Consider the following 115,343-nt stretch of genomic DNA (forward strand, 5'->3'; position numbering starts at 1 on the left):
GGTCCCGCAGCCGGCTACCCCACCCCAGGTCGGACAGCCGCCCGACGGCCCGGCCGGGCAGTGCCTGCTCGTCGGGGCCGATCTTGCCGCGCAGCGGTACGCCGACCGCCTCCAGCCCGGTCGGCCAGAGCTTCTTCGGGGGGATCTCCACTCCGGCCCGGCCGAGGAAGGTCTCGGCGGCGCGCAGCGCGTCCGGGCTCACCTCGGACGGCAGCCACCCGCCGGCGCAGCGGTCGCAGCGCCCGCACGGCTGGGCCTGCGGGTCGTCCAGGCAGTGGCGGAGAAACTCCATCCGGCAGCCGGGTCGGCCGGCCGGCGGGGCGGTGTCGGCCGGTACCGCGTACTCCTGCATGATCTGCTGTTCGGCGGTGCGGGCCTGGGCCACCCGGTGCAGCCGGGCGGCGTCGTAGTGCCACGGCTCGCCGGTGGCGACCCAGCCGCCGCGCACCCGGCGCACCGCGCCGTCCACGTCTAGCACCTTGAGCATCAGTTCGAGCCGGGTGCGCCGCAGATCGACGATCGGCTCCAGGGCCTGGGTGGACAGCGGACGACCGGCGTTTTCGAGGGCGGCGAGCACCGAGCGCACCTGTTCCTCGCGGGGGAAGGCCAGTGACGCGAAGTACCGCCAGATCGCCTGATCCTCGGGGCCGGGCAGCAGCACCACGTCGGCGTACCGGTCACCGTCCAGGGCCCGGCCGGCCCGACCCACCTGCTGGTAGTAGGCGATCGGCGACGGCGGCGCGCCGAGGTGCACCACGAAACCGAGGTCCGGCTTGTCGAAACCCATGCCGAGCGCGGACGTCGCCACCAGGGCTTTGATCTTGTTGTCCAGCAGGTCCTGTTCGGCGGCGCGGCGTTGCGCGTCGTCGGACTGGCCGCTGTACGCGGCGACGGCGTAGCCCCGGGAGCGCAGGAACTCGGCGGTCTCGGCGGCGGCCGCGACGGTGAGCGTGTAGACGATGCCGGAGCCGGGCAGCGTTTCCAGGTGGTCGGCGAGCCAGCCGAGCCGGTGCGCGGTGCCGGGCAGGTCGAGCACGGCCAGCCGCAGCGACCGGCGGTCCAGCGGACCGCGCAGCACCAGCGTGTCGCCGAGCCTGCCGTCGGAGGCGGCGTGGTCGTCGTCGGACCGGCTGTCTGCGGTGTCGCCGAGCTGTTCGGCGACGTCGTCGGTGACCCGGGTGTTGGCGGTCGCGGTGGTGGCCAGCACCGGCGTGCCGGGGCGCAGCTCGCGCAGGAAGGTCCGGATCCGCCGGTAGTCGGGGCGGAAGTCGTGCCCCCAGTCCGACACGCAGTGCGCCTCGTCGATGACCAGCAGGCCGGTGGTAGCGGCCAGGCTGGGCAGCACGTTGTCCCGAAAGTCCGGGTTGTTCAGCCGCTCCGGACTGATCAGCAGTACGTCGACGGCGCCGGCCCGGATCTCCGCGCTGACGGTGTCCCACTCGTCGAGGTTGGCGGAGTTGATCGTGCGGGCCTGGATCCCGGCCCGTTCGGCGGCGGCGACCTGGTTGCGCATCAACGCCAGCAGCGGCGAGACGATCACCGTCGGCCCGGCCGGTGCGGTCGGCACCGACCCGGTCGGGGTGGCCGGGTCGGTGCCGGACGAACCGGTGCCGGCGCGCAGCAACGCGGTGGCGATGAAGTAGACCGCCGACTTGCCCCACCCGGTGCGCTGTACGCAGAGCACCCGCCGCCGGTCGACGACCAGCGCCTCGATGGCCCGCCACTGGTCGTCGCGCAACGTCGCGCCCGGCCCGGCCAGCCTGTGCAGCGTCTGCTCGGCGCGGTCGCGCAACTCGGCCCGGTCCACGGTCATGTCGTGGACCGTAGCAAGGACCGTTCAGCGGGTGGCGACGCGGACCGCCACGGCGGTGTCCGGATGGTCGGCGAACAGTCCGTCCAGCCCGAGTCCGTAGAACAGTTCGTACTCTGCGGTGATGTCGCCCCGGGCAGCCGGGTCGGCACCGATGCGGTGGTCGGCCGGCAGGAACTGGTTCTCCGCCCGGAACGTCCAGGCGTGCACCGCCAGCCGGGCCCGGTGGGCGTCGCGGATCAGCGAGGTCGGGGCCAGCAGCGCGCCGTCGGCGTCGCGCGGCACGATCAGGTCCTTGGTGGGCCCGATGGCGTCGGCGTACCGGCTGATCCAGGCGAGCCCGTCCGGGGTGGCCAGGTCGGCGTAGCCGCGCGGGTCACCGGCCACGACGAAGTCGTACGGCCGGCCGCTGCCGCCGAGCAACTGCACCAGCCGCACGTTGGTCATCCGGCTCAGCTTGCGCAGGTTGGCGGTCTCGAAGGACTGGATGAACACCGCATCGGTACGCCGGGTCAGCTTGTTGCGTCGCAGAGTGTCGACCAGTGGCTCCTCCAGCGGCAGCCCGATCGACTGGAAGTAGGTGGGGTGCTTGGTCTCCGGGTAGATGCCGATGGTCCGGCCCAGTCGCCGGCCCTCCGACCGGGCCAGGTCGATGACCTCCTGCAGGGTCGGCACCGTGAACTCACCGTCGAACGCCGTGTTGGTCGGCCGGACCTGCGGCAGTCGCTCCACGGCCCGCAGGGTACGCAGCTCGGCCAGGGTGAAGTCCTCGGTGAACCACCCGGTGACGGAGCGCCCGTCGATGGTCTTGGTTGCCCGCCGATCGGCGAACTCGGCGCGGTCGGCGACGTCGGTGGTGCCCGAGATCTCGTTCTCGTGCCGGGCGACCAGCACCCCGTCGGCGGTCGACACCAGGTCGGGTTCGATGTAGTCGGCGCCTTGACGGATCGCCAGCCGGTACGCCTCCAGGGTGTGTTCCGGCCGGTAGCCGCTGGCCCCGCGGTGTGCGATGACCAGTGGTTTCGGCTCGGCCTGCGGCGGCTTGCCGCGGGCCGCCGGGTCGGTCGCGGTGGCGGCGGACGGGATCGCCATGGTGGCCAGCAGGGTGCCGGCAAGCAGCATGATCGGCAGAGTACGCGACAACGTCATCTCCTCACAGGGGTGTCGCAGGGCGTCGTCGGCGTCAGTGAAGACGCCCCGGGCGACGGGCGGGAGACCGGTGGGCGACGGGCGGTCGGTGACCGGCTGACCACTACATGAATGCCGATCAATCTCTGATATTTTCGGCTTTTGCAGTGGTATGACATCTTTGATGCGCCGGCCGCTGCGAAACCCCGCCCGGATCGTGCCGATCGCGTTCCTCGGGGCGATCGCCGTGGGCACCGTACTGATGATGGTGCCGGCCAGCCGCCAGGGACCCGACGCGGCGCCCTTCGTCACAGCCCTGTTCACCGCCACCTCGGCGGTCTGCGTGACCGGGCTGGCCGTCACCGACACCCCGGCCTACTGGTCACCGCTCGGCCTGGTGCTGATCACCCTGCTCACCCAGCTCGGCGGCTTCGGGATCATGTCGCTGGCCACCCTGCTCGGCCTGCTGGTGTCCCGCCGGCTGGGGCTGCGCAGCCGACTCACGGCGCAGGCCGAGACCAACAGCCTCGCGCTGTCCGACATCCGGCGGGTGCTGCTGCGGATCGCGGCGACGATGCTCGGCGCCGAAACAGCGATCGCCCTCGTCCTGGCCGCCCGGCTGTGGCTGCACTACGACTACCCGCCGCCCCGGGCCCTGTGGTACGGGCTGTTCCACGCCGTCCAGGCGTTCAACAACGGCGGCTTCGCCCTCTACTCCGACGGGCTGGTCCAGTTCGTCGGCGACTGGTGGATCTGCCTGCCGCTGATCGTCGGCGTGGTGGTCGGCGGGCTCGGCTTCCCGGCCCTGTTCGAGCTGGCCCGCGAGCGCAGCCGGCCGCGGCGCTGGTCGGTGCACACCCGGCTGACCGTGTGGGGCACGTTGGCGCTGATCGGCATCGGCTTCGTCAGCATGCTCACCTTCGAGTGGGCCAACCCGCGTACCCTGGGCCCGCTCGACCTGCCGGAGAAGCTGTTGGCCGCGCTGTTCCAGGACGTGATGACCCGGTCCGGCGGGTTCAACACGGTCGACCTGGGAGAGCTCAACCCGGAGACGACGGCGGCCTCCATCGGAATGATGTTCATCGGCGGTGGCAGCGCCAGCACCGCCGGCGGGATCAAGGTGACCACCTTCTTCCTGCTCGCCTTCGTCATCTGGTCGGAGCTGCGCGGCGAGCACGACGTGGTGATCGGCCGACGCCGGATCGCGGCGGCCAGCCAGCGTCAGGCGCTGACCGTCGCGCTGATCGGCGTGGCGTTGGTCGGGGCCGGCACCCTGGCCCTGATCAGCCTGACCGACGACATCGGCGGTGAACAGGCGCTGTACGAGGTGACGTCGGCGTTCGGCACGACCGGGCTGTCCACCGGGATCACCGGCGACCTGCCCGACCCTGCTCAGGTGCTGCTCGTCGTGCTGATGTTCGTCGGCCGGATCGGCAGCGTCACGTTGGGCTCGGCGATCGCGTTGAACACCCGGCGGCGACGGTTCCACTACCCGGAGGAGCGACCCATCGTTGGCTGACCGTACCGGCACCAGGTCCACCCGGACCGTGGTCATCATCGGGCTCGGCCGGTTCGGCGGCCAGGTCGCCGACTCGATGCTGCGGATGGGTTTCGACGTGCTCGGCGTCGATTCCAATCCGGCGGTGGTCCAGCGGTGGGCAGACCGGCTCACCTACGTGGTGCAGGCCGACTCGACCGACACCGAGGCGCTGCGTCAGCTGGGTCTGCGGGACTTCCAGCGGGTGGTGGTCGGCATCGGCTCGGATGTCGAGGCCAGCGTGTTGACCGTGCTCAGCCTCGCCGAGATCGGCGTCACCGAGGTCTGGGCCAAGGCGGTCTCCGGCAAGCACGGCAAGATCCTGCGTTCCGTCGGCGCCCGGCACGTCATCTACCCGGAGGCCGCGATGGGCGACCGGGTGGCGCACCTGATCACCAGCAAGATGCTCGATTTCATCGAGTTCGACGACGGCTTCTCGATCGCCGAGACCCGGCTGCCGAGTGGTACGGCGGGCCGGCGGCTCGGTGAGACCGACATCCGGTCGCGGTACGGAGTGACCGTGATCGGGGTGAAGATGCCGGGGGAACGGTTCACCTACGCCGACCGGGAGACCGAACTTCGTGACGGCGCCCTGCTGATCGTCTCCGGCACCACCGAACAGGTTCAGCGGTTCGCCGCCGCCACCTGACCCGTACCCGCACCGGAGCCGTACCGCCGACGGGGTGCTACCGGACCGGGGACGTGTCGGTGGCAGGCTGACCGGTCGCCGTTTCCAACAGTTCGGTCGTCGCGCCCGCCGCCTGTCCGGCGACCGCCGCGACGGACACGTCGCAGATCAGCTCGTCGAGGTGGAACTCCAGCGGCAGCGTGTTGACCCCGTCGTAGTCACCCGCCAGCTGGAGCTGTGCGGTCGCCCCCGGGGCCAGGGTGGTGGCGTCGGCCGCAGGCCGCAGCCGTACGTCGCCGCCCTGCTGTTCCCACTGCCCGCCCCGCACCGCGGTGAGCCGTTGGGTGCCGGGGAAGGCGAAGCGCAGAGACCAGTCGGTCAGCTCGGCGGAACCGGTGTTGGTGACGGTGGCCGCAGCGACAAACTCCCGTCCGGAGTCGCCGCGCACCGTGTATTCGACCCGGCAGGGCGCCGAGGACTGGGCGGCGAGCCCGAAGTCCGGCGGCGCGGCCACCGCCTCGCGGAACCGGTCGGTGGCGGGTGTGGCACCGGCTCCGGCCCAGACCAGGGCGCTGAGCATCATCAGGCCGACCCCGATCACCACGGCTTCCGCGCGGCGCTGCACCCATGAGGTCCGCAGCCGGCGACGCCGGCCGATGCCGGTCGGGACCGGCAGATCCAGCCCGGTGACCTCGAGCCCGCAGGTGACATCGACGCCGACCGGGGGCGGGCCGTCGTCGGCGGCAGTGTCGGTGTCGGAGCCCGGCCGGTTCGGCAGCGGCGCGACCATCGACGGCGACAGCCCGGCGGCGACCCCGACGGCGGCGGCCAGCGTCTTCGCCACCTCCTCGCTGGTCGGCCGGTCCGCCGGGCACTTGGCCAGGCACCGCAGGGTGAGGTCGACCACCTCCGCCGGCAGTCCGGCGACCGGTGGCATCGGGTCGGGCACGGTGTGCAGGTGTGCCCGCAGCATCTGGGTGACGCTCGCGGCCTGCCAGGGCAGCCGGCCGGTGAGTGAGCGGTAGAGCAGCAGGCCGACGGCGTACACGTCGGTGGCCGGTGAGACCTGGCCGCCGTTGAGGCGCTCCGGCGCCAGGTACGCCGGGGTGCCGAGCAGGTTGCCGTCCGGGCCGACGTCGCTTTCGCCGGCCAACGCGGAGATGCCGAAGTCGACGACCTTTGCTCCCGTGCTGGTCAGCATGACGTTGGCCGGGGTGACATCGCGGTGGACGACGCCGGTGGCGTGCGCGGCGGCCAGCGCCGAGGCGACCTCGGCGCAGGCCACCACCGCGTCCCGCCAGGACAGAATGTGTTCCCGACGCAGCCGGGCGGCCAGCGACTCGCCGTCCACCAGTTCCATCACCACGTACGGCAGGGTGGCTGCGTCCCGGACGGCTTCGCCGTAGTCGTAGACGTTGGTGATGTGCGGGTGGCACAGCCGGGCGGCGGCCTGCGCCTCCACCCGGATCCGGTGGCGGAACACCTGGTCCGGGGCGTACTGCGGAGCGAGGACCTTGATCGCGACCTGCCGGTCGAGGATCTCGTCGTAACCACGCCAGACCACCGACGTCCCGCCGGTGCCGAGCCGTTCGATCAGCCGGTACCGGTCACCGAGCAGTTGCCCGCAGTCGTTCGCCACCCCACCCATGACTCCCGAGTTGCCCGATCTGGCCCGAGCTACACCTGCGGAACCGCATCAGGGGGCGACGAGCAGCTGGTCGACCGGGGCATAGTCGTCGGTGAGCGGCTGCGCACCGGCCACGAAATCGGTCAGCTCGTCCCCGGCGAGCAGATCGAACTCGGCACCGACCGAAGCGGTCAACCGGGCCCGTACCTCGTCCAACGGCAGTGGCCGGTCGGCGGCGAGGATGACGAAGTTGCTGCCGCTGAGCCGGGTCGCCGCCCCCGGCCGGGTGATCAGCGCCACCTCGGGGAACTCGGCCGCGACGGTGGCCACCTCGGCCTGGATGAACCGCAGCGGCGGGTAGTCGATCACGTTCTGCAGGTAGCTGCCGCCTGGTCGGACCACCCGGCGGATCTCGGCGGCCATCTCCCGGGTGGCCAGGTGCCAGGGCACCACCAGGTGCCCGAACGCGTCCCCGACGACCACGTCGACGCTGTCCGTGGGCAGGTCGGTGACCAGGATCCGGGCGTCGCCGACCACCACGGCCAGGTCGGGACCCGGCTGCACGTCGAGCTCCCGCACGCCCAGGTCGACCAGTCCACCGTCGATCTCGTAGACGGTGTTGCGGGTGCCCGGCCGGGTGGCGCTGAGGTACCGGGGCATGGTGAAGCCGCCGCCGCCGAGGTGCAGCGCGTCGAGCGGTTCCCCGGGTGGGGCGGTCACGTCGAGGGCGGCACCGATCCACCTGGTGTAGGCGAACTCCAGGTGGGTGGGGTCGTCGAGGTCCACGTACGAGTGGCGGGCCGAGTTGAGCAGCAGCAGCCGGCCGGAGCCGCGGTCCGGATCGGCCTGCACGGTGGCGCAGTGGTACTCGGTCTCCACATCGCACGGGTCGGGTGCGGCAACGGCGAGGCCGACGGCGAGCAGCCCGATCACGGCGACGGCGGACCGCGTGGCGGTGCCGGTCCGGCCGCCGGGCGCTGCGCCGCCGTCCGCGCCACCGCCGGTGGCGGTGGCGGTGGCGTCGGTGGGTGGCCGGGTGCGGTGCAGGTATACCCCGAGGGCGATACCGCTGCCGCCGAGCAGCAGCGCCAGCGTCATCATGATCACGCTGCTGGGTAGCGTGGCGACCAGGAAGAAGCCGGTGCCGAGGGTGGCGGTGATCGCGCCGAGCGTACCGATGCTGGACAGCTTGCCGACCACCTCGCCGGTGCGGTTCAGGTCGCCGAGCTGCAGTTTGATCACCAGTGGGGTGACCGCCGACAGCAGCGCGGCCGGCAGCACGATGGCCACCATGGTGAGCAGCAGGATGCCCACCACGGCGCTGCCGCGCAGCAGTTCACCGGCGTACCGCACCAGTGGGAGGGTGATCGCGGTGGTGATCCCGGCGAGGACCAGCGCGGCCGGCAGCAGCGGGCGGGGGTCGCGCCGGTCTGCGATCCGGCCACCGATCCAGGTGCCGTAGGCGATCGCGGCCAGCGCTACACCGATCACCGCGCTGTTGGTCTGCAGGGTCACTCCGATGTACGGCCCGACCAGCCGCAGCGCGACGATCTCCAGCACCAGTACAGCGCCGCTGGAGACGAAGACCAGCGCGGCGGCCAGGCCGGGCCGCAGCGGCGTGTCCGGTGGTGGCGAGTCCATCGCTGTGATGGTACGCATCCCGCCTGCCGTCCGACGGGCGGTCGAGCGGGATGCAGGGATGGTGGTTCAGAGCATCGACAGATGCACGTGGTTGGGTCAGAGCATCGACAGATGCACGTGGTTGGGTCAGAGCATCGACAGATGCACGTGGTTGGTGTGGTCGCCGGCCGGGCTGCCGCCGCCGTTGTAGGCCCGCCAGCCGGTGCCGGGCATCCAGATCTGCCGGTACCAGATGACGTAGAGCACACCGAGCCGGTCGGCGTTGTTGATGTAGTACCCGGCGAGATTGTTGCCGTACGTGCGGTTGCCCCCGGTGGCGGCGCGGTTCTGGAATCCGCCGGCTTCGGCGGAGAAGTCGCAGGCCCGACCCTTGGGGTGCTCGCCGCTGCCGCCGTTGCGGAAGCAGGAGACGTACCGGGTGAATCCGGCGGACTTCGCCTGGTTCAGGGCGTGCAGGGTGCGCGGGGTAATGCAGCCGGAGGTGGTGGGGTCGTCGACGTTGCAGGATTCGGAGGGCCAGGAGCCGTCGGAGTTGCGTGGCGCGGGTTTTGCGGCGGCCGAGGTGGTGCTGACGAATCCGCCGCTTGACTGGCCGCCGACGGCCGCCAGGGCGCGCTCGGCGTCCTGCTTCTTGCGGGCCATGATGGCGACCTGCTTTTCCTGCTCCCGTACCTCGTTGTCGATCGCGGCCTTGGCCCGGGCGGCCTGCTCGTGAGCTTCGGTGAGGGCTCGCAGGTTGCGGCCCTCCCGCTGGGCCATGACCTCCAGCCCGGCGGCGCGGTCCAGCATGTCGGCCGGGGAAGCGCTGTTCAGCAGCATGGTGACCGAGGTCAGCCGCCCCACCCGGTAGGACTCGGCCGCCATCAGCCCGACCTCGTCGGTGAGCGAGACGAGCCGCTCCTGTACGGCGTCGTACTGGGTGGTCAACTCCTTCTGGCGCTTCTTGGAGTTGTCCAGCTTGGCTTTCGCCTCGATGTGCCCCTTGGAAGCGGCTTCCAGGACCTCGCGCAGGCTCTTGTTGTCGCCTTCGTCCGGGGCGTCGGGCGCAGCCGAGGCGACCGGCGCGCCGATCACCAGCGCGATCGCGGTGACCAGCGCAACGAGTGACGCCGCCGCACCGGAGCGCCGCCGGGATACCGTCGTGCCGACCACAGTCGCGTCCTCCTGGATCACATTGTCAGGTCGCGGTCCGTAAACCGGGCACAGCTTACCGGATTTCACCGTTGCCACTGGAACGTCGGCGAGTCGAGCGCATTACCACATCATGCAGATGGCGCGCAGCCAGGCCTGAACTATTACCTGCAGCAATGAACCAATCACGCAAAATCAACACGATTACCGGGCGTGACGCCTGGCGTGTCGCACAGCCATCTCGGCGATGCCGCAGGGGTCAATAAATTAAGCTAGCCTAACCTTATTCACAGTCTCCAGTGAGGATTTCGGTGCCACGTTCCGAGGCTCACGTCCGGACCCCACGGTCGCAACGCCACCTGACCCACCTGTGCGAACATTTCGCCACCGCCGTACCGGTCAAATGGACCGCCGACCAGGGGCTGATCGACTTCGGCTTCGGTACCTGCCGGATCGACGCCACCAACGACAGTCTCACGCTGCACGCCGACAGCGACGACGACATCGGGCTCGCCCGGGTGGAGTACCTCGTCGGCGAACACCTGGAGCGCGCCGGTGCCCGGGAGAGCCTGGCCGTCGACTGGCAGCCGACCGGCGGCGGCTGATCACCCGGCCGGCAGCAGCGCCGCCCGTACCTCCTGCCAGGCCGCGTCGGTCCTGGCCACCAGCAGCCCCGACCGGTCGTCGGTGAAGTCGTACGGGCTGCCGTCCAGCCGCATCGCGACGCCGCCGGTCTCCCGCACCAGCAGCGTGCCCGGCACGTGGTCCCACGGCAGGGTCCGCCAGAACATCGCGAAGTCCTGCTCCCCGGCGGCGATGTCCCAGTGCTCCCGGCCGGCGCAGTGCTGACCGGGCAGCACCGCACCCAACCGCTCACCGCCGGCCTCCACAGCTGCCCGCACCGGCACCGGCAGGTACTCCAACGGCACCGCCCCGCGCAGCCGGTCCACCGGGGGCGCGGTCGTCGGCGGTGCCAGCCGCACCCCGTCCACCCAGCAGCCGGACCCATGCTCGGCCACCACCAGCGACCCGCCCACCGGGTCAAGGATCCAGCTCGCCACCGGCTCACCGGCGGCTAGCAGGGCCACCATCATCACGAACGGCCGACGGCCGGCCGCGTAGTTCGCCGTACCGTCGATCGGGTCGACCAGCCAGACCCGGCCGGCGTCGCGCAACCGACGTAGCAGCCGCGAATCGACGGCGACCGCCTCCTCACCGACCACCACCGACCCCGGTGCCAGCCGCCGCAGCCCGGCCGCGATGAACTCCTCGGCCTGCTGGTCGGCGACGGTGACCAGGTCACCCGGGGCCTTCTCGGTGATGTGTTCGGCGGACAGCTGGTTGAACCAGGGCAGCACCGCCCGCGCCGCCGCTTCCCGCAGCAGCTCACCCACCTCGTCGATCATGTGTCAGCCGCGCGGGGGCAGCTTAACCACGCTGACGAAGAACTCGTCGATCTGCCGGATCACCGCGATGAACCGCTCGAAGTCCACCGGCTTGGTCACGTACGCGTTCGCGTGCAGCTGGTAGGAGCGCAGGATGTCCTCGTCGGCCTGCGAGGTGGTGAGCACCACCACCGGGATCCGGCCCAGGTCGTCGTCCTTCTTTATCTCCTCGAGGACCTCACGGCCGTCGCGCCGGGGCAGGTTCAGGTCGAGCAGGATCAGGTCGGGCAGCACCGCGTCGGCGTACTTGCCCTCCCTGCGCAGGTAGGCCAGGGCCTCGGCGCCGTCCGAGACGACGGTGAGCCGGTTACGGACCTTGTGTTCCTCGAACGCCTCCTGGGTCATCAGCACGTCACCCGGATCGTCCTCGACCAGCAGGACCTCTATCGGGCTCTTGCCGTCCGGTTCGGTCATCACACCTTCGTCTCCTTCTCGGCGCCGCCGTCGGCCGACGCGGCGGACACCGGGTCCGGGCGGGCGGTCACCGGAAGCGTAAAACGAATCGCCGTGCCCTGGTCGACCTGGGTGTCAACCCAGATCCGGCCGCCGTGGTACTCGACGATCTTCTTGCCGATCGCCAGCCCGATCCCGGTGCCCGGGTAGGCGTCCTTCGAGTGCAAGCGCTGGAAGATCACGAAGATCTTGTCAGCGAACTCGGCTTCGATCCCGATGCCGTTGTCCCGACAGGTGATCTCCCACTCGCCGGCCAGCTCACGGGCGGAGACCTCCACCCGGGGCGGCACCTGCGGCCGACGGAACTTGAACGCGTTGCTGACCAGGTTCACCAGCAGATTCGTCAGCAACGGCTCCTCGCCGGTGACCACCGGCAGCTCCGACCAGGTCAGCTCGCCGCCGGCGTACTCCCGGCTCGCCTCGGTCTGACCGGCCACCTCGGTCATCACCTTGTTCAGGTCGACGTCGGTGAAGCCGGAGGTCATCCGGCCGATCCGGGAGAACGCCAGCAGGTCGTTGATCAGCCGCTGCATCCGTTGCGCGCCGTCGACAGCGAAGGCGATGTACTGGTCCGCGCGGGCGTCCAGCTGACCGGCGTACCGGCGCTGCAGCAACTGGCAGAAGCTGGCCACCTTGCGCAGCGGCTCCTGCAGGTCGTGCGACGCCACGTAGGCGAACTGCTCCAGGTCACGGTTGGACCGGACCAGCTCCTCGGCCTGCCTCTGCAGTTGGCCGTTCACCCACTCGACCCGTTCCCGGGCCTCACGCACCTCGGCCAGATCTGCGGCGATCTTGCGTCGCATGCCGTCCACGTCGCTGGCCAGCGCGGCCAGCTCCGGCGGCCCGACGTTCGCGATGTCCCGGTGGTACTCGCCGTTGGCCACCTGCCGCACCTGCGCGGCGAGACCGGTGACCGGGCCGATCACCAGCCTGTTCAGCGACATCAGCAGCACCACCCCGGCCAGAACCACCACCGCCGCCGCCACGGCCAGCAGACCCGCCAGGGTCCGGCTGGTCCCCCGGGCGTCCGCCGCGACCCGGTCCCGGACCGTCAGAATGTCCGCCTGCAGCTGGTCGACGTCAACCCGTAGGTCGTCGAAACGTTCCCGGGCAGCGTCGCCGAGCAGCGCCTGCCCGGCATCGGTCCCGTCCGTCTCGACGGCGGCGATCGCCGGCTCGGCGACCAGGTCGCGCCACTGCCGTGCCTGGTCGGCGATGGCCTCGATCTGGCCGCGCAGCGGATCGTCCTCCGCGATCAGACTCAGCATGTGGTCGATCAGCTGCCGTTCCTGCACCGCCCCCTGACGGTACGGCGCGAGATCGGCCGGGTCACCGGACACCGCGTAGCCACGTACCCCGGTCTCCTGGTCGACCAGCACGGTCAGCAGGCTCTCCGCGTCGGTCCGCAGCGGGCCGATCCTGGTGAGCATGGTGTCGATGTGGTCCTGGTTGGCTCGGGCGACCAGCGCCGCGCCGCCGGCCAGGGCCGCCAGCAGTCCACCCACCACGACGCAGAGCAGCGTCACCCGGGCACGCAGCGTCAACCGGCTGGCCCGGGACACCCCGGCCGGTGGCGGAGCGGCGGTCACCGGCCACCGCCCCGGCTGACCAGCAGCATCGCCACGTCATCGGCGAGCGGACCACCGTTGATCTCCTCGGCCCGGCCGACCAGCCAGCCGGGCAGCGCCGGCAGCGGCACGTCCCGGGCCGCCGGCTCGGCCACCAGCCGTTGCAGGCCGGCCACGTCCAGCCGTTCGTCGGAGTCACCGAGCCGCCCCTCGATCAGACCGTCGGTGTACATCAACAGGGACCACTCATCGGCGTCGAACTCCACATCGAAGGCGCGGGGCGGGCGGGGGTGGACGCCGAGCAGCAGGCCGCCCGGGGCGGGCACCGGCGCGACCTGACCGTGGCGGAACAGCAGCGGCGGCGGATGTCCCGCCAACCGTACAGTGGCCCGGTTGGCGGCCAGGTCCAGCCGGACGGCGGCCACCGTCGCGAATATTTCCCGCAGCCGGCGTTCGCTCATCAGCACCTGCTCCAGCGCCGGCAGCACCGCGTCGTCGGCCACCCCGGCGAGCACCAGCGCCCGCCAGGCGACCCGCAGCTCGACCCCGAGCGCGGCCTCGTCGGCGCCGTGCCCGCAGACGTCGCCGACGATCAGGTCGATCCGCTCGGGCGTGGTCTGCACCACGTCGAAGAAGTCCCCGCCGATCAGCGCGGCGTGCCGACCCGGCCGATAGAAGGTGTGCACCGAAACCTCGTCGGTGTCCATCAGCGGCTGCGGCAGCAGCCCGCGCTCCAGCCGGGCCGACTCGGCCTGCCGCAGCTCGACCTCACGCAGCCGGCGGGCATTCTCGTCGGCCCGCTTACGCTCCACGGCGTACCGCAGTGCCCGGCTCAGAAGTACCCCGTCGACCTGACCCTTGACCAGGTAGTCCTGGGCGCCTTCGGCGACCGCGCCGATGCCGAGGTGCTCATCCTGCCGGCCGGTGAGCACGCAGACCGCCGCCCGGCCGGCCACCCCGAGCACCCGGCGCAGACCGTCCAGCCCTTGCGCGTCCGGCAGCCCCAGATCGAGCAGGACGCAGTCAACCCCGGCGATCCGCTCCCGGGCCTGGTTCAGGCTGTTCGCCACCACCAGGTCGACCGCCGCCTGCGCCTCCGCCAGCAACTCGCCGACGAGGAACGCGTCGCCCTCGTCGTCCTCGACCAACAGCACCCGCAGCCGCTCCGTCGGTGCGACAGCCACCGGCGGGCCCGGCTCGGACCGAGGATCGGAACGGGGCGGAACGAGTGACGAACCGGTCATGCCGGCCTGCCGCTGGTCCGCCGCCGCGCCAGGTGAGTGTCGATGGTGAGCTCCTTTTCGATGACCCGCTGATCGTCTCCCAGCCGAACAGGGCACACAACAGCAAGCACTTGCACAAAGTAGGCCACCCGGCCGATGCCTGGTTACCCGGCCAGCCCGGATTGGGCAGGATGTAGCCACCCTTACCCACGCAGCGCAGGAGAGCACCATGGGCGTACCCCTTGTCGCCGCCGCCCACCGGGCGTTCGCCCGGCCCCACCGGCGGCCGGCCGCCGCGCTGGCCGCGCTGGCCGCCCTCGGCCTGGTGGCCGCCGCCGCGCTGGTCGACCTGCGTCCACCCGCGCCGCGCGGCGCCGGCGCGCCGGCCAGCGAGTTCAGCGCCGACCGGGCGCACCGGCACATCGAACGGATCGCGCAGCGGCCGCACCCGACCGGCAGCGCCGCCAACGACGACGTCCGCGACTACCTGGTCGACACGCTGACCGCGCTGGGGCTGGCCCCGCAGACCCAGGACGCGGTCGGCGGCGAGGCCGGTCAGCTCAGCGGCGCGGCCAGCGGCGCCACCCTGGCCCGGGTACGCAACGTGGTCGCCCAGATCCCGGGGACCGACCCGACCGGACGGATCGTGCTGGTCACCCACTACGACTCGGTCCAGGTCAGTCCGGGTGCAAACGACGACGGCGCCGGCGTCGGCACCCTGCTGGAGGTGGCCCGTGCCATCACCGAAGGTGACCGGCCGCGCAACGACGTCGTGCTGCTGTTCACCGACGCCGAGGAGGCGTGCCTGTGCGGCGCGGCGGCGTTCGTCGCCGCGCACCCGCTGGCCGACGCCGACGACACCGTGGTGCTCAACCTGGAGGCGCGCGGCAGCAGCGGGCCGGTGGTCACCTTCGAGACGTCCCGCGACAACGCCGCCCTGGTCGACGTGTTCGGCCGCGCCGCCCCGCACCCGATCGGCACGTCGTTCGCCGTCGAGGTCTACCGGCTGCTGCCCAACGACACCGACTTCACCCCGTTCCTGGACGCCGGTTTCGCCGGGCTCAACTCGGCGTACATCGACGGCTCGGCCATCTACCACACCCCGCAGGACACCCCCGCGTCGATGGACCGGGCCAGCCTGCAGCACCACGGCGACAACACCCTCGGCCTGGCCCGCGGGTTCGGCGCGGCGGACATCCCGGCGCTGGCCGCCGACTCCGACGCCACCTACTTTCCCACCCCGCTCGGGCTGGCCCGCTACCCCGGCACACTGACCTGGCCGTTGGCGGTGCTGGCCGCCGTCGCGGTCGGCGTACTGGCGTGGGCGACCCGGCGACGTGGCCGGGCCGACTGGCCGCGACTCGCCGCTGGGTTCGGGTTGGCGGCGATCCCGCTGGTCGCCGCGCCGGCCACCGCGCAGCTGCTGTGGACCGTCGTGGTCCGGCTCCGGCCGGAGTACGCCGACCTGCTCGACCCGTACCGGCCGGTGCCGTACCGGATGGCGGTGCTGGCGCTGACCACGGCCGTGGTTTTCACCTGGTACGCGTTGCTACGACGGCGGGTCGGCCCGGCGGCGCTGGCCGTCGGCGGGCTGGCCTGGCTGACGCTGATCGGCCTGCTGCTCGCCGCACTCGCCCCCGGCGGGTCGTACCTGGCGACGCTGCCGGCCCTGGCCGGCACGGCCGGTTGCCTGGTCGCGCTGTCGCTGCGGACAACCGGTCCGTGGCCGGTGGTGGCGCTGGCCGCCGGGGCGACGGTCGGCGTGCTGTTGCTGGCACCGACGGTGGTACTGCTCTTCCCGGCGCTGGGCATGGGTCTGGCCGCAGCCGCCGCGTTCGTCGCGACGCTGCTGGCGTTGGCTGCGCTGCCGGTGCTGGACCTGCTGCTGCCGCAGGCCGGCGGGCAGCGCGGCGTCGCCGCGGTCCGGGCCCGCCGGGCCGGGCCGGTGCCAGCGGTCGCCGCCGGGCTCGCCGCGCTGATGCTCGCCGTGGTCGGCTTCGTAGTGGACCGGTTCGACGCCGACCATCCGGTACCCACCCAGCTGATGTACGCGCTGGACACCGACACCGGCGAGGCCCGCTGGTTGAGCTGGGAGACCCGGCCGCAGCCGTGGACCGCCGGGTACGTCGACCAGGCCGCCTCGGTGGCGGACGAGTTTCCGCTGATCGGCGACCATCCGCTGCGTACCGGGCCGGCCGAGGCGGCGGACCTGCCGGCGCCGGCGCTGGACCTGCTCGACGACAGCGGGGTGGCCGCCGACGGGCGGCGTACCCTGCGGTTGCGCCTGCTGCAGCAGCGGCCGGTCCGGCTGGTGGGGCTGCACGTGGCGGCCGGCGGGCCCGAGGTGGTGTCGGCGACGGTCGCCGGCCGGGAGGTGCCGGTCGAGTCGACCGGCACCTCGTCCGGTGACGGCTGGAGCTTCGGGACGGTGTTCCACGCCCCGCCGCCGCAAGGGCTGGAGGTCGTGCTGGTGCTGCGGGCCGGCGACGGCGCGAACGCCGCCACCGGCCCGGTCCGGGTGCGGGTGGCCGACGGCAGCGACGGCCTGGCGGACCTGCCCGGCTTCACCCCCCGGCCGACCGGGGTCGGGGTGGCCGGTTCACACACCAGCGAACTGGTGACCGTCGCCCGGACCTACACGTTCTGACCGCCACGCCCCTGCGCCGCCCGGGCGGCGCAGGGGCGGTGGATTCAGCCGCGGCCCTGGTCGGCGATGAAGGCCGCGATCCAGGACAGCGGGGCGTTCCAGTTGATGGTCAGCTCGTTAGTGGCCCAGGACTCGATGTCGTCGACGTAGCAGAACTGCGGCGCGCAGCCGGTCAGCAGCCGCTGCGCCACCGGGTCCTGGATCGACGAGTTCGGACCACCGGCGAGCGTGCCGCGCGGCGGGTTCGGCAGCTCGGGGTTGAGCTGGCGGGCGTACCAGCGGGAGTGCTGGTTCTGCGACGACACCGTGCCGTAGCCGGTGACGTAGGAGATGTTCAGCGCGTTGCGGCCGAAGATGTAGTCCATCGTCTGCAGCACCCCGTCGCGGTACTTCTCCTTACCGGTCAGGTCGTACGCGGTGGCGATCACGATCGCGTTGTTGACGATGACGCTGTTCGAACCCCAGTCGTAGAGGTTGCCGACCGGGGCGTACGGGATACCGTACGGGTGGGCATCGAGCGTGGCCAGGTAGCGGTCCGCCGCATCGATCACCGACGCCCGCACCTGCCACCAGCCCGGCAGGCTGTTCGGCGTCGTGGCCAGCGCCATCCGGCCCAGCGGAGCGGTCCACTGCCAGCCGAAGGCGCCCTCCTTGAAGATGTCACCGGTGTGGTGCGGCGAGGCGAGCACGAAGTCGCGGAACTCGCGCTCCCCGGTGGTCAGGTACAGCTCGGCCGCCGCCCAGTAGAACTCGTCGGTGACGTCGGTGTCGTCGTAGGGGCCGCCGCCGATGGCGTCGGCCGGGTCGGCGTACATCTGCGGGTTGGCCTTGGCCGCCGCCCACGCGGTGCGGGCCGCGTCCAGGTTGCGGTCGGCGAAGGCCTCGTCGTACGGCTTGAACACCCGCGCCGCCTGGGCGGCGGTGGCCGCCAGGTTGAGCGTGGCGGCGGTCGACGGCGGGTGCAGCTCGCGCAGCTGGGAGTCGAGGTGCGGCAGCAGCGGTAGGCCGGTCCACGCCGCGTCGTGGATCTTGTGGTGGGCCATGCCAGCCAGCGGCTGCCCGGCCGGGACCTGCATCCTGAGCAGGAACTCCTGCTGCCAGCGCACCTCGTCGAGGATGTCCGGCAGCTTGTTGCCGCTCTCCGGCAGGTCGAGCACGCCGTCACGCTGCAGCCACGGCTTGCCCCGGTGCACCCGCAGGGCCCGCTCGTACTCGTTCATCAGCTGGTAGACGGAGATGCCACCGTTGACCACGTACTTGCCGTGGTCGCCGGCGTCGTACCAGCCGCCGGAGACGTCCAGGGTGTAGTCACAGACGCCGGGCTGGCACGGCACCTCCAGGTCACCCTGGTTGGGCGCGACGCCGACGTGCCCGGCCGGGCGGCCGTAGCCGGGCCGCAGCTCGTCGGAGATCTCGATGCCGCTGCGCTGGGTGTAGTAGAACTTCAGCGCATCGGCGCGCAGCTGCGTGTAGAAGCTGGTGCCGATCTCGAACGGGAAGCTGGTTTCGCCATCGGCGACCAGGGTGTAACCGGTGCCGGGTCGGACAAAGCGGCTGAACGTGATCGAGTGGACATTCTGCCCGGAGGATTCGTCCAGCCCACGCGGCTTGGTCTTGCCGTTGACGACGACCTTGCCGCCTGAGTCGTACAGTCTCCACGGCAGCGGGTCGGTGGCGTCGGTGACCAGGGTGGCGTTCTTCGGCCCCTTCGGCAGGTAGCCGACCTGGTTGACCCGCACCCGGGGTCCGGTGTCCGGCACGTACTCCTCCGGTTCGGCGCCGCCGCGCAGCGACACATCGTCGAGGCACAGCCGCCATGGGTCGGCGCTGCCGCCGACCTGGAAGGCGACCTGGGCGTTGGGCAGGTCGGTCGGGGCGGTGAAGGTGTACGTGTAGTTGTTGCCGGAGACGCTGACCTCGGGGTTGGCCGCCATGAACTGGGTCCACGGGTCGACCGGCAGTTGGATCAGCGCCCGGATCACCTTGTTGGGGGTGGCGGTGGCGAAGAACTTGTATTCGTACGTCTCACCGGCGACCAGCGGAACGTCGTCCTGGCCGATGATGACGTCCCACGGGTTGACGGTGCCACCGGGGATGTCGGCGCAGAGCTGCTGGCTGCTGGAGTCGAGGGTGATGTTGGCGGTGCCCCACCAGGGGGCGTGGCCGTCGTCGAAGGTGCCGTTGACGATCTGTTCGGGTGCCTCGTCCTGCGCGTGCGCAGGAGCAGCGGCGGTGAGTGCGGTGGCGGTCAGCGCCGCCACCGCGGTGACGGCGAGCGGAACGGTCCGCCGCCGGGAGAATATCGACACGCCGGGTCCTTCCGATGGTCGTGCGGCGCGGGCGAGGCTCTGCCCGGCGCGCCGTGTCAGCGGTCATGCATCGAAAGCAGCGGATGGGAGCGCTCCCACCCGCAGTACTCGAATATTCTCAGCGTGTTTCGAGCATGTCAATAGATCTATGCAGGCGGCCTTCAGCGCGGGCGCAGCGCCGACACCCGGTCGTAGACCTCGTTGCGGGCCAGCCCGGTCAACTGGCCGGCCAACGACCGTACCGTCCGGGTGTCCAGCCCGGCACCGAGCAACAACTCGATCACCCGGTCCGGGTCGAGGCTGCCGGCCCCGACCCCGCCGCCGTTGGTCGACTCACGCCGCCGTATGCCCTCCACCACCACGGTGATCTCGCCCCTGACCTCGTCGCGGGCGGCCAGGTCGGCGTGCACCTGGGACAGCGGGCCGCGCAGCCACTCCTCGTGCGACTTGGTCAGGTTGCGCACCAGCGCCGCCGCCCGGTCACCGAGCACCTCGCGTACGTCGGCGAGCATCTCCACCACCCGGTGCGGCGCCTCGAAGAAGATCAACGTGGCGGACAACGGGGCGAGCTCGGTCAACGCGGTACGTCGCGCCGCCGACTTGCGGGGCAGGAAACCGACGTACAGGAAACGGTTTGCCGGCAGCCCGGAGCCGACCAGCGCGCTCAGCGCGGCGCTCGCCCCGGGCAGCGGGTCGACCCGCAGCCCGTCGGCCAGCGCCGCCCCGACCACCAGGTAGCCGGGGTCGTTGACCAGCGGCGTACCGGCGTCGGAGATCAACGCGACGTCGGTGCCGGCGTTCAGCACGGAGATCAACTCGGCGGTACGGGCCTGCTCGTTGTGGTCGTAGCAGCTGACCACCCGGACGTCGATGTCGTGCGCGTCGAGCAGCCGCCTGGCCCGCCGGGTGTCCTCGGCGGCGACCAACCCGGCGGTACGCAGCACGTCCAGCGCCCGCAGGGTGATGTCGCGCGGGTTGCCGATCGGCGTCGGCACCACCGACAGCGTGCCGCGCCGCTCGTCACCCCGGCCGCTCGGGTCGACCTGCTCACCCGCATCGCCCTGGTCGCCCCTGCTGCCGCCGGCTGCCTCGTTCACCCGGCGATGGTAGCCACCCGGCCGACAGCTCTGCCGCCTCACCTCGATCAGGTTTCAGGCACAGCAGGTGTCGCCGCGCCAGGCCTCCCGGCCTTCCCTGACGGCGACGGCGGCGATGACCAGAGCGGCGGCGGGGTCGGCCCACCACCAGCCGAACAGCGAGTTGACCGCCAGCCCGACTAGCAGGACAGCGGACAGGTAGGTGCAGAGCAAAGTCTGTTTGGAGTCGGCGACGGCCGACGCCGAGCCGAGCTCCCGCCCGGCGCGGCGCTGCGCGGTCGAGAGCACCGGCATGACCGCCAGGGAGAGCGCGGCGAGGATCAGCCCGACCGTGGAGTGGTCCGGGCGGTGCGCGCTCAGCAGCGCCCGTACCGATTCGAATCCGACGTAGCCGGCGAGGGCGAAGAACGACACGGCGATGACCCGTAGCGCGGCGCGTTCGCGGCTTTCGCGGCGCTCGTGGTCGGCGCCGGTGAACTGCCAGGCGACTGCGGCGGCGGAGGCCACCTCGACCACCGAGTCGAGGCCGAACCCGATGAGCGCGGTGGAGGAGGCGACGGTGCCGGCGCTGATCGCGACGATCGCCTCGATCACGTTGTAGGCGATGGTGGCGGCGACGAACCATCGGATCTGCCGGGCGAGCGTCGCCTGCCGGGCAGCGGACAGGTGGGCGGCCGACGGCTTGACGGCGGACGGCTTGACGGCGGACGGCCGGGTCGGGCCGATCGGGATGAGCGGCAGCTGGGCGGACATCAGCAGCAGCCGTCGGTGTCAGCCGACGGGCAGGCCGCCGGGTCGACGGCCAGCACCAGGCCGAGCAGGTCACCCAGGGCGTGGGCGAGCCGGGGGTCGGCCAGCTCGTAGCGGGACCGCCGGCCTTCGGGCACGGCCACGACCAGGCCGCAGCCGCGCAGGCAGGCCAGGTGGTTGGAGAGGTTCTGCCGGCTGGTGCCGAGCAGGTCGGCCAGCTCGGCGGGATAGCCAGGGCCGTCGCGCAGTGCGAGCAGCAGCCGGGCCCGGACCGGGTCGGACAGGGCGTGCCCGAAGCGCGCCAGCACCTGCCCGTACGTCAGCGTCTCCATGGTTCACGACGGTACATCGAACGCTGAATAAAGCAAAGACTGAACCGTTGCTCCGGTCGCTCTGGCTGACCTGGGACGACCTGGATCGAGCTGGCCGCTCGGGTTGCTCCGGAGCAGGATGTCTCCGCCGGCCTGATGCCGCAGGTGCATCTCGATGCACCTCTGGCATCAAGCTGCACCAGCACCTCCGATCTCTGGGGTCACTATGCGTACACACTAGGGGGCATGGCGTCAGCGCATCAGGGTCTGCGGCCAGGTCGAGAGGTCGCCCACGTTGGTTGCCACCTGCACCGAATCAAGGATCAGGTCGGCATCCTGGATGCTGAACCCCTGGTAGTTGCCCTTGCCGATGCGGGCGCTGAGATTCAGGTTCGGCAGACCGAGCAACTTCATCTCGTCTCGGCCCGGGTACAGGAATGCCTGCCGTTCACCGACCACGTGATTGGCCTGCCGAGCATTACCCGACCGGACCAGCGCGTACTGAGCTTGCACCTCCATCCGATCGTTCCCTCCCCGTTCCAGCACGACCCCTCCGTCGGCGTACCGGCCGTCGATGAAGCCCACCGATGCGCGGACCATCCGGGTGCCGTCCGGCAGGGTGCCGAGTTGGAACGGCAACACGATTCGCTGTGCCCGGTTGAGATCGAGAGCGGCGATCACCTGCCGAGCGGATGCGTCCTCCGGGGCCTGCACCCGCAACCAGAGACCCTGCACCGGCTGCTCTCGGATGACGACGCCCAGGTCATTCTGGCGCTCAACACTGTCCAGGACGGCCATGTCGTGTCCGATCGCGGCGTAGACCAGATCCTGCTCGCCTACGCCTACCTCCAATTGCTCGTACCCGTCGCCGCTGGTCCAGTCGAAGTGACGCGCTGTGGCGATGAGCCCCGGCGCGTCGAAGTGGACCAGATTGGCGTCGGCACCGACGCGGGTCGGGTCGGTCCGCGCACCGGGTTCACCAGTCGCCTCGGGCAGTGCGCTGATGACTCCGCCTCCGGGTGCGAAGGTGTCGCCGCCGACCGGCCAGCGAGCTATCCCGGCGGATACACCAGCGACGACGATCGCCGTGACCGTGGCGAGCCCCGTTCCGACCAGGAAACGGCGCCGACGCCGGTAGGCGCGACCACGCGAGCTGGCCCGCTCCAGCAGAGCCGCCCCGTCCACCTCGCCAGCGGCGCGGCTACGCAGGCTTTCGGCGAGAAGTTCCTCAACGCCATTCATAGCTTCGACCTTCCTCGTCAGCTGTTGACCGGATGCTGCGTGCGCAGCGCCGCCAACGCCCGCATCGTGTGGGTCCGGACCGTGGTCTTAGTACAGTCGAGGATCTCGGCGATTGTGCCGTCGTCCAGATCCTCGTAGTAGCGGAGCACCAGGACAGCCCGTTGTCGTGGCGGCAGGGCCGTGACAAGCCGCCACATCGCGTCGCGTTCCGCGGCAGCGGTGCCCATGTCGCCGCTTACCCGGCACGCAGCCGAGTGGTCGAGCGCGGCGGTCATCAGCTCCGACGTCACCGGTGTTTCGTGACTGGACCGGCGTCGCCACCAGGACGAGTTCACGTTCAGCAGGATGCGCCGTACATAGATGTCCGGCCGGTCCATCCGGCTGATCGACCACCAACGAGCGTACGCTCGACCGAGGGCTTCCTGTACCAGGTCCTCTGCGCGATGGGAGTCACCGGTGAGCAGCCGCGCCAGGCGAACCAGCGCTGGACCACGCGCCACCACATAATCCTCGAACGTCATCGCTCTGGTATCCCTCCGAGTGCCTACCACTCCAAACGCGGTCACCGAGCCGATTTGTTGACCACCGCCGGTCCCTCCGGGGTCAGGCAGTCCTCGCCGCCATGCATCGGAAAGGGCATGACGTTGCTGGCTTGTCCTGGCCGGACCCGGCCTGTCGTCGCGTCGGCAGCGGCCGATCGAGGTGAGTGTGGTGAGCAGGGCGACCGGGTCTTCGTCCTTGGCGAGCACGCCGGTGGGGTCAGCTACGGCGGGACACCGTGATCATGTTGGTGTGATTGCCGTACAGTTCGACGCACCCGTTGATGCGGGGCCTACAGTTCCCGCCAACTCGGATCGCGCGGATTGTCGATGGTGTATCTCACCGCCGCAGACATGCTCAACGGCGTCGTAACCCTGTTGGCGCACCTGAACGCCAGGTACGTGTTGGCCGGTGCCGGCGGCGGCTGGAGTTTCGCCGTACGCCGTACCCGCCGTCATGGTCTGCGGTTGAGCACGCCCGCTGGCAGGCCGCTTGCCAGGTGCCCGAGGCCGACTACGCGGTGGCCGTCTGGCGCGGCACCAACGCGTTGCTGGCCGCCCGCACCCCGACCGACCGACCGGCTCACTCTGCCGGCGTGACCGCTGTTGCGGCGGCCCTGCGGGTACGCACCGCGACGACGGCAACGGTCGTGCCGGACATCGTCACGCTGCCACCGGCCTTGTCGACAGCGGGTCCGACGCCGTCCAACATCGCCGTCTGTTCGTCCGGTGCCAGCCGGGTGAGGAGGCCCTGGGTCAGCATGAGATCGAACAGCTCGTCGCGGGTGTACGGCTGCGTCCAGTCGAAGCGCAGCTGCTCGGGGGTGCTGAACCCGCCGACCTCGTGCATGCCGTCGGCGGCTCTGGTCAACAGCGGCTGGTACGCGTCGACACCTTGCTTGTCCGGCTCGAAGGTGACCGGCGAGTCGGACACCACCCGCCGGTAGGCGGCGGTGAAGGCTTCCGCCACGAGGGGCGGGAGCTGGAAGACGTGCCAGAAGGGTGCCAGCAGACCACCGGTGCGCAGGACCCGGGCGGCTTTGGTCGCCCCGGCGACCGGGTCGACCCAGTGCCAGGCCGTTCCGGCGATGACGGCGTCGAAGGTCCGTCCGGCGGCCTGCCACTTCTCGAATGTCGCCACTTCGACCTCGGCGCCGGCGCGCCGCGCGAAGTCCGCCATTCGCGGGTCGGGTTCAACCCCGAGCACCGTGCAGCCGGCCTGCTGGAACTGTCGGGCTTCGATGCCGGTGCCGCAGCCGACGTTCAACACCTCGGATCCGGGACTGGCGGCGACGATCCGCCGTACCAGCGCGTCGGGGTAGCGAGGTCTGGCCCGGTCGTAGCGCGGTGCGTCGACGCCGAACGATTCGGCGACGCCCCTGGCAAGATGAGGATCCGGTGGCCGCCCGGACGATGAAGTGGGCATGCGCCCACTCTAGTGGGCAGTCGCCCATTGCGGCGGTCCGACAGGCGAGCTGAGGAGCGCACAGTGCCAACCGGTGTGGCCATCCGCGACGCGCGCGAGCTGTTGTTCGACGCCGCCGAACGCGTCCTTCTCCAAGCTGGGCCAAGTGGTCTGACCAGCCGGGCGGTCACCACCGAGGCGGGGGTCGCCAAGGGCGTCCTGCACCGCTACTTCGCCGACTTCGACACCTTCCTCACCGAGTTCGTGCTGGACCGGATGGCTCGGATCGATACCCAGGCCGCCGCCCTGCAGCAGGCAGCCGGGACCGGCACCGTCGCCGACAATCTGACCGGGCTGCTCACCGAGCTGTTCGGATCGGTGACCCTCGCCCTGATCAGTCTCATCGTCTCCCGCGACGAGCTGCGCGGACGGTTGCGGCAAGCCAGACCGGACCCCCGACTGCCGATCCTCTCCGACGCCACAACCATGATCGCGTCCTACCTGGCCGCCGAGCGGGACCTCGGCCGGATCGCGGTCGACGCCGACATCGACGCGCTCGCGCCGATGCTGGTAGGGACCGGACATCTGCTCTTCGCTGACCGGGAGACCGAACCGCCGGACGGACCGGCGGTGCGCAAGGTCGTGACCATCGCCCTCGACAGCGCAGCACCGGGCCCATCACGTTGACGATCGTTGCTTGACCTCGTCGCGGCGGCAACGACGCCACACCCCGTCATCATGTTCGTCGACACTGCGCTGGTGGCCGTAGCCGACCGGCCGGCAACATTCGCCAGAAGTAGCTTTCGGTGACTGTCTCATAACCGACAGTGCGTCAAATGAGTTATATGTCCGACCCGGCCCGCGCGCTGAACATCGATACTGACGAGAGGATCAACCCAACGAAAGACCTCTGCCGTAGCGGCAGCAATCCAAGGTACCCTCGAACACGAGGAGAACTCACAGTGTCACGCCCTCGTCACAGGCTCGGCGGCGAGTACGAGGAACTCCTCAAGGAGGTCGAGAAGGATGGCTGGTCCGTCACCGGAGGAGGGAACAAGCACTTCAAGTTGAAGTGCCCGAATCCCTGTAAGTGCATGAAGACGATGTCAACGACGCCCTCTAATCCGAACTACTTGCGAGACATGAGGGCTCAGCTTCGTCGGGCGACGTGCTGGGAGGCAACGTGAAAGAGTTCCGTCTCGCGGTCCAGATGACCTTCGTCAGCACCCCCCATGGCACCGATGAGCAGTTCGAAGAATTCATCGATGCGGTCCAGGAGCAATTGGATTCTCTGGACGTCGAGGTCCAGATCGCTGCGAAGCTCACTGACCGGATCGTGGACATCGCCACGTCGACCGAGGCCACCAGCTTCGAGTTCGCTGCCAGCAGGCTGCTGATGGACATCCGTACCGCGCTGCACGCCGTCGGCTGTCACACGCCGGACTGGCCACGGTTCCAGGCGGTCGACCACCACCTCCGAGAACTCCAGGACGCCTGACAGTCTGCGAGGCCGCCACGGCAAGCTTGACCTTGTCGTAACGGCAACGTTTTTACTGGTGGCATGCGGATCGGCGAGCTCGCCGCGCTGGTCGGGGTCTCCACCCGGACCGTGCGCCACTACCACCATTTCGGGTTGCTGCCTGAGCCGGAGCGGCTGTCCAACGGCTACCGGGAGTACCGGCTACGGGATGCGGTCGCGCTGGCCCGGGTACGCCGGTTGACCGAGCTGGGGCTCTCGCTCGACGAGATCCGTGACGTGCTCGCCGACGACCAGGGCCGGGAGCTGCGCGAGGTGCTCACCGAGCTGGACGCCGACCTGGCCCGCCAGCAGACGGCGATCGCCGAGCAACGGCAACGGCTCGCCGCGCTGCTGGCTGCAGGTGAGAACCTCGACGAGCTGGACGCCGATGCCACGGTCTCCGAGCCGATGGCGGCGGTGCTGCGGCAGCTGCCGACCGACGGCTCCGCGTTCGCCGCCCTGGACCGGGAGATGCTGGCGCTGCTGGACACCGGGGTCGGGCCGGAGCAGCGGGGTGAGTTCAGCGCGCTGTTCCAGCCGCTGACCGAGCCGGCGACGCTGGCCCGTACGCAGGAGTTCTACCGACGGCTCGACGAGATCGCCGACGCGGACCCGGCCGACGCGCGGGTGGCGTCGCTCGCCGCCGACCTGGAAGGCTTCCTGCCGGCCGAGATGACCGACGCGATCGCCACGAACGCCGGCGACGCGGACGGCGTCCAGTGGCTGACCGCGATCACCCGCGAGTTCTCCCCCGCCCAGGCCGAGGTGTTCCGGCTGCTGGTCGCCCGGTTACGAGGCCGACGATGACTGCGCGACGGCTCGGGGTGGTGCTGCGCCGGCTGGTCGGGTTCGAAGCCGCCGGCATGGTCAGCCTCTGGCTGTGGGTACGCCGTCGCCGCCACGGCGTACCGGAGTCGGCGACGGCGGTGCCCTACGCCGGGGCGGTGGCGTCGACGATGGTGATGTTCCTGGTGGTGTCGATCGTGGAGCTGGTCGCGGTGGAGATCCTGCTGCGGGCGATCGGCGCCCCGGACCCGCTACGGCACGCGATTCTGCTGATCGACGCGTACGGCGTACTGATCGCTCTGGCGGTGATCGCCGCGACCGTGACCCGACCGCATGTGATCGGGCCCGACGAGATCCGGGTCCGCAACGCCGCGTTCCTGGACGTCCGGGTGCCCCGTCGGCTGGTCACCGAGGTCCGGCTGGTGCGCAACTACAACGAGCAGGGCACCATCCGGGTCGACGGTGACGTGCTCATCGTGTCGGCGATCGCGCAGACCAACCTGGTGGTCGAGCTGGCCGAGCCGCTGCGGGTGGTCCGCCCGTTGGGCCGCATCGCACACGTACGGACGATCCGGTTCTTCGCCGACGATCCGGTCGCCGCGCTGTCGGCCTGGTCGACCCGGCAGGCCGCGACCGGCCGGGATACGGCGACGCGGTCGGCAGTGGCGACGCCGGTCAGCCGAGCAGCTGCTCCGAACGCTCCCACAGCCGGCGGGCAAGATCAGGGTCGTACGCCTGGGAGTTGACGCGTTTGGCGGGCCAGCAGCAGGTCAGCAAGCCCGTCCAGCGGGTGATCCTGGAAACGCCCGCGCTGCTCGCCGTCTACCTGCGCAAGCTGCAGAGCATGCAGCACGCCGTCGTCGCGGTGCTGCGGGAGCGGGCGGCGGCGGCCGGCGCCCCGTACGCCGCCGACGACCCGACGCCGGGAGCACTCGCCGCTGCAGCCTTCGGCTGCCTGGTCGCGGCGCAGCACGCCTGGCTGGCGTCCACGACCGAGCACTCACTCGCCGACCACGTCGACCGGGCGATGGCGGCCCTCAGCCCGCGCTAGGTGGCCGCGTCGCTACCAACGCAGCGGCGGAGTCGCTACCAGCGCAGCGATGGAGTCACTTCCATCGAAAATGGACGAACAGTCGGCCGAAGTTCTTCGAGTCCTTCTCCACCCGGTGGTAGAGCTGCTTGACGTCCTTCTGGTCGAGGAACCGCAGCACCCGCTTCTTCAGCTGGCCGGAGCCCTTGCCAGGGATGATCTCGACGAGGGTGGCCTTCTTGGCCACCGCCTCGTCGATGACGCCCCGCAGCGCCCGGTCGATGTCCTGGCCACGGTTGTAGATGTCGTGCAGGTCCAGTTTGATCTTCACGACACCCTTCCGTTGACCTTCGCCTCGACCCGGCGCAGCGCGGCCAGGTAGTCCGAATGCTCGGAACGCATGGCAGCGGCGAGCCGCAGGTGCCGCAGCGCCTGCGACGGCCGACCGAGCCGTTCCAGGGTACGACCCAGCACGTGATGGGCGTAGTGGTCACTCGGGTCGCGGTCGATCAGCTCGCGCAACTGCTCCTCGGCCCGGCCGAGCTGCGCCGACTTGAAGTAGGAGCGGGCCAGCAGCTGGCGGACCGCCGAGTTGTCGGGCTCGGCGGCGATGATCGGCTCCAGCAGCCGGGCCGCCCCGGACGGGTCGCCGGACTCGAAGTACAGGTTCGCCCGGCGGTACTCCTCCAACAGATCCATGGCCGCCCCACCTTCCCGGTCGCGATCACCGACACCCTTGACGCTGGCACAACCACCGGCGGAATGCGACTGTTCCCGGACCGGACATCCGCCGGCCACCCAGCCAGCTTCGGGACGATCCGGCACAGACCAGTCAGGGTCGGAATGGTTTCAGGGATCGGACCGGTCACGCGGTCGGACCGGGTTCAGGGTCGGATCAGCGTCCAGGCCCGTACGCCGCCGACGATGCCGGCCGTGTTCGGCACCACCACCACGTCGTCGCCCATCCGGGCCACCTGCTCGGGACGGATCAGCCGCGAGTTGCCGCCGCCGAGGTAGAGCCGGTCCCAACAGAACACTGGTCGCAGACCGTCGACGACGCCGCGTACCCGCCGGGACCAGAACGCGTCGCCGAGCCGGCGGCGTTCGTGCTCGCCGACGTAGGTGTCGTAGCTCTGCCCCCAGCGCACCGGCGCCTGGGACAGCTCCAGGTGCGGGGCGAGCCGGCCGCCGTCGAACAGCGCGCAGCCGAGCCCGGTGCCGAGGGTGAGGACCAGTTCGCAGCCGGCGCCGGCGACCACCCCGGCACCGTGCACCTCGGCGTCGTTGAGCACCAGCACCGGCAGGTCGAAGGCGGCGCCGAGCGCCGCACGGGCATCGAAGCCGGACCATTCGGCGAACAGTCCCGGGTCGACCCTGGTCCGCGGACCGGCCTTCGTCACATAGTGCGGGGTGGCGACCACCACCCCGTGCCGGATCATGCCGGGCATCCCGACGGTGACCCGGTCGGCCGCCGGCAGCTGGTCACTCAACCCGCGCAGGGTGTCGACGAACCGTTTCGGCGGCAGCGGGTACGGGGTCGGCACCCGCAGCGGCCGGGCCCGCATGGTGCCGGCCTCGTCGAGTACGGACGCCTTGATGCCGCCGCCGCCACAGTCGATCGCCAGCGTGGAAATCATCAGCACAGTGTGCCGGTCGGCGGCTACGATCGCCGGGCCATGAGCGCCACATTGATCGCCAGAGACCTGTCCGCCGGGCACGGTGACCGGCAGCTCTTCACCGGGCTGGACCTCGTCGTCGCGCCCGGCGACGTGATCGGGTTGGTCGGCGCGAACGGTGCCGGCAAGTCGACGCTGCTGCGGATCCTGGCCGGGGTGGCGGCACCCGAGTCGGGCGCGGTCACCCGCAACCCGCCGACCGCCACCGTCGGGCTGCTGCCGCAGGAGCCGCAGCGCCGGCCGGGTGAGTCGGTACGCGACTACCTGGCCCGCCGGACCGGGGTGGCGGCGGCGCAGCAGGCGATGGACGCCGCCGCCGAGGCGCTGGCCGCCGGGCAGCCCGGCGCCGACGACACCTATGCGGTGGCGCTGGAACGCTGGCTGGATCTCGGCGGCGCCGACCTGGCCGAACGCGCCGAGCAGGTGGTCGCCGACCTGGGTCTGACGGTGACGTTGGACCAGCCGACGACGGCGCTCTCCGGCGGCCAGGCGGCCCGCGCCCAGCTCGCGTCGCTGCTGCTCAGCCGCTACGACGTGGTGCTGCTCGACGAGCCGACCAACGATCTGGACCTGGCCGGGCTGGCCCGGCTGGAGCAGTTCGTCACCGGGCTGCGCGCCGGTGCCGTGCTGGTGTCGCACGACCGGGAGTTCCTGGCCCGTACGGTGAACCGGGTGGTCGAGCTGGACCTGGCCCAGCAGCAGGTCAACCACTACGGCGGCGGGTACGAGGCGTACCTGGCCGAGCGGGAGGTGGCCCGCCGGCAGGCCCGGGCGGCGTACGAGGAGTACGCCGACACCCGGGCCGGGCTGCAGGCCCGCGCCCGCACCCAGCGGGCCTGGACGGACAAGGGGGTCCGCAACGCCCGCCGCAAGGCCAACGACAGCGACAAGTTGACCACCAACGCCCGGACCGAGGCCGCGGAGAAGCAGGCGGCGAAGGCGCGGCAGACCGAGCGGATGATCGAGCGGCTGGAGGTCGTCGAGGAGCCGCGCAAGGAGTGGGAGCTGCGGATGGAGATCGCCGCCGCGCCCCGGGCCGGCGCGGTGGTCGCGGTGCTGCGCCGGGCGGTGGTACGCCGGGGCGGGTTCACCCTCGGCCCGGTGGATCTGCAGATCGACTGGGCGGACCGGGTGGCGATCACCGGGCCGAACGGGTCCGGCAAGTCGACGCTGCTCGGTGCGTTGCTTGGGCGGCTGTCACTGGCCTCGGGCGAGTCGTGGCTCGGCCCCGGGGTGGTGGTCGGCGAGATCGACCAGGCCCGCCAGCTGTTCCTGCGCGACGAGCCGGTGCTGGACACGTTCCGGGCGGCGGCCGACCTGGCCCCCGCCGAGGCCCGTACGGTGCTGGCGAAGTTCGGGCTGCGGGCCGACCACGTGCTGCGGCCGGCGGCCACCCTCTCACCGGGCGAGCGGACCCGCACGGCGTTGGCGTTGCTGCAGGCGCGCGGGGTGAATCTGCTGGTCCTCGACGAGCCGACGAACCATCTGGATCTGCCGGCGATCGAGCAGTTGGAGTCGGCGCTGGCGTCGTTCACCGGCACCTTGCTGCTGGTCACCCACGACCGCCGGATGTTGGAGTCGGTGCGGCTGACCCGCCGGATCACCCTGGACGGCGGCGGCCCCGCACTCCGGTCGCTGCTGGACCTGTCCCTCGACTAGGAGCAGGACCAGGGGGTACGACCAGGTTGCGGGGTCGCCGCCGGGGCACTCCGGGTCAGCGGCGGTCGTCGTCCGGTGTCGGTTGCGGCAGCTGCTGGTAGATGTCCGGGATTCCGTCGCCGTCGCGGTCCTGCCGTTCCTGTTCGGAGATCCGCCGGTAGACCTTGTTGCGCCGGCTGAGGACGATGGCGGCGAGCATCGCCGCGGTCAGCGAGCCGATCAGGACGGCCGCTTTGACAAAGGCGTCGCGGTCGCTGCCGGCGCCGAACGCCAACTCGCCGATCAGCAGCGAGACGGTGAACCCGATGCCGGCCAGCAGCGACACCCCGAGCAGGTCGACCCATTTCAGCCCGCCCAGGTCGGCGCGGGTGAAGCGGGTCATCAGCCCGGTGGCGCCCAGGATGCCGATCGTCTTGCCGAGGACCAGACCGGCGATCACCCCGATCGCCACCGGATCGGTCAGCACCGAGCCGATGCCGCCGTCACGCAGCGACACCCCGGCGGCGAAGAAGGCGAAGACCGGCACGGCGAAGCCGGCGGAGACCGGCCGCCACCGGTGTTCGAAGTGCTCGGCCAGGCCGTGCTGCTCGCCCTTGCGGGGCAGCACCGGCACCATGAAGCCGAGCAGTACGCCGGCGATGGTGGCGTGTACGCCGGAGGCGTGCATCAGCGTCCAGGTGATGGCGGCCAGCGGGATCAGCGCCCACCACCAGGTCCTGCCGAACCGCAGCAGCAGCGCGAAGGCGAGCAGCGGTAGCAGGGAACCGGCCAGTGCCAGGAAGTTGACCTGTTCGGTGTAGAAGAACGCGATGATGGTGATCGCCAGCAGATCGTCGACGACGGCCAGGGTGAGCAGGAAGGCGCGCAGGCCCTGCGGCAGGTGGGAGCCGATGACGGCGAGCACGGCGAGGGCGAACGCGATGTCGGTGGCGGTGGGGATCGCCCAGCCGCGCAGCGCGCTGTCGCCGGTGTTCAGGTTGATCAGTACGTAGATGAGCGCCGGCATGGCCATGCCGCCGACCGCGGCGATCACCGGCAGCGCGGCCCGGCGTGGGCTGCGCAGTTCACCGGCGACGAATTCGCGTTTGAGTTCCAGACCGACCACGAAGAAGAAGATCGCCAGCAGGCCGTCCGCCGCCCAGTGCGCCAGGTCGACGTCCAGGTGCAGCGGTGCCCCGCCGGGCCAGGGCACGAACTGGCCCAGGTCCGTGTAGGCGTCGCCCCACGGGGAGTTGGCCCAGATCAGCGCGATGACCGCGCCGAGCAGCAGCAGCCCGCCGCCGACGGTCTCGGTGCGGAGCACGTCGCCGATGAACTTGGCTTCCGCCCAGGAGGAGAGCTGGAACGGACGCCGGGACTCCGGCGGCCTGGTTGAGTCCGACTTTTTGCTCGATCCGGACTTGTCGCCGGATCCGGAGGCCTTGGTGGGGGTCGGGTCGGTCATGTAGAGAACTCCACCTCCACGTACATGCAGCAGGTACAGCGACGCCGGTCCTGGTTGACCGGCGCGTCGATGATGATCACACTATCCGTTCCGGCACGGTTACCGAAGGTCTCCGGTTGGCGATGCCGCCGCCGGACAACCTCCGGCGCCAGTTGTGCCGTACCCCGATTCTTCCAAGGTCATGTCGCGCTGACCAGCAAGTGCGGGGTCTCTCACCGACCCCGGCCGGTGCCGCAGCCAGAGTTCGAGTTGAAGCACCGTGTAGATCTCGCCGGCGTGGTCCACCCCGGCCTGGTGCTCGTCGAGCAGCCGGCGGACCGCAGCCGGCTGGAACAGGCCACGGTCCTGGAAGGTCCGGTCGGTGAGCAGGTCCCCGGCGAGTTCGCGCAGCTCGGCCCGCAGCCAGCTGGCCAGCGGTGGCCGGGCGTCCACCGGCTCGGACGTGACCGCCCGGCCCGGCAACCAGCCGGCCGCCGCCCGCCGCGCCAGGTTCCGCCGCCGCCCCGGCACCTTCCACGATGCCGGCAGGCCGGCCACCCACTCGAGCAGTCGGTGGTCGAGCAACGGCGCCTGCAGCCGTAGTCCCGCGCCGGCCGACACGGTCGACCACCGGGCGAGTACGTCGCCCGGCAGGTATCCGTGCAGGTCCGCGTCGGTCATCCGGGTCGCCTGGGAGTCCCCTGACGAGGCGAGGTAGGCCGCCTCAGCCAGCAAACCGCTGTCCACGTTGGCGAGTTCGTCACGCAGCCGCGCCCCGTAGAGGGCGTTCTTCTGCTCGGCGCTGCACTCGGCGACGATCCGTGCGTACCGGGTCGGTGGTGGGCAGCCGGCGACCTCCAGCAGCCGGCCGAGCCGACGCACCGGGGTTCCGGCCGTGCTCCGCCGCACCAGCGCGGCCCCGGCCCGCTGCAACCCGGGCAGTCCGGCCGGCCGCTGCGGCCAGCCGTTGAGCCAGCCGAGCAGCAGGTGGTGCGGGAACCCGCCGTACAGCAGGGCACCGCCGAGGCCGCAGAACGCCTCCGCCCGCCGCACCCCGGCGTACCGGGCGACCAGGTAGGCGGGGATCGCGGCCGGGCTGGCGAACGGTTCCTCGAACAGGCCGGCGATCTGCTGCGGTACGGCCGGGTCGAGCCCGGTCACCCGATACTCCTGGTGCTCGGTGCCGAGCGCCCGGGCGACGCCTCGCGCCGCCGCCCGCTGGTCGAGCCGGGGGTCGCCGAACCCGACCGAGCAGGTGTGCGCCCTGACGCTGGTGCTGCGGGTCACGGCGGCCGCGACCAGGGTGGCGCCGATCCCGCCGGAGAGCAGCACCTGCGGCGACCCGGTGGCCGGCAGCCGGGAGCGCACGGCGTCGACCAGCCGTTCGCGTAGCTGTTCGGCGGCCTGGTCGATACCGGGTGCCGACGGCCCGGCAGCGGCGTCGAGTGTCCAGTAGCGACGGGTGGTGACCCGCCCGTCCGCCCAGATCAGCGATGTGCCCGGGGGAAGCTTGCGAATGCCGGCGTAGATCGTCCACGGCGCGGGGACGTACCGGTAGGTCAGGTAGTGGTGCAGTGCGACCGGGTCGAGCTCCTGGCCGGTACATGGATCGGCCAGCAACGCCCGCAGCTGCGAGGCGAAGATCAACTGGCCGCCGCTGAGCCGCCAGTACAGCGTCCGCTCGCCGGTCCGGTCGGCCGCCAGTATCAGCTGGTTCCGGTCGCGGTCCCAGACCGCGATCGCGAAGTCGCCGGTCAGCCTGGTGACGGCCGCCGTTTCGTGCCGACGATACAGGTCGAGCAGGTCGGGTTGGGCGGTGCAGCTGACCGCGACCGCGTCCGTCGTGGCCGTGTAGTACGGCGACCGACCCGGGTAGCGCGGCGACCGGGCCACGGCCCGGTCCTCGTCGGACCAGCGGGCGACGATCGCCGCCCGGTCGTCCAGGTAGCGACCGGTCCGCTGAAGGTCGTGCGGGGTGCAGGCCAGGGCGAGTTGGTCGGCACTCTGGCTGCGACCGCCGGCCTCACCGACAATACCGACTATTGCTGACATATTGTGACGCTAAACCGAGTTGGCTGTGCCGGGTGCCGAGTTGTCGATCCGGTTCACCCGACGACGCCGGCCAGCCCGAGTCTCGTCTTGATTTTAGCCGATTGGCGTTATAGATCCGTAATGTCTGGTTAGCCTGGGTCTCTCAGCGATCGAGCCAGAGGTGATCACATGACCGGGCGACCTGACGATCAGGACAATCCGGCACCGGCCCGGGAGAACTGGGTTGATGCGCCCGCGCACGACCAGGGCCAGCACCGCCCCGCCACGGCGGACGACGACTGGGCCGAGTCACACCAGTGGACCATCGACCAGCAGCACGACCAATGGGCCACCACCGACCAGGCGTACGGCCAGTGGGCCACGACCGCGGACCAGCCGCAGCGGTCCGACCGGCAGCCGGGGGTCTCAGCGACCAGCCCGGTGACGTTGACCCGATCGGGCGCCGGCACCGGCCGGCACCGGCGGCCACCGGCCCGGCACGGCCGTCGCCGGCTGCGCCGCATCGCCCTGCTCGGCATCACCGGCCTGGTGGTCGCCGCCCTCGCCGGGGTGGCCGGGGTGGCCGTCGTCAGTCACTACTACCTCGGCGAGATCAAGCGGATCCCCGACCCGTTCGCCACGATCCCGGCCGACCAGCGGCCGGCACCGACGCCGGAAGGGCTGACCGTGCTGCTCGCCGGCATCGACAGCCTCGCCTCCAGCGCCACCGGCGCGGACTCCCCCGCCGGGCCGTACGGCCGGACCGACTCGCTGATGGTGGTCCGGATCACCGCCGACCGGGAGCGGGCGTACGTCGTCTCCATCCCCCGCGACTCGTGGGTGCCGGTCCCCGGGCACGGCAACCTCAAGATCAATTCTGCGTACGCGCTCGGTGGTGCCAGCCTCGCCGTACAGACGGTCGAGAACGTGACCGGGCTGCGCATCGACCACGTCGCCCTGATCGACCTCGTCGGGCTGCAGGACCTGACCGACGCGGTCGGTGGGGTGACCGTGGATATCCCGGCCGGGACGCCCGGACCGAGCCTGCAGTCGACCTGGCCCGCAGGACTGCAACGGCTCAACGGCGAGCAGGCCGTCCAGTACGTTCGCCAGCGCCACGGCCTGCCGGAGGGCGACTTCGACCGGATGCGCCGCCACCAGAACTACCTGCGCGCGCTGCTCGACGAGACCCTCGACCGGGACACCCTGACCAGCCCGCGACAGCTCGGCGCGCTGCTCGACGCAATCACCGCGACCGTCACCGTCGACGACGGCCTGACCAACGACAAACTCCGGCAGCTCGCCTTCGACCTGCGCAAGATCCGCAACGACGTCCGGTTCGTCACCGCCCCGGTGGCGGACACCGGGTACGTCGGCGACCAGTGGGTGATGTGGCTGGACCCTTATCAGGGTGTCGGCTTCTGGACCGCGGTGCGCGACGACACCTTGGAGCGGTACATCGAGCGGTACGGCGCCGAGCAGCTCGACTCGGTCGTCGTCCGCTGACCGGCCCGACCCACCGTCGGCCGACCACACCTACACCCGGGTCGTCTCGCCTGACGGACGGACCGTTGGTGCCCGGTGCGACCACCACCGGGCCAGGGCCGCGCAGACGATCAGCTGGATCTGGTGGAAGATCATCAGCGGTAGGACCAGCAGGCCGAGCAGTTGCGGACTGAACAGCACGGCCGCCATCGGCAACCCGGTGGCCAGGCTCTTCTTGGCGCCGCAGAAGACCGTCGCGGCCCGGTCGGCGTGGTCGAAGCCGAGCAGCCGGGTGACGCCGAACAGCAGCCCCATCACCACCGCCAGCAGGGCACCGACGGTGGCGCCGAGAACCAGCAGCTGACTGACGGCGATCTGCTGCCAGATCCCGGCGACCACACCGGCGCTGAACGCGGTGTAGACCACCAGCAGGATCGAGCCCCGGTCGACCACCGAGGTCAGGCTCTTGTGTCGGCCGATCCAGTCAGCGGTCCACCGCCGGGACAGCTGACCCGCGACGAACGGTAGCAGCAGCTGCCCGACGATCGAGCCGATCGAACCTGCGGTCAGCCGCAGGTCACCGGTGTTCTGCATGAGCAGCACGGCGAGCAGTGGGGTGAGCGCGACCCCGGCGATGTTGGAGAACGACGCGCTGAACACGGCGGCCGGCACGTTGCCCCGGGCGATCGAGGTGAACGCGATCGACGACTGCACCGTCGAGGGGACCACGCAGAGGAAGAGGACCCCCTGGTAGAGCTCGGCCGGCAGCAGTTGCGGGCTGATCAGCGCAACGGCCAGACCGAGCAGCGGGAAGACCACGAAGGTGGTGCTCAGCACCACGGTGTGCAGGCGCCAGTGTCGGGCGCCGGCGAGCGCCGCCGCCGGGGCGATCCTGGCCCCGTGCAGGAAGAACAGCAGGGCGATGCCGACGCTGGCGACGACACCGGCGACCGAGGCGGCGGTGCCGCGGACCGGGAGCAGCGCGGCGAGCGCCACGACGGCGAACAGCATCGCGATGAACGGGTCGATGATCAGCCAGCGGGGCCAGCGCATCCGGGTGCTCCAGGTGGACAAGGGGTTGGTCCACCCATTCTGAGCGGCTGGCCGATCAGCGGGAAAGCTGATCACCGCACTGACTGTCATCGCGTAACGCGATAGCATGCAGGTCGTGTACGAGCCTGTCCAGCTGCGCAGCTTCCTGGCGGTGAGCCAGTTGCTGAGCTTCACCCGAGCCGCCGAGCGGCTCGGTCTGCGGCAGTCCACGGTCAGCGCGCACGTGCGGCGGTTGGAGGAGGCGGCCGGACGGCCGTTGCTGCTGCGCGACACGCACACCGTGCAGCTGACGGTGGACGGCGAAGCGATGATCAGCTTCGCCCGGGACATTCTCGACGCGCACGACCGGGCCCGCCGGCATTTCAGCACCACGGTGGTACGCGGCAAGCTGCGCCTCGGCGTCTCCGAGGACCTGATCTCCAGCTACCTGCCGGACGTGCTGCAGACCTTCCGCCGCCGCAACCCGCTGGTCGACGTCGAGCTGACCGTGGCGCTGAGCGGCACACTGCACCAGTTGCTGGACGCCCGGGCACTCGACCTGGTCTTCGCCAAACGCCTGGCGGGTCAGTCCCGGGGCACTCTGGTCTGGCGTGACCGGCTGGTCTGGCTGGGCGCGGCGGATCAGCCCACACCGCCACGGCGCACCGCCGGGGAACCGGTGCCGCTGGTGGTCTACCCGCCGCCGAGCATCTCCCGGGCGCAGGCGCTCGCCGCGCTCTCGTCCGCCGGTCAGCCGTGGCGGATCGCCTGCACCAGCGGCAGCCTCGGCGGGCTGGTGGCCGCCGCCCGCGCCGGTCTCGGCCTGCTGCCGCACTCGGCCCGGTTGGTGCCGGTCGGCCTGACCCCGGTGGCCCCGGCCGATCTGCCGCCGCTGGGCGAGGTGGAGTTCATCCTGCTGTCCCGTCCGGACGCCGACCCGGCGGTGGTGGCGGCGGTCAGTGAGGCGGTCGGGGCCGCCGGCCGGCCGACCGGCGGTGGCCGGGAGCGGGCTCCGCGGACCGCAGGCTGACCCCAGCCCGGATCCCCAGAGCGACAGATCCTGCTGCAAGAGGATGTCAGTTCTTGCGGCCCTGTCGGCGGGCACAGCTCGGAGCACCCCAGCCTGGCGGCCGAAACAAGCTGTTCACAGCGAGACGTCTGATTGTTACCCTCACCACATGGCTGAAAGTACTTGCGATCCTTGCAGGTTCTTTCAGAGCCCTGACCTGTGCCTCCTCGCAGGCAAGCCGTCACCAGCATTGGAGCGCTGATGTCCGTACCCGGATCGACCGTGTCCAGACCGATGGCCGCCGCCGTGGCGGCCGTCATCGGAATCCCGTTGGCCGTCACCCTGCCCGCGCCCGCCACCGCCACTACCCCCGCAGCGGCCCTCGCCACAGACCCGGCAGCGGCCCCGGTCACGACCGCCGAGGCGACCGCCACCGCCGTCGGCAACGGCGACGCGATCGTGCACCTGTTCCAGTGGCGGTGGAACTCCATCGCCGAGGAGTGCGAGGCAACACTCGGCCCGGACGGCTGGGGCGGGGTCCAGGTATCCCCGCCGCAGGAGCATGTGCTGCTGCCCAGCGCCGAAGGTGCCAGCTACCCCTGGTGGCAGGACTACCAGCCGGTCTCGTACCGGATCGACCAGACCCGGCGTGGCGACCGGGCCGACTTCGTCGACATGGTCGAACGCTGCCGCGACCAGGGCGTGAAGATCTACGTCGACATGGTGCTCAACCACATGAGCGGCACCGGATCGGTCGGCAGCGGGCCGGGCAGCGCCGGCACCGTCTACAGCAAGTACGGCTACCCGGACCTGTTCGGCGACGGCTCCGGCGACAGCTACGGCTACGCCGACTTCGGCCCCTGCTACCGCACCATCAGCAACTGGGGCAGCAAGACCGAGGTGCAGGACTGCGAACTGCTCGACCTGGCCGACCTCAACACCGCCGATCCGGAGGTACGCCGCAAGATCGCCAAGTACATGAACTCGGTGATCGCGCTCGGCGTCGCCGGGTTCCGGGTGGACGCCGCAAAACACGTCCAGGAAGCCCACCTGGCGGACATCATCTCCCGACTCGACGACGTGCCCGGCTTCGGCGGCCGACCCGACCTGTTCCACGAGGTGTACGGCGACGGCACCATCCCGTACACCGCATACGCGCCGTACGGCAAGGTCACCAACTTCGACTACCAGCGGGCGGTCTCCGCGGCCTTCCGCGACGGCACCATCGCCCAGCTGGCCAGCGTGCCGCACTACGGCGGGCTGACCGGCGACCGGGCCGTCGTCTTCATCGACAACCACGACACCCAGCGGGCCACCCCGACGCTCACCTACCAGGACGGCGACCGCTACTACCTGGCCGACGCGTTCATGCTCGCCCACCCGTACGGGACCCCCCAGTTGATGTCCAGCTATGCCTTCGGCCCAGTGGTCGCCCAGGGGCCGCCGAGCACCGGCGACGGCACCACGCTGCCGACCGACTGCGCCAGCGCAGAGTGGATCTGTGAGCACCGCGACGAGCAGGTCGCCGGGATGGTCGGCTTCCGCAACGCCACCGCCGGCGCCGGCATCAGCGCCGTGCTCACCGACGGCAACGGCCGGCTCGGCTTCGCCCGCGCCGACCGCGGGTACGCCGCGTTCAACGCGACCGGCAGCACCTGGAGCCGCAGCTTCACCACCAGCCTGCCGGACGGCTGGTACTGCAACGTGGCCCGGGGCACCTACCGGGCGGACAGTGGCACCTGCACCGGTGGCACGATCGCCGTCACCGACGGCGGCTTCCACGCCGACATCCCGGCGAACCGGGCGGTGGCACTGCACGTCGCGGCGCGGCTCGACTGCACCGACCCAGCCGGCTGCGGCCCGGTCGATCCGCCCCCGGGCGACGGCACCCCGGTAACGGTGACCGTGCAGACCACGCCCGGCCAGCAGGTACGGGTGGTCGGCTCGCTGCCCGAACTCGGCTCCTGGAACCCGGCCGACGCGGCACCGCTGGGCACCGACGCGGCCAGCTACCCGACCTGGACCGGCTCCGTCGACGTCCCGGACGGTACGGCGTTCGAGTGGAAACTGGTCAAGGTGGCGTCGAACGGCGCGGTCGAGTGGGAAGCTGGCGCCAACCGCAGCGGCGTCGGCGGCACCCCGCTCACCGCCACCTGGGGCCAGCCCGGCTCCGGCGGAGAGCAGCCGGGCACCGTCGCGGTCACCTTCGACGTCACCGCGACCACCTGGTACGGCCAGGACGTCCTGGTCGTCGGCTCGGTCCCGGCGCTGGGCTCGTGGGACCCGACCCGGGCGGTCGCCCTCGCTGCGGACGACTACCCGGTCTGGTCGGGCAGCGTCGCGCTGCCGGCCGGTGAGTCCTTCGAGTACAAGTACGTCAAGCGGGCACCGGACGGCACTGTCGACTGGGAGTCGGGCGGCAACCGCAGTGCCACCCCGGCCGGCGACGCGACGACCCTCACCGACACCTGGCGATGACCAAGCGGTGTACGGCGGACCGGCTCCGCGCGGTCCGCCGTACACCCGGCGGCCGAGCTGATAGCCTCGGCCCGGGTGGACGGACCGGCTGCGGACGCCTGCCGTTCGGGAGGTCACCGGTGCGAATCGGGCCGCGGGTAGCAACCGTCGTAGTCAACTACCGGCACTACGACGACACTGTCCGTTGCCTCACCTCGCTGCAGGCCAGTGACACCGCCGACCAGCGGGTGATCGTCGTCGACAACACCGAACGGGAGCACCACGGGCCCGATCTCACCGACCTGCTGGATCCGGCCGTGGAGGTCGTCTCGGCCGGCGACAACGTCGGCTTCGCCGCCGGCTGCAACATCGGGATCCGGGCCGCTCTGACGTCGTCCGCCGAGTTCGTCTGGCTGCTCAACCCGGATGCGGTCGTCAGCGCGGAGACGTTGACCCGCCTGCTGCGCACCGCCGAGGAGCATCCGGACGCCGGGATCGTCGGCAGCCGCATCCTCGACGGCGGACACCCGGCCCGCATCCTGTTCAACGGCGGCGTGATCAAGGGCCACGGGTCCACGTACCACGCCGACGCCGGGGTGTTCGATCCGTCCGTGCCGGACGGAGCGGTGCGCGACGTCGACTACGTCACCGGCGCGTGTTTCCTGATCCGGCGGGAGACGCTCCGCCAGATCGGTCTGCTCTCCGAGGACTACTTCCTCTACTACGAGGAGACCGACTACTGCCTGCGAGCCCAGCAGGCCGGCTGGCGCACCGTCCTCGCGCCCTACTCCCGGGTGTGGCACTACAAGCGGTCGGCCGGCAGGTACCCGCCGCCGTACTACGTCTACTACATGTGCCGCAACCGGATGCACTTCAGCAAGCGGTTCTTCACCGCCCCGCTGAGCGAGATCGAGTCGGAGCTCGAGGCGTTCGTCACCTGTTGGCTCCGGCAGGTCGACACCCACGCCCCGCAGTTGCGCGGCGGCTACGAAAAGCTCGTCGAACTGGCTCTCGCCGACGGCCGGGACGGTCGACTCGGCCGCCGCGACGACATCGACGCACTCGTCTCGGGCTAGCCGCAGACGGGCGGTTCGCTAACCGGGCCGGGTCGGCCCGGTAACCGGACTTGACGTGGTTGCTGTCGCTTCGCCGCCAGTCACCCCGTTGATCCAGTAAAGTTGCTGTTCAGCCACCCCCTGCGCCCCCACTACGCACCGCCCGGCCGACGAGGCCCACGGCGCACCCGCGGAGACGGCAATGAGCAGATACTCCTACAGCTTCGAGCCGGAGGACACCAACAACACCGCCGCCGCCGTCTACCGGCTGGCGGCGAGCGGCGGTCCCCGGGTGCTCGATCTGGGCTCGGGGCCGGGCATCGTCTCCGGCATGCTCGCCACCGTCGCGGGACGTACCGTCACCTGCGCCGACGTCGACACCGAGGCGCTCGCCGAGGCCCGGGCCGGCGGCGTACAGGAGACGATGGTCGTCGACCTGCGGGAACCGGACTGGCCCGGTGCGCTGGCCGGCCGCGAGTACGACGTGGTGATCCTCGCCGACGTGCTGGAGCATCTGATCGAACCGGGTTCCGTCCTGCGCGCACTGCGGGACGACAAGATCCTCGCTCCGGACGGTCTGCTGGTCGTCAGCTTCCCGAACATGGCGCACGAGTCGATCATCATCGAGTTGATGACGGGCAACTTCGAGTACACCAGGACGGGCCTGCTGGACTCGACCCACCTGCGCTTCTTCACCCGGACCAGCATGCAGACGCTGCTGGAGTCGAACGGGTTCCTGGTCAGCGCGACACACCGGACGATCCGGTCCGCCGAGCAGACTCCGCACCGCGCCCGCGCCTTCGAGATCAGCGCCGAACTGCGCCGGATGGTGGCCCAACTCGGTGCGGAGGCCGAAACCTACCAGTACGTCGTGGAGTGCCGGCCGTCCACCGAGGCGGTCCGGATCAGCCTCGCCGAGCAGCGGCTCACCGCCGAGCATTCGGCCCACCTCGACGCGCTGGCCGTCAACGAGCGGCTGACCGCGCAACTCGACGACCTGCAGCACCGGCACCGGCAACTGGACGAGCAGTTCCGCCTCGCCCAGGACCTGGTCGGCCAGGAACGACTCGACGCGCTGCAGGCCCGTGAGACGCTGCGCCGGGCCGAGCAGGAACGGACGCAGTTCCAGGCGAAGCTCAAGGACTCTCAGCAGAAGGTCAAGGAGCTGCAGGAGACGGCCACGAGGCTGCAGACCCGGATCAACAAGATGACCAACAGCAACACGTACCGGGCCGGAAAGATGGTCCGGTACGTGTTCCGGCCGAACGAGGGCCTGCGGGCCGTCAAACGCCGACGGAGCCGGTCGACCAACCGACGCGCCACGGCCGGCACCGGTGCCAGCGCCGACAGCTCGGACGGCCGAGGGGCGCCGGCCACCAACGTGCCGGCCCAGTTCCACGGGCTGACCGCTGATCCGGTGCTGTGCGACGCCTACCGGCGGGCCTGCGCAAAGGACCGGTTTCACCGCTCGGACGCGGTGCGGGTGGCGTTCTGCGTCTCCACCGTCGACCTGGACGCCGGCCGTGGCGACCTCTACGTCGCCGTCGGGATCGGCCGCTACCTGCAGCGGCACGGCTACGAGGTCGCGTACCTGCCGGCGGAGCGCTGGGCGGAGCTGCCACCGGAGACCGACGTGGCGCTCGCCATGATCCCGACGTTCGACCCGCTGACCGTGCCGGACCGCTGCCGGATCGTCGCCTGGGTCCGCAACGAGACCGACCGCTGGCGAGAGCATCCGCACCTCGCCCTGTTCGACACGGTGGTCGCCTCCTCCTCCGCCTCGGTCAGCCGGCTGCGCGAGCACTACGACGGGCCCGTCGGGTTGCTGCCGCTCGGGGTGGACACCGAGCTGTTCACCCTGCCCGGTGCCGACCAGGTCCGCGGTGGAGCGGTGACGACGGTCAACTCGTGGGGCCGGGAGCGGCACCTGTACCAGTGCCTGCGCGGGGTGGACATCACCTTCCCGTTCGTCGTCTTCGGCGAGAAGCGCGGGCTGAACTCGTACTTCTCCCGGTACGCCGGCGGCCCGACCAGCTATTTCAACCTGCCGGGCCTGTACCGGCGGGCGCTGCTGGTGCTCGACGACCTCAACCACACCACCCGGCCGTACGGCAACGTCAACTCGCGGCTGCTGGAGAGCCTGGCGGCGGGCGCGCTGCCCCTGACGAACTGTCGGATCGGGCTCGCCGAACTCGGGCTGGCGGAGCTTCCCACGTACAGCGACGCGGCCAGCCTGGGCGACCTGATCGCCCGGCTGACCGGCGACCCCGCCGGCACCGTCGCGCTGGCCGGCCAGCTGTCCGCGGTGGTACGCGAACGGCACTCGTTCGCCCGCCGGGCGGCGGACCTGCACGCGGTGATCGACGGCCTGGACCCGCAGCCGCGCCGGGCCTACAGCCGGTTCGTCGGCGCGTACCCCTACTACGTGGACAATCCGTACCAGCAGCTGCTGATGTCGGGTCTACCCGACGTCGGGGTGCGGTGGTTCCCGGTCGCCGACGCCGTCCGGGACTCCGCCGCCCCGCACCTGGCCGCCGGTCGGCTGGACAACTACGTCCTGCACGTGCACTGGACCGATCCAATCGTGCACCCGGCCACCGACGACCAGCAGGCGGCGACGCGGCTGGCCGAGTTCCAGAACCGGATCGCCGACCTACGGCGGCGGGGCGGCCGGCTGATCTGGACCATCCACAACGTCTTCCCGCACGAGTGGAAGTACCCGGAGGTGGAGAAGGAACTGGCCCGGTACCTCGCCGCCGAGGCCGACGTCGTGCACCTGCTCTGCCCGGAGACGGTGGCGGCGACCACGCCACACTATCCGTTGCCGCCGGAGAAGGTCCGGATCGTCCGGCACAGCAGCTACCTCGGGGTGTATCCCGACTCGGTGAGCCGGCTCGCGGCCCGTCGCCGGTTCGGGTACGCCGCCGACGACCACGTCCTGCTGTTCTTCGGTGGGATCCGACCGTACAAGGGGGTCAGCGAACTGCTCGACGCGTTCACCGCGGCCGGCGAGCAGGACCCCCGGCTGCGGCTGATCGTCGCGGGGGCGCCGAAACGGCTCGACCCGCGCGACGGGCTGGCCGAACGCTGCGACCGTGACCCCCGGATCACCGCGATGTTCGATCCGGTCCCGGACGAGGAGGTCCAGTTCTACTTCAAGGCGGCGGACACGGTGGTGCTGCCGTACCGCACGGTGCTCAACTCGGGCAGCTTCCATCTGGCGGTCTCGTTCGGCCGCCCGGTGGTGGCGCCAAGGCTGGGTGCGTTGACCGCACTGCTCGATCCGGCGTACACCATCGGCTTCGACCCGGCGGCCCGCGACGGGCTGACCGACGCCCTGCTGGCCTCGACCGGGCTGCGCGGCAGGCACGTGGAGCTGGCTGCCCGGGCCGCCGCCCGCAGCTACCAGTTCGGCGACATGGCCCGCGACTACGCCAAGATGGTCACTGAACTGTTCGAGACCCCACACCGCGACTGAGCCGGTACGCGTGACGGCCGGTCGGACGCACCGGGCCGCACCCTGCCACTGCGGAGGGCACATTGGAGGATCACTAAGATCGCCCGGTGACCATCCGACGTACCGCCCAGGTTGTCCTGATCGGACTATTGGGCGTCATCATCCTGCCCGGAACCCCGCCCGCCGGTGCCGACGAGACCACCGAGAACCTGCGGATGCAGCTGGTCCTGGACGTCAGCGGCTCGATGCGAGAGCCCGACATGAACGGCCAGACCCGGATGGCCGTCGCCCAGCGCGCGTTCAACGAGGTCGTCGACGCCGTGCCGGCGGGCACCGACCTCGGCATCCGGGTCCTCGGGGCCACCTACCCCGGCGACGACAAGGCCCTCGGCTGCCAGGACACCCAGCAGATCGTACCGGTCGGGCCGGTCGACCGCGACCAGGCGAAGGCCGCGATCGCCAGTCTGCGGCCTACCGGCTTCACCCCGATCGGGCTGGCGCTGCGGGAGGCGGCCAAGGATCTCGGCTCCGGTGAGACCGCCCGACGCATCGTCCTGATCACCGACGGCGAGGACACCTGCGCCCCGCCCGACCCGTGTGACGTCGCCCGGGAACTCGCCGCCCAGGGCACCCGGCTGATCGTCGACACGCTCGGCCTCACCCTCGACGACAAGGTCCGCCAGCAGCTGGTCTGCATCGCCGGGGCCACCGGCGGCACGTACACCACCGCGCAGAGCGCCGACCAGCTCGCCGACCGGATCAACCAGCTGGTCGACCGGGCCCAGGACACCTACACCCGGACCCCGGAGCTGGTCACCGGCAGTACCGACTGCACGGCGGCGCCGCTGCTCGCGGCAGGTGTCTACACCGACCGGGAACGTTTCGAGGAGCACCGCTGGTACCGCGTACCGATCCGGGCGGACCAGGAGCTGCGCGCCTCGGTGAGCATCGCGTTGGACCGCCCGGTGAACCGGGACTACGGGATCCTGCTCCGGGCCGTCCATCCCAACGGCCGCGAGCTGGTCCGGGGTACCGACGCCGGCAGCGGCCGGACCGACGTACTCTCCACCGGCCTGCGATGGTCCGCCGGCCCGGACACCGACCGGACCGACGACACCGGCCCGGACGGCGACACCGACCGCGCCGACGGCACCGGCCAGACCGACGACACCGGTGGAACTTCTGACCCGGCCGGTACGCCGTCCGGAACCGTCTCCGCCGCCGCGTCGACGGCCGCCGGCACGGAGCCACCGCCCGCCGAGGTCTGCCTGGTGGTCAGCAACTCGTTCGCCGCCGCTGGCGGGGCCGGTGACGCCCCTGGCATGCCGATCGAGCTCACCGTCGATCTGGTCGCCGCCTCCCCCACCCCGGACAGCCCGGGTCTCGGCCGTGGCTGGCTGCTGCTGGTCGTGCTGAGCCTCGCCGGGCTGGTCACCGGAGTCCTCGCCGGCTGGCTGACCCGCTGGTGGACCACCGTCTGGAAGGAGAGCTGAGTTGACCCGTCGTACATTCCGGCTGACCCGCGCCGGCCTGGCCGTCGGCACCGCTGGCGCCGCCGTCCTCCTTGTCGCGACCCCGGCGGCGGCCGAAGGCCCCACCCCGGCACCGGCGGAGGCCACCCTCACCAAGGCCGGAACGTCGTTCCTCACCGCTGCGGCGGTCCACATCGACCAGCCGGTCCGGGTCTCGGCCGCGACCGGTGAGTACCTGTACTGGTCGTTCCCGGCCCAGGCCGGCCAGACCAGCTCGATCGCGGCGACCGTGACCCTCGCCGATGCGGCGGCGCGCAGCGGCGCGTCGACCTGGACCATCGACGTGTTCGACGGGCTGCGCCGCCGCCAGCCGTGCACCGCGGGCATGCAGTCACCCGTCGGATCCGCCACTGACCGGCAGGTACGGGCGGGCTGCGCACTGCGGCAGGTCCGAGCCTGGGCGGAGCCGTGGTCCGCCGATCCGCTACCCGGCACCTACTACGTCCGGCTCTCCGTCACCGACCTGCCGGAGCAGGACCTCGGTCTGCCGGTGCAGGTCGAGCTACGGGTGAGCGTCGATATCTCGGACGACACCAGCCCGGAGGGCGGCCGGCTGGAGGCGCCGCTGACGCCGACCGTACGGCAGGGGGCGGTGCTCACCAGCGCGACCGGCGACACCGACCCGGCGGACGCCACCGGTCAGGTCAGCGAACAGTCCTGGTGGGACAGTGTTGCCGGCTGGTTCAGCGACTGGTTGCCCGGCCTGACGAGTCGGTGGTTCTGGACGGTGGCCGGTGGCGTACTGGCCGCCGTCGGTGGCGTGGTCGGCTTCGGGCTGACCCGCCGGCCACGCCGCCGGGCCGGCCCCGCCGCAGCCAGCTGACCTGCTGACCGGCTGCGGACTCGGCCGACCGGGCCGATAGTCCGGTCAACCGGCGGCTGCCAGCCGGCGCATCGATCCGGACGGCAGCCGGCGTCCGACCGCCACCAGCTGCCGTCCGGCGGGCGTGCCGTCGCTCGGACCGGCGACGGCCGGGTCGATCTCGGTCAGCAGCCGGCGGAACAGCGTCGGGCGGTCCACCCGGATCACGGTGCTGCGCCCGCTGCGCTCGACGACCGTGTGCGGCAGCGCCAACGCCGGTGCGGCACTTCGCAGCAGCGCCGCAGCCGGGGTGCTCACCGAGATGGCGAGCACCCCGGCGGTCCGGTCCGCCGGAGCCAGCAGCGCGGCCATCCGCCAGACGGCCAGCGCAGCGGGGTAGTGCGCGGCCGCCAGCCCGGGGCTGCCGAGCATCCGCCGACCGTCGCGCCACGCGCCGGCCAGCGCCCGCAACACCCGGTGGTACCCGTCCGAGGACACATCGACCCTGGTCAGCGAGGTGCATGCGCCGACCGGGCTGGTCACCGACCAGGTGATCGTGGACAGCAGGCGGGCGGTCCGGGCCGCGGCCGCGGGCTGCTCGGTCTGTGCCACCGGTAGCTGCCGGTCCGCAGTGGCCGACGCCGGCCCCAGTCGGCGCCAGCCGACCGGCCGCCGTTCGTTCCAGCAGAACGCGGCCTCCAGCAGCGGGTACGCGCCGAGCGGGCCGGCCGCGACGGCACGCAGTACCTTCTCGGTGCCTCCACCGGGCCGGTTGTCCGCCCCGGCGCCGGTGTCGTCGGCACCACTACTGCCAGCCGTGGTCGGTAGGGTCATAACTGAACTCCTCTGCCACGTTCACGCGCGCCCGCCAGGGGCGCGCAGGTCAACTTGTCGGGATGGACCGCTCCGCCACGAACCGGCCCTGCTGGACGCGGAACGCCCAGACCACCACCGACGACGCCACCAGCTCACCGGTGCCGGTCCAGGCGATCCGGGTGGTGACCCCGGGCTCGTCGTAGTCGTCGACGAACGCGGCCATCGCGGTCCGGCCACCGTGTCCGGCCTGGATCCCGGCGAGGAACACCGTCGCCGCGTCGTACGACTCAGCGGAGTTGGTGCCCGGCTCCACCCCGAAGCGTTCCCGGTAGCGCTGCGGAAACTCGGCGCCGGCCCGCTCCGGCGGCAGGCAGGGGCAGGTGATCACCACTGCGGTCTCGGCATCGTCGCCGGCCTCGCGGAGAAAGCCGTCCGCCTTCGCCCCGTCACCGGCGACGAAGGTCGCCGGGACGTCGGCCGCGCGGAGCTGGCGGCGCAGCCGACCGGCTTCCGCGTAGTAGCCGCCGTAGAAGACCACGTCTGCGTCGGCTGAACGGATCTGCCCGACGACCGCGCTGAAGTCGGTCGCTCCGGCGGCGACCGTCGCCCGCTGCACCACCTTGGCGCCGAGTCTGGCGGCCACCTGGTCGGCCAGCCCTTGGCCGTACGCCCCGCCGTCGTCGACGACGAACACCGCCGTGCCGCCCAGTGCCTGGTCGATGTACTGACCGGCGGCACGCCCCTGCGCGGCGTCGTTGCCGACCAGCCGGTGAAAGGTGGACCAGCCTCGTTCGCTGAGTTCGGTCCGGGTCGCCGAGGTGGTGATCGTGGCGACGCCGCCCTGGTCGAGGATCGGCAGTGCCGCTTCGGCCTCGCCGGAGAAGCCCGGACCGACCACCCCGATGATGCGGGCGTCGTCAACGATCTGCTGGGCCAGGGCGGGGGCCTGCTTCGGGTCGCCCTGCGAATCGAACTCGATCAGCTCCACCGGGCAGTCCGGATGCTCCGCCCGGTACTGGTCGAAGGCCAGTCGGGCACCGTCACGGACGTTGCCGCCGAGGTCGGCCGAGTCGCCGGAGAGCGGTCCGAGGACCGCGATGCGGCTGCCGCAGGCGCTGGCCGGTGCCGCCTGCTCGCCACCGGCCGAGACGCATCCGGTCAGCACCGACAGCAGGCCGAACATCGCCGTCGGCCGCAGCAACGTACGCACGTCCACCTCCTGTACCCGGTCGGACCCGCCTATCCTGCTGGTAGGAGCGTGAGGTTTTGATGAGACGGTTGATCCTGGGTGCGGTGCTGACCCTCACCGGGTTGGTCCTCACCGGGTTGGTCCTCACCGGGTGCAGCGATCCCGGGGCGGGGGCCCCGGCGGATGTTTCCGCCGCGCCGTCGTCCACCGCGACCGGCACCGCGCTGTACGCGGTCGATTCCCAGACGCTGGACGAGATCGTCATCGACGCGCAGGGGTTCGTGCTGTACCGCTCCGACCGGGACACCGCGGCACCGACCTGGTCGGCCTGCGAGGGACAGTGCCGGCAATCCTGGCTGCCGGCACCCTGCGAGAGCGAGGTACGGGTGGAGGGGATCGACCGGCAGCTGGTCGGCTGCTTCGACCGGTCCGACGGGAGCCGGCAGCTGAGCCTGGCCGGCTGGCCGCTGTACGGGTACGCCGGTGACCGGATGCCCGGCGACGCGAACGGTCACGGCCAGTCGGGCATCTGGTTCGCGATCCGCCCCGACGGCGACACCGCGGTCTACGTGCCCTGATCGGGGTGGTCCCGGAACGCTGACCGGTCCGCTCGGGCATGCCGTCCTACCCGCCCTGACCGCCGGGCAGCCGCAGCCGGGCCTCAGCACCGCCGCCTTCGGCGTTGACCAGCCGCAGCTGCCCGCCGTGCAGCTGCGCCACCCAGCTGGCGATGGCCAGCCCGAGCCCGGTGCCGTCCTCGGTGCCGCTGCGGAACCGCTGCTCGGGCGCGGCGGCGACAGCTTCGCTGAGCCCGGTGCCGCGGTCACGTACCCGGACGGTCGGCGGTCCGGCGGTGACCTCGAGCCGGATCTCGGCCGGCTGGTCGGCGGCCCGACCGTGCTGGACCGCGTTCTGAATCAGGTTGCGCAGTGCGATCCGGACCAGCGCCGGGTCGCCGTACGCCACCACGGCCTCGGTGACCGGCACCGCCCGGTGCGGCGCGACGACGGTGTCGGTCAGCACCTCCTCGGCCAGTTGGTCCAGGCGGAACGGCTCCCGGCGCAGGTCACGCAGGCCGGCGACGAGCTGGGCCCGGGTGAGCAGGACGGAGACCGAGTCGGCGAGCCGGTCGGCGGAGCGCACCACCTGGCGCAGCGCCGCCGGGCGGCGCTGCGGCTCGGCCAGCGCGGTCTCGGAGACGGCACGGATCACGGTCAACGGGGTGCGCAGCTCGTGCGCGGCGTCGGCAACGAACCGTTCCTGCTGGTTGAGGGCGTCGGCGATGGGCTCGGTGCCGCGGCGGGCGAGCAGGTAACCGCCGGCGCCGGCCAGCGCGGTGAAGCTGACGCCGCCGGCGACCAGGGCCAGGGCCAGCCGCTGGTTGGCGGTCTCGGCCGGCCCGGTGTCGCCGAGCACGACGACGGCGCCGGCCACCGCCCCGGTGACGGCGTGCTGGAACGGTACGGCGAGCAGCGGGGTGGGGGTACCGGCGGTGTCGCCGACTCCGCCGGCGAGCTCGGTGCCGGAGGTCCAGACCGTCCGGGCCGGTGCCAGCAGGTTGTCCGGCGGGACGACCGGCAGCCGGGCCGGGTACGCGAAGACCAGGCTGAGGTCGGCCCGACCGGCCTCGTACACGTAGACGGCGGTGGTGCCGTTGGCGACCGCGTTGTCGAACAGTTTGTCGAGCTGCAGCGCCCCGGACTCGTAGTAGAGCAGGGCGGCGGCGGTGCTGGCGGTACGCCGCAGCTCGGCGGCGACCACCTCGTCCCGCTGCCGCCCGTCGACCAGCAGCGCGACGGCGCCCATTCCGGCCAGGCCGACCACGTTGATCGCCATCACCAGCAGCGTGATCCGGATCCGCAGGTTGCGCAGCCGGTCGGCGGTCTGCAGCGGCTTGCCACCCCGCCGGTCGCGGCGGTTCACGGCGGCGCCCCGCCAGTTCGGCCGGCGGTCACGACGGCGCCCCGCCGACCCGGTAGCCGACCCCGCGTACGGTGTGAATCAACTGCGGCTCGCCGAGCTTGCGGCGCAGCTGGGCGACCACTGCGTCCACCACGTTCGAGCTGGGGTCGGCGAGCTCGTCCCAACAGTGTTCGAACAGGTCGCTTCGGCTGACCACCGCCGGACGCCGGACCAGCAGCATCTCCAGTACGGCGAACTCCTTGCGGGTGAGCGTCAGCAGGACGCCGGCCCGGCGCACCTCCCGACGGGCGGCGTCGACCTCCAGATCCGCCACCCGCAGCAGCGGCGGGGTGGTGGCGCCGCGGCGTCGGCAGAGCGCCCGGACCCGCAGGACGAGTTCGGCCGTGACGAAGGGCTTCACCACGTAGTCGTCGACACCGGCCTGGAAGCCGGCGATCCGGTCCCCGGCGCTGTCCAGCGCGGTGAGCACCAGAGCCGGTGTGGTGAGCCCGGACCGGCGTCGATGGCTGAGCTGGTGCAGTGAGTCGCCTTCCGGAAGGATCCGGTCGAGCACCAGGCAGTCGTAGTCGTTGATGCTCATGCTCAGGTCGGCCTGGCTCCAGTCGGCCGCCTGGTCGACGGCGAATCCGCCGGAGCGCAGCGCGGTGACGACGGCGCTGCGTACCTCGGGGTCGTCCTCGACCACCAGCACCCGCATGCGGGCGAGGCTAGCAAGCCGCCGTCACCAGCGCGTCTTCGACGAGGGTCAACCCGAGGACGCGCAGCGCTCGCCGTTGAGCAGGAAGGTCGTCGGCGGCGGGTTGCTCGCCGAGTACCTGACCACGAAACCGAGCTGTGCGCTGCCGCCGGCCGGGATCCGGCTGTTCCACGTCGTGTTGGCGACGGTGATGTCCGGCGGGACCAGGTCGACCGGTTCGGCGCCCCACAGGTGGCTGGGTCCGCACGGTCAGTGGCTCGGTCGGTGGTGAGGTGTTGCCAGCGTCGTCGTGGGCCCGCACCACGAAGGTGTACGCGGTCTGCGGTTGCAGTGCGCCGACCCGGGCGGTCGGTCCGGTCGGCGGGTGTTGCGGGGCGGTCGCCACCGGGGTGGTGGAGCCGTCGGGGTTGACCCGCAGCACCTCGTACCAGGCGACGTAGACGTTGTCGGCGGACGGCTGCCACCGCAGGGTGACCGAGTCGGTGCCGATCGTGGTGGCGGTCAGCGCGCTTGGCGCGGTGGGTGGTTGGTCGTCGCCGGGCGGCATGGTCAGGCGCAGGCTCGGGCTGGCCGGCGACGGTCGGGGTGCCGGGGGTGGTCGGGATCGCGCCGGATCCACCGGCGGCAGTGGTGTGGCGGTTGCGGCATGGGCATCTCGCTTTCGGTGCGGACGCCGGGACGGACCAGCGGATCGACCGACTGTGAGCTTGCCCACTACTCATCGACGAGCATCGAACCTCCGGTGCCGGTGGAGCGAGCTTGCGTCCGACCGTCGCCGCAGACCGAGCACGGCAGCTCAGCCGCCGCTCCGAGGCCCACACACACAACGAAGCCTGCCGATGCATCGGCAGGCTGGACAGCACTCTCGGACGGACCGACGTCGCGGTCCCGACTTGTCGGCGATTCTCCGCCGTAACAATCGGGGACTAGCGTGGGGACGGGGAGGGCAACCCCCGTCCCCACCATTCAGTTGCAAAACACGCACGAGCGGTTTGGCGTCCAGGTCGTGCGTGACGCGCGGGAGCCGGGCCACGCGAGTGGCTCTGGTTCCACCTCCTCTCGACAGGTGGTGCGCGGGCTGGCGGCGGTGTCCGGGCTTGGCCCGCCGCCAGCCTCGGGAGCTGTGCGGTTGACACGGTGATGTCGCCATCGCCGCGCCACGCGTCGACTACCTCAGCAGGGGCACATCCATCGATGGAAGCGCTCCCATGCAGGGACTGTAGCCTGAGTCACGAGTTTGCGAAAGTGCAGCGGCTGATCAGCTCACGAAATGAAGGTGTGATGAGGCGGTCACGCCCATGTTCACCGGCCGAACTGCTGGACCGCCGCGGTCACCCCGGCGACGATCAGCAGCGCGTCCGGCGGGATCAACGTCTCAGGTTCCGCGTACCGCAGCTGCCGGTCCCGCTCCTTGATCCCGACCACCGTGATGCCGTACCGCTGGCGTAGCCGGGACTCGGCCAACGTCCGACCGGTGGCGTCCGGCGGGGCGCAGACCTTGGCGATGGCGAACCCGTCGTCGAACTCGATGAAGTCGAGCATCCGGCTGGCCAGCAGGTGGGCCACCCGGTCACCCATCGTCGCCTCCGGAAAAATCACATGGTGCGCACCGACCGAGGCGAGGATCCGGCCGTGCTTGGCGGTGATCGCCTTCGCCCAGATCTCCGGGACACCCAGCTCGGTCAGCGCCACCACGGTGAGGATGCTGGCCTCGACGTCCGAGCCGATACCGACCACCGCGCGGGGGTAGTCGGCGACGCCGCACTGGCGCAACGCCTGGTCGTCGGTCGAGTCCGCCTCGACCACCCTCGGCAGCCGCTCGGACCAGCGGTGCACCCGTTTGGGGTGCTCGTCGATGCCCAGCACGTGATGGCCGAGGCGGAGCAGGGACTGGGCGACCTGACCACCGAACCGCCCGAGGCCGATCACCGCCACGCTGTCGGCGTCCGGCGGCCCGACCGGGGAATCGTCATCTCTCACCGAGGATCCGTCCGAGGCTAGGACTTTGCCGCTTTTCCTCATACGCACTGTAGTCAGCCGCTAACCTCGACGCAGCGATATCCGGCCCGTCCCACGACTTGTCGTACACCGACAAACGCAGACAGTGGACATCACCGAAAGTCGTTGTCTGGTAACGGATTATTCCAGCTCAGTCAGGATTGTCGAGGTGTTGATGCCGGTGACCGATCCGGTAAGCTTGCCCGCGGTCTCCGCCAGGCGGCGCCCACCGGCGCCGGCGGTGACCGCCGCCCAATCACCCCTCCGGGGTGAGCCGGGGAACCACGTTTCCACCGGGGTGAATCCGCGCCAGCGGTAGGGATCGTTCCGTCCCGAACCCGTCAGCTAACTCGGTCGGCGGCCAAGGAAAGGAACAGGATGACCGCACCCCTCCGCCGGCGGATTCCGACGGCCGCGGCCCTCGCCGCCGTCGCCGCCCTGCTCGCCGGCTTCGTCGTAGCGTCGCCGGCCGCCGCTCAGGATCCGGACGACGAAGGCGCCCCGCCATTGCTCAGTGAGGTGCTCGAATCGACCGGCCGGGGCTTCGTCGAAGCCAAAGCCGCGGTCGACGAGTCCCGCAAACGCCAGTTGAAGCTCAACCTCGAGTTGGAAAAAGTCGAGGAGCGGATAGCGGCGCTGACCCCGCAGATCGGCCAGGTCGCCTCCAACTCGTACCGTCTCGGTCGGATCACCCCGGTGATGGTCCTGCTCAACAGTGCCGATCCGGACACGTTGCTGGAACGCGCCGAAGGCCTGGACATGATCGCCATGCACGACAACAAGCGGATCCGGGAGCTCAACGAGGCCCGCGAACAGGCCGCTCGGGCGGTCGCCGCGATCGACGCCGAGGTGGCCCGCGAGGAACAGCAACTCGAGGCGATGTCCCGCCAGAAGAAAGAGGCCGAAAAGGCCCTGCAACTGGTCGGCGCGGTCGCCACCAACGGGTTTGTCTCGGCCACCTCGCCGGTCGCCGCCCAGGCTCCGCGTAACTCGGACGGTTCCTGGCCGTCCCAGTCGTGCAGCCTGGACGACCCCACCACGAGCGGCTGCATCACGCCGCGCACCATGCACGCGCTGAACGAGGCGAAGAAGGCCGGCTTCACCCGCTTCGTCTCCTGCTTCCGCCCCGGCGGACCGTTCGAGCACCCCAAGGGACGGGCCTGCGACTTCTCCGCTCAGCAGCAGGGGTTCGGCGGCGACGCCTTCGGCGACGACCGGCTGTACGGCAACAACCTGACCGCCTTCCTGGTCCGCAACGCCGACAAGCTCGGCATCCTGTACGTCATCTGGTACCGGCAGTTCTGGTCACCGACGACCGGCTGGAGTTCGTACAGCGGTGCCGGCGGCGACCCGAACAGCGACCACACCAACCACGTACATCTGTCCCTGCTGTGACCTGACCTCACCTCGTGCGGTGCCGGGGCCGGCCCCGGCACCGCACGAGACGCAGGTCGTCAGCACGAGACGTAGGTTGTCAGTCGGTACGCGCCGACCGGCGTACCGGTGAGCGGCCGGTCGGCTGCTGCGGCGGCGGACTGACCGGGCCGGCCGGCGGGATCGCCCGGATGACCGGCTTGTCCGCAGCCACCGTGATCGGTTCGCCGTGATGGGTCAGGTCCACGGTGGCGTTCTGATCGACATCGCGCAGCGAGTAGGTCACCTCGTCGTGCTGGACAGCCACCCGCAGCCGTAGGCCCCGCCACATCATGGCGAACTCCAGCCGGTTGATCCGCTGCGGCAGCCGGGGAGCGAAGGCCAGCTCCCCGCCGTGGTCACGCATCCCCCCGAAGCCGGCGACCAGCGCGAGCCACGCCCCGGCCAAGGCGGCGACGTGGATACCGTCGCGGGTGTTGCGGTTGATGTCGTGCAGGTCCATCAACGCGGCCTCACCCATGTAGTCGTGGGCGAGCTCCAGATGCCCGGTCTCCGCAGCGATCACCGACTGGGTGCACGCGGACAGCGACGAGTCCCGCACCGTACGCCGCTCGTAGTAGGCGAAGTTGCGTGCCTTCTCCTCCTCGGTGAACGCGTCGCCCCGCCAGTGCATCGCCAGCGCCAGGTCGGCCTGCTTGACCACCTGCTTGCGGTACAGGTCGAAGTACGGGTAGTGCAGCAGCAGCGGATAGTGGTCCTGCGGGGTGCCGGCGAAGTCCCACTCCTGGTGCCGGGTGAACCCGGCCGACTGCGGGTGCACGCCCAGCTCGTCGTCGTACGGAACGTGCATCGACAGGGCCGCGTCCCGCCAGGCCGCGGTCTCCTCGTCGTCGACGCCGAGCACCCAGGCCCGGTCGGCGTAGCGCAGCGCGCAGTCGGCAGCGGTCAGCAGGTTCCGCTGCGCCATCAGGTTGGTGTAGATGTTGTCGTCGACCACGGCGGTGTACTCGTCCGGCCCGGTCACCCCGTCGATGTGGAACCGGCCGTGCCGGTCGTGGTGACCCAGCGAACGCCACAGCCGAGCGGTCTCCACCAGCAGTTCCAGGCCGATCTCCCGCTCGAACTCGACGTCGCCGGTGGCGTGCACGTACCGCCGGACCGCATCGGCGATGTCGGCCGCCACGTGGAACGCGGCCGTACCGGCCGGCCAGTACGCCGAGCATTCCTGGCCCCGGATGGTCCGCCACGGGAACGCCGCCCCGTTGAGCCCGAGCATCCGGGCCCGCTCCCGCGCCTGGTCCAGGGTCGAGTGTCGCCAGCGCAGCACCGAGGCGACCGCCCCCGGCTGGGTGTAGGTCAGCACCGGCAGCACGAACATCTCGGTGTCCCAGAAGGCGTGCCCGTCGTACCCCGGGCCGGTCAGCCCTTTCGCCGCGATCGGCCGCTGCTCGGCGCGGGCACCGGCCTGCAGCACATGGAACAGCCCGAACCGGACCGCCTGCTGGATCTCCGGGTCGCCGTCCACCCGCACGTCCGAGTGGTCCCAGAAGTCGTCGAGGTACTTGCGCTGCTCGGCGCAGAGCCCTTCCCAGCTGGAGATCCGGGCGCCGGCCAACGCCGCGCCGACCTGGTCGCGCAGCGCCGGCAACGAGCGCTGGCTGGACCAGCCGTACGTCAGCAGCTTCACCATCCGCAGCCGCTGCCCCGGCTCCAGCAGGCAGGAGACGGTGGTCCGGACCCAGTCGTCGAATCCTTCGGTGCTGACCGACACCTCGCCGGGCCCGTCGATCTCGTGCCCCATCGCCGCTGCCATCCGCAGCCCGCTGGCCTTGGTCCGGTGGATGAGCAGCCCGCCGTCGGGCTGCACCAGCCGCTCCTCGGCCTGCAGCGGCGTCTCCAGCACCGCGGCGACGCGCGGGTCCTTACTCTGTGCCGGCAGCTCCTCGTTGGCGACCAGCTCGGACTGCACGATGATGCGCAACGGCTCGTCGACCGCCTCCACCTCGAAGCAGATCGCCGCGACCGCCCGCTGGGTGAACGACACCAGCCGGGTGCTGCGGACCCGGGCGGTACGCCCGGCCGGCGAGCGCCACTCCAGCCGGCGGTCCAGCAGACCGGCCCGCAGGTCGAGCACCCGCTCGTGGGAGAGCAGGTCGCCGTAGCGCACGTCGAACGGCTCGTCGTCGATCAGCAGCCGGATCGGTTTGCCGTTGGTGACGTTGACCAGCGTCTGGCCGGACTCGGGAAAGCCGTAGCCGGCTTCGGCGTACGGCAGCGGCCGCAACTCGTAGAACGAGTTCAGATAGGTGCCGGGCAGCCCGTGCGGTTCGCCCTCGTCCAGGTTGCCGCGGAATCCGACGTGCCCGTTCGCGAGGGCGAAGACCGACTCCGACTGGGCCAGGATGTCGAAGTCGAGCCGGGTCTCCCGCACATGCCATGGCTCCACCGGGTAGGCCCGCTCCCGGATCACCGTTCGGCTCCGACCAGCAACTCCCCCAGATCGCTCACCACGATGTCGGCACCGTTGGCGAGCAGTTCGTCACCGATGCCGACCCGGTCGACACCGATGACGCAGCCGAACTCCCCCGCTCGCGCCGCCGTCACGCCGGCCAGCGCGTCCTCGAACACCGCAGCGTTGCCCGGCTCGACGCCGAGCTGCGCGGCAGCGGCCAGGAACGTGTCCGGTTCCGGCTTGCCCCGCAGGCCCTTCTCGCGCGCGATCACCCCGTCTACCCGCACCTCGACCAACTCCTCAATCCCCGCCGCGATCAGCACGTCCCGGCAGTTGGCGCTGGCCGAGACGACGGCCCGGTGCAGCCCGACCCAGCGGGCAGCATGAAGGTAGGCCAGCGAACCGTCGTAGACCTGCACCCCGTCTTCGGCGATGCGTCGCAGCAGCACCTCGTTCTTCCGGGTGCCGATGCCGTACACGGTGTCGGCCTCCGGGGGGTCGTCTGCCGACCCCTCGGGAAGCTCAACGCCCCGCGAGGCAAGGAAGGAACGCACTCCGTCGGCCCGTGGCCGACCGTCGACGTAGCGGCTGTAGTCGGCGCCCGGGTCGAACGGATGGAACGGCTGGCCGGTGTCGGCGGCGCGGGCGCGGAGGAAGTTGTTGAAGGTCTCCTCCCACGCCGCGTTGTGCACTTTCGCGGTCTGAGTCAACACCCCATCGAGGTCGAACAGGCAGGCGGTCACATGAGCGGGTAGACCGAGCACGCAGCCAATCTAACCTGATCTCCGGTCGGCCGGCTCGGTTTCCACCGGCGCGCCAGCCCATGGTGACCAGTCAGTCACTCATCGCCGGCCGCCCTCTCACCGCCATCCGACGTCGATCCGGTCGCCCCGTTCGTCGAAGAAGTGCAGGGCGTCCATCCGGACCGAGACGGCCAGCGGATGGCCGGGGGTGACCGCCGGGTACGGGGCCAGTCGCACGGCCAACTCGGCCGGCCGGCGGTGGTGCCGCCCCGGATCGCTGAGCACGCTCTCCCGGTCCGGGCCGGACTCGGCCGACTGGTCTCCGACGTCCGCCCGCCTGACGGACCGACCGGTGAGGCGCTGCATCACGCCGCCGAACCGGCGCAGCCGGCTACCGGCACCGGCCGGTTCCACCGCCGTACCGGCGAGGTCGTCGACCACGATCGCGGTAGCCCCGATGTCGAGGTAGGCCAGCGACTCGTGGCCGTGGTGTTCGAGGAACCGGATCCGGCCCTGCAGCACGTCGCCCGGGCTGCCGGGGGCCACCGGGGTCAGCGCCTCGGCCCGCAGGCCGACCACGATGCGTTCCCCGTGGTAGTGCGACACGGCCCGGGCCCGCAGATCGGTCCAGGGCAGGTAGATGGTCTGTTCGCCCAGGTTGAGCGCGACGTAGCGGTCGAGATGGACGTAGACCGAGGCCTCCAGCAGGTTCATCCGGGGACTGCCGAGGAACGCGGCGACGTAGAGGGTGGCCGGCCGGCCGTACACCTCGGTCGGGGTGCCGACGTCCTGCAGCACGCCCTTGCGCATGATCGCCACCCGGTCGGCCATGGTGAGCGCCTCGGCCTGGTCGTGGGTGACGTAGACGGTGCTGACGCCGAGCTCGCGGACCAGCCCGGAGATCTCCGCCCGCAGCTCGGCCCGCAACCCACTATCCAGGTTAGACAGCGGTTCGTCCATCAGGAACAGGCCGGGACGGCGGACGATGGCCCGCCCCATCGCCACCCGTTGCCGCTGACCGCCGGATAGCTGACTGGGCTTGCGGGCGAGCACGTCGCCGATGCCCAGCGCGCTGGCGACGTCCGCCACCCGCTCCTGCCGGGACGCCGTCTCCACTCCGGACAGGCGCAGCGGGAAGGCGATGTTGTCCCCCACCGACATGTGCGGATAGAGGGCGAAGTCCTGGAAGACCATCGCGACCCGGCGGTCCCTGGGCGGAATGTCGTTGGCCAGCTCGCCGTCGAGCAGCACCGCACCGCTGCTCGGATCCTCCAGCCCGGCGATCATCCGCAGCACGGTCGACTTGCCGCAGCCGGACGGGCCGAGGAGCACCATGAACTCACCGTCGTTGACGTCGAGGTTGACCTTGTCGACGGCGACGGTCCCGTCGGCAAAGACCTTGGATACATCCTTGAGCGCGACGGTGGTCACCGTCACCTCCCCAGCCATCGGTTGCCGGCCCCCGAATGACTGTGACGAGCGCAATCGCCCTGGCACATCGGGTAAACGTGCCATGTTCGTATTGTAACAGCTCGATCACCAAGAGGTCGGATAGATTACCGAGCGGTTACTTCGGGTAGTCCGACCGGCGACGTACCGAACTCCGGATGCCGGGGCACCCCGTCCCACTGCTGGCCACCCCGACGTAGGAAGTAGTCGAGACCGGCGTCCCAGGTGTGCCCGGCCGCCCGCCGTTCGTACAGGTAGCCGAGCGGATGGGTGCGGTAGATAAGCCCGCCGGCGCGCAGCACCCGGTCCATCAGGCCACGGTCGACCGACCGGGGCACCGGCCGCCAACCACCGACCGCCTCCAGATCTCCGCGCGCCATCAACATCGTGCCGCCGGCCACCGGGGCGCCGTACGCCTCCGGCGGCACCGCCGCCCGGCGGACCGTGACCCCGAGCATCTGCAGCACCACGAACTCGGCTGCCTTGCCGACCAGCATCGCGCCCGAGTACTCCCGGGCCAGCACCAGGTCCCAGATGTGCTCCGGGCCGTACACGTCGTCGTCGTCGACCTTGGTGACCAGGCTGCCCCGGGCCCGCGCGGTCGCCGCGCCCATCACCTCGCCGAAGCTGAACCCGGCGGGCGCGCTGAAGATCTGGATCGGCCGGCCGCACTCGCCCAGCTGCGCCCGCAGGTCCGCCGTCAACTCGATGCCATGCAGGCAGAGCACGATCTCCAACTCCGGGTAGGTCTGCCCGGCCAGCTGCCGCACCACGTCCGGCAGGTACTCGGGACGCCGGGTGACCAGCACCGCGCTCACCGACGGCGGCGCCGCCAGCGCCGGAAATGTGTCGGCGGTGACGTCACCGGCGGCAAACGCGGCGGCGTGCCCACGCAACGCCGCCGACCGCTGCCGTACGCTGCGGATCTCCCACTCCAACGGATCCGCGCCGACCCCGGGCAGGCCGCTACGCAGCACCGCGAGCAACGGCTCGGCCAGCCGGTCCGCCACCGCCGGCGGCAGTTGCGGCACCCGCAGCACGGCACCGGTCGCCGCCAGCTGGGCCAGCAGCGTCGCCTCCGCCGCCGGCGCGATCGCCGGCACGTCGGGGCAGATCAGATGGGTGAACCGGCGGATCGCCGCCAACTGGTCACCGGACAGCGGTACGCCGGCCAACCCGCCGCGCGCCACCGGCACCGCACCGGCTCCGGCTGCCGGTGCCGACCCGGCGGGGGCGGACTCAGCCGGCCGCACCTGCCAGCCGGGCACCGGGTCGGCGGGCAGGAACTCCAACACCCCGGTCGGCTCCGTCGGCCCGTACCGGCGGCCCCGGCTGACCGGATTCGCCACCGCCGAATCGATCAGCACCAGCGGCTGCCGGTTGGCCACCCGGGCACCGGTGCCACTGGCGGTCACCGCCACCCCGACCAGGTCCGCCGCGGCGGCCAGCGTCGCCGCGTCCGGGGCGAGCACCACGTCGTACCCACGGATCTCGGGGTTCGTCGTCAACGCCCCGGTCACCGAATGGTTGGCGGCGACCGGCAACCAGCCGGGCGCCACCCCGACCGCCGCGACGTCGGCGCTGGCTGGTCGGGGCAACGGCCGGACCGGCGCCAGCACCGCCAACGCGGCGGTGAGCAGATCGTGCAGCGGAATCGGCTCGACCAGGTCGACGCTGAGCCGTGCGTTGCCGCCACCGCGCGGCAGCCGCACCCGGTGCCGCCGCAGGCCCGGCACCGGACCCAGCCGGCCGGACCAACCAGCGGTCGGCGGACGCCAACGGCGTACCCGGACCACCAGCTGGCGGGTCGGCGTGGCCGCGGCCGGCTCAGCCAGCAGGCGGCGCAGCGCCGCCACCGAGTCGGCGTCCACCAGCGCCCGGCGGGCCGCCCCGGTGGTCGGCCCGGACACCGGGCGGCCGTCCGGTCGATCGGTCAACCGGACCCGCCACCACCAGCGCCGGTGATCGGGACTCCCGCCGCGCACGACGCCGCCCACCGTATTCTCCGCCACCTGCGCCACCCTGTCGTTCCGGCTCGGAGCACCACGTCGGGCCGACACGCGCGACGCCCGACCCACATCACGGCAGAGGCTACCGGCCGGGCTTCCGGTACGCTGCACGCGTGTCCCTGCCTGGTGCCGTGTCCGCCGCTCCGTCACCACACAACGACTGGACGCTGATCGCCCCCGTCGAGCCCGGTCACCCGGCGCCCACCGCCCAGGTGAGCGTGCTGGTGGTCGGCGGTGGTGGCGACCCGGCGGCCGCTGCCCGTACCGTCGCCGCACTGCGCCAGCAGCGGTACCCTGACCGGCTGTTGCAGATCGTCACCGTTGCCGCCGACAGCGCCTTCGCCGACGAGGTCGGCACCGCGAAGGGCGAGATCATCGTCCGGATTCCGGCCGGGGCGGTCCCGGCACCGGACCTGGTCTCGGCGCTCACCCGCTGGCAGCAGGCCAGTCCGGCGGCGGTCAGCGTCGCCGTACCGATGATCTTCTCTGGCCGGGCCCCGGACCCGGACGTGATCGTGGCCCACGCCAGCGCCGGCACCCTCGGCCAGCTCTTCCCGGGCAGTACGGTCGACCCCGGGCTGGCCCGCCTGCTCGACACCACGCATCAGCTCCGCACCGCCGACCATCTCGTCTTCCTGGCCGCCGCCGGCACCGGTTACGCCTTTCAGCGCGACCGCTACCAGGCCGGCTCCGACCAGTTCCAGGGCGCCGACGTCGAGGTCGCCTACCGGCTGGCGCAGGCCGGGGCAGTGTTCGTGCCGGAGCCGGCGGCGACGCTGTGGACGGCCGCCGCGGCGGATCCGGTCGCCGCCGGGCGGGCCGACGCCGAGCTGACCGACCTGGTGCCGTTTCCCCGCGAGCGTCGCCGCCGTCCCGGCCGGGTCTGGCAGGTGCCACTGGTGACCGCCGTGGTGCCGGTCGACCAGCCGTACCAGGTGGTCCGGTCCTGCGTCGACCGACTGCTCGGCGGCAACGAGCGCGACCTGCACGTGGTCCTGGTCGGCGACTGGGCCGCAGCCGGGACGGACAGCGGCGGGACGGACAGTGGCCGAGCCGACCTGCGGCTGCTGGCCGCCGAGTACCGCAGCGAACCACGGGTACGGATGGTCAGCAGCGCTCCGGTGACCGCCTTCCCCACGCCGTACCTGCTCCGGGTGCCGCCCCGGCTGGGCGTCGGTCCGCGGACCGTCGGGTCGCTGGTCGCGGCGATGGAGAAGTGGCGGTGTGGTCTGCTGCGGGTGCTGCCGGCCGGTGCCGGTGCTCCGACCCACGCCGTCGAGTTGTGGTCCACCGCGGCCCGCAGCCGGGCGGTGCACGGCGGTACCGCCGACGGCGCGCTGGTCGAGGCTGTTGCCGCCAGCCACGGTCAACGGTGGGAGACCGGCAGCGAGTACGACGTCGTCGACCTGACCACGACCGGGTCGGGCGCGGCCGGCGGCCAGGCTACGGCCGGGCCGCCCGCCGGCCGCCGGGCCGGACAGACGGTCACCGTCGGTGGGGCCCGCAGCCTCGGCCGGGCGACCGTCTTCGTCGCCCGCAAGTACGCCCGCGGGGTACGCCGTCGGCTGGTCTCCCGCTGAGCGTCGATCAACCGCCCCAGCCCAAGGGCGATCATGAAAATTCCTTGTTTCGGGCCGCCAGGCACTGCCCGCTGTTCGGGCACGGCACCGCAGGTGGGCGATGATCTCGCCGGTTCCATCGCACCAATGGTATAGACGTTTCGGCATATAACTTCCCAGTGTCGACCCAGATTACTCTCAGCAAGATCGGCGTTCACTGATCAGCTGTCACCGTCAGCGGACTGACGCCTGCCGATCTGATGGGAGGACGGGAGATGAATCTCCCCCGCAGGATCATCATCGTCGGTGCCACAGCACTGGCCATGGTGGCGGCAGTCACCGGACCGGTCACCGCCGCCGAACCGGAGGGAACGATCCGGCACGCCGGTGGACCGACCGCCGTACCGGACAGCTACATCGTGGTCTTCAAGAAGAGCGCGGTCACCCGGGGACAGGTCGCCGCGACCGCCCGCAGCCTCGCCGGCCAGCACGGCCGGACGGTGGCCCGCACCTACACCGCCGCGCTGCGCGGCTTCGAGATCTCCGCCAGCGCGAAGCAGGCGGCCCGGATCGCGGCCCACCCGGCCGTCGAGTACGTCGAGCAGAACCACACCGTACGGATCGCCGACACCCAGCCGAACCCGCCGTCGTGGGGGCTGGACCGGATCGACCAGCGCGATCTGCCGCTGAACGACTCGTACACCTACCCGAACACCGCGTCCAATGTGCACGCGTACATCATCGACACCGGGATCCGGTTCAGCCACAACGACTTCGGCGGCCGCGCGGTCAGCGGCTTCGACGCCGTCGACGGCGGGTCGGCCGACGACTGCAACGGCCACGGCACGCACGTCGCCGGCACCGTCGGCGGCACCGCGTACGGCGTCGCCAAGGGTGCCACCCTGGTCGGCGTCCGGGTGCTGAACTGCTCCGGCAGCGGCACCACCGCCGGCGTCATCGCCGGGGTGGACTGGGTGACCGACAACGCCGAAATGCCGGCGGTGGCCAACATGAGCCTCGGCGGTGGCGCCAACACCTCGCTGGACACCGCGGTGCGCAACTCGATCGCCGCTGGTGTCACCTACAGCCTGGCGGCGGGCAACAGCAACGCGAACGCCTGCAACACCTCCCCGGCCCGGGTCACCGAGGCGATCACCGTCGGCTCCACCACCAGCAGCGACGCGCGGTCCAGCTTCTCCAACTACGGCACCTGCCTGGACGTGTTCGCTCCCGGGTCGTCGATCACCTCGGCCTGGCACACCAGCAACACCGCGACGAACACCATCAGCGGCACCTCGATGGCCGCGCCGCACGTGGCCGGCGCGGCGGCCCTGGTCGCCTCGGCCAACCCCGGCTGGAGCCCGCAGGAGGTCCGCGACTACCTGTACGACAACGCGACGGGGGGTGCGGTGGGCAACCCGGGCAGCGGCTCGCCCAACCGGCTGCTGTACGTGGTCAACGACGGCACCCCGCCGGCGGACAACTTCTCCATGTCGGTCAGCCCGACGTCCGGCTCGACCACGCCGGGTGGTTCGGTGACGGCGACCGTCTCCACCGCCACCACGTCCGGCTCGGCGCAGTCGGTCAGCTTCTCGGCCAGCGGTCTGCCGAGCGGCGCGACCGCCAGCTTCAGCCCGTCGAGCGTCACCTCGGGCGGCTCGGCCAGCCTGACCGTCAGCACCTCGGCGAGCACCCCGGGCGACAGCTACCCGGTCACCGTCACCGGCACCGGCAGCTCGGCGACCCGTACCGCGACGTTCACCCTCACGGTGATCGGCCCGGGCGGCAGCTGCACCGGCACCAACGGCACCGACGTGGCGATCCCGGACAGCGGGTCGTGGGTGAGCAGCAGCATCTCGATCAGCGGCTGCAGCAGCACCCCCTCGTCGTCGTCGACGGTGGACGTCAACATCCAGCACACCTACCGGGGTGACCTGATCGTCGACCTGATCGCCCCGGACGGCTCCTCCTACCGGTTGAAGAGCTGGGCGTTCTTCGACGGAGCCGACAACGTGATCGAGACGTACACGGTGAACCTGTCGTCGGAGACCGCCAACGGGACCTGGCAGCTGCGGGTCCGCGACATCTTCAGCGGCGACACCGGCTACATCAACACCTGGTCGCTCGAGCTGTGATCCTGTCCCAAGCCCGGTCGAGTCGACCCTGACCGGCTCCGACAGGCACTGCACCGGACCGGGGGCGTCGTAGGTCTGCGACGCCCCCGGTCCGGTTGCGCGCCGGGCTCACGCTCGGCGGGCAATCCGGTTGGGTCAGTCGAGGAGGTACGACTCCAACTGGTCAGCCAGCTCCCGGTGGTGGTTGAGCGCCGCCAGATGGCCACCGCCGATCTCGTCGGGCGTGATGCCGAGCCGCTGCGCGACCAGGCCACGGATGAACCCGGCGGGAAAGAACCGGTCGTCGCGGCAGACGACGAACCGGGTTGGCACATCCGGCCAGGCCGGCAGCGGCCAGGGCTGCCCGAACGGCGTGCCGGACTGGTCGCGGTCGCGCCGCAGCACCTCCGCCGCCAGGTCGTCCGGCATCCCGTGAACGTCGCCATCGAGCCTCCAGCACACTCGGCTACCAGCTGCCACAAACGGGACCAGCTGTCACACCGACGCCGGTCGGCGTATTGCAGTTCTCACCAGCGACAGTACAAGTGTCGGGCATCTGACCTGCCGCTACGCCATCCGGCCCGGTCCCACGGACGTCACCTGCATTGCCCGGCCCACCGGCTGGGCAACCCGTCACGCAGATACGCCGACCGGCAGGAGGCCGCTGATGACCGCGATCCACCCAGCCGCCGTGACGATCCGTACCGCCGGAGTGGACGACCTTCCGCAGGCCGCCACGCTGCTCACCGAGGCGTTCCTGATCGCGCCGGTGTCGCAGTGGCTGGTCGGCGACCTGGAGGCACGGACGGAGATCTTCCGGACGCTGTTCACCATCGAGCTCGATCACGCCATCCGGGCCGGCGGCACGGTGCACATCGCCGGCCAGTTCAGCGGGGTCGCGGTCTGGCACCCGCGCGGGCGGCGTACGCCCACCGAGCCGCAGACGGTCAGCAATCACGAGCTGCAACTGCTCACCGCGACCGGACGGTGGCAACCCCGCTTCGCCGCGTTGGGCCGGATCCTGGCGGCGCACCATCCGTGGCAGCCGCACTGGCATCTGGCCTACCTGGCGGTGGCGCCGTGGCGGCAGGGCGGCGGGTTGGGCAGTGCGCTGCTGCGGCACCACCACCGGCATCTGGACGGCTACGGAACCCCCGGTTACCTGGAGGCGACCACGCCCCGCAACCGGGACCTCTACCTCCGGCACGGCTACCGACCGCACGGACCGGTCCGGCTGCCCGACGGCCCGCCGATCTGGCCGATGTGGCGCGAGCCCCGGCCCCGGAGCGTGGCCGGCTGACGGCCCGGCTCGGCTGCTCGTCGGCGACGCGCAGGGCGAGTTGAACACGGGACATCCGCGCCGCCGAACTTGATTAGACCAACATTTAAACAACGAGGTTGCGACCTGACTCGACAATTGTCAAACTAGACGAGTGTCAAGACAAGAGCTGTCGATCGTGCCGGACGCGTCGACCTGCTGCCCCCCGCTGACCGACCAGGCGCTGACCGACGACGCAGCCGCCAGCCTGGCCCGCGGCTTCAAGGCCCTCGGCGACCCGGTGCGGCTGAGACTGCTGTCCCTGATCGCGTCCCAGGCTGGCGACGAAGTGTGCGTCTGCGACCTGACCGACGCGTTCACCCTGACCGGGCCGACGATCTCGCACCACCTCAAGGTGCTGCGCGAGGCCGGTCTGATCGACTGCGAGCGTCGCGGCACCTGGGTGTACTACTGGATCGTCCCGGCCCGGCTCACCGCCCTGTCCCAGCTACTCGACGTCCCGATCGCCACCACCGGAGTCACCCGTTGACCGCCGACAAGGCACCGCCACTCGTCCTCGCCCCGATGACCGACGCACACCGCAACGCCGTACTCGACATCTACCGGCTCGGCATCGCCACCGGCAACGCTACCTTCGAGACCGAGCCGCCTTCCTGGGACAACTTCACGGCCACCCGCCTGCCGGACCACCGCTGGGTCGCCGTCGACCCCGCCGCCGGAGTGCACACCGTCGTCGGCTGGGCCGCCTGCGCCCCTGTCTCGGACCGGTGCGTCTATGCCGGGGTCGTCGAGCACTCCGTCTACGTCCACCCCGACGCCCGCGGGCGCGGCATCGGCCGGCAACTGCTCCAGCAGTTGATCACCGCCACCGAACAGGCCGGCATCTGGACCATCCAGTCCGGAGTCTTCCCCGAGAACACCGCCAGCATCGCCCTGCACCACGGATGCGGTTTCCGTACCATCGGCACCCGCGAACGCATCGGCCGCCATCACGGCCGCTGGCGTGACGTCGTCCTCCTCGAACGCCGCAGCCCGAACATCGGCTGACCTTCCGACCGGCGCGCCCCGGGCCGGGTCGGTCGCGGATGATCGGATCGGGCCGCAGAAGTCGGGCGCCGCCGAGGCGGGTTCGGCCAGGCTGAACGGCGAAGGGAGGCTTCGTGATCTCGGCACTCAATCGGCTGGTCGACCTCGTCGAAGAGCACCTGACCGAGGAGTTCGACGTCGACGCGGTGGCCGGCACGCTCGGCACGACCGAGTACCACCTGCGCCGGATGTTCTCGTCGCTGGCCGGCATGCCGCTGTCGGAGTACGTACGCCGCCGCCGGATGACCGTCGCCGCCGCCGACCTCGTTCGCGGCGACGACGATCTGCTGAGCATCGCCGTCCGGTACGGGTACGGCTCGACGGAGGCGTTCGGGCGGGCCTTCCGGGCCGTACACGGTGTCGGCCCGGGTGACGTGCGCCGTCGCGGAGGCCCCCTTCGCACCCAGTCACAGCTCAGGTTCCGCCTGACCGTCGAAGGGAACACTCCGATGCACACCCGAATCATCGACCGGCCCGCCTTCCGGCTCGTCGGACACGCGGCCCGGGTCCCGCTGATCCACCACGGCGTCAGCCCGCACATCCAGCGGCACATCGCCGCACTACCGGCCCAGGAGCACTCCCGGCTGAAGTCGCTCGGCAACGCCGAGCCGGCCGGACTGCTGCAGATTCTCCACGACCTCGACCCGGACAGCACCGAGGGCACCGAGCTCACCTACCTGCACGGGGTCGCCATCGACACGGACACGGCCATCCCCGCCGACCTCAACTCCGTCGAGGTGCCGGCCGGCACCTGGGCGGTGTTCCGCACCGCCGGACCGCACCCGCAGACCCTGCAGGCGGCCTGGGCCGCGACCGCCACCGAGTGGTTCCCGTCCAACCCGTGGCGGCTGCGGCCGGGTCCGTCGATGGTTGCCTTCCTCGAACGTGCGGCCGACTTCAGCACCGCCACCTGCGACCTGTGGCTGCCCGTCGAACCGGACTGACGGGGCAGGACTGGCGGGCAGCAGATCGTACGGACAGTCAGGTCGCCGGGTCCGGCGCATCCGCCGCGCCCCGCCGACGGCGACGCAGCAGCAGCCGGGCGACCAGTGCGGGCACCAGATGCAGGACGACGACGAGCACGCCGACCGGCACCGCCAGCTGACCGATCGAAAGTCCGTGCAGCGCCAGCACCAGTGCCGCGCATCCGGCGGTGACCAGCGCACCGCCGGATGCGCGGACCAGCACCCGGCGGGCCGGTGGGGCTTCATAGGCACCGTCGGCCGCTGTGGCCCGCCGCGATGTCACCGCCCCGACCACGGCCCAGACCGCGATCAGGGTGGTGAACTGCAGTGCCCAGACGGCAGTCGCCGCGACGCTGGCGTGGTTGGTGTACGCCGGCGCGGCGGTCGTCGCCACCGCGAAGACAACGAAGGCCGGCAGCCAGGTGAAGGCGTAGACGAAGACCGCCGCCCGGACGGCCGCCGCTGGCCTGCTCTGCCGGTCCCGCAGCGGCAGGACCTGCTCGGCGATGCTGACCCGCACCTCGTCGGAGGCCCAGACCAACTTACGGTCCGGACCTGACGGAGGCGCCGGTGGCACAGGGCTCGACATGCCGACAAGACTAGCGACCGATCGATCTACTTAGGTACGCGGTCACGCCAGCGGGTCGAGGTGCCGCCGCAGCTCAGCCGCGAACCGGGCGCTGACCTTGGCCGGGGCCAGGGCTTCGACGTGGTCGCGGACCGCCGCGCGGACCGGCTCGGCGCGGTCCCAGGAACCGCCGGACTCGGTGATCGTCTCGGCGGTCTTGTCCGGGTCGGACAGGTCGAACCGGCGCAGCGCGGCGTCCGGCAGCAGGCCACCGACGGTGGTGCCGGTCGACACGTACGCCGGCAGTCCGAACCCGGCGGTCAGCGCCAGCGCACCGGAGTTCAGCGACGACCGGTACGGGTAGACGGCGGCGTCGGCCGCCCGCAGAAAGTACTGCACGTCGGTGTCGGGTGCGAAGCCAGGGTGGAAGATCACCGCCGGGTGCTCGGCAGCCCGGCGCATGAAGTCGGGGCCGCCGGCCTCCTCGCGTACCTTGCCGGCGACCAGCCAGCGCAGCCGTGGGTCGAGCCGGACCGCGACATCGAGCGCGTCGAGGAAGTCGCCGTGCCCCTTGTACGGCCGGACCTGCCCGAAGGTGACCAGCACCCGGACGCCGAGCGGGATGCCGAGGTGGCTGCGGGCGGCGGGCCGGTCCACCCAGTCCGGGTAGGCGCCGGCGAAGGTGGGGTGCGGGGCGATCACCACGCGTCGGGGCTCGGCTCCGAAGGTCTCCCGCAGGATGTCGAGGTGGCTGTCGTGCATCAGGTGCACCACATCGGCGGCGGCGAGCATCACCTGGCGCAGCCGGGTTTCGGTCGCCCGGTGCACAGTCTCGTGCGGGAGCAGGTTGTGCACCGTCCAGACCAGCCGTACGCCCTGGTCGCGCAGGGTGTCCAGCCGCTTGGCGAAGGCATCGACCGCTGCCTCGGCCTGGCTGGTGGTGGTGCAACCGGAGGTGACGTCGTAGAGCCAGTGCACGTGCAGCACCCGGCCGACGCCGTCGGGCAGCGCGGGCAGCAGTTTGTCCAGTTGGTCGAGGCGGCGGACCCGGATCGGCGTCAAGTTGTGCCCGGCGAACCGGCTGTACAGCAACGACTGGTACGGGTTGGCCCTGTCGACCGGCCAGTGCAGCCAGGCGACCGGGGGGCGGCCGGTGTCGGACCAGTCGGCGGCGGTCAGCGCGCTCAGCGCGTCGTCAAGCAGGTGTCCGGCGGAGGTGCCACGGCGCCAGGGAACGATCACGGCTGCCCACCGTACCGTGCACCGGTGCCGGCGGCGACCGCTCGGGCGACGGATGCGCTGGCCGGGTCGCCGGCACGTACCTCGGTGACGCCGCCGGTCGCCGCGAGTCGGGTGAGGACACTGGTGGTGAGCTGGTCTCGCAGGTCGGACGGCAGCCCTGACCAGGCAGGACGCCAGTACGCAAGCGGTGCGGGTCGGCCGGTGACGGTGGCCTCGATCGGGGCGGCCGGATCGGGTCGGTGCAGGGTGAGCCGGACCGCGTCGCCGGCCGGTCGACCCGCGGGCGGCGGGTCGGCGGCCGGGCCCGGGGCGCCGACGCCGACGGACCGGACCCGCCGCTGCTCGGTCTCGTTCGCCGCCCCGCGCTGCACCAGCCGGAGCAGGGCCGCTGTTACGCCCTGACGATCACCCCTGCGCTCGGCGACGCCGACGAGAAGACGAACGTCGCTCGCGGTAACGTTCGGGCTGTAGAGTTGCGCCGCTGGCCGGCCGGCCATGCGCTGTAGCCGACCAGCCATCCGCCGGGCCGGGCGCAGCACGCGACGTACTCTACGAATCAGGGTCACCGGCCCAGATTACCCAGTCGTGACGTGAGGTGAACGCGGTGCCATCTCCGACGGTCAGCGTCGTCGTGCCGGTCTACAACACAGAGAAATGGCTCGCGGAAGCGCTCGGATCCATCGAAGGCCAGCCTGGTCGGGACCTGGTCGAGGTCATCGTGGTCGACGACGGCTCGACTGACGGGTCAGCCGAGATCGCCCAGCGGTACGCCACTCAGGCCACCGCGGTGCGCTACGTCCGGCAGGACAACGCCGGGCTCGGCGCGGCCCGCAATCATGGCGTGCGCCTCGCCACCGGCCGCTACCTGGCGTTCCTCGACTCGGACGACATCTACCCGGACGGCGCGCTCAGTCACCTGACCGGGCTCGCCGACCACCATGAGGCGGCGATCGCCGTCGGCGACATGCAAGGGCTGCCGCCCCGGCCGAACCCCGCCTGGCGTCGTGAACTGCTCATCGGTGAACGGGTCGTCGAGCACATCGCGCACGCCCCGGATCTGGTTGGCAACCCGTCGGCCTGCAACAAGATCTTCCGCCGGGATCTGGTCGACGCGGTCGGCGTCACGTTCACCGAGGGCACCGCGTTCGAGGACGTGTTGTTCACCATCCCGTTGCTGGCCAGATCGCCCCGGACGATCCTCACCCCCCGGCTGAGCTACCTCTACCGACAGCGGGGGGACAATTCCTCGCTGATGGATTCCCGCAGCCAGCCGGCCCGGATCATGCAGCATCTGACCATCATCGAGCGGCTCGCCGACGAGGTGCGGGACCTGCGCCCGGACGACCGCGAAGCGGTGTACCGGTGGATCGCCTACATGCAGCTGCATTACGCGTGGCGGGCGGCGGCCGGCTGCGACGACGATCAGCTCGCCGAGTTCACCGCCCGAATACACAGCCTCTTCAAGGACATCCCGATCGATGTGGCCAGCGAGTTCGTCGGCAACGCCGGGGCCGGGTTGCGCGCCGTCGCGATCTACGAGCAGGACGCCGCGACCGTACGCCGGCCGCGTTCCAGCCGACCGCTGCGGGTGCACGCCGGCCAGCCGTACCTCGGGCACCCCGACTTCGACACCTACCGCGATCTGCTCCGGGTCCGCGAGATGACAGTCAGTGTCAAGGCGCTGCGTGGCAGTCGGCCGGTCACCGGCCCGGCAGCCGCTGGCCCGACAGTCGCCGTCGAGGGCACGGTGCGCTGCGCCGGCATCGACGGCGAACCCGGTCAGGTCCGCTCCGACCTGCTGCTGGAGGTCGGGGACGGGCTGCTCCGCCAACCGGTCACCGTCGAATCCCGCGAAGGCAACGATCTGCGCTGGTCCTGCCGGCTGGCCGCCGGTGAGCTGGCCCCCGGCCGGTACCCGGTCCGGCTGGTCGTCCGGGACAGCGGCCGCGAGTACGCCGTACCGCCGGGGCCGGAGCGCGGCGGCCGGGGCACCCTCGGCACCGGTCCGACCCGGGTCGGCGCCCGGGTGCTCTGGCTGACGCCGGACGCCGCCGGGCCGACGCTGGTCGTCACCGACGGCACCGCCGGCACCCTGGCCCGCAGTCCGCAGTGGCTGTCCGAGATGGGTGCCCGACAGAGCCGGAACCTGCTCCGCCGGGCATGGCGGACGGCACGGTCCGGTCGACGGCGACTGACGTCCCGCGGTACCGACAGCTGACCGACCACCGTCCGTCCGCCCCGATCCGGGATCAGCGGGCGGCCGGCGGTGCCGGCTCGCCGAGCAACGCGCGGCGGACCACCCGCTCGGCGGCGTGCCCGTCGTCGAGGTGGCAGAACCGCCCCCGGAACTGGGTCCGGGCCTTGGCCGCGGCGTCGTCGTCGACCGCTCCGGTACGGAACACGTCCAGCAGGTGGCCGAAGGTGGTGGCGACCGCTCCCGGAGGTTCCGCGGTGATGTCGAAGTAGACGCCCCGCGCCATCGCGTACGCTGCAGCGTCCGGCGCGTAGATCACGATCGGTCGGTCCAGGATCGCGTAGTCGAACATCGCCGACGAGTAGTCCGTGATCAGCACGTCGGCGGCGAGGTACAGGTCCTCGACCACCGGGTGCGCCGACACGTCCCGGACCCGGCCGCTGGCCGGGGCGTTGGGCGCCCGGCCGGTCCGCTGCCGGTCGTGGAAGTAGTGGCTGCGGATCAGCAGCCAGGCGTCCGGGCCGAGGACCTCGGCGAAGGCGTCGGCGTCGAAGTCCGGCCGCCAGCCGGGCTGGTGTTCGCGGTGGGTCGGCAGGTAGAGCACCACCCGCTCGCCGGCAGCGATACCGAGCGCCTCCCGGGCGGCTGCCACCTCGGCGTCGGTGGCCAGCGCCAGCCGGTCGTTGCGCGGATAGCCGGTGTCGAGCGACTCGAAGCCGGCCGGGTAGGCGCGCTCCCACATCTGGGTGGAGAAGTGGTTGGCGCTGACGCTGTAGTCCCACCGGTCCACCCGGCGCAGCAGCAGGGAGAAGTTCATCGAGGTGGCGCCGATCGGGTGCCGCTGCTGGTCCAGACCCATCACCTTGACCGGCGTGCCGTGGTGGGTCTGCACGTGCACCGAGCCGGGCCGCTTGCGCACGTAGTCGGGGAAGTTCACGTTGTTGATCAGCCACTTTGACCTTGCCAGGGCCCGGTAGTAGCCCCGGGTGCCGGCGACGACGTACGGCACGCCGGCCGGCATGCTCGGCGCCAGGTCCCGACGAACCACCCAGACGCTCTTGATCTGCGGGGCGATCTGCGCCGCCTTGGCGTGGATCGCCGCCGGGTTGCAGCTGTAGCCCCGGTACCAGTACGCGGCGTACAGCGCCAGCGACTGGTCCATCGGCAGCCGCAGCTGCAGCCGGTAGTAGCCGCGCAGCAACACCCGCCGACCGGCCCGGGCCAAGTTGATCAGCCGCCGCTTGACCGGCCGGCCGAGGCGTCGGGAGACCGAGGGCAGCTTCTTGCGGGCCTGCTGACCGACCCGCAACGCGGCGAAGGTACGCCACCGATTGGCGGCCAGCAGCCGCCGCTTCAGTCCTTCCACGCCGTCCGGCTCGGGGTAACCGCCGGCCGGCAGCCGCCGTTGGTAGTCGGCGTGTGCCCGGGCGAAGAACTCCCGGTGCAGCTCGCGGGGCAGCCGGCCGCCGTGCCCCAGCACCATCAGATAGTGGGAGATCATCAGACCGAACAGCTCGGGCCGGACCGGATCGGCCTGCGGGCCGCGGGCGTCCAACCAGTCAAAGGTGTGGCCCCAGTGGTCGAACATCTCGAAGTGCCGGGCGCTGCGGGTCCGAGTGATCGCGCCGGTGCGGCGCTGCCGGTAGTTGACGCACGCCCGGTCGAGTACGGTGATCCGCTCGGCCGCGACCAGCAGCGGGAAGGTGAACGACACGTCCTCGTACCAGCCAGCCTCGAACCGCAGCCCGAGATCGACCAGGAACTCCCGGCGGGTGACCTTGTTCCAGGCGGTGTGCAGGACCTTGAGCGTCTCCGGTCGGGTCCGTACGTCGAACACCTCGGCACCGGGCGAGGTCGGGAACGCCTGGCGCAGTGCGCTACCCGCCTGGTAGTTGTTCCAGAACACCCGTACGTGGTCGACGATCAGCACGTCGGGCGTGGTGTCGCGGAGCCGGTTGGCGACCGCCCGCAGCGCGCCGTCGGTCAGCCAGTCGTCGCTGTCCAGAAACCAGACGTATTCGCCGGTCGCCGCGTCCAGGCCGGCGTTTCGGGCCTTGCCCAGACCGACGTTGGCCGGCAGCGACAGCACGGTCAGCCGGGGGTCGCGGGCGGCGTACTCGGCGAGGATCTGCCCGGAGGTGTCCGGCGAGCAGTCATCGACCGCGATCACCTCGACGTCGGTGAACGACTGCCCGAGGATGGAGTCAAGGCACTCCCGCAGATAGCCCTGCACCTTGTACACCGGCACAACGATACTGATCAACGTCATCGGTCATCACCTGCGATCGTGCCGGCGGGGCGGCCGGCGGGGTGGAGGGAGGGAGCCGGATCAGCCGGTATGGCCGGCGACCGGCGGGGTGCCGGAATCCGGGCGACGGCGCCCGGCGGGCGGTGGTGCGCTGCTCGATCCGGTGCCGGCGGCCGGTGATCGACGACCGCGGTCACGAGGAAGTGCAGCATCAGATAGCCGGCGAACGCGGCGACCACACCGGTGGTCACCGCGACCGGGTCGACCGTCGCGGGCAGCCCGGGAGCGAGCAGCATCGGTCCGGCAGCGGCGGCGGCGAGCAGCAGTACTCGGCCGTCCCAGCCGAGGCTCCACCGGCGCAGCGGTGGTCCGTCGAGCCGTTTTTCCAGCCGGGCGGTGAGATCGTAGTGGTGCAGGGCGAGGATCAGCAGCAGTCCGTAGGTGACCGCGGCCGGCACGCCGGCGACCACGCCGGCCGCTACGACGAAGAGAAGCTCAGCCGCCCGCAGCGCCGCCGGCACCAGCCAGTCGAGCGCGCCGGTGGCCGGCCTGGCCGCGCTGGCCGAGCCGGCCGCCAGCAGGGCCGCCGCGCCGACTAGGACGGCGCCGGCACCGGACAGCACGCCGGTCGCGGTCAGGACCAGCAGGGTCGCGGCGGCCCCGGCGGCGGTCACCGCGAGGGGCAGCTGCCCGGCGGGGGACCGACCGGTCAGCAGACCGGCGATCCGACTGGCCAGGAAACCGTCGTCGCGGTAGGTCGCGGTGTCCGCCGCCGCCAGCACCGAAACCCGCATCGACCGGGCCCGCAGGGTCCGCAGGCCCGCCGTCCAGATGGCCGCGAGCATCCCCCAGCCGAGCACGGCCCACAGGCTGACCAGCGGGCCGAACAGCGCCACGGTGGCGGCGATCAGTGCCCACCGCTCGCCGATCGGAAAGACGATGGTCCGTTTCGCCCAGTAGATCGGCGAGCGCGGCCCGGCGAGCACCCGGTCGGAGGCCTGGCTGAGCCGACCGCCGACCCCGCCCACCGCCGCGCCGGTGGCCGGCCGGTGGGCAGCTTCGTCGTGCAGCGCCCCGTACCAGGCGTCGGTCATGTGCCGGACGGTCTGCAACACGATCGCGGCGGTGGCCAGCACCCATCCGTCGGTCGCCCACCCACCGGCCAGTCCCGCCTGGTGTACGCCGACGCCGAGCCCCGCGTAGACCAGGTACTCCTTGCCCCGGTCGGCGATGGTGTCCAGCCAGCCGCCGAACGCGCTGAACCGGCCGGTGTAGCGGGCCAGCTGGCCGTCGACGCAGTCGAGCACGAAGCCGAGATAGAGCAGGACCGCACCGAGCAGCAGCAGCGGTCGGTCACCGACGGCGAACAGCAGCGCGGCGGCGGCGGCGAACGCGACCGAGATCGTGGTGACCCCGGTCGGGCTCAACCCGATCCGCGCCGCGAGCTTCGCAACGATTGGTGACCAGCTGCTTACAAAGTAGGTGGCGAACAGGTCGTCATGTTCCTTGACCGCGAGGCGCAGTCGGGCCCGGTCGGGGTCGACGGCACGGATCCGGGCCTCGGCGTCGGACAGACCGACCGGGTCGGCCACCCGCCGGGCCACCAGGTGCCGCAGCGGGTACGCCCCGACGGTGGCACCGTCGGCGACGAACTCGGCGAGGATCGCGTCCAGCGGGTGGGCGCCCGGTGGCAGTCGCCGGGTGGCGCCGGCCCGGGCCGCTGTGGCCAACGCGGACAGGTCATCGACGCCCACCCGCAGTACGCCACCGAAGAGCGGAAGCCGGCCCGCACCGGCCGCACCGACGGTGGCCGAACCGACAGTGACCGGGTCTGCACCGGTTGGGTCGGTGGTGACGGCGACGATCCGGCCGCGCAGCGCGCTGACGGCGGCGGCCCGACCGGCACCGGAGCCGTCCTCAGTGGTCAGCAGCAGCGCCCGGGTGGTATCGGCCGGCGCCACGCAGAGCAGTCGAATCACCTCAGTGTGGGCGACCACGTCGGTGGCGCACAGCAGGACCGGCCCGGCGGCCCGCTCGACGAGGTCGGCGACGATGCCCGGTGCTGCAGTCCGCACCTCGTCGGCACCGGCCGCCACGAGCTGCCCCCGGAGGTGATCGTTGAGCGACGATCCACTTGCTGTGCGCAACTCTCCGGCATCGGCGCTGGTCGGGGTAGCAGAAGCCCGGTTCGCCGCAATCAGGATCGCCAGTGTCACATTCGCGCGCTTCCGTCTAGACGAGCGCGCGAGGCGCTCCGAGGGGTGGCGTCGCCCGAGCGCGCCGACGAGGGTGGGGGCACCGTCGGTGTGGGCAACGCCGGCAAGATTAGCAGTCGGTGAACAATGCGGGTAGCTCGCACGTCCGAGAGATGACGCCGCCCTGGCGCGGCCCCTGAATGATCTTGAATCGGTCAGGGTAACGCCGTACGGGAGCCACGCCGCGAATCGGTCCGTGGACGGAGGTCACCACGTCCCGGCGTACCTACCGTGGAGTGTGGCAGACCCGCCAGCAACGACACCCGAAGGAGCGTCCGATGAGCCGCAAACTGGTACGTCCCCGCGACGGACGGATGATCGCCGGCGTCTGCGCCGGGCTCGGCCAACGATTCGGCATCTCAGCGGGAATGGTGCGGTTGATCTTCCTGCTCTCGCTACTGCTGCCCGGCACCCAGGTGATCATTTACCTGGCGTTGTGGATCGTGATGCCGAACGAGGACCGTAACCTCGCCACGTCGTACTGAGCGGTCACCGACGGACCGCGACGAAGACCTGTTCCGGCAGGTCGTCGCGGACCGCCCAGTACCGCGGATCGAACTGGTCGCGGTGGAACCGCAGTTCCTGCCAGATCAGCTCGTCGCCGTCCCGGGTCAGGACGAAGACGTCGATCGGCCCGAACGCGGTCGCCGCAGACTCGGCGGCGAACGTCGCCGGGTCCTCCTGGTCGGCCAGGTCGCGCAGCTCGGCCCGGCGTTCGTCCCACCGGGACAGGGTGCCCGCCGCGGTCCGGTCGTTGCTCAGGTAACCGGGCCACGGCAGGTACGAGAAGAGCCGTTCGTCGACGGTGAGGGTGACCCGGTCTGGGTCCGGCCCGGTGACCTGCTCGACTGCTCGGCGTACCGGCTCGACCGGGAACCAGTCGGCGCGGCCGGTATCGGGCGCGTACCGGGGATAGCCGCCGTCGGGCAGCGGCTCGGCGTGCGCGGCCGTCGCATACCCCGAACCGGAGCCGTTGGTGCCCGGCATCCAGTTCGTGGAGTAGACCGGCACCGCCCAGGCCAGCAGCACCGCCAGCGGCACGCCGGCCAGCCCGACCGGCGGGCTGATCCGCAGCCGGCGCAGCAGCAGCGGCACCACGTGCACCAGGGTCAGCACCCCCGCGACGGCCAGCACCACGCCGTACAGCCGGGCTGTGTAGTGCCCGAAGGCGGTGTGCCCGGTCAGCACGAACCGCACCATCGACAGCAGTCGGTAGGCGAACGCGCCGGCGGCGATCAGCAACAGCGGTCGAGCCCACCAGGTCGACCGGATCAGCCAGACCAGGCCCACCATGCCGGCCAGCTGCAGGCCACGCAGCGGCAGGTCACCCCGATCCAGGAACGGCAGCAGACCATCGAGGTAGTACGGCGACACGAACAGATCGGAGACCAGCTGTCCGCCGTCGGTGGTGGTCAACGCCCACAGGTACGGCAGCACGTACCACGCCGACGACGCGGTGGCGGCTGCGGCGACCAGCAGCAGCCGTCGCAGGTACGCCCACCGGTCCGGCTCGGCCCGCCAGGCCGTCCCGATGATCACCACGAGGCCGAGCGCCGCGTAGACCAGCCAGGCCTGGTAGAGCGCCACCAGCAGACCGCCGAGCAGCCCGCAGACCAGCCAGTGCAGCCGGCCGCGAGGTGGACGGGTGAAGGTCTCCAGGACCCACGGGATGAAGATCATCAAAGCGAGGACCTCGTACGCCTTCCGCGGGTCGGACCAGGCCAGCACCCCCACGCAGGAGATCGCCAGCGCCGTCCAGGGACCCACCTGGCGGCGCCACAGCAGGAAACCGACCAGCACCGACGCCGAGACGAACAGCACCTCGGCGTCGCCGAGCAACCGCCAGGCCGCCTGGTCGAGCAGCACCGCCGCCCGACCGACCAGCCAGGCGTACAGCGGCGGGTACTCCGACGGCAGCCCGGGCACTGTGGTGTCCGCGCTGGTCGCGGTGACCGTGTACCGGGTAGCGGTGGCGGTCATCCGCAGCATGTCCCCGGACAGGCCACCGAAGCCGAACGGGGTGCCGGACAGCGCGGCCCGCAGGATCAGCGCCAGCCAGGCCGAGGCCAGACCGGCGCTGACTCCGGCCAGTGCCGGCATCGTCGTCGGCGCCCACCGCCGGACGGCGACAGCGGCCAGTCCGCCAAGGCAGACCAGCAACAGGCCGCTGGTGACCGGCAGCGACCGGCCGGCCACCGTGAAGGGGTCGGCACGCGCCACCGACGGCAGCACGACCGCCACCGGCGTGGCCACCAACCAGGTCAGTACGGCGAGCAACCCCGGACGGCCGGCCAGTGACCACAACCGGGAAGCCCTGGTCCGGCCCGGCCCTGGCCCCCGCCCCGGATCCGGAGCCAGGTCCGGTCCACGAGATCCGTCCGGATTGCCCTGCTCCGGAATGCGGCCCGATGCCCCCCGGTCGGGCGAACCTACCTTCCGGTCGGGCGGCTCGCCGGTGCCGGCCGGGGATGTCTCGACAGTCATGGTGCTCCGCGGAACCGTTCGTCGTCGTGACGCGCGCCGACCGTATCGTGAATCGGCGGGCCGTCCTGGTCAGTGGGTGCTGACGACCAGCGGGCCGAGCTCCGGGATCTGCTGATCGGCCACGGCGACGGAGACCCGCCGCAGGCTGAGCAGGCTGGAGAAGAGCCCGGCGAAGATCAGCGTCGCGCCGAGGCCGATCGCGGTCGAGGAGGGCAGCACCACCCGCATGGTGTCACTCGCGTCCTGGGCGCCGAAGCCGGTCGCACCCCAGGTGGCGACCGCCAGAATGGTGCCGGCCAGACCGAGCAGGATCAACGTGATCCCGCCGGCCGTGCAGGTCTCCAGTCTGACGTACCGGCTCCACCGGTCGGACTGTCGCAGGTCGGTAATGCCCTCGTATCTGCCGTAGATCAGCGCGAACGCTCCGAAGAGCAGCAGCTGTGCGCCGGCGAGCATGGCGAGACAGGTGTAGACGAGGGTGCTGACGTCGAAGCCGATCCCGCCGACGACCAACGGGCCGACGACCAACGTGACGGTGCCGATCAGGCCGACCGCGAACAGCACCGCACCGGGCCAGATGAGCATCTTGCGTGGGGCGAACACCAGCAGGAACCGCAGGTGGCGCCAGCCGTCCCGCCAGGTCCGCAGGTGGGGTGGCCGGCTCCGGCCGTCGGGGCGCAGGGTGGTCGGCACCTCGGCGATGTCGTAGCCGTTGAGCGCGGCCCGGACGACCAGTTCGGAGGCGAATTCCATGCCCGGCATGCACAGCTGCAACTGCCGGACCCGGTCCCGGTTGAAGCCGCGGATGCCGCAGTGGAAATCGCCCACTTTCAAGCTGAACAGGCGGCGGCCGAGCCAGGAGAGCACCGGGTTGCCGAGATGGCGGTGCAGGAACGGCATCGCGCCGTCGGCTATGCCGCCGCGGAACCGGTTCCCCATCACCACGTCCCGACCGCGGCGCAATTCATGAATGAACGGTCCAAGGTCGGAAAGGTCGTACGAGTCGTCGGCGTCGGCCATGATGACGTACCGCCCCCGGGCCTGCTCGACGCCGTTGATCAGCGCTCCGCCGTAGCCGCGGATCGGGGCGTGCGACACCCGGGCACCGGCGCGTACGGCGATCTCCTGTGAGCCGTCGGTGGAGCCGTTATCGCTGACCAGGACCTCACCCCGGACCCCGAGCTCGTCGAGGGACCGGCGGGCCTTTCGGATGCACACCTCCAACGTCTCCGCCTCGTTCAGACACGGCAGAAGGACAGTGACCTCGACCTCGTCGTTGCGCACCGAACGCGCCACGGGTGCACCCCCGAATTAGAGACTGACCACAGCCAGGCCGTCATACCAGTCATGAATCAGTTTCATTGTCTGGCCCGCCGTTTCCGCGCGGATCCGGCCCTCGACTGCACTCTAGCGCGGCCCGCGCCGAACGAGTGCCCACCCCCGGACGGAAAACGCCGGACCGAAGGATGATTCGGCCCGGCGGATCGCCGTCCTTTACGGGCGGTTTCAGCTTGTGGAAATGTCTACGGCGTCACAAAGGTGACTGAGACTTCCTCATATCCCAGGGAGCGCAACAGCCCCGTCAGCATCTTGCGGGTGTTCTCCTCGGCCCGCCCGGCGATCCCGCTCTCCCGGGCAACGGCCGCGATCCGGTCCTCGGCCAACTGGTAGACCTGCTGCCGCCGGTTCGGGTCACCGCCGAACACCTCACCGAGACGGTTGAGCAGGCCACGCTCCTCGGCGAAGACGTAGCTGTTGTCGAGATCGAGATCGGCATCGGTCAGCTGCGGCGCCGGCAACTCGATCTGCGCAGAAAGACCATCCTCAGAGGTTGATATGGCTTCCTCGCCGATTTGCCCGAAATCGACGTATGCCTCGACCGTTCCGACCCCGACGAACAGCGTCCGTTCGTTGAGCAGGAAATCGGGCACGTACCGTCGGTCCTGCTCAAGGTCGACGACAACCTGGTAGTTACCCTCCGCCGCGACGAACCGGCTGAGATCCTGGATCGACTGCAGCACCGGTGGCTGAGTGCGATCGGTCTCCTGTTGGGCGAAGGGGTTGCGCCAACTCGGTAGCAACCCGGCGGCCTGGGTCGACAGCAGCAGCACCACGACCAGACCGACGATTGCGGCGAGACCGAGCAGCCCGCGCCGACGTCCGCCGGACTCCGCCGGTGGCGTAGCCGGCCCGGCCGGGTCCGGCGTACCGTCGGGATATTCCGGAAATTCCCGAGTAGGAGTGTTGACATCGCCGCTGCGGGACATCCCCATCACCGTCCTCACCAGACGCCGGCCCACCGCCGGGACGTCTGGATTCACCGTACGGCCCCGGTACGACAACCGCATCCGGGGCCGGCCGGGGGATCATCACGGCCGGCGGTCCAATCGGGTCGGGCCGGCGGATCAGCCGGCGGCCCGCTGCTGAATGAGCAGGTACACCCGGGCGTGGATCTGGTTGCGCTGCTGGAGCGCGGCCCGCAGCGCCCGGTGCAGGCCGTCCTCCAGGTAGAGACCGCCGTTCCACTGGACCACGTGTGGGAAGAGGTCGCCGTAGAACGTCGAGTCCTCGGCGAGCAACTTGTCCAGCGCCAGCTCCCGTTTGGTGGTGATCAGCTGATCGAGGCGCAGCGGGCGGGGCGGAATCTCCGCCCACTGCTTCAGAGTCAGACCGTGCTCCGGGTAAGGACGACCGTCCCGCACCGCTTTGAAGATCACGACGGCGCGCTCCTCCCATGTCGCCTACCGAACCGTCTGTCTGCCGAACCGCCACCCACCGGCCGGACGCCACCGTACGCCAGCGCGTCTGCCAGCGTAGCGACCTGCTGCGACCAATCGGAGCAGTCCTGCGGCCCGTACCGCAGCGTCACCGCCCGCAACCGGCCCCGGTCAACCGTTCCACCGGCCACGATGAACCACCTCGTCGACCGGACGGCGACCGCGACGCAGCGACGAGGAACGCGTGTCCGGTGCCCGGTAGCCGACGGTTATCGCACCGATCGGGACGAACTCCTCCGGCACGCCGAACGCGTCCCGGAAACTCGACGTACGTTCCGGCGGGATGCCGAAGAAGCAGGCCCCCAGCCCTTCGTCCACGGCGGTCAGCAGCATCAGCAGCGCGGCGAAACCGGTGTCGATGTGCCAGTACGGCACCGGCCAGCGCGCCTCGTCGCGGTCGGTCCAGCCCTTGTCCGGCTGGGCGTACCGGTCCAGGTACGCCGACCGGTTGGCGTGCGGGACGATGATCAGCGGTGCCTGGGTCATGCCGGCCAGCCAGCGGCTGCGCCGCTCGGTGTCCGGGTCCGCCGCCACCGGGGTGGTCGCCGCCCAGAACGCCGCCCGGTCGTCCGGCCGGTCCAGCACCAGGAAACCCCAGCCCTGGGAGAAGCCGGCCGACGGCGCGTGGATGGCGTGCTCCAGCAACCGGTCGACGATCTCGGGCGGTACCGGGCGGTCCGGATCGTAGTTGCGGACCATCCGCCGCCGCCGAACCGCGTCGCGGAACTCCATCACCGACCCTCCGACTCCTGTCCCGGTCCCGCCGGATCCTGTCCCGGCCGAATGCCCCAGCTCGCCTGCCAGGTCTCGGCCGGCGCCAGGACGATCAGATCCCGCCCGGACCGGAACGCGTCCGGTGGGCAGGTCATCGGTTCGACCGCCACCGACCGCCGGTAGCGCGGCTCCGCGAAGGTGTCCCCGCTGAACAGCTGCCACCAGCCGAAGGCGGCGTCGGCCCAGAGCGTCACGCCAGCTGATCCGTCCTGGTTGGACAACCGGACGGCAGAGCCGCCAGACGGATCCCGGTCGAGGTCGCCGAACGCGGTGTCCAGCACCACCGGGCCGATCCGCCGCGGCTTGGTGAAGTCGTACTCGCCACCGGCCACCTTCGCCGCGCCGATCGGCAGCAGCCGGCCGTCCACCAGCAGCCGGCTGCGGGCCGGCAGGTGCAGGGTCACATCGTCGACCATGGTGTCCGGCAGCCGCAGGTACGGATGGACCCCGAGCCCGAACGGTGCCGGCTCGACGCTGGCGTTGGTCACCTGGTGGGTCACCCGCAGTCCGTCGGCGCCGACCGCCCACCGGGTACGCAGCACCAGCGACCACGGGTAGCCGGGGTGCGGGAAGAGGGTGCAGCCGATCACCACTTCGTCGGCCGTTTTGGAGATCAGTTGCCAGGGCAGCCAGCAGACCAGCCCGTGCAGCGCGGTGTGCCGGTCCGGCTCAGACAGGTGCAGCTGCCGGGTGACCTCGGCGAAGGTGTAGCGGCCGTCCCGGATCCGGTTCGGCCACGGAGCCAGGACCTGGCCGGCGCCGCCGACACAGAGCTCGTCCTCGGCGTACCCGTCGACGTAGTCGACCCCACCGGCGCGGTACGCCCGCAGCCCGCCGCCCACCTCGACCACGACGGCCTCGTGCCCGTCCGCCGCGATCGTCCACTGCGCTCCGGACGGCGGGCCCGGACGTGCATCGACGTTGTCCATGCGGCGACGATAACCGTTCGATCCAGCTCGCGGGTCACCCGCCGGCCAGTGATCCACAATAGCTAAGAGTAAATTAAAAGTTGCGCTACGCCGCGATTCGCTCGATCGACCAGCCGCCGGCGGCGTCCCGGCGGTACCGGAACCGGTCGTGCAGCCGGTCGGCCCGACCCTGCCAGAACTCGACGGTCCGCGGCGCCACCCGCAGACCGCCCCAGTGCGGCGGCGGTGGCACCGCGGTCGGCTCCGGGAACCGCCGCCGGGCTGCTGCCAGGCCGGCGTCGACCGCCGCACGGTCCGGCACCACCCGCGACTGCGGGCTGGCCCACGCGCCGAGCTGGGAGCCACGTGGCCGGGTGGCGAAGTACGCCTCGGTCTGCGCCCGTGGGATCGGTGCCACCACCCCGCGCACCTCCACCTGCCGGGACATCGCGAACCACGGAAAGAGCAGGCTGACCGAGGGATTGGCGGTGGCCTCGGTGCCCTTGCGCGACCGGTAGTTGGTGAAGAAGACGATTCCTGTCTCGTCGTACCCTTTCATCAGCACCGTCCGAGTACTCGGTCGCCCATCGACGTCGGCCGTGGCCAGCACCATCGCATTCGGTTCCGGCAACCCGGCCGCCACCGCGTCGGCGAACCACCGGGCGAACTGGGTGTGCCAGTCGACGGCGAGGTCACGGCGACGCAGTTCCGGGGCACCGCGATAGTCACGACGAGCCAGACTCGGTCGTGGTGTGTCTCCCGTCACGTCGCTCTCCTGAACTAGGGCTACCCCTGGCACCGAACTTACGCTGGGTACCCACCAGGCACGAACAACCGGTCACCCGCCGGGCACGAACGACCAGTCACCGCAGCACACGGATGTCAGCGAAACCGTTCAGGGCAGCCTGCAGCAGTTCTACCGGGCGCTCGGGCAGCACCGCCAAATCCCCACCAGGAGAGCCACATGTCCGACTTCAAACCGGGTCTCGAAGGTGTGATCGCATTCGAGACCGAAATCGCCGAGCCTGACAAGGAGGGCGGTGCCCTCCGGTACCGCGGCGTCGACATCGAGGATCTGATCGGACAGGTCTCCTTCGGCAACGTCTGGGCACTGCTGGTCGACGGTCGGTTCGGGCCGGGTCTGCCGCCCGCCGAGCCGTTCCCGGTGCCGGTGCACTCCGGCGACATCCGGGTGGACGTGCAGTCGGCGGTCGCCATGCTCGCCCCGTACTGGGGGCTGTCCCAGCTGCTGGACATCTCCGACGAGCAGGCCCGCGCGGACCTGGCCCGGGTATCGGTCACCGCGTTGTCGTTCGTCGCCCAGTCGGCCCGTGGGCTCGGTCTTCCGGCCGTGCCGCAGAAGGAGATCGACAAGGCGCAGACCATCGTCGAGCGGTTCATGCGCCGGTGGCGAGGCGAACCCGATCCGCGGCACGTCAAGGCGGTCGACGCGTACTTCATCTCCGCCGCCGAACACGGCATGAACGCCTCCACCTTCACCGCCCGGGTCGTCGCCTCCACCGGAGCCGACGCCGCCGCCTGCATCTCGTCGGGCATCGGTGCGCTCTCCGGACCGCTGCACGGTGGTGCCCCGTCCCGGGTGCTGCACATGATCGAGGGCGTGGAGCGCAGCGGCGACGCCGAGTCGTACGTCAAGGGCGTGCTCGACCGCGGCGAACGGCTGATGGGGTTTGGTCACCGGGTGTACCGGGCCGAGGATCCGCGCGCCCGGGTGCTGCGCCGCACCGCCAAGGAGCTCGGAGCGCCCCGCTACGAGGTGGCCGAGGCGCTGGAGAAGGCTGCCCTGGAGGAGCTGCACAACCGCAAGCCGGACCGGGTGCTGGCGACCAACGTCGAGTTCTGGTCGGCGGTGGTGCTCGACTTCGCCGAGGTGCCGGCGCACATGTTCACCTCGATGTTCACCTGCGCCCGGATGGGCGGCTGGAGCGCTCACATCCTGGAGCAGAAGCGGCTCAAGCGGCTGGTCCGCCCGTCCGCCCGGTACGTCGGCCCGCAGCCGCGCAAGCCGCAGCAGGTCGCCGGCTGGGACGCGGTCCCGCACGACGTCTGATCCGGCACGGATCCTGATCCGGCACCGACTCCGCCGGCACCGGCCCGGGATGTGTGGGGCACGCCTCAGTCGCAGACGTGGGACCACACCCCGGGGCCGGCCGGTCGGGTGCAAGGATTGGTCAACCCGTTACGCATCTGGAAGGACTTCTGACCACCGTGGCTGACGTTGCGACCATCCGCATCCCAGACGAGATCAAGCCCGCCGACGGCAGGTTCGGCTGCGGCCCGTCGAAGGTCCGCCCGGCAGCCGTCGCCGCGCTGTCCGAGGTCGCCACCAGCTACCTGGGCACGTCCCACCGGCAGAAGACCGTCCGCGACGAGGTCGCCCGGCTGCGACGCGGCATCGCCGAGTTCTTCGCGCTGCCCGAGGGCTACGAGGTGATTCTCGGCAACGGCGGTACCACCGCGTTCTGGGAGATCGCCACGTTCGGCCTGGTCCGCGACCGGGCGCAGTTCGCCAGCTTCGGCGAGTTCGGGGCCAAGTTCGCCAAGGCGGTACGCGACGCGCCGTTCCTCGGCGAGCCGACGGTACACAAGGCCGAGCCGGGCAGCGCCCCGGCCCTGGTCGCCGAGGCGGGCGTGGACGTCTACGCGACCCCGCACAACGAGACCTCGACCGGGGTCGCGGTGCCGATCCGGCGGGTCGCCGGAGCCGACGACGGTGCGCTGATGCTGGTCGACGCCACGTCCGGCGCCGGTGGCCTGGAGGTCGACCCGACCGAGACCGACGTCTACTACTTCGCCCCGCAGAAGTGCTTCGGCTCGGACGGCGGCGTCTGGCTGGCCCTGATGTCGCCGGCCGCCCTGGACCGGGCCGCCCAGGTCAAGGCGTCCGGCCGGTACATCCCGGCGTTCCTGGACCTGGTCACCGCGATCGACAACTCGCGGTTGGAGCAGACCTACAACACCCCGGCACTGGCGACGATCTTCCTCGCCGCCGAGCAGACCGACTGGATGAACGCCCAGGGTGGGCTGGCCTGGGCGGCGAAGCGGACGGCGGAGAGCGCGGCGGCGATCTACGGCTGGGCTCAGCGGTCCGCGGTTGCCACTCCGTTCGTCACCGATCCGGCGCTGCGGTCCAACGTAGTGGCGACCATCGACTTCGTCGACGGAGTGGACGCCGGCAAGGTCGCCAAGGTGCTGCGGGCCAACGGCATCGTGGACACCGAGCCGTACCGCAAGCTCGGCCGCAACCAGCTGCGGGTGGCGCTGTTCCCGGCGATCGACCCGTCCGACGTCGAGGCGTTGACCGCCTGCGTCGACTTCGTGATCGAGCGACTTTGAGGCATATCGGGTGATTAAGCCGGTTCGGCGGTGGTTGCCGCTGAATCGGCGGGATTTGCTCTAGGATGACGATCAACCGCTGACCTCCCGTGATCGATCGTGATCGCCGACGCTCGATCACCGTCCACCATCCGACTCGCCCAGCCGGACGGATCTGGGCAGCTCACTCGACATGCCCGGCGTGGCCTACTCCCATCGGGTGGCTTATCGGCGTACCGTGTGCGGAGGACGTCGCGGGCGGGTCGACCTTGCGGCGTGGGGCAGCTCAGCGGGACGGAGGCAACGCGATGCGCCCGGTACGCTTCGTCGCCCTCTCCGAGGACGGTCAGGCCCTGGTCCTCGCTGACGAGGTCGGCCGACTGCTCGCCCTGCCGATCGACGACCGCGTCTCCACTGCGGTGCAGGCCGACCCGGACAGCTCGACCACGTTGACGGTGGCCAGCCAGCCCGGAGATCCCCAGCCGTCGCTGTCCCCCCGGGACATCCAGGCCCGGATCCGGTCCGGCGAGTCGGCCGACGACGTCGCGCGGATCGCCGGGGTGCCGGTTGACCGGGTGCTGCGCTACGCCGGACCGGTGCTGCAGGAGCGGGCCATGCTCGCCCAGCACGCCCGGCGTACCAGGCTGAAGAACTCCGACAAGGGTGCCCCGCTCGCCGAGGTCGTCGACGGCCGGCTGGCCCAGCACGGCATCGACGCGGAGAAGATTTCCTGGGACGCGTACCGGCGCGACGACGGCACCTGGCGGATCATCGCCACCTGGCCGTCCGGCAAGGCCACCGCCCAGGCCATCTGGGAGCTGGACAAGAGCCGCCAGGTCATCTCGCCGCACGACGACATGGCGCAGTACCTCTGCACCGAGCGGCCGACCCAGATCCTCGGTCAGGAGCCGGCGCCGGAGCGGGGCGGGCATGCGCTGCCCGGTCCGGCGCGCGCCGAGCCGGGCCGGGGCGGGCACGGCCTACCGGCTGCCCCCGGTGACCAGCCACGATCCAGCCGGGACCCGATCCGGGCCGGGCGGGACGCGCTGCTCGCCTCGCTGGACCGACCGCTCGGTTCGGCGGCCGGTCGCGGCCTGGAGCCGGCGGCCAACGCCGAGACGCCCCGGCAGCGGCCGGTGGCCGGCGGCGCCGCCGCACTGCTCGGCGGCGGCGCGGGTTCCGCCTTCGACGACGACGCCGACGCACCCAAGGAGGTCCCGGCGGTGCCGTCACTGGCGGTGCTGCGGCCCCGGCGCGCCTCGTCCGGTGCCACCGAGACCCCGGCGGACAGCTCCGGCAAGCCCCGCAAGCGGCTGCCGAGCTGGGACGACGTCCTGTTCGGTAGCGGCCCGGCCGACCGCGCAAGTTCCTGACCCGTCGTAGGCCTCCAGCGGCCTGGACTGACCGGCCCGGGCCGTACGGCTCCGGGTCAAGCTCGGACGGCTCCGGCGTGGGCCGGCGCGGATTGGGCCGGCAGGACGTAGAGCCGGGGCATCGGTGCCCACCGTAGCCGTATCCGGCCGCCGGTGCGCCGCAACTGCCAGGCCAGCGCGGCGGCGGCGGTCAGGAAGGACAGCAGGCCGCCCAGCCAGATGCTGGCCCCGGCTCCGAAGCGCTCGGCGACCCAGCCGATGATCGGTGCGCCGACCGGGTTGGTGCCCAGGAAGACCAGCACCCACAGCGCCATCACCCGGCCCCGGAAGGCCGGGTCGACGCCGAGCTGCACCCGCTGGTTGGAGGCCTGCGCGAAGTAGACCATGAAGAATCCGGTCGGCAGCAGCAGGAGCACCACCAGCCAGTACGTCGGGGCCAGCCCGACCAGGGTGCCGAGGCCGGCGAAGGTCAACGCACTGCCCAGCACGACGTAGACCGACGGCCGTTCGCGTCGGCCGCTGGCAGCGAGGGCACCGGCCAGCGCGCCGACCGCGAGCGCCGTGGTGAACAGCCCGAACGACGCCGCACCGGTCTCGAACACTGTCTTGGCCAATGCGGCGAGGGTCAACTGGAAGTTGAACAGCAGCAGGCCGAGCACGGCCATCAGGGCCATCGGCAGCATCAGGTCGGGGCGGCGGGCGACGTAGCGCAACCCGTCGACCACCTTGGCGGCGTCCCGCTGCGCTCCGACCGGCAGGCCGACCCGGTGCAGTTCGCCGGAGCGCATCCGAACCAGTCCGACCAGCGGGGCCGTTGACGCGAGCGCGCTGATCAGGAAGACCGGCCCGACGTCGAACGCCGCGATGGCAAGCCCGGCCAGGGCCGGGCCGACGATCCGCGCGGTGTTGAACGTCGCCGAGGACAGCGCAAGGGCGTTGGGCAGCAGCGGGGTGCCGACCAGTTCGGAGACGAATGCCTGCCGGACCGGAGTCTCCAGGGCGTTGCCGACGCCGAGCAGGCCGGCGAAGACGAAGACGTGCCAGAGCGCCACGACGCCGGTCAGCACCAGCACGCTCATCACGAGGGCCAGCACGCACCAGATGGCGTTGGCGACGAACAGCAGCAGCCGTTTGTCGTAGCGGTCGGCGAGCCGACCGGAGATCAGGGTGAACAGCAGCACCGGGGTGAACTGGAGGGCGACGACCACTCCGAGCGCGGTGGCGGAGTCGTCCGACAGCTGCAGGACGAGCCAGTCCTGCGCGATGAACATCATCCACACACCGATCAGCTTGATCAGCTGCCCGGTGGCGAAGATCCGGTAGTTGCGGACCTGTAGGGACTGGAAGGTGGTGTTCAGTGTCGCCCGCACTCGGGGTGCGCCTCCTCGGATCGTACGCGTCATCCACGTGGGACGAAGCGGACCCGGTGGCGACTGTCGCGTCAGCCGCGGGCGACCTGCTGCAGGATCTCCGCCGCCTGCCGTAACGTATCCCGTTCGGCAGGGCTCAGCTCGGCGAGCCGGGTGGCGAGCCACTCGTCACGTACCCGTTCGAACCCGGCGATCACCTCCCGGCCTGACTCGGTGGCCGACAGGATCACCTGCCGGCCGTCGGTCGGGTGCGGGGTGCGTTGCACCAGTCCGCGCTCCTCGAGCTTGGCGACGATCCTGGTCATCGTCGGCGGTTGGACCCGCTCGATGTCGGCCAGCTCCCGCGGCGTCATCGCACCGGCCAGCTCAAGGCTGGTGAGCGCGGACAGCTGGGTGACCGTCAGATCGCCGACCGGCCGGGCCCGTCGGACCCGCCGGTTGAGTCGGGTGATGGCATCGCGCAGGGACGTCGCCAGTTGCGCGGCCGTGACCTGCTGCTCTCCCATCACCGCCCACTCCGTCACGTTCGTTAGCCTAACTAACGAACACACCGATCGACCAGCCGTTATGACCACCGTCACCGGCGGCATCAGGGTACCGCCGGTGACGGCCGACGTTGCGACGAGGCGACCGGCTCAGCCGATCAGCAACTCCAGCGGGTGCCGCAGGAAGTAGAGGGTGAACAACGCGGCCACCCCGTACAGCAGCGGATGCACCTGCGCCGCACGGCCCTTCACCAGCTTGATCAGCACGAAGGTGATCACCCCCGCGCCGATCCCGTTGGAGATCGAGTAGGTGAACGGCATCAGCACGATGGTCAGGAAGGCCGGGATGGCGATCTCGTAGTCGGTCCAGTCGATGGTGCGCACCGCGGTCAGCATCAGGAAGCCGACCACCACCAGCGCGGTCGACGCCGCTTCGAACGGCACCACCTCGACCAGCGGGGACAGGAAGACAGCCAGCAGGAACAACGCGCCGGTGACCAGGTTGGCGGCCCCGGTCCGGGCACCCTCCGCGACCCCGGCGGCGCTTTCGATGTACGAGGTGTTGCTCGACGTACTCGCCAGGCCGCCCGCCGCTGCCGCGATCGAGTCGACGACCAGGATCTCCTTGGTCCTCGGCGGCATCCCCTCGGAGTCGAGCAGGCCGCCCTCCTGGCCGACCGCGACCATGGTGCCCATCGTGTCGAAGAAGTCGGTCAGCAGCAGGGTGAAGACGAACATCAGGGCGATCAGCCAGGTGGCCGAGTCCCAGGCCCCCAGCACGGAGAAGTTGCCGAGCAGCGACAGGTCCGGCATGCCGAAGACCTGGTCGGGCAGGCTCGGCACGGTCAACGCCCAACCGCCGGGTTGGCCGTCCGGGCCGCCGGCCGGCCCGAACCCGCCGATCGTCTCGACGATGACGGCCAGCACCGTGGAGCCCAGGATGCCGATCAGGATCGCGCCGCGTACCTTGCGGACCACCAGCACCAGGGTGAGCAGCAGGCCGAGCACGAAGACGAAGGCCGGCCAGGTGGCGATCATGCCGTTGATGCCCAGGCCGAGCGGCGGTGACGCGGTGCCGCCGGTGACGAACCCGGCGTTGACGAAGCCGATCAACGCGAGGAACAGCCCGATGCCGACTCCGATGGCCGTCTTCAGCTGGGTGGGCACGGCCCGGAAGACGGCGGTACGCAGCCCGGTCAGCACCAGGACCAGGATGATCACGCCTTCGATGACCACCAGGCCCATCGCGTCGGCCCAGGTCATCTGTGGTGCGATCTCGAAGGCGACGAGGGCGTTCACCCCGAGACCGGCGGCCAGCGCCAGGGGGAACCGGGCGACCACCCCCATCAGCAGCGTCATCAACCCGGCGATCAGGGCGGTCGCGGCGGCGATCGCCGGGATCGCCAGCGCGGCGCCCTCGCCATCGACCGCGCTACCCAGGATCAACGGGTTGAGCACCACGATGTACGCCATCGTGAAGAAGGTGGCCAGTCCGCCTCGTACCTCGCGGCCTGGGGTGGAGCCGCGGGCGGTGATCTCAAAGAACCGGTCGAATGCGTTACGTGGGCTGCGGTCCGGGGCCGACCCGGTCGTCTCTGCCGGCACTGTCGCCATGGGTCCTCACAGCTGATCATCAGGTTGACTGGGCTGCGGGCATCGTCTCAGATCAGCTGTTACCGGTGGAGGTCCGTCCGGTTACGTCCCGCGACATCGCCGATCCGGCCGCCCGCTGTCCGGATTGACCGGCCCGTCACGGCGTTCTCTATCAACCGGGACGTACCCTGGTAGAGTGCCCGACTCGCCGCCGATGACCCCGCCGGACGCCCCGACCGGTCCGGTCCGGCTGCCGAGGGCACCCCGACCGGCGCCGCTGGACCCACCGATGGTGCCGTTCGCTGTCGGCGGGATGATCGCCTGGGCCGTCGCCGGGCTGGTCTGCCTGCTCGCCCGGAACTGGCTGGCCGACACCGGGCGTACCGACTGGCTCTGGACCTGCCTGGCCGGATTCCTGCTCGGGCTGCCCGGGCTCGCGGTAATGCTGCGGCACGACGCCAACCGGCGACGCCGCCACGCCGACCAGGTCAGTCGCCAGCCGGGCCCGAGCGCACCGTGACCGTCTCGACCTCGCCGTCGTCGTAGACCGTGGGCAGCTCGTCCACCGGGGTCACCGCCGGACTGGTCAGCGTCTCCGAGTGCGCGCCGCAGCCGTGGTCCACGCTCACCACCCGGCCGTCGTCCGGTGCGTAGACGTTGCCACACACCCCGAACGCCTGCCGGAGCGCCCCGGCCAGCACCAGGTAGAACCCGCAGGTGCCGCAGCGGGCCGTGTCCGGCGCGGCGACCGAGATCGGCGCCTGTGGGCCGTGTTCGCCGTCGTACCAGCGCTGTGCGGTGTCGGCGCGGCCCTCGCGGGACATCACCCGGCTCCGGCCGAGCCCGAGCTCCCAGGAGACCTCCTCCACGGCCGGGTCGTCCGACTGCAGGTAACCGGGCGCGAGCCGGTCGTCGTCGAACGAGGTCGGCAGTAGGTCACCGACGCCCAGGTCACCGGGCTGCAGCCGGTCGTGCCAGGGCAGCCAGCCCGGTGCCAGCAAGGCGTCCGGGCCGGGCAGCAGTACCGTCTCGCAGACGGTCACCTGCCGGCTGCGGGACACCCGGGTCACGGTGACCGCCCACCGCCAGCCCTGATACCCGGCAAGATGGCAGTCGAAAAGGTGGGTCACCAGCCGGTCGCCTTCGGCGACCGCTTGCAGGTGCTCGCCGACCTCGGCGGGATCCACCGCGTCGGCCAGCACGGCGTACGCCACGTCGACGGCTTTGGCGCAGACCGAGTCGAGGCGGGCGGCACGAGCGGTGCTCCTGGTCACCGTCCCATTGTTGCCTACCGGCCGGCACCGCCGACAGGCACTCCCCCGCCGACAGCGACTCGTTGTCGCCAGGCACTCCCCCGCCGACCTGGACCCGCGACCGCGAAAACCGGCACAGCCCGAGACGGGACGGCTGCGGATAGGTGAGGATGGGCGCATGGGGCTGTTTCGCTCGCTCGGGCACACCGCCGGGACCGCCTTCCGCAGCACCCGCGCGGTGCTGCGCGGCACGGCGCACAGCGGTCGCTGGGCCGGGCACAAGGTTCTGCAGGTACGCCACCGCGGCGCGGGCGGCGAACCGGGCATGTCCCGACTGTTCGACCTGCACGCCGCCTCCTGCGCCGGGGACACGCTGATCACGATCGGGCTCGCCGGGACCATCTTCTTCAGCGCGCCGCTCGGCGAGGCCCGCAGCAGCGTGGCGCTCTACCTGCTGGTGACGATGGTCCCGTTCGCGCTGCTGGCCCCGGTGGTCGGCCCGGTGCTCGACCACTTCCGGCACGGCCGGCGGTACGCGCTGGCCACCACCATGCTCGGCCGGGCCTTCCTGGCCTGGCTGATCGCCGACCACCTGAACGGGTTCGGGCTGTATCCGGCGGCGTTCGGGGTGCTCGCCCTGTCCCGGGCGTACGGCGTCGGCCGCTCCGCCGCCGTGCCCCGGCTGTTGCCGGCCGGCCTGGGACTGTCCCAGGCCGGGGCCCGGGCCAGCGTCTACGGCACGATCGCCGGAGCGCTGGTCGCGCCGCTGGGACTTGCGGCGTTCTGGTTCGGGCCGCAGTGGCCGCTGCGGGTCGCGTCGGTGATCTTCCTGGTCGGCATGGTCATCGCACTACGACTACCGCCTCGGGCCGACTCCGAGCCCGCCGAGCGGGTGCCGCGCGCGTTCCGGGTGTTCGGGCTCCGGCGGGGCACCGACCGGCAGCGGATTCTCACCGGTAGCCGGCTGGTCCTCGCCACCCTGGTCGGCAGCGGCACGTTGCGCTGCCTCTACGGCTTCCTGCTGCTCTTCCTCGCCTTCGCAATCAAGGCGGGCGATCTGTCCACGGTGGTGGTCGGCCAGCAACTCGGTGACGAGGGCGCGCTCGGGTTGGTCGGAGCGGCGCTGGCCGCCGGCAGCTTCGCGGCCACCGCGATCGGGAGCCGGATGCGGATCAACCGCCCGCTCGCCCTGCAGTCCAGCGGGCTGGTGATCGTGGCCGGCGTCGGTGTACTCGCCACCCTGCAGTTCTCGCTGCTGATGGTGGCGCTGTTCTGTTTCGTCACCGCGATCATCAGCGGCATCGCGAAGCTCGCGGTGGACGCCACCATCCAGGAGCGGCTGCCGGAACGGCTGCGAGCCAGCGCCTTCGCCCACTCCGAGACCATTCTGATGCTGTCGTTCGTCGCCGGCGGCGCGTTCGGGCTGATCCCGGTGGACGGCCGGGTCGGTCTCGTCGCGGCGGCCGGCTTCGGCGTACTCGCCGCCGCCCGCGCGGTGATCGTCGCCGGCCGGCAGCGCAAGGACCGGCTCAACGGCCGACCGGTCGACACGGTCGATGACACCCCAGACCCGTCCGGACCAGACAGGCCCGAACCCGGCACCGCCGGATCGGAATCGGCCGACGCCGGTACTCCCGAATCCGGCTCAACCGACGCCGGTGCGGCCGAACCGGCCACGGTGGTTCCGCCACGCGCCCGCCGATCAATCGTCCCGGCCCGGATCCGGCCACGTCCGCGACCTGCCCCGCCGACGCCGGCAGCGCCGGCACCGGTCGGCGCCGGGCAGGGCGGCACCGGCCAGGTCGGCACCGAGCCGGTCGGCGTCCCGGCCGGCGGCGCACCCGCCGGTCACCGCGACGATGGCCAAGCCGACGACGATGATCCGACACCACCCGGATTCCACATCTACCGCCCGTCGTCGACGCTGCGCCGCACGGCCGAGGACGACCGACCCGACGGGCCGAACGCCGGGCTCTGAACGGGCAGGGAGACGCTGGTCCACGGCCCAGTTGGCGGGTATCCGGGGCGGTGCCCCTGCCCGGCGGCCGGTAGGTCCAGGAAGGAGCGGTGGGTAAGGTGCGGCAGGTGCGGATTCTGATAGTGACGGCGGTCGAGGCCGAGGCGGTCGCCCTCCGACGCGGGATCGCACCGGCCGGCGACGCTGCGGACAGCGACTTTTCGGTCGAGGTCGAGGTCGAGGTGGTCGGGGTCGGCTCGGCGGCCGCCGCTGCCGGGACCGGCCGACAACTGGCCGTGGCGGCGAGCAGCGGACGCCCGTACGACGCGGTGGTCAGCGCGGGGATCGGCGGCGGGTTCCCCGACCGGATCGCCGTCGGGCAGACCGCCATTGCCACCCGCAGCGTCGCGGCCGACCTCGGCGCCGAATCGCCGGACGGGTTCCTGGCGATCGACGAGCTCGGCTTCGGCACCGCGGTCGCCGCCACCGACGACGCACTCACCGGCTGGCTGCGGGCGGCACTGCCGGACGCCGTACCCGGCGCGGTGCTGACGGTGAACACCGTGACCGGCACCGCGACGACCGCAGGAACGCTCATCGGCCGCCACCCCGACGCGGTGGCCGAGGCCATGGAGGGGTACGGGGTGGCCCGCGCCGCCGAGCTGGCCGGGCTGCCCTTCGCGGAGCTGCGCACCATCTCCAACCCGGTCGGCCCGCGCGACCGGGCCGGCTGGCGGCTTCCGCAGGCGATGGCCGCGCTGACCACGGCGGCCAGCGCGCTGACCAGCCGGCGTGCCGACTACCGTGGTTGACGTGACCCTGCGGCTGGCATTCTCCCCCTGCCCCAACGACACGTTCGTCTTCCACGCCCTGGTGCACGGGCTGGTACCGGACGCCCCGCCGGTCACCGTCCGGTACGCCGACGTGGACGTCACCAACTCCGCCGCCGAACGCGGCGAGTTCGACCTGGTCAAGGTCAGCTTCGCCGCGTTGCCCTGGCTGCTGCCCGACTACCATCTGCTGCCCTGTGGGGGTGCGTTGGGCCGAGGCTGCGGCCCACTGCTGCTGACCGGTGGCAGGGCCGGCGTCGTACCGGCTGGCCGCACGGCTGGCGGTGGTACGGCCGAGGAGGGCCGCTGGTCAGCCGGCGACCTGACCGGGGCGACCGTCGCCGTACCCGGCGAGCGGACCACCGCGTACCTGCTGTTCCGGCTCTGGTCGGCAGACCGGCCGCCGGCCCGGATCGAGGTCGTGCCGTTCCACGAGATCATGCCCGGCGTCGCCACCGGCCGGTACGACGCCGGGCTGGTGATCCACGAGGCGCGGTTCACGTACCAGCGGTACGGGCTCACCGCGCTGGTCGACCTAGGGGCATGGTGGGAGTCCGACACCGGCCTGCCGATCCCGTTGGGCGCGATCCTGGCCCGACGGGGCGTGGTCGACCCGGCGCAGGCGGCCGGCTGGGTACGCGAGTCGGTCCGACTGGCCTGGGCCGATCCGGGCGCTTCCCGCGACTACGTGCTGGCGCACGCTCAGGAAATGGAGCCGGACGTGGTGGACCGGCACATCGGGCTGTACGTCAACGACTTCACCGCCGACCTCGGTGCCGACGGGTACGCGGCGGTCGCCGCGCTGCTGGACCGGGCAGCGGCGCACGGGCTCACCCCACCGATGGCAGGGTTGCTCGCGCCGCCGCCCGGCGACCAGCTACGGCAGCGGTAGACCGCCGACCGCTGCAGTCCGTGGACCGCGCCTGCGGGGTCAGACCTCCAGTTCGCGGGCGACCGCGTGCACCAGCTGGGCCACGGTCTGCGCCGTCTTGCGGTCCGGGAACCGGCCCCGCCGCAGGTCCGGCTGGACCTTGGCCTCCAGCACCTTGATCATGTCTTCGACCAGTCCGTGCAGCTCCTCCGGCGGTCGCCGCCGCAGCTCGGCGACCGACGGCGGGGCCTCCAACAGCTGTACGCCGAGCGCCTGCGCGCCGCGCCGGCTGTCCACCACCCCGAACTCCACCCGTTGCCCGGACTTGAGGTCGGTGACGCCAGCCGGCAACGCACCCTTGGGCAGGAACACGTCGCCACCCTCGTCACTGGTGACGAATCCGTACCCCTTCCCCGCGTCGTACCATTTCACTCGACCCGTCGGCACCACTGACCTCGACTTCACTCGCAGGATTGACCTCACCAGGCTAGCCGGAGCAGAGCGTCGGCCGCCGCCGGGAATCCGGTCAGGTCGTCGATCACCGCAGCCGCTCCGGTGGACTGCAGCTCAGCCGCCGAACAGGGGCCGGAGGCCACCCCGAGACCCGGTATCCCGGCGGTCCGCGCGGCCACCATGTCCGCCGTGTGGTCACCCACATAGAGCTGTACGGCGTACTCGTGCAGGGCGGCCGCCTTGCCTTCGGCGAACAGGTCGCCGGCGACCTCGTCCACCGGCAGGCTCAGGTGGTCCAGGTGCAGACGAGCCAGCCGGCCGAGCTTCGAGGTGACCACCACCACCCGGCCAACCCACTTCCGGACCAGTTCAAGCGCGGCGACCGCCCCGGGCATCGGCAGCGTCGGATCTACCGCGTAGTGGGGGTAGAGCGACCGGAACTGCTCGACTGCGGCATCGACCTGATCAGCCGGGAACCACTGGCTGATCTCGTGGCGCAGCGGCGGGCCGAGCCGGGACACCGCGACCTCGGCGTCCACCTGCACCCCGGTGAGCTCGGTCAACGCCCGGTAGGTGGCGGCGACCCCCGGCCGCGAGTCGATCAATGTCATGTCCAGGTCGAATCCGACCACCGGCGACATGCGCACGTCCTTCCTCGTCACGCCCGCCACGACGGGTGGGTCCGGCCGGCGGGTGGCCGGCCGGGTGGCGGCCGGAGGGTGAGCCTATGTGGGCGACTCACGCGCCGGAGCATCTGCTCCGTACGGCCGAGGCCACCTGGGGCGTCCGGCGGGCTAGCGTGGAACAACCATGGCCAACACACTCGCCGACCACCTGCGTTCCCGCTCCGACGCGGAGCTGGGTGACCTGCTGCGCCTGCGTCCGGATCTGGTGGTGCCGGCGCCGACCGACATCGCCACGCTGGCCGCCCGGGCACAGTCGCGGGTCTCCTCTGCCCGCGCGCTCGACGACCTCGACGAGTTCACCCTGCGGATCCTGGACGCCGCGCGACTGTGCCGGGAGCTACCGGCCAGCGCCGGTTCGGCCGCCGCAGCCGACCCGGCCGGTTCCGCCGCTACGGTCCACCCGGCCGGTTCGGCCGACAGCGCTGACGCCGCCGTCGAGCTGGACGCGGTGCTGGCGATGGCCACCGCGCCGGGCAGCGGGGCGACCGCGGCTCAGGTCCGCGCGGCGGTGGACCGGCTGCTGGCCCGCTGCCTGCTGTACGGGTCGGCTGGGCGGTTCCGGGTGGCCGGCGGGGTGGACGAGGCGAGTTCGCCGTACCCAGCCGGGCTGGGCCGGCCCGCCGCCGACCTGGACGACCGGGTGGCTCGACGGTGCGCCGATCCGGCCGCGTTGCGCCGGACGCTGCTCAGCGCCCCGCCGTCGGCCCGGGCGGTACTCGACCGGCTCGCCGTCGGCCCGCCACTCGGCACGGTGAGTACCGCCGCCGCCGTCCCGGCCACCGGCGCTCAGGCCCGCGAAGCCCCGGCCGCCGCCGCCACCGCCGCCCTCGGTCCGGGCGACGGGGTGAGTCCGGTGCGCTGGCTGGTCGAGGCCGGCCTGCTGGCGGTGGTCACCGATGCGCCGGCGACGGCCGGCAGCCAGGCCGTGGAGTTGCCCCGCGAGGTCGGGCTGTTGCTGCGGCGGGACACCGGGCCGCTCGGCGCGCTGCGCCCCGACCCGCCTGCGGCGGGTTCCGCCGAACGCGATCCGAAGGCGGTGGACTCGACCGGTGCCGGGCAGGCGATGGAGCTGGTCCGGCAGGCCGGCGCGCTGCTGGAGGCGTTGGCCGCCGAGCCGGCGCCGCTGCTGCGTACCGGCGGGATCGGGGTGCGGGAGCTGCGCCGGCTGGCCCGCGCCGGTGGGGTCAGCGAGTCGCTGGCCGGGCTGCTGATCGAGATCGGGTACGCCGCCGGGCTGCTCGGTGCCGCCGAACTGCCCGCCACGGCGAGTCGCACCGCTGTCGACCAGCAGATCCTGCCGACCGGCAACTACGACCAGTGGATGAACGAACCGGTGGCCCGGCGGTGGGAGCGGCTGGCCGGGGCGTGGCTGGCGATGACCCGGCGGGCCGGGTTGATCGGCCGCCGGGACGACCGGGACCGGCCGATCACCGCGTTGTCGACCGACGTGGAGCGGGCCGGCGCGCCGACGGTGCGCCGTACCGTGCTGGGGGTGCTGGCCGCGTTGCCGCCGGGGGCCGCGCCGACCGCCGACGAGGTGCTCGCGCTGCTCGCATGGCAGGCGCCACGGCGCAGCCGGGGCCGCGACGACCTGCACCGCGAGGTCCTCGACGAGGCGGCTCAGCTGGGCGTCACCGGGCTGGGCGTGTTGACCGGGTACGGCCGCTCGCTGCTCGCCGGGGAGGGCCGGGACGGTCGGGACACCGCAGCCGACGACGATCCGCTCGGCGTACGGGCCACCGAACGCGAGCACCGAGGTGCGGCGTCGACGGTGGAACGCGCGCTGGACGACCTGCTGCCGTCCCCGGTGGACCACGTCCTGGTGCAGGCCGATCTGACCGTGGTGGTGCCCGGTCCACCGGAGCCGGCCCTGGCTGCCGAGTTGGAGCTGGTCGCCGAGCCGGAGTCGATCGGGGCGGCCAGCGTGCACCGGGTCACGCCGGCGAGTGTGCGTCGGGCGTTGGACGCCGGCTACCAGGCGGCCGAACTGCATGAGTTGTTCGCCCGGCGGTCCCGCACCCCGGTGCCGCAGGGCCTCACCTACCTGATCGACGACTCAGCCCGTACCCATGGCGGGTTGCGCGCCGGATCGGCCGGCGGCTATCTGCGCAGCGACGACGAGGCGTTGCTGGCCACGGTGCTGGCCGACCGCCGGCTGGCCACGCTGTCGCTGCGTCGGCTGGCGCCGACGGTGCTGGTCTGTGTGGTGCCCGCCGGCCGGATGCTGGAGGCGCTGCGGCAGGCCGGCTACGCCCCGGTGCCGGAGGACGGCACCGGTGCCGCACTGCGTACTGGCCGGCCACGGGCCCGGCGGGCACCGGCGCGGCACCCGGTGACGTTGCGGTCAATCGATCCGCTGGCCGCGCCGAAGCTGACCGCACCCTGGATCAGCGGTCTGGTCGAGCAGCTTCGCCGGGGGGAGGCGGCGGCCCGGGCGGTACGGCGCACGCCCGGGACGATCCGGGCGGCGACCGGGCAGGCGGTCGACGGGTTGGCCGCGGTGCAGGCGCACTCGCAGGCGCTGGCCGTGCTGCAGCAGGCGGTACGGGACAAGGCGCTGGTCTGGGTGGGCTACGTGGACGCACACGGCGCCGCCGCTTCCCGGCTGGTCCGTCCGGTGTCGATCGGCGCGGGTTACCTGCGGGCCGAGGACGAGCGGACCGAGACGCTGCACACCTTCGCGCTGCAGCGGGTGACCGCAGCGGTGGTGCACGACTGACCGCGCGTCGGCCCGTCACGTCGGGTCGGTCCTGACCGCACAGCAGTCGGCTCCCGGTCGGTACGCCCGGAGCCGTCAGCCCGTGGGCCGGCCGTCGTGCCGGTGCCGGCGAGCCGCCTCAATCACCGACACCGTGAGCAGCAGCGCGGATCCGGTGCCGAGTGCCTCACCCACCGAGTCGACGAAGCCCTGACGCAACACCAGCCAGCCGAACAGGAACCAGCCGACGAGCAGGGTCGACGCGAACGCGTACCAGAACAACGTGGCCCGCGAGACCGACACCGGGTAGCCCCGGTCGGTCGACCCTGGTCGATCCGCACTGTCGTTGACCGCCATGACCGCCTCCCGGCCCGATCGCTGCCCTTCACTGTCTCCAGACTGGCAGGTCGGGGCCGGATCGGACAGCAACCGGCACCGGCCGACGTGTCCGGTGCCTGCAGACGTGCTTGGCACCGGCCGGCACCGTCGGGGTCGGGGTGCCGGTGCGGGAGGGGACCCGCACCGGCACCCGCTGCCCTCAATGGGTGAGTACGACGGTGGAGATGCTGCGTGCGCCCACGTTGACGGTGACCTGCTGGCCGTTCACCCCGACGGACTGGCTGGCCGCGTTGGAGTACCGCGAGGTGAGGTAGTGTTCGGCCCGCGTCACGTTCTGCGGGGCCTGAACCACCGCGCCGCTCACCGCGCTGTTCGACCGGTTGAGGATGACCAGGGTGGTCTTACCGTCCCCGGTGTAGGCGGTCACCTCCAGCGGTGACGCCTTGGAGCTCTTCGTCAGGGCGACCCGCTGGTAGCCGGGGCGCACGTACTTGGCGTACTGCGAAAACGCGTACCCGCGCTTGAGCGGCGCTCCCGCCGTGGTGCCGTAGGTCGCATCACCGTCACCGATAAAGGAGTAGAACCGCTTGCCGTACCACCAGATGTAGGCGGCCCAGTTGGCCTCCATGATCCGGTGAACGGTACGCATGATGTCGTCGAGCGTCTCGTCCCAGACGGCCAGGTTACTCGGGTCGCCCCAGATGTTGGAGCCGCTGCCGTCGGCCTCGTGATGGTTCCACTCGGTCATCCACACCGGCTTACCGTGTTGGTTGGCCAGGTTGTACGGCTTCAGTCGACCCTGGGACTCTAGGCCGTACAGGTGCCCGCCGATGTAGCCGATGTTGTTGCGCGCGCCTGCGTCGTTGAGGGTCGGATCGGTGTAGCTGTAGTTCATGTTGACCGCCTCGGCGACCATCAGCTCGGTGTTCTGCACCCGCCACCCGTGGTCGCGGACGAAGTTGCGCAGCTCGGTCCCGTTCCAGTCCATCGAATCGTAGCTGGGGTGCCAGTCCGGCTCGTTCTGCACGGAGGTGACGTCGACCGTCACCCCCTGGTTGCGCATGTACTGGACATAGCTGTTCAGATGGTTGGCGTAGTCGTCGTAGTAGTCGGTGCGCAGCTTGCCGCCGTTGATCCGGCTGTTGTTGGTCTTCCACGCCGCTGGCGCCGTCCAGGGCGAGGCGAGGATTTTCACGTCGGAGCCGTACGACTTCGCCGTGCGCAGGGCGTTGACCTGGTTCGACCATTCGCCGGACTCAGGTGAGATGCCGGTCCGGATGATCGACAGTCCCATCTGATCGGGGCCCAGTCCGACCAGGGTCTGGGTCTCGGCCGTCGACCACGTGCTGCTGCCCCAGATCCAGGTGGCGGCCCCGAAACCGTCGACGGTCTGGTATCTGGTGGAGCTGTTCACCGTGATGTCAGCCGGCCCGGTCGGCGGCCGCGTGGTCGGCGGTGCGGTGGTGGGAGGCGCGGTGGTCGGCGGCGGCGCGGTGGTGGGAGGTGCGGAGGTGGGCACCGTACCGCCGGTGCAGGCCACTCCGTTCAGCGCGAAGCTGGTGGGAGCGGGGTTGCTGCCGTTCCACGACCCGTTGAAGCCGAACGAGGTCGTACCGTTTGTCGGGATGGTGCCGTTGTAGCTGACATTTCTGGCGGTCACCGCCGCACCGCTCTGGGTCAACGTCGTGTTCCATGCCTGCGTAACCGTCTGGCCTGCACCGAATGACCAGGTGAGGCTCCAGCTAGCGAGTGGGTCACCGAGGTTGGTGATGGTCACGCTGGCACCGAACCCACCCGGCCACTGCGACGACACCGCGTAGTTGACCGAGCATCCGGCGGCCGCGGCGGCCGGGGTCGCGGCGGCCACCGCGGCCGAGGCGAGCAGCACAGCCCCGACGGACCCAACGGCCGCGTTGATTCTCCACTTTCTCATTACTTCCCCTGATCTACTGGGTGACCATCCGCAGTGGGCTGGCCGGGATCCCTGCCGAGATGTGCTGGTTCAGCTGGGCCGGTGCGGCAGGACGGTCCTCACCGGCACAGCGGTCTCGACTGACCGCGCACGTACGCTTCTGCCCGGTCATCGTTTCCTTCCTCTCCTGCATTCGTGACCAGAGCTGACGGTTTACGGGTACCGGCGCAGATGGCGCCGGACAACTCGCGAGCAAGCTGTCAGCGGGTGGCCAGTAGGGACGGAGAGGCACTCGGCACCGTCGTGCGGCGTGACCCGGAACGCTAGACCGAGGTGGACGAGACCGGCCCGCAGCGCTCGACGCCCGAGGCCCGGCTCGGACGGCACAGATGTTGCCGACGGCCATCCCCGGCCGACTCCCGACAAGGCCGGTGGATGCAGGTGAGGCATGCCCTCAGCCCCACAGCATGGAGCATAGGTGCTGGGCCTGACACGCTCAAGACATAGAGGAGTACTGATTGAAGGTTTGCTCAAATCGTTTCGACGACACCTGCTGCAATCGGCAAGGATCCGACCGCAGAGCAGCGGAGGTGGCGATACTCGCGGGGTACGCAATGATCGTCACTCCGACAGTGGCGTCGGTCACCGGAGCCGCCCAACGTCGGACGATCACGTGCAAGACTGGTGGGTCGGCCAGAAGGGGGATACCGACAGTGAACAACGGACCACTTATCGTCCAGTCAGACAAGACCTTGCTGCTTGAGATCGACCACCCGGACGCCACCGCGTGCCGGATGGCGATCGCCCCGTTCGCCGAGCTGGAGCGCTCGCCCGAGCACGTTCACACGTACCGGCTCACCCCGCTCGGTTTGTGGAACGCCCGCGCCGCCGGGCACGACGCCGAGAGCGTCGTCGACGCGCTGCTGAAGTACTCCCGCTACCCGGTGCCGCACGCGCTGCTGGTCGACGTCGCCGACACCATGGACCGGTACGGCCGGCTGCAGCTGGCCAACGACCCCGCGTACGGGCTGGTGCTGCGGACCACCGACCGGGCCGTACTGACCGAGGTGACCAAGAGCAAGAAGCTCGCCGGCATGTTCGGCGACAAGATCGACGACGACACGGTGGCGGTGCACCCGTCCGAGCGGGGCCGGCTCAAGCAGGGCCTGCTCAAGCTCGGCTGGCCGGCCGAGGACCTGGCCGGCTACGTCGACGGCGAGGCGCACCTGATCGAGCTGGACACCGCCGGCGCCGACGGGCGTCCCGGCTGGTCGCTGCGCTCCTACCAGCAGGAGGCGGTCGAGCAGTTCTGGGCCGGCGGCTCCGGAGTGGTGGTTCTGCCCTGCGGCGCCGGCAAGACGCTGGTCGGCGCGGCCGCGATGGCCCAGGCCAAGGCGACCACCCTGATCCTGGTCACCAACACGGTCGCCGGCCGGCAGTGGAAGCGGGAGCTGGTCGCCCGCACCTCGCTGACCGCCGACGAGATCGGCGAGTACTCCGGCGAGCGCAAGGAGATTCGCCCGGTCACCATCGCCACGTACCAGGTGCTGACCTCGCGCCGTAAGGGCGCCTTCACCCACCTCGACCTGTTCAACGCCCGCGACTGGGGCCTGGTGATCTACGACGAGGTGCATCTGCTGCCGGCGCCGATCTTCCGGTTCACCGCCGATCTGCAGGCCCGCCGCCGGCTCGGCCTGACCGCCACCCTGGTCCGCGAGGACGGCCGGGAAGGCGACGTCTTCTCACTGATCGGGCCGAAACGCTACGACGCGCCGTGGAAGGACATTGAGGCGCAGGGCTGGATCGCCCCGGCCGAATGCGTCGAGGTCCGGGTCACCCTCACCGACGCGGAACGGATGGGGTACGCGGTCACCGAAACCGAGGAGCGGTACCGGGCGGCGGCCACCGCGCGTACCAAGCTGCCGGTGGTCAAGGCGCTGGTCGACCGGCACCACGGTGACCAGGTGCTGGTCATCGGGGCGTACATCGACCAGTTGCACCAGCTCGGCGAGTTCCTGGGCGCGCCGATCGTGCAGGGCTCCACCACCAACAAGGAGCGGGAACGGCTGTTCGACGCGTTCCGCCACGGTGAGATCCCCACGCTGATCATCTCCAAGGTCGGGAACTTCTCCATCGACCTGCCGGAGGCGGCGGTGGCGATCCAGGTGTCCGGCACGTTCGGCTCCCGGCAGGAGGAGGCACAACGGCTCGGCCGGGTGCTGCGACCCAAGGCCGACGGCCGGCAGGCGCACTTCTACACCGTGGTCTCCCGGGACACCATCGACACCGAGTACGCCGCGCACCGGCAGCGGTTCCTCGCCGAGCAGGGGTACGCGTACACGATCGTCGACGCCGACGACGTCCTCGGCCCGGCCCTACCCTGACCCTTGTCGGCGGTCCGGGACCGGCGGCCCGACGGTCAGCAGGTCGGCGAGCAGGTCGCCGTACTCGGCGAGCCGGTCCAGCACCTCGGCGGCGGTGAACTGGCGGACGACGCCCGGCTCGCCGGCCGCCGCGGCCTCCACCTCCGGCCAGGTCAGCGGCGCGGAGGCGGCCGGCACCGGGCCGGCCCGCAGCGAGTACGGCGCCACCGTCGTCTTCGCCGCGTGGTTCTGACTCCAGTCGATGAAGACCCGGCCGGGGCGCAGCCGCTTGGCCATCTTCGACGTGATCGTCTTCGGTGCGCGGCGTTCCAGCTCCTCGGCGACCCGCTTCACGTAGCCGGAGACGACGTCGGCCGGCTGCCCGGCCGACACCGGCGCGCCGAGCTGCATGCCCTTGCGGCCGGAGGTCTTCGGGAAGCAGGCGATGCCGTCGTCGGCGAACCGGTCGCGGATCAGCACCGCGACCGCGCAGCACTCCTCGATCCCGGCGGGTGCTCCCGGGTCGAGGTCGACGACCAGCAGGTCCGGGTCTGCGCCGACCCGCCACTGCGGGGTGTGCAGCTCCAACGCGGCCAGATTGGCCAGCCAGACCAGGGTGGGCAGGTCGTCGGCGACCACGAAGTCGAGCTCGTCGCGGCCCCGTGACGACCCGGGCGTCGGCAGCCGCTCGGTACGCACCCAGTCCGGGGTGCTGGCCGGGGCGTTCTTCTCGAAGAAGAACTGGCCGTCGACGCCGTTCGGGTAGCGGATCCGGGTGAGCGCCCGGTCGGCGAGGTGCGGCAGCAGCGCACCGGAGACCCGGGTGTAGTAGTCGATCACCTCGCCCTTGGTGAACCCGGCCGCCGGGTACAGCACCTTGTCCAGGTTGGACAGCTCCAGCGACCGGCCGGTGACGTCCACCCGGATCCGGCGCTCGCCCGCGCCGAGACCGCGGTCAGCCCGCATCGGCGTCCTCCTCGGTGACGTCGGTGGCCGGCACGTCCGGGCGGATCCGCAGGAACCGGGGGAACCGCAGCCGCCCGTCCGGGGTCTGCTGGCCGTACCGTACTTCGATCACCACCTCTGGGCGTACCCAGATCGCACCGCGGGCGTCCTCCCGGGGCAGCGCAGCGTCGAACGGCGACATGTCGGTGCGCAGCGGCTCCAACGCGGCCAGCAGGGCCCGCTCGGCAGCCGAGCCGATCCCGCCGCCGACCCGGCCGGTGAGCCGCAGTGCGCCGGTCGCCACGCCGGCCGCGTCCCGCACCGGTACGCCGACCAGCAGCCCACCGATCCGGCGGGCCCCGGGACGCCAGCCACCGACGACGAAGTCCCGGGTCAGCTCGATCTTGACCTTGACCCAGTCGGGGCTGCGGGCACCCGGCCGGTAGATCGCGTCGCGCCGCTTGGCGACCACCCCCTCCAGCCCGTGCTCGGCGGCGGCGGCCCGGGTCGCCGGCCCGTCGGTGAAGCTGGGCGGCACCGCCCACGCCGGCCCGGCCAGCCCGAGCGCTTCGAGGGCGTGCCGCCGGTCGTGGTACGGCCAGCCGGTCAGGTCGGCACCGCGCAGCCGCAGCAGGTCGAAGATCATGTACGTGGCCGGCGCACCGGCGGCCAGTCGGGCCGCCCGCCCCGGGTCCCGTACGTGCATCCGTTCGGCGAGCAGGGTGAACGACGGCCGGCCGGCGGCGTCGAGCAGCACCATCTCCCCGTCGAGCAGGGCGTCGTCCAGGGCGCGGGGCAGCCCGGACAGCTCCGGGTAGGCGATGGTGATCTCAGCACCGGACCGGGCGTACAGCCGCTGCCCCCCGCCGGATATATCGGCCAAAGCGCGCACGCCGTCCCATTTGAACTCGTACCACCAGCCGGGGCCTGTGGGCAGCTCCCCGGTCGTCGCGAGCATCGGCCGCAGCGGTCCACCCGGCACCCTGCCACTGTAAAACCAGCAACGAAGTGGTCGCGCTCAGTTCTGTCGGATGCGATCCTGGATCAACACCGGGCCGACCTGGCGATCTTGACCTTGGGGAAGGGCGGGACAGGTCGGCGGCCGCCGGTGGTGGCGAAGGGGATCAGCCATGCGCGCGATCTGGAAGGGCGCGGTGTCGTTCGGCCTCGTGTCGATCGGGGTACGCCTGTACTCCGCCACCGAGGAGAAGGACATCCGGTTCCACCAGGTGCACCGGGAGGACGGCGGACGCATCCGGTACAAGCGGGTCTGCTCGGTCGACGGCGAGGAGGTCAGCTACGACGACATCGCCAAGGGCTACGACCTCGGCGGCGGCGAGATGGTGATCCTCACCGACGAGGACTTCGCCGACCTGCCGTTGAGCACCTCCCGGGCGATCGACGTACTGGAGTTCGTGCCGGCCGACCAGGTCGACCCGATGCTCTACAACAAGGCCTACTACCTGGAGCCGGAAGGCACCGCGACCAAGCCGTACGTGCTGCTGCGCGATGCCCTGGCCGACTCTGACCGGGTGGCGATCGTCAAGGTCGCGATCCGGCAACGCGAGCAGCTCGCCACCCTGCGGGTACGCGACAACGTGCTGGTGCTCAACACGATGCTCTGGCCGGACGAGATCCGGCAGGCGTCGTTCGGCTTCCTCGACGACGACATCCAGGTCCGCCCGCCGGAGCTGGCGATGGCCGCCTCGCTGATCGACTCGATGGCCGGCGAGTTCGCTCCGGACGAGTACACCGACGACTACCGGGCGGCACTGCAGGAGGTCATCGACGCCAAGGTGGAGGGCCGGGAGATCGTCGCCCCGGAGGAGGAAGAGGAGGCACCGGCCGCCGCGGTCGACCTGATGGCCGCACTGCGCGCCTCGGTCGAACGGGCCCGGGTGGCGCGCGGGGAAGCCGCTGGCGAAGCTTCGGACGAGGCTGCTGGCAAGGACCGGGAGCCCGCCGAGCCGACCCCGATCACCTCCGCCAAGTCGGCCAAGGCCGCCGCCGCGCCGGCGGCGAAGAAGGCGGCCCCAGCCAGGAGGACGGCTCCGGCGAAAAAGTCGGCGGCCGCCGACCAGAAGAAGACCACCGCCAAGAAGGCCCAGCCGGAGAAGAAGACCGACGCCCGCAAGGCCGCCGCGAAGAGCACCGGTCAGAAGACCGGCGGTACGCAGAAGTCAGGTGCCCGCAAGACCGCCGCGAAGAAGACCGCTGACCGCAAATCCGCCTGAACCGCCCACTCCGGACCCTCCCCGGGGCAGATACGAGTTTCAGCTTGATGCCACAGGTGCATCTTGATGCACCTGTGGCATCAAGCGTCAGCGGCTCGGGGCGACCCAGAATCGGCAGCCGGCCTGGTCCAGATGCGCGGCCACCACCTGCCCGGCGTGCGCGGCGGCCAGCTCGGTGAGCTGCCCGACGATGTCCGGCACGACCGGCGGCGCCAGCTGCTGCGGCACCGGGATCGGCCGCGCCGGGTCGGCCGGCAGCGACTCGACCACCGCCAGCTCCAGGTAGCGCAGGCAGCAGCCGATCGCCTGCGGCACGCTACGGCTCAACGGCTCGTCCACCGGCTCCAGCTCATCCACCTGCCCCTTTCCACCGGCCGGGTTCGTCCCGCCGGCCGCAGTGCTGGTCACCGGCAACGCCTCGACGCCCCAGAGCAGGTCGTGCACCACCATCGGATCGTCAACGTACGGCCGCATGTCCCGCGCGGTCACCCGCAGCGCCAGACCGAGCCCGACCACCAGCGCGGCGAACGCGTCGAACGCCGGCAGTTCGGCCCAGTCGGTGGCGTGCACCAGCAGGCGGGCACCGGGTCGACCGGCGGCGGCAGCCCGCAGGTACCGCCGGATCGGGTCCGGCCCGTCGCCGAGCACCGGCACCACCCCGTCGCGCAGCTCCTGCGGGACCACCCGCTCGCCGGTCAGGTCGAGCAGGTCCACCGGCCGTACGCCGAACACCCCGGCCAGCCGGCCCAGCCGGAACCGTTCCGGCAGCCGCACCACCGGCAGCCCACCCGATGCGATGACGGACGCACCGGCCGCTGGACCGGTGGTGCGGCTCGGCCGCCATTCGACGTGCGTCGCCCGGTCCCGAAGATTGGTGACGGTGACGACGGCAGCGTCGAACTGCCGGCCGTGGCCACCGCACCGCCGGCAGGTCAGCACCGGGTGCCGCCAGCCGGTGGCGTGACAGTCCGGGCACGGCACACTCGGGATCGGCTCGCCGAGCCACGGCGGCAGCGGCGGCTGCCAGGTCCGGCGCAGCACCGGTGCCCGTTCGGGGATCGCCGGCCGAGGGCCCGGGATCCGGCACAGCGACGTGTGCCGCCAGCGGCGGTCCCGCCAGATGGCCTGCGCCCCGGCGGTCCACTCCCCCGCGCCGGCCGGGACCGGCGGCGGCGTACCGCAGTCCTGGACGATGCGGCGCTCCAGCCGTTCGACGTCGATTTCGTCGGGCGGCGCCGCCGACCGCAACGCCGGCAGCAGGAAGTGCGCCGGTGCGGTCAACGACCGTTCGGCCAGCCCGGCCAACGCGTCCGCCACGGCGGTACCGTCGACGGCAGCGGGCAGACTCGCGGCGTACCCGCGCTGGTCACGGGGCACGGCCGCGCCGGGCGTCTCGAACCTGATGTCCCAGTTGAGATCGGCCGCGAACACCCCCCACCGGGCCTCGAGGACCAGGTCGAGGCAGAGCAGGTCGGCCAGCGCGCACAGCCGGCCCAACGACTCGTCGGCGCTGACCGGCTGCTCAGCCACGGTACGCCCGAAGTGGATCGACCAGGCGGGGTGGCCGGGACCGGCGTGCGCCGCCGCGAGCCCGGCGGCCCGCTCGGCGTCCGGCAGGTCCGGCCGCCAGGTCGACGGCAGGGTCAGCACCGCATTGGCTCCCAGAGCAGCGGTGTGGTCCAGATAGCGCAGGTCACGCAGCGTCGACCGGTCGACCTTGACCTGCGCCGCCAGCTCGTCACGCACCGGCCACAGTGGTATCTCCCAGCCGCCGTGCGGTGCCGGCTCCGGCTCGATGTCGCCGGGCATCACGCTGGTGGAGGCGACCGCGCCGGTGTCCAGGTTCGCGACGGTCAGCACCAGTTGGGTACGCGGCCCGGCGGTCATGCGTACGTCCGGGTCTGGGCGGACTGCCATTCGCGCAGCGCCCGCTTGATCCGCAGGTTCTCGTCGTCGGTGCGCCGCAGGTCGTCCCGCAGGACGGTCAGGTCCTCGGCGACGTAGTGCAGGAAGGCGTACACCTCGGCAGGGTCGAGGCCGCGCCGCACTTCGCGGAACCGGCGGTCGCGGACCTGGCCGGGGTGGATCCGGGGCCGCAGCGGCGGCCGGCGGAACACTCCGGCGTTGCGGGGCCGCCGGTGCTGCGGTGGCTCGACCACCGAGTTTGCTCGCCGGCCTGGTCGGTTGAAGATCCGGTGGAGAAGGTTGCGCATCGTCGGGGTTCCCCTTCGGTCAGGAGTACGCCGGCAGCTGGTGCCGCCGACGCGATGCCGCGCTGTTGCTGTGCCTGATCTGCTCCCGGTGCTGGTGCTGCGTATCTGTGTGCTTGGACGGGGCGACCCGCCGGCCGGGAAGGCCGAAGCGGGAGGACTCGCAGCCGACGGGTCGCCCCAGCTCCGGCGGTCGCAGCCTCGTTCGGCGAGTACGACCCCGGAGCGGCTCATTCTGGATCTCCGCTGCTCACGGGTTTACGGGTTTCGCGGGGATTTGCTCGGGTAGGGCGGTCGGGACGGGCAGGCCGCGCGCCACCACCCCGCCCCGACCAGTGCACGAACACCCCATCGTTGCCACGCGAGGGAGCGCTCGTAGCGATGAACTTATGTGCGGATGTCGCCGATGTCAACCTCCGCGTGGAAGCTACCTAAACCTTGCTCCACACATAAGTGACGTGGTCGAATGGAGGTGCCACGCGAGGGAGCGCCATGCCTGTTTTGCCCGACTACTTCAAGATCTCGAACGCCATCGTTGCCGATGTCAACACCGGCACGCTCAAGGCCGGCGACAAGCTGCCGTCGATCGCCCAGCTCTGCAAGCAGTACGACGTGAGCCCGTCAACGATCCGCCTGGTGTTTGTGCGCCTCGAAGCGCTCGAGGTCATCGACCGCCACCAGGGCAAAGGTGTCTTCATCACCGATCCGGCGACGTGGATGCGCAAGCCGTAGGCCCCTCTCCCGGTCACCGGCAACCTCTGCCGTCCCGCCAGGCATCGCCCCGGGCGATGATCCACTGCTCTTCATCGAGTCGACATACCGACGGCCTGTCAGAAGGCGCGCATCCGATCACCGCGCTCGGACTACGACCAAGACCGCCGCCCTCGTCAGACCCGCACGGCCAACTCAGGCTTACCTACCCGGCTTCACTTTCACTCTCAGTGACCGCCAATGCCAGGACGGGCGGTCAACATCGGACTTCGCGTCGAGGTGAGGCTGACGCACGTCATTCCGCGGTTTGACGTGCGTCAGCCTCACCTCGACATAAGCGGAGTGGGCACCACTCTGCACCGTTGACGGTCAGTGACGTGGAGTCCCGTCAGATTGGGAGCAAATACCGCGTAAGCCACGTTCCCGACGCTCGGGGCAGGCACCGGGCGGCCATACCCAGCGCGTCGTCACACCCGTTGTATATTGACAGTCACTGATGCAACGATGAGGGTGCCTACAGTGGCCTGGGCCGGCGGACAACTGTGGGACCGTCCGTCCTGCCGGCCCAGCTAGGTCGGCACGGGTTCCTGGGATCAAGGGAGACCAGCCCCCATGTCGTTGTCGTCCACCCCACCGACGCGTCACCGTACCGATGAAGTGCCCCGCAGCCGCCGACGGGCCGCGTGGAGGCGGGCCGCGGCCGGCGTCGCCGCCGCGGTGCTTCTCGCCACCAGCGGTACGACGGCGGCCAGCGCCCCGGCACACGCGGCCGGCACGACCGCCGGGGCCGCCACCAGTGCCGGATGCCTGACGGTGACAATCGAGAGCAGCTACTGGAACAACGGCCCGGACAGCGGTGGCGTCTTCCGCGACATCACCATCACCAACACCTGCGCCACGGCGGTCACCGGCTGGAAACTGGTCCTGACGCTGCCGGCCGGCGAAACGGTCCAGCAGGGCTGGAACGCCAACTGGACCCTGGACGGCAAAACCCTCACTGCCGCTCCGACGACGTGGAACAACGTCATCGCCGCCGGCAGATCGGTCGAGATCGGATACGTCGGTGCCTGGACCGGCGACCGACCGCAGGATCCGGGCTGCACCATCAACGGCGACCCGTGCGACGGCAACCAACCCGGGCCGGGGCCGGCACCCGAGGTGACGCTGACCAGTCCGGTCGACAACAGCTACCTGGTGTCGGTCTGCGCCATCCGGATGACCGCCGACGCCAGCACCAAGACCGGGACGATCGAACGGGTCGAGTTCCACATCAACGACCAGCTCGTCGGCAGCGACACGACGGCCCCGTACGGCATCGACGTTCCACCCGACCACCCGGCGCTGCGCGACGGCGACACCAGTGACGGCTTCCCACGGCACACCGCCTTCGCTCGGGTCGTCACCGTCTCACCGGCGGACACCGCCGACTCGGCGACGATCACCTTCAGCCAGGCCGCGCCGCCACCGGCGCTGATGGTGATCGCCTGTCCGTCGCAGGTGGAGGTGCCGGCCGGTGGCTCAGCGACCATGACGTTCGTGACCGTCTGCGCCGCCACCCCGGCGCTGCACCTGACGGTGACCGGCGACCCCGGAGTCAGCGTCACCCCGACGGTCACCCGGCCCGGCAGCACGGAACACCCGGTCACCATCACCGCCGCACCCGGCAGCGCCGGAGCCGTCGCCCGGGTCACCGCTACCGCCGACGATTCAGGCTCCTGTCTGCCGGCCACAGCAACGGTCACCGTCGGCCCACCCGACTGACGAAACGGCTCAGCCCGCTGAGCCGGCGGTACCGCCGGGCCGCCTATCCGGCGCTGGCCGGAGTGCCGGCACCGTCCAAGGACGGGTAGTCGGTGTAGCCGTGGGCGTCACCGCCGTACACCGTCGCCTGGTCGACCTCGTTGAGCGGAGCCTGCTCACGCCAGCGGCGTACCAGGTCGGGGTTGGCGATGAACGGCCGACCGACCGCGACGGCCGCCGCTTTCCCGCCGCGTACCAGGGTCTGCGCGGTTTCCCGGTCGGTGACCGTCGCGAACCCGGTGTTGACCACGACCGGGCCGCCGAACCGGGCCGACAGGTCCGCGAGCAGCGGATCGGCCGGGTCGATCGACAGGTGCAGGAAGGCCAGGCCGAGCGGGGCGATCGCGTCGACCAGCCCCCGGTAGGTGGCGGCGGTCTCGGCCGGATCGTCCTCGACCAGCCCGATGGCGCCGTTGGCCGGGGAGAGCCGCAGCCCGACCCGTTCCGGGCCGATCTCCTGGGCGACGGCGGTGACCGTCTCGGCGACGAACCGGGAGCGGGCGGCCGGCGATCCGCCGTACCGGTCGGTGCGCCGGTTGGTCGTCGGGGCGAGGAACTGGTGCAGCAGGTAGCCGTTGGCGCCGTGCAGCTCGACCCCGTCGAGGCCGGCGTCGACGGCCGACCGCGCCGCCTGCCGGAACTCGTCGACCACCTGCGGAAGCTCGTCGGTGGTCAGGGCGCGGGGCGTCGGGTACGGCTGCCTACCGGTGGCCGTGATCATGGTGCCGTCGGCGGCGACGGCGCTCGGCGCGACGGTCTCCTGCCCGTGCTTGTTGTCCGGGTGGGCGATCCGGCCGGCGTGCATCAGCTGGGCGACGATCCGCCCGTCGGCGGCGTGCACCGCGTCGGCGATCCGCCGCCAGCCGTCGACCTGCTCGGGTGTGTGCAGGCCGGGGGTGTTCGGGTAGCCCTTGCCCGACGGCGCTGGGCTGCACCCCCTCGGTGATGATCAGGCCGGCGGTGGCCCGCTGCTGGTAGTAGGTGGCGGCGTGCTCGTTGGGTACCCCGTCGGGCTGCGCCCGGTTGCGGGTCATGGGTGCCATGAAGACCCGGTTGGGCAGGTTCCACTTGCCGATGGTCACCGGCTCGAACAGCTCAGGCATGGTCAGGTCTCCCCAGGAGGTGGTGAATGGTCAGAAGGCGTACGGGCGTCAGAAGGCGTACGGGCCGAATCGGCCCCAGGCGACGACGGCGGCCATCGCCAGGAGGACCAGGTTGGGCAGAATCGCCGGGTACTCCTTGCGCCGGGCGTGCACGATCGCGGCGCCGATCATCATCGCGACCAGGCCGAGGGCGGCCAGCGGCACGAACACCGGGGCGATCCCGGTGACCGCCGGCAGGATCAGGCCGATCGCGGCAAGGATCTCCAGCGCGCCG

Annotated in this window: 98 protein-coding genes, 1 pseudogene and 1 riboswitch (2 of these 100 cut by a window edge); of the genes and pseudogenes, 39 read left to right on the top strand and 60 right to left on the bottom strand. The window is 71.3% G+C overall.

From position 1 onward, the window contains the following. Window positions 1–1,813, bottom strand: partial view of a DEAD/DEAH box helicase gene (locus tag O7610_RS18615; protein ID WP_281551941.1) — the 5' portion only. 458 nt of this gene lie to the left of the window's left edge; the window shows 1,813 of its 2,271 coding nt (coding positions 1–1,813); its start codon is at window positions 1,811–1,813; its stop codon lies beyond the left edge, outside the window. Window positions 1,814–1,837: 24 nt separating this feature from the next. Next, window positions 1,838–2,953, bottom strand: a complete 1,116-nt coding sequence (locus O7610_RS18620; protein ID WP_281551942.1) for a glycerophosphodiester phosphodiesterase — start codon at window positions 2,951–2,953, stop codon at window positions 1,838–1,840. A 169-nt stretch (window positions 2,954–3,122) separates the two neighbouring features. On the opposite strand from O7610_RS18620, the gene O7610_RS18625 reads away from it, so the two are divergent. Both O7610_RS18625 and O7610_RS18630 read left to right on the top strand, forming a co-directional pair. Beyond that, the gene (locus O7610_RS18625) at window positions 3,123–4,457 is read left to right on the top strand and encodes a TrkH family potassium uptake protein (RefSeq protein ID WP_281567211.1); all 1,335 of its coding nucleotides are present in this window, start codon (window positions 3,123–3,125) and stop codon (window positions 4,455–4,457) included. Beyond that, on the top strand, window positions 4,450–5,124 hold the full coding sequence (locus O7610_RS18630; RefSeq protein WP_281551944.1) for a potassium channel family protein: 675 nt from the start codon (window positions 4,450–4,452) through the stop codon (window positions 5,122–5,124). The genes O7610_RS18625 and O7610_RS18630 overlap by 8 nt, the downstream gene beginning before the upstream one ends. Window positions 5,125–5,161: 37 nt before the next feature. Here the strand turns inward: O7610_RS18630 and O7610_RS18635 are convergent, their stop codons facing one another. From O7610_RS18635 to O7610_RS18645, 3 genes are all read right to left on the bottom strand, one after another. Continuing rightward, window positions 5,162–6,742, bottom strand: coding sequence for a protein kinase domain-containing protein (locus tag O7610_RS18635; RefSeq protein ID WP_502959036.1), 1,581 nt, complete (start codon window positions 6,740–6,742; stop codon window positions 5,162–5,164). Window positions 6,743–6,799: 57 nt separating this feature from the next. After that, window positions 6,800–8,371, bottom strand: coding sequence for a fused MFS/spermidine synthase (locus O7610_RS18640; protein WP_281551946.1), 1,572 nt, complete (start codon window positions 8,369–8,371; stop codon window positions 6,800–6,802). Window positions 8,372–8,497: 126 nt separating this feature from the next. Further along, complete coding sequence (locus tag O7610_RS18645; RefSeq protein WP_281551947.1) at window positions 8,498–9,523, bottom strand: coiled-coil domain-containing protein; 1,026 nt, start codon at window positions 9,521–9,523, stop codon at window positions 8,498–8,500. A gap of 290 nt (window positions 9,524–9,813) precedes the next feature. On the opposite strand from O7610_RS18645, the gene O7610_RS18650 reads away from it, so the two are divergent. Continuing rightward, window positions 9,814–10,107: a DUF2218 domain-containing protein gene (locus O7610_RS18650; protein WP_281551948.1), complete on the top strand. Its 294-nt coding sequence runs from the start codon at window positions 9,814–9,816 to the stop codon at window positions 10,105–10,107. Here the strand turns inward: O7610_RS18650 and O7610_RS18655 are convergent, their stop codons facing one another. The 4 genes from O7610_RS18655 to O7610_RS18670 are packed head-to-tail and all read right to left on the bottom strand — an operon-like array spanning window position 10,108 to window position 14,212. Further along, entirely contained in the window at window positions 10,108–10,908 is an 801-nt protein-coding gene (locus O7610_RS18655; RefSeq protein ID WP_281551949.1) for an inositol monophosphatase family protein, read from the bottom strand. A gap of 3 nt (window positions 10,909–10,911) precedes the next feature. Next, window positions 10,912–11,361 carry a response regulator gene (locus O7610_RS18660; protein ID WP_281551950.1) on the bottom strand — a complete coding sequence of 150 codons (450 nt, stop codon included), beginning with the start codon at window positions 11,359–11,361 and terminating at the stop codon, window positions 10,912–10,914. Then, entirely contained in the window at window positions 11,361–12,989 is a 1,629-nt protein-coding gene (locus O7610_RS18665) for a sensor histidine kinase (RefSeq protein WP_281551951.1), read from the bottom strand. Before O7610_RS18665 ends, O7610_RS18660 begins: the two co-directional genes overlap by 1 nt. Next, the gene (locus tag O7610_RS18670) at window positions 12,986–14,212 is read right to left on the bottom strand and encodes a PP2C family protein-serine/threonine phosphatase (protein WP_502959037.1); all 1,227 of its coding nucleotides are present in this window, start codon (window positions 14,210–14,212) and stop codon (window positions 12,986–12,988) included. The genes O7610_RS18665 and O7610_RS18670 overlap by 4 nt, the downstream gene beginning before the upstream one ends. Window positions 14,213–14,420: 208 nt before the next feature. Here O7610_RS18670 and O7610_RS18675 point away from each other — a divergent pair, with 208 nt between their 5' ends. Beyond that, window positions 14,421–16,838 carry a M28 family peptidase gene (locus tag O7610_RS18675; RefSeq protein WP_281551953.1) on the top strand — a complete coding sequence of 806 codons (2,418 nt, stop codon included), beginning with the start codon at window positions 14,421–14,423 and terminating at the stop codon, window positions 16,836–16,838. 44 nt (window positions 16,839–16,882) lie between these two features. On the opposite strand, the gene O7610_RS18680 is transcribed toward O7610_RS18675, so the two are convergent. The 7 genes from O7610_RS18680 to O7610_RS18710 form a co-directional block, all read right to left on the bottom strand. After that, window positions 16,883–19,147 (bottom strand): glycoside hydrolase family 9 protein, encoded by a 2,265-nt coding sequence (locus tag O7610_RS18680; RefSeq protein WP_502959038.1) that lies wholly within the window; start codon window positions 19,145–19,147, stop codon window positions 16,883–16,885. Between the two features lie 161 nt (window positions 19,148–19,308). Next, window positions 19,309–20,244: a 16S rRNA (cytidine(1402)-2'-O)-methyltransferase gene (rsmI, locus tag O7610_RS18685; protein ID WP_289211433.1), complete on the bottom strand. Its 936-nt coding sequence runs from the start codon at window positions 20,242–20,244 to the stop codon at window positions 19,309–19,311. Between the two features lie 54 nt (window positions 20,245–20,298). Next, complete coding sequence (locus O7610_RS18690; protein WP_289211434.1) at window positions 20,299–20,997, bottom strand: cation efflux transmembrane domain-containing protein; 699 nt, start codon at window positions 20,995–20,997, stop codon at window positions 20,299–20,301. Further along, window positions 20,997–21,326, bottom strand: coding sequence for an ArsR/SmtB family transcription factor (locus O7610_RS18695; RefSeq protein WP_282233449.1), 330 nt, complete (start codon window positions 21,324–21,326; stop codon window positions 20,997–20,999). Before O7610_RS18695 ends, O7610_RS18690 begins: the two co-directional genes overlap by 1 nt. Window positions 21,327–21,557: 231 nt before the next feature. Next, window positions 21,558–22,547 carry a hypothetical protein gene (locus O7610_RS18700; protein WP_289211435.1) on the bottom strand — a complete coding sequence of 330 codons (990 nt, stop codon included), beginning with the start codon at window positions 22,545–22,547 and terminating at the stop codon, window positions 21,558–21,560. A gap of 17 nt (window positions 22,548–22,564) precedes the next feature. After that, window positions 22,565–23,068 carry a SigE family RNA polymerase sigma factor gene (locus tag O7610_RS18705; protein WP_289213642.1) on the bottom strand — a complete coding sequence of 168 codons (504 nt, stop codon included), beginning with the start codon at window positions 23,066–23,068 and terminating at the stop codon, window positions 22,565–22,567. Between the two features lie 601 nt (window positions 23,069–23,669). Then, entirely contained in the window at window positions 23,670–24,512 is an 843-nt protein-coding gene (locus O7610_RS18710; RefSeq protein ID WP_289211436.1) for a class I SAM-dependent methyltransferase, read from the bottom strand. 63 nt (window positions 24,513–24,575) lie between these two features. Between O7610_RS18710 and O7610_RS18715 the strand changes: the two genes are divergently transcribed. The 5 genes from O7610_RS18715 to O7610_RS18735 all read left to right on the top strand — a co-directional run bounded on the left by O7610_RS18715 (window position 24,576) and on the right by O7610_RS18735 (window position 27,847). Next, a complete protein-coding gene (locus tag O7610_RS18715) occupies window positions 24,576–25,178 on the top strand; it encodes a TetR/AcrR family transcriptional regulator (RefSeq protein WP_289211437.1) in 603 nt (200 codons plus the stop codon). Between the two features lie 481 nt (window positions 25,179–25,659). Further along, window positions 25,660–25,989, top strand: coding sequence for a hypothetical protein (locus O7610_RS18720; protein ID WP_281567207.1), 330 nt, complete (start codon window positions 25,660–25,662; stop codon window positions 25,987–25,989). A gap of 63 nt (window positions 25,990–26,052) precedes the next feature. Then, window positions 26,053–26,817, top strand: a complete 765-nt coding sequence (locus tag O7610_RS18725; RefSeq protein WP_289211438.1) for a MerR family transcriptional regulator — start codon at window positions 26,053–26,055, stop codon at window positions 26,815–26,817. Next, complete coding sequence (locus O7610_RS18730) at window positions 26,814–27,542, top strand: hypothetical protein (protein WP_289211439.1); 729 nt, start codon at window positions 26,814–26,816, stop codon at window positions 27,540–27,542. Before O7610_RS18725 ends, O7610_RS18730 begins: the two co-directional genes overlap by 4 nt. Next, window positions 27,539–27,847: an acyl-CoA-like ligand-binding transcription factor gene (locus O7610_RS18735; protein ID WP_289211440.1), complete on the top strand. Its 309-nt coding sequence runs from the start codon at window positions 27,539–27,541 to the stop codon at window positions 27,845–27,847. The genes O7610_RS18730 and O7610_RS18735 overlap by 4 nt, the downstream gene beginning before the upstream one ends. A 55-nt stretch (window positions 27,848–27,902) precedes the next feature. On the opposite strand, the gene O7610_RS18740 is transcribed toward O7610_RS18735, so the two are convergent. The 3 genes from O7610_RS18740 to O7610_RS18750 form a co-directional block, all read right to left on the bottom strand. Beyond that, window positions 27,903–28,157, bottom strand: a complete 255-nt coding sequence (locus O7610_RS18740) for a Smr/MutS family protein (protein ID WP_123606272.1) — start codon at window positions 28,155–28,157, stop codon at window positions 27,903–27,905. Continuing rightward, window positions 28,154–28,525 (bottom strand): tetratricopeptide repeat protein, encoded by a 372-nt coding sequence (locus tag O7610_RS18745; protein WP_281551962.1) that lies wholly within the window; start codon window positions 28,523–28,525, stop codon window positions 28,154–28,156. Before O7610_RS18745 ends, O7610_RS18740 begins: the two co-directional genes overlap by 4 nt. 185 nt (window positions 28,526–28,710) lie before the next feature. After that, a complete protein-coding gene (locus O7610_RS18750; RefSeq protein ID WP_289211441.1) occupies window positions 28,711–29,463 on the bottom strand; it encodes an ROK family protein in 753 nt (250 codons plus the stop codon). A gap of 39 nt (window positions 29,464–29,502) precedes the next feature. Here O7610_RS18750 and O7610_RS18755 point away from each other — a divergent pair, with 39 nt between their 5' ends. Then, window positions 29,503–31,161 carry an ABC-F family ATP-binding cassette domain-containing protein gene (locus O7610_RS18755; RefSeq protein WP_289211442.1) on the top strand — a complete coding sequence of 553 codons (1,659 nt, stop codon included), beginning with the start codon at window positions 29,503–29,505 and terminating at the stop codon, window positions 31,159–31,161. Window positions 31,162–31,216: 55 nt separating this feature from the next. Here O7610_RS18755 and nhaA read toward each other — a convergent pair whose 3' ends face one another. Further along, on the bottom strand, window positions 31,217–32,605 hold the full coding sequence (gene nhaA, locus O7610_RS18760) for a Na+/H+ antiporter NhaA (RefSeq protein WP_289211443.1): 1,389 nt from the start codon (window positions 32,603–32,605) through the stop codon (window positions 31,217–31,219). Between the two features lie 99 nt (window positions 32,606–32,704). Next, on the bottom strand, window positions 32,705–34,636 hold the full coding sequence (locus O7610_RS18765) for an asparagine synthetase B family protein (RefSeq protein WP_281551966.1): 1,932 nt from the start codon (window positions 34,634–34,636) through the stop codon (window positions 32,705–32,707). Window positions 34,637–34,804: 168 nt separating this feature from the next. On the opposite strand from O7610_RS18765, the gene O7610_RS18770 reads away from it, so the two are divergent. Next, a complete protein-coding gene (locus O7610_RS18770) occupies window positions 34,805–36,121 on the top strand; it encodes an LCP family protein (protein WP_281551967.1) in 1,317 nt (438 codons plus the stop codon). Window positions 36,122–36,151: 30 nt separating this feature from the next. On the opposite strand, the gene O7610_RS18775 is transcribed toward O7610_RS18770, so the two are convergent. Further along, complete coding sequence (locus O7610_RS18775) at window positions 36,152–37,174, bottom strand: bile acid:sodium symporter family protein (RefSeq protein ID WP_289211444.1); 1,023 nt, start codon at window positions 37,172–37,174, stop codon at window positions 36,152–36,154. 94 nt (window positions 37,175–37,268) lie between these two features. Between O7610_RS18775 and O7610_RS18780 the strand changes: the two genes are divergently transcribed. The 6 genes from O7610_RS18780 to O7610_RS18805 all read left to right on the top strand — a co-directional run bounded on the left by O7610_RS18780 (window position 37,269) and on the right by O7610_RS18805 (window position 47,465). Then, the gene (locus O7610_RS18780) at window positions 37,269–38,162 is read left to right on the top strand and encodes a LysR family transcriptional regulator (RefSeq protein WP_281551969.1); all 894 of its coding nucleotides are present in this window, start codon (window positions 37,269–37,271) and stop codon (window positions 38,160–38,162) included. 261 nt (window positions 38,163–38,423) lie between these two features. Beyond that, window positions 38,424–40,619, top strand: coding sequence for a carbohydrate-binding module family 20 domain-containing protein (locus tag O7610_RS18785; protein WP_281551970.1), 2,196 nt, complete (start codon window positions 38,424–38,426; stop codon window positions 40,617–40,619). A gap of 119 nt (window positions 40,620–40,738) precedes the next feature. Further along, window positions 40,739–41,674, top strand: coding sequence for a glycosyltransferase family 2 protein (locus tag O7610_RS18790; protein WP_281551971.1), 936 nt, complete (start codon window positions 40,739–40,741; stop codon window positions 41,672–41,674). Window positions 41,675–41,855: 181 nt separating this feature from the next. Next, entirely contained in the window at window positions 41,856–45,131 is a 3,276-nt protein-coding gene (locus O7610_RS18795; protein ID WP_289211445.1) for a methyltransferase domain-containing protein, read from the top strand. 86 nt (window positions 45,132–45,217) lie between these two features. Further along, complete coding sequence (locus tag O7610_RS18800) at window positions 45,218–46,603, top strand: VWA domain-containing protein (protein WP_289211446.1); 1,386 nt, start codon at window positions 45,218–45,220, stop codon at window positions 46,601–46,603. 1 nt (window position 46,604) lies between these two features. Further along, window positions 46,605–47,465, top strand: a complete 861-nt coding sequence (locus tag O7610_RS18805; RefSeq protein ID WP_289211447.1) for a peptidase — start codon at window positions 46,605–46,607, stop codon at window positions 47,463–47,465. 45 nt (window positions 47,466–47,510) lie between these two features. On the opposite strand, the gene O7610_RS18810 is transcribed toward O7610_RS18805, so the two are convergent. Together O7610_RS18810 and O7610_RS18815 are read right to left on the bottom strand one after the other, a co-directional pair. Further along, window positions 47,511–48,278: a hypothetical protein gene (locus O7610_RS18810; RefSeq protein WP_289211448.1), complete on the bottom strand. Its 768-nt coding sequence runs from the start codon at window positions 48,276–48,278 to the stop codon at window positions 47,511–47,513. A 49-nt stretch (window positions 48,279–48,327) separates the two neighbouring features. After that, window positions 48,328–49,470 (bottom strand): branched-chain amino acid ABC transporter substrate-binding protein, encoded by a 1,143-nt coding sequence (locus O7610_RS18815; protein ID WP_281551976.1) that lies wholly within the window; start codon window positions 49,468–49,470, stop codon window positions 48,328–48,330. 59 nt (window positions 49,471–49,529) lie between these two features. On the opposite strand from O7610_RS18815, the gene O7610_RS18820 reads away from it, so the two are divergent. After that, window positions 49,530–50,027 (top strand): hypothetical protein, encoded by a 498-nt coding sequence (locus tag O7610_RS18820; protein ID WP_289211449.1) that lies wholly within the window; start codon window positions 49,530–49,532, stop codon window positions 50,025–50,027. A 46-nt stretch (window positions 50,028–50,073) separates the two neighbouring features. Here O7610_RS18820 and O7610_RS18825 read toward each other — a convergent pair whose 3' ends face one another. From O7610_RS18825 to O7610_RS18840, 4 genes are all read right to left on the bottom strand, one after another. Beyond that, a complete protein-coding gene (locus O7610_RS18825; protein WP_289211450.1) occupies window positions 50,074–51,372 on the bottom strand; it encodes a sensor histidine kinase in 1,299 nt (432 codons plus the stop codon). 28 nt (window positions 51,373–51,400) lie between these two features. Continuing rightward, complete coding sequence (locus tag O7610_RS18830) at window positions 51,401–52,069, bottom strand: winged helix-turn-helix domain-containing protein (protein ID WP_281551979.1); 669 nt, start codon at window positions 52,067–52,069, stop codon at window positions 51,401–51,403. A gap of 10 nt (window positions 52,070–52,079) precedes the next feature. Continuing rightward, on the bottom strand, window positions 52,080–52,688 hold the full coding sequence (locus O7610_RS30920) for a fibronectin type III domain-containing protein (protein ID WP_281551980.1): 609 nt from the start codon (window positions 52,686–52,688) through the stop codon (window positions 52,080–52,082). Window positions 52,689–53,371: 683 nt separating this feature from the next. Further along, the gene (locus O7610_RS18840; RefSeq protein ID WP_289211451.1) at window positions 53,372–54,049 is read right to left on the bottom strand and encodes a potassium channel family protein; all 678 of its coding nucleotides are present in this window, start codon (window positions 54,047–54,049) and stop codon (window positions 53,372–53,374) included. Window positions 54,050–54,306: 257 nt separating this feature from the next. After that, window positions 54,307–54,443, top strand: a riboswitch (cyclic di-AMP (ydaO/yuaA leader). A gap of 2 nt (window positions 54,444–54,445) precedes the next feature. Between O7610_RS18840 and O7610_RS18845 the strand changes: the two genes are divergently transcribed. Continuing rightward, a complete protein-coding gene (locus O7610_RS18845; protein ID WP_281551982.1) occupies window positions 54,446–55,462 on the top strand; it encodes a coiled-coil domain-containing protein in 1,017 nt (338 codons plus the stop codon). 79 nt (window positions 55,463–55,541) lie between these two features. On the opposite strand, the gene O7610_RS18850 is transcribed toward O7610_RS18845, so the two are convergent. The 4 genes from O7610_RS18850 to O7610_RS18865 form a co-directional block, all read right to left on the bottom strand. Then, complete coding sequence (locus O7610_RS18850; RefSeq protein ID WP_281567206.1) at window positions 55,542–57,911, bottom strand: glycoside hydrolase family 65 protein; 2,370 nt, start codon at window positions 57,909–57,911, stop codon at window positions 55,542–55,544. Continuing rightward, the gene (locus tag O7610_RS18855; protein WP_281551984.1) at window positions 57,908–58,657 is read right to left on the bottom strand and encodes an HAD family hydrolase; all 750 of its coding nucleotides are present in this window, start codon (window positions 58,655–58,657) and stop codon (window positions 57,908–57,910) included. Before O7610_RS18855 ends, O7610_RS18850 begins: the two co-directional genes overlap by 4 nt. Before the next feature lie 96 nt (window positions 58,658–58,753). Continuing rightward, window positions 58,754–60,067 carry an ABC transporter ATP-binding protein gene (locus O7610_RS18860; RefSeq protein WP_281551985.1) on the bottom strand — a complete coding sequence of 438 codons (1,314 nt, stop codon included), beginning with the start codon at window positions 60,065–60,067 and terminating at the stop codon, window positions 58,754–58,756. A 125-nt stretch (window positions 60,068–60,192) separates the two neighbouring features. Further along, window positions 60,193–62,097, bottom strand: a complete 1,905-nt coding sequence (locus O7610_RS18865) for a glycosyltransferase (protein ID WP_289211452.1) — start codon at window positions 62,095–62,097, stop codon at window positions 60,193–60,195. Between the two features lie 110 nt (window positions 62,098–62,207). Here O7610_RS18865 and O7610_RS18870 point away from each other — a divergent pair, with 110 nt between their 5' ends. Together O7610_RS18870 and O7610_RS18875 are read left to right on the top strand one after the other, a co-directional pair. Continuing rightward, window positions 62,208–63,674 (top strand): glycosyltransferase family protein, encoded by a 1,467-nt coding sequence (locus tag O7610_RS18870; protein ID WP_289211453.1) that lies wholly within the window; start codon window positions 62,208–62,210, stop codon window positions 63,672–63,674. Between the two features lie 254 nt (window positions 63,675–63,928). Beyond that, complete coding sequence (locus O7610_RS18875; protein ID WP_289211454.1) at window positions 63,929–65,788, top strand: S8 family peptidase; 1,860 nt, start codon at window positions 63,929–63,931, stop codon at window positions 65,786–65,788. Between the two features lie 135 nt (window positions 65,789–65,923). Here the strand turns inward: O7610_RS18875 and O7610_RS18880 are convergent, their stop codons facing one another. Continuing rightward, on the bottom strand, window positions 65,924–66,196 hold the full coding sequence (locus tag O7610_RS18880; protein WP_289211455.1) for an alpha/beta fold hydrolase: 273 nt from the start codon (window positions 66,194–66,196) through the stop codon (window positions 65,924–65,926). Window positions 66,197–66,434: 238 nt separating this feature from the next. Between O7610_RS18880 and O7610_RS18885 the strand changes: the two genes are divergently transcribed. From O7610_RS18885 to O7610_RS18900, 4 genes are all read left to right on the top strand, one after another. Further along, on the top strand, window positions 66,435–67,067 hold the full coding sequence (locus O7610_RS18885; RefSeq protein WP_289211456.1) for a GNAT family N-acetyltransferase: 633 nt from the start codon (window positions 66,435–66,437) through the stop codon (window positions 67,065–67,067). Between the two features lie 133 nt (window positions 67,068–67,200). Continuing rightward, entirely contained in the window at window positions 67,201–67,575 is a 375-nt protein-coding gene (locus O7610_RS18890) for an ArsR/SmtB family transcription factor (protein ID WP_281551991.1), read from the top strand. A gap of 35 nt (window positions 67,576–67,610) precedes the next feature. Beyond that, the gene (locus tag O7610_RS18895) at window positions 67,611–68,093 is read left to right on the top strand and encodes a GNAT family N-acetyltransferase (RefSeq protein ID WP_281555737.1); all 483 of its coding nucleotides are present in this window, start codon (window positions 67,611–67,613) and stop codon (window positions 68,091–68,093) included. Window positions 68,094–68,206: 113 nt separating this feature from the next. Next, the gene (locus tag O7610_RS18900; RefSeq protein WP_281551992.1) at window positions 68,207–69,076 is read left to right on the top strand and encodes an AraC family transcriptional regulator; all 870 of its coding nucleotides are present in this window, start codon (window positions 68,207–68,209) and stop codon (window positions 69,074–69,076) included. Between the two features lie 37 nt (window positions 69,077–69,113). Here O7610_RS18900 and O7610_RS18905 read toward each other — a convergent pair whose 3' ends face one another. Genes O7610_RS18905 through O7610_RS18915 form a run of 3 tightly spaced genes read right to left on the bottom strand, consistent with a single transcriptional unit; the run spans window position 69,114 to window position 71,446 of the window. Then, complete coding sequence (locus O7610_RS18905; RefSeq protein WP_281551993.1) at window positions 69,114–69,686, bottom strand: hypothetical protein; 573 nt, start codon at window positions 69,684–69,686, stop codon at window positions 69,114–69,116. Window positions 69,687–69,728: 42 nt separating this feature from the next. Then, window positions 69,729–70,907, bottom strand: a complete 1,179-nt coding sequence (locus O7610_RS18910) for a glycosyltransferase (protein ID WP_281551994.1) — start codon at window positions 70,905–70,907, stop codon at window positions 69,729–69,731. Next, window positions 70,904–71,446 (bottom strand): hypothetical protein, encoded by a 543-nt coding sequence (locus O7610_RS18915; RefSeq protein WP_289211457.1) that lies wholly within the window; start codon window positions 71,444–71,446, stop codon window positions 70,904–70,906. Before O7610_RS18915 ends, O7610_RS18910 begins: the two co-directional genes overlap by 4 nt. Before the next feature lie 65 nt (window positions 71,447–71,511). Between O7610_RS18915 and O7610_RS18920 the strand changes: the two genes are divergently transcribed. Further along, window positions 71,512–73,125 (top strand): glycosyltransferase family 2 protein, encoded by a 1,614-nt coding sequence (locus O7610_RS18920; protein WP_289211458.1) that lies wholly within the window; start codon window positions 71,512–71,514, stop codon window positions 73,123–73,125. 31 nt (window positions 73,126–73,156) lie between these two features. Here the strand turns inward: O7610_RS18920 and O7610_RS18925 are convergent, their stop codons facing one another. Together O7610_RS18925 and O7610_RS18930 are read right to left on the bottom strand one after the other, a co-directional pair. Continuing rightward, on the bottom strand, window positions 73,157–75,370 hold the full coding sequence (locus O7610_RS18925; protein WP_281551997.1) for a bifunctional glycosyltransferase/CDP-glycerol:glycerophosphate glycerophosphotransferase: 2,214 nt from the start codon (window positions 75,368–75,370) through the stop codon (window positions 73,157–73,159). Beyond that, window positions 75,367–77,496, bottom strand: a complete 2,130-nt coding sequence (locus O7610_RS18930; RefSeq protein ID WP_475053453.1) for a DUF5941 domain-containing protein — start codon at window positions 77,494–77,496, stop codon at window positions 75,367–75,369. Before O7610_RS18930 ends, O7610_RS18925 begins: the two co-directional genes overlap by 4 nt. 386 nt (window positions 77,497–77,882) lie before the next feature. On the opposite strand from O7610_RS18930, the gene O7610_RS18935 reads away from it, so the two are divergent. Further along, window positions 77,883–78,089 carry a PspC domain-containing protein gene (locus tag O7610_RS18935; RefSeq protein ID WP_281551999.1) on the top strand — a complete coding sequence of 69 codons (207 nt, stop codon included), beginning with the start codon at window positions 77,883–77,885 and terminating at the stop codon, window positions 78,087–78,089. A 4-nt stretch (window positions 78,090–78,093) separates the two neighbouring features. Here O7610_RS18935 and O7610_RS18940 read toward each other — a convergent pair whose 3' ends face one another. From O7610_RS18940 to pdxH, 7 genes are all read right to left on the bottom strand, one after another. Next, complete coding sequence (locus O7610_RS18940; protein ID WP_289211460.1) at window positions 78,094–80,088, bottom strand: arabinofuranosyltransferase; 1,995 nt, start codon at window positions 80,086–80,088, stop codon at window positions 78,094–78,096. Window positions 80,089–80,157: 69 nt separating this feature from the next. After that, on the bottom strand, window positions 80,158–81,384 hold the full coding sequence (locus O7610_RS18945; protein ID WP_281552001.1) for a glycosyltransferase family 2 protein: 1,227 nt from the start codon (window positions 81,382–81,384) through the stop codon (window positions 80,158–80,160). A 227-nt stretch (window positions 81,385–81,611) separates the two neighbouring features. Continuing rightward, on the bottom strand, window positions 81,612–82,355 hold the full coding sequence (locus tag O7610_RS18950) for a DUF4230 domain-containing protein (protein WP_289211461.1): 744 nt from the start codon (window positions 82,353–82,355) through the stop codon (window positions 81,612–81,614). Window positions 82,356–82,493: 138 nt separating this feature from the next. Further along, window positions 82,494–82,805 (bottom strand): type II toxin-antitoxin system VapB family antitoxin, encoded by a 312-nt coding sequence (locus tag O7610_RS18955; protein ID WP_123606308.1) that lies wholly within the window; start codon window positions 82,803–82,805, stop codon window positions 82,494–82,496. A gap of 171 nt (window positions 82,806–82,976) precedes the next feature. Next, window positions 82,977–83,597: a nitroreductase family protein gene (locus O7610_RS18960; protein ID WP_281555738.1), complete on the bottom strand. Its 621-nt coding sequence runs from the start codon at window positions 83,595–83,597 to the stop codon at window positions 82,977–82,979. Then, a complete protein-coding gene (locus O7610_RS18965) occupies window positions 83,597–84,568 on the bottom strand; it encodes an aldose 1-epimerase family protein (RefSeq protein WP_281552003.1) in 972 nt (323 codons plus the stop codon). Before O7610_RS18965 ends, O7610_RS18960 begins: the two co-directional genes overlap by 1 nt. Before the next feature lie 85 nt (window positions 84,569–84,653). Continuing rightward, a complete protein-coding gene (gene pdxH / locus O7610_RS18970; protein WP_281552004.1) occupies window positions 84,654–85,313 on the bottom strand; it encodes a pyridoxamine 5'-phosphate oxidase in 660 nt (219 codons plus the stop codon). A gap of 198 nt (window positions 85,314–85,511) precedes the next feature. Between pdxH and O7610_RS18975 the strand changes: the two genes are divergently transcribed. From O7610_RS18975 to sepH, 3 genes are all read left to right on the top strand, one after another. After that, window positions 85,512–86,618 (top strand): citrate synthase 2, encoded by a 1,107-nt coding sequence (locus O7610_RS18975; RefSeq protein WP_123606312.1) that lies wholly within the window; start codon window positions 85,512–85,514, stop codon window positions 86,616–86,618. 158 nt (window positions 86,619–86,776) lie between these two features. After that, the gene (gene serC, locus O7610_RS18980) at window positions 86,777–87,904 is read left to right on the top strand and encodes a phosphoserine transaminase (protein WP_281552005.1); all 1,128 of its coding nucleotides are present in this window, start codon (window positions 86,777–86,779) and stop codon (window positions 87,902–87,904) included. A gap of 287 nt (window positions 87,905–88,191) precedes the next feature. After that, window positions 88,192–89,256 carry a septation protein SepH gene (sepH, locus tag O7610_RS18985; RefSeq protein WP_281552006.1) on the top strand — a complete coding sequence of 355 codons (1,065 nt, stop codon included), beginning with the start codon at window positions 88,192–88,194 and terminating at the stop codon, window positions 89,254–89,256. Between the two features lie 56 nt (window positions 89,257–89,312). On the opposite strand, the gene O7610_RS18990 is transcribed toward sepH, so the two are convergent. The 3 genes from O7610_RS18990 to O7610_RS19000 all read right to left on the bottom strand — a co-directional run bounded on the left by O7610_RS18990 (window position 89,313) and on the right by O7610_RS19000 (window position 92,725). Further along, window positions 89,313–90,626, bottom strand: a complete 1,314-nt coding sequence (locus O7610_RS18990; RefSeq protein ID WP_289211462.1) for an MFS transporter — start codon at window positions 90,624–90,626, stop codon at window positions 89,313–89,315. A 71-nt stretch (window positions 90,627–90,697) separates the two neighbouring features. Next, a complete protein-coding gene (locus O7610_RS18995) occupies window positions 90,698–91,132 on the bottom strand; it encodes a MarR family transcriptional regulator (RefSeq protein ID WP_281555739.1) in 435 nt (144 codons plus the stop codon). Window positions 91,133–91,261: 129 nt separating this feature from the next. Then, on the bottom strand, window positions 91,262–92,725 hold the full coding sequence (locus tag O7610_RS19000; RefSeq protein WP_289211463.1) for an NCS2 family permease: 1,464 nt from the start codon (window positions 92,723–92,725) through the stop codon (window positions 91,262–91,264). Between the two features lie 193 nt (window positions 92,726–92,918). Here O7610_RS19000 and O7610_RS19005 point away from each other — a divergent pair, with 193 nt between their 5' ends. Continuing rightward, window positions 92,919–93,224 carry a DUF2530 domain-containing protein gene (locus O7610_RS19005; RefSeq protein ID WP_281555740.1) on the top strand — a complete coding sequence of 102 codons (306 nt, stop codon included), beginning with the start codon at window positions 92,919–92,921 and terminating at the stop codon, window positions 93,222–93,224. On the opposite strand, the gene O7610_RS19010 is transcribed toward O7610_RS19005, so the two are convergent. Continuing rightward, on the bottom strand, window positions 93,193–94,050 hold the full coding sequence (locus tag O7610_RS19010; protein WP_281555741.1) for a DUF3027 domain-containing protein: 858 nt from the start codon (window positions 94,048–94,050) through the stop codon (window positions 93,193–93,195). The genes O7610_RS19005 and O7610_RS19010 overlap by 32 nt on opposite strands. Window positions 94,051–94,135: 85 nt before the next feature. On the opposite strand from O7610_RS19010, the gene O7610_RS19015 reads away from it, so the two are divergent. The 3 genes from O7610_RS19015 (at window position 94,136) to O7610_RS19025 (ending at window position 97,636) form a co-directional block, all read left to right on the top strand. After that, on the top strand, window positions 94,136–95,935 hold the full coding sequence (locus O7610_RS19015) for an MFS transporter (protein WP_281552009.1): 1,800 nt from the start codon (window positions 94,136–94,138) through the stop codon (window positions 95,933–95,935). Between the two features lie 98 nt (window positions 95,936–96,033). Further along, window positions 96,034–96,726: a futalosine hydrolase gene (locus tag O7610_RS19020; protein WP_475052795.1), complete on the top strand. Its 693-nt coding sequence runs from the start codon at window positions 96,034–96,036 to the stop codon at window positions 96,724–96,726. 61 nt (window positions 96,727–96,787) lie between these two features. Further along, window positions 96,788–97,636, top strand: coding sequence for a 1,4-dihydroxy-6-naphtoate synthase (locus O7610_RS19025; RefSeq protein ID WP_475052797.1), 849 nt, complete (start codon window positions 96,788–96,790; stop codon window positions 97,634–97,636). 39 nt (window positions 97,637–97,675) lie between these two features. On the opposite strand, the gene O7610_RS19030 is transcribed toward O7610_RS19025, so the two are convergent. Further along, window positions 97,676–98,062, bottom strand: a complete 387-nt coding sequence (locus tag O7610_RS19030) for a cold-shock protein (RefSeq protein ID WP_123607376.1) — start codon at window positions 98,060–98,062, stop codon at window positions 97,676–97,678. A 32-nt stretch (window positions 98,063–98,094) separates the two neighbouring features. Beyond that, complete coding sequence (locus O7610_RS19035) at window positions 98,095–98,709, bottom strand: HAD family hydrolase (protein ID WP_289211464.1); 615 nt, start codon at window positions 98,707–98,709, stop codon at window positions 98,095–98,097. 169 nt (window positions 98,710–98,878) lie between these two features. Here O7610_RS19035 and O7610_RS19040 point away from each other — a divergent pair, with 169 nt between their 5' ends. Continuing rightward, window positions 98,879–101,473 carry a helicase-associated domain-containing protein gene (locus O7610_RS19040; protein ID WP_281567205.1) on the top strand — a complete coding sequence of 865 codons (2,595 nt, stop codon included), beginning with the start codon at window positions 98,879–98,881 and terminating at the stop codon, window positions 101,471–101,473. 75 nt (window positions 101,474–101,548) lie between these two features. On the opposite strand, the gene O7610_RS19045 is transcribed toward O7610_RS19040, so the two are convergent. Further along, on the bottom strand, window positions 101,549–101,809 hold the full coding sequence (locus O7610_RS19045; RefSeq protein WP_281552014.1) for a hypothetical protein: 261 nt from the start codon (window positions 101,807–101,809) through the stop codon (window positions 101,549–101,551). 181 nt (window positions 101,810–101,990) lie between these two features. After that, a complete protein-coding gene (locus O7610_RS19050) occupies window positions 101,991–103,724 on the bottom strand; it encodes a cellulose binding domain-containing protein (RefSeq protein WP_281552015.1) in 1,734 nt (577 codons plus the stop codon). A gap of 692 nt (window positions 103,725–104,416) precedes the next feature. Between O7610_RS19050 and O7610_RS19055 the strand changes: the two genes are divergently transcribed. Further along, window positions 104,417–106,087, top strand: a complete 1,671-nt coding sequence (locus O7610_RS19055; protein WP_289211465.1) for a DNA repair helicase XPB — start codon at window positions 104,417–104,419, stop codon at window positions 106,085–106,087. On the opposite strand, the gene ligD (O7610_RS19060) is transcribed toward O7610_RS19055, so the two are convergent. Continuing rightward, a complete protein-coding gene (gene ligD / locus O7610_RS19060) occupies window positions 106,079–107,032 on the bottom strand; it encodes a non-homologous end-joining DNA ligase (RefSeq protein WP_281552017.1) in 954 nt (317 codons plus the stop codon). The two genes, O7610_RS19055 and ligD (O7610_RS19060), sit on opposite strands and share 9 nt — an antisense overlap. Continuing rightward, window positions 107,022–107,993, bottom strand: a complete 972-nt coding sequence (gene ligD / locus O7610_RS19065; RefSeq protein ID WP_281552018.1) for a non-homologous end-joining DNA ligase — start codon at window positions 107,991–107,993, stop codon at window positions 107,022–107,024. The genes ligD (O7610_RS19060) and ligD (O7610_RS19065) overlap by 11 nt, the downstream gene beginning before the upstream one ends. Before the next feature lie 148 nt (window positions 107,994–108,141). Between ligD (O7610_RS19065) and ku the strand changes: the two genes are divergently transcribed. Continuing rightward, window positions 108,142–109,245 (top strand): non-homologous end joining protein Ku, encoded by a 1,104-nt coding sequence (gene ku / locus O7610_RS19070; protein ID WP_289211466.1) that lies wholly within the window; start codon window positions 108,142–108,144, stop codon window positions 109,243–109,245. Between the two features lie 87 nt (window positions 109,246–109,332). Here the strand turns inward: ku and O7610_RS19075 are convergent, their stop codons facing one another. Together O7610_RS19075 and O7610_RS19080 are read right to left on the bottom strand one after the other, a co-directional pair. Then, the gene (locus O7610_RS19075) at window positions 109,333–111,162 is read right to left on the bottom strand and encodes a DnaJ-like cysteine-rich domain-containing protein (RefSeq protein WP_289211467.1); all 1,830 of its coding nucleotides are present in this window, start codon (window positions 111,160–111,162) and stop codon (window positions 109,333–109,335) included. Further along, window positions 111,129–111,458, bottom strand: a complete 330-nt coding sequence (locus tag O7610_RS19080) for a DivIVA domain-containing protein (RefSeq protein WP_289211468.1) — start codon at window positions 111,456–111,458, stop codon at window positions 111,129–111,131. Before O7610_RS19080 ends, O7610_RS19075 begins: the two co-directional genes overlap by 34 nt. Before the next feature lie 489 nt (window positions 111,459–111,947). On the opposite strand from O7610_RS19080, the gene O7610_RS19085 reads away from it, so the two are divergent. Beyond that, window positions 111,948–112,187 carry a winged helix-turn-helix domain-containing protein gene (locus O7610_RS19085; RefSeq protein WP_289211469.1) on the top strand — a complete coding sequence of 80 codons (240 nt, stop codon included), beginning with the start codon at window positions 111,948–111,950 and terminating at the stop codon, window positions 112,185–112,187. 591 nt (window positions 112,188–112,778) lie between these two features. Then, on the top strand, window positions 112,779–113,927 hold the full coding sequence (locus O7610_RS19090; RefSeq protein WP_289211470.1) for a cellulose binding domain-containing protein: 1,149 nt from the start codon (window positions 112,779–112,781) through the stop codon (window positions 113,925–113,927). 43 nt (window positions 113,928–113,970) lie between these two features. Here O7610_RS19090 and O7610_RS19095 read toward each other — a convergent pair whose 3' ends face one another. The 3 genes and pseudogenes from O7610_RS19095 to O7610_RS19105 form a co-directional block, all read right to left on the bottom strand. After that, on the bottom strand, window positions 113,971–114,807 hold the full coding sequence (locus O7610_RS19095; protein ID WP_353850275.1) for an oxidoreductase: 837 nt from the start codon (window positions 114,805–114,807) through the stop codon (window positions 113,971–113,973). 109 nt (window positions 114,808–114,916) lie between these two features. Continuing rightward, window positions 114,917–115,069, bottom strand: a pseudogene (locus O7610_RS30720) (oxidoreductase); the annotation flags it as partial. 48 nt (window positions 115,070–115,117) lie between these two features. Beyond that, on the bottom strand, window positions 115,118–115,343 hold the 3' portion of the coding sequence (locus O7610_RS19105; protein WP_282233360.1) for a DoxX family protein. 149 nt of this gene lie beyond the right edge of the window; only the last 226 of its 375 coding nucleotides appear in the window; its start codon lies beyond the right edge, outside the window — the gene reads right to left on this strand; the stop codon is at window positions 115,118–115,120.

This window comes from Solwaraspora sp. WMMA2065 (genome assembly GCF_030345075.1).
Lineage (GTDB): Bacteria > Actinomycetota > Actinomycetes > Mycobacteriales > Micromonosporaceae > Micromonospora_E.

Bases quoted from the DNA above. Each gene is read 5' to 3' on its own strand.
- O7610_RS18710 (WP_289211436.1), bottom strand. From the start codon at position 24,512: ATGCCCACTTCATCGTCCGGGCGGCCACCGGATCCTCATCTTGCCAGG.
- O7610_RS18950 (WP_289211461.1), bottom strand. From the start codon at position 82,355: ATGTCCCGCAGCGGCGATGTCAACACTCCTACTCGGGAATTTCCGGAA.
- sepH (WP_281552006.1), top strand. From the start codon at position 88,192: ATGCGCCCGGTACGCTTCGTCGCCCTCTCCGAGGACGGTCAGGCCCTG.
- O7610_RS19050 (WP_281552015.1), bottom strand. From the start codon at position 103,724: ATGAGAAAGTGGAGAATCAACGCGGCCGTTGGGTCCGTCGGGGCTGTG.
- ligD (WP_281552017.1), bottom strand. From the start codon at position 107,032: ATGCGGGCTGACCGCGGTCTCGGCGCGGGCGAGCGCCGGATCCGGGTG.
- O7610_RS19040 (WP_281567205.1), top strand. From the start codon at position 98,879: ATGGCCAACACACTCGCCGACCACCTGCGTTCCCGCTCCGACGCGGAG.
- O7610_RS18660 (WP_281551950.1), bottom strand. From the start codon at position 11,361: ATGACCGAACCGGACGGCAAGAGCCCGATAGAGGTCCTGCTGGTCGAG.
- O7610_RS18885 (WP_289211456.1), top strand. From the start codon at position 66,435: ATGACCGCGATCCACCCAGCCGCCGTGACGATCCGTACCGCCGGAGTG.
- O7610_RS18895 (WP_281555737.1), top strand. From the start codon at position 67,611: ATGACCGACGCACACCGCAACGCCGTACTCGACATCTACCGGCTCGGC.
- O7610_RS18820 (WP_289211449.1), top strand. From the start codon at position 49,530: ATGAGACGGTTGATCCTGGGTGCGGTGCTGACCCTCACCGGGTTGGTC.
- O7610_RS19075 (WP_289211467.1), bottom strand. From the start codon at position 111,162: ATGGCAGTCCGCCCAGACCCGGACGTACGCATGACCGCCGGGCCGCGT.
- O7610_RS19035 (WP_289211464.1), bottom strand. From the start codon at position 98,709: ATGTCGCCGGTGGTCGGATTCGACCTGGACATGACATTGATCGACTCG.
- O7610_RS18695 (WP_282233449.1), bottom strand. From the start codon at position 21,326: ATGGAGACGCTGACGTACGGGCAGGTGCTGGCGCGCTTCGGGCACGCC.
- O7610_RS18795 (WP_289211445.1), top strand. From the start codon at position 41,856: ATGAGCAGATACTCCTACAGCTTCGAGCCGGAGGACACCAACAACACC.
- O7610_RS19080 (WP_289211468.1), bottom strand. From the start codon at position 111,458: ATGCGCAACCTTCTCCACCGGATCTTCAACCGACCAGGCCGGCGAGCA.
- O7610_RS18755 (WP_289211442.1), top strand. From the start codon at position 29,503: ATGAGCGCCACATTGATCGCCAGAGACCTGTCCGCCGGGCACGGTGAC.
- O7610_RS18940 (WP_289211460.1), bottom strand. From the start codon at position 80,088: ATGACTGTCGAGACATCCCCGGCCGGCACCGGCGAGCCGCCCGACCGG.
- O7610_RS18700 (WP_289211435.1), bottom strand. From the start codon at position 22,547: ATGAATGGCGTTGAGGAACTTCTCGCCGAAAGCCTGCGTAGCCGCGCC.
- ku (WP_289211466.1), top strand. From the start codon at position 108,142: ATGCGCGCGATCTGGAAGGGCGCGGTGTCGTTCGGCCTCGTGTCGATC.
- O7610_RS19015 (WP_281552009.1), top strand. From the start codon at position 94,136: ATGGGGCTGTTTCGCTCGCTCGGGCACACCGCCGGGACCGCCTTCCGC.
- O7610_RS18995 (WP_281555739.1), bottom strand. From the start codon at position 91,132: ATGGGAGAGCAGCAGGTCACGGCCGCGCAACTGGCGACGTCCCTGCGC.
- O7610_RS18875 (WP_289211454.1), top strand. From the start codon at position 63,929: ATGAATCTCCCCCGCAGGATCATCATCGTCGGTGCCACAGCACTGGCC.
- O7610_RS18750 (WP_289211441.1), bottom strand. From the start codon at position 29,463: ATGATTTCCACGCTGGCGATCGACTGTGGCGGCGGCGGCATCAAGGCG.
- O7610_RS18845 (WP_281551982.1), top strand. From the start codon at position 54,446: ATGACCGCACCCCTCCGCCGGCGGATTCCGACGGCCGCGGCCCTCGCC.
- O7610_RS18725 (WP_289211438.1), top strand. From the start codon at position 26,053: ATGCGGATCGGCGAGCTCGCCGCGCTGGTCGGGGTCTCCACCCGGACC.
- O7610_RS18675 (WP_281551953.1), top strand. From the start codon at position 14,421: ATGGGCGTACCCCTTGTCGCCGCCGCCCACCGGGCGTTCGCCCGGCCC.
- O7610_RS18965 (WP_281552003.1), bottom strand. From the start codon at position 84,568: ATGGACAACGTCGATGCACGTCCGGGCCCGCCGTCCGGAGCGCAGTGG.
- O7610_RS18925 (WP_281551997.1), bottom strand. From the start codon at position 75,370: ATGACGTTGATCAGTATCGTTGTGCCGGTGTACAAGGTGCAGGGCTAT.
- O7610_RS18770 (WP_281551967.1), top strand. From the start codon at position 34,805: ATGACCGGGCGACCTGACGATCAGGACAATCCGGCACCGGCCCGGGAG.
- O7610_RS18905 (WP_281551993.1), bottom strand. From the start codon at position 69,686: ATGTCGAGCCCTGTGCCACCGGCGCCTCCGTCAGGTCCGGACCGTAAG.
- O7610_RS18880 (WP_289211455.1), bottom strand. From the start codon at position 66,196: ATGCCGGACGACCTGGCGGCGGAGGTGCTGCGGCGCGACCGCGACCAG.
- O7610_RS18765 (WP_281551966.1), bottom strand. From the start codon at position 34,636: ATGTCAGCAATAGTCGGTATTGTCGGTGAGGCCGGCGGTCGCAGCCAG.
- O7610_RS18655 (WP_281551949.1), bottom strand. From the start codon at position 10,908: ATGATCGACGAGGTGGGTGAGCTGCTGCGGGAAGCGGCGGCGCGGGCG.
- O7610_RS18730 (WP_289211439.1), top strand. From the start codon at position 26,814: ATGACTGCGCGACGGCTCGGGGTGGTGCTGCGCCGGCTGGTCGGGTTC.
- O7610_RS19005 (WP_281555740.1), top strand. From the start codon at position 92,919: ATGACCCCGCCGGACGCCCCGACCGGTCCGGTCCGGCTGCCGAGGGCA.
- O7610_RS19000 (WP_289211463.1), bottom strand. From the start codon at position 92,725: ATGGCGACAGTGCCGGCAGAGACGACCGGGTCGGCCCCGGACCGCAGC.
- O7610_RS19090 (WP_289211470.1), top strand. From the start codon at position 112,779: ATGTCGTTGTCGTCCACCCCACCGACGCGTCACCGTACCGATGAAGTG.
- O7610_RS18625 (WP_281567211.1), top strand. From the start codon at position 3,123: ATGCGCCGGCCGCTGCGAAACCCCGCCCGGATCGTGCCGATCGCGTTC.
- O7610_RS18810 (WP_289211448.1), bottom strand. From the start codon at position 48,278: ATGACCCTACCGACCACGGCTGGCAGTAGTGGTGCCGACGACACCGGC.
- nhaA (WP_289211443.1), bottom strand. From the start codon at position 32,605: ATGACCGACCCGACCCCCACCAAGGCCTCCGGATCCGGCGACAAGTCC.
- O7610_RS18705 (WP_289213642.1), bottom strand. From the start codon at position 23,068: ATGACGTTCGAGGATTATGTGGTGGCGCGTGGTCCAGCGCTGGTTCGC.
- O7610_RS19085 (WP_289211469.1), top strand. From the start codon at position 111,948: ATGCCTGTTTTGCCCGACTACTTCAAGATCTCGAACGCCATCGTTGCC.
- O7610_RS18640 (WP_281551946.1), bottom strand. From the start codon at position 8,371: ATGGACTCGCCACCACCGGACACGCCGCTGCGGCCCGGCCTGGCCGCC.
- O7610_RS18745 (WP_281551962.1), bottom strand. From the start codon at position 28,525: ATGGATCTGTTGGAGGAGTACCGCCGGGCGAACCTGTACTTCGAGTCC.
- O7610_RS18975 (WP_123606312.1), top strand. From the start codon at position 85,512: ATGTCCGACTTCAAACCGGGTCTCGAAGGTGTGATCGCATTCGAGACC.
- O7610_RS19045 (WP_281552014.1), bottom strand. From the start codon at position 101,809: ATGGCGGTCAACGACAGTGCGGATCGACCAGGGTCGACCGACCGGGGC.
- O7610_RS18960 (WP_281555738.1), bottom strand. From the start codon at position 83,597: ATGGAGTTCCGCGACGCGGTTCGGCGGCGGCGGATGGTCCGCAACTAC.
- O7610_RS18830 (WP_281551979.1), bottom strand. From the start codon at position 52,069: ATGCGGGTGCTGGTGGTCGAGGACGACCCCGAGGTACGCAGCGCCGTC.
- O7610_RS18690 (WP_289211434.1), bottom strand. From the start codon at position 20,997: ATGTCCGCCCAGCTGCCGCTCATCCCGATCGGCCCGACCCGGCCGTCC.
- O7610_RS18670 (WP_502959037.1), bottom strand. From the start codon at position 14,212: ATGACCGGTTCGTCACTCGTTCCGCCCCGTTCCGATCCTCGGTCCGAG.
- O7610_RS18935 (WP_281551999.1), top strand. From the start codon at position 77,883: ATGAGCCGCAAACTGGTACGTCCCCGCGACGGACGGATGATCGCCGGC.